114 protein-coding genes and 1 pseudogene (2 of these 115 running past the window's edge) are annotated in these 112,074 nt (G+C 64.9%); 51 read left to right on the top strand and 64 right to left on the bottom strand.

Annotated elements, in window-relative coordinates; all coding sequences use genetic code 11:
- Window positions 1–229: the final stretch of an alkaline phosphatase family protein gene (locus tag HKW67_RS18035; RefSeq protein ID WP_171226709.1), read on the top strand. It extends 1,349 nt beyond the left edge of the window; only the last 229 of its 1,578 coding nucleotides appear in the window; its start codon lies beyond the left edge, outside the window; the stop codon is at window positions 227–229.
- Complete coding sequence (locus HKW67_RS18030) at window positions 229–1,980, top strand: glycosyltransferase family 39 protein (protein ID WP_171226708.1); 1,752 nt, start codon at window positions 229–231, stop codon at window positions 1,978–1,980. Before HKW67_RS18035 ends, HKW67_RS18030 begins: the two co-directional genes overlap by 1 nt.
- On the opposite strand, the gene HKW67_RS18025 is transcribed toward HKW67_RS18030, so the two are convergent.
- The 4 genes from HKW67_RS18025 to HKW67_RS18010 form a co-directional block, all read right to left on the bottom strand.
- Window positions 1,960–2,664, bottom strand: coding sequence for a polyamine aminopropyltransferase (locus HKW67_RS18025; RefSeq protein ID WP_171226707.1), 705 nt, complete (start codon window positions 2,662–2,664; stop codon window positions 1,960–1,962). The genes HKW67_RS18030 and HKW67_RS18025 overlap by 21 nt on opposite strands.
- A gap of 7 nt (window positions 2,665–2,671) precedes the next feature.
- Entirely contained in the window at window positions 2,672–3,340 is a 669-nt protein-coding gene (locus HKW67_RS18020) for a peptidylprolyl isomerase (protein WP_206044484.1), read from the bottom strand.
- Window positions 3,341–3,527: 187 nt separating this feature from the next.
- Window positions 3,528–3,908: a hypothetical protein gene (locus HKW67_RS18015; RefSeq protein WP_171226706.1), complete on the bottom strand. Its 381-nt coding sequence runs from the start codon at window positions 3,906–3,908 to the stop codon at window positions 3,528–3,530.
- Between the two features lie 2 nt (window positions 3,909–3,910).
- On the bottom strand, window positions 3,911–4,357 hold the full coding sequence (locus HKW67_RS18010) for a hypothetical protein (protein WP_171226705.1): 447 nt from the start codon (window positions 4,355–4,357) through the stop codon (window positions 3,911–3,913).
- A 109-nt stretch (window positions 4,358–4,466) separates the two neighbouring features.
- On the opposite strand from HKW67_RS18010, the gene HKW67_RS18005 reads away from it, so the two are divergent.
- Window positions 4,467–5,846 carry a M20/M25/M40 family metallo-hydrolase gene (locus HKW67_RS18005; RefSeq protein WP_171226704.1) on the top strand — a complete coding sequence of 460 codons (1,380 nt, stop codon included), beginning with the start codon at window positions 4,467–4,469 and terminating at the stop codon, window positions 5,844–5,846.
- 110 nt (window positions 5,847–5,956) lie between these two features.
- On the top strand, window positions 5,957–6,943 hold the full coding sequence (locus HKW67_RS18000; protein ID WP_171226703.1) for a protein kinase family protein: 987 nt from the start codon (window positions 5,957–5,959) through the stop codon (window positions 6,941–6,943).
- A gap of 71 nt (window positions 6,944–7,014) precedes the next feature.
- On the opposite strand, the gene HKW67_RS17995 is transcribed toward HKW67_RS18000, so the two are convergent.
- The 3 genes from HKW67_RS17995 to HKW67_RS17985 form a co-directional block, all read right to left on the bottom strand.
- The gene (locus tag HKW67_RS17995; protein ID WP_171226702.1) at window positions 7,015–7,965 is read right to left on the bottom strand and encodes an NmrA/HSCARG family protein; all 951 of its coding nucleotides are present in this window, start codon (window positions 7,963–7,965) and stop codon (window positions 7,015–7,017) included.
- Window positions 7,966–8,049: 84 nt separating this feature from the next.
- Window positions 8,050–9,399, bottom strand: a complete 1,350-nt coding sequence (locus tag HKW67_RS17990) for an RluA family pseudouridine synthase (RefSeq protein ID WP_206044483.1) — start codon at window positions 9,397–9,399, stop codon at window positions 8,050–8,052.
- Window positions 9,400–9,786: 387 nt separating this feature from the next.
- Window positions 9,787–10,275, bottom strand: coding sequence for a DinB family protein (locus HKW67_RS17985; RefSeq protein ID WP_171226701.1), 489 nt, complete (start codon window positions 10,273–10,275; stop codon window positions 9,787–9,789).
- Between the two features lie 257 nt (window positions 10,276–10,532).
- On the opposite strand from HKW67_RS17985, the gene HKW67_RS17980 reads away from it, so the two are divergent.
- Window positions 10,533–11,261: an aldolase/citrate lyase family protein gene (locus tag HKW67_RS17980; RefSeq protein WP_171226700.1), complete on the top strand. Its 729-nt coding sequence runs from the start codon at window positions 10,533–10,535 to the stop codon at window positions 11,259–11,261.
- An 11-nt stretch (window positions 11,262–11,272) separates the two neighbouring features.
- Here HKW67_RS17980 and HKW67_RS17975 read toward each other — a convergent pair whose 3' ends face one another.
- Genes HKW67_RS17975 through HKW67_RS17960 form a run of 4 tightly spaced genes read right to left on the bottom strand, consistent with a single transcriptional unit; the run spans window position 11,273 to window position 15,514 of the window.
- Entirely contained in the window at window positions 11,273–14,011 is a 2,739-nt protein-coding gene (locus tag HKW67_RS17975) for an MGH1-like glycoside hydrolase domain-containing protein (protein WP_206044482.1), read from the bottom strand.
- Window positions 14,008–14,622: an acyl-CoA thioesterase gene (locus HKW67_RS17970; RefSeq protein ID WP_206044481.1), complete on the bottom strand. Its 615-nt coding sequence runs from the start codon at window positions 14,620–14,622 to the stop codon at window positions 14,008–14,010. Before HKW67_RS17970 ends, HKW67_RS17975 begins: the two co-directional genes overlap by 4 nt.
- On the bottom strand, window positions 14,553–14,984 hold the full coding sequence (locus HKW67_RS17965; protein ID WP_230981054.1) for a ribosomal maturation YjgA family protein: 432 nt from the start codon (window positions 14,982–14,984) through the stop codon (window positions 14,553–14,555). The genes HKW67_RS17970 and HKW67_RS17965 overlap by 70 nt, the downstream gene beginning before the upstream one ends.
- Before the next feature lie 41 nt (window positions 14,985–15,025).
- Window positions 15,026–15,514, bottom strand: coding sequence for a hypothetical protein (locus HKW67_RS17960; RefSeq protein WP_171226699.1), 489 nt, complete (start codon window positions 15,512–15,514; stop codon window positions 15,026–15,028).
- Between the two features lie 123 nt (window positions 15,515–15,637).
- On the opposite strand from HKW67_RS17960, the gene HKW67_RS17955 reads away from it, so the two are divergent.
- Window positions 15,638–16,177, top strand: a complete 540-nt coding sequence (locus HKW67_RS17955; RefSeq protein ID WP_171226698.1) for a DinB family protein — start codon at window positions 15,638–15,640, stop codon at window positions 16,175–16,177.
- 8 nt (window positions 16,178–16,185) lie between these two features.
- Here the strand turns inward: HKW67_RS17955 and HKW67_RS17950 are convergent, their stop codons facing one another.
- Both HKW67_RS17950 and HKW67_RS17945 read right to left on the bottom strand, forming a co-directional pair.
- On the bottom strand, window positions 16,186–16,818 hold the full coding sequence (locus tag HKW67_RS17950; protein ID WP_171226697.1) for a DNA-3-methyladenine glycosylase family protein: 633 nt from the start codon (window positions 16,816–16,818) through the stop codon (window positions 16,186–16,188).
- A 2-nt stretch (window positions 16,819–16,820) separates the two neighbouring features.
- Entirely contained in the window at window positions 16,821–17,624 is an 804-nt protein-coding gene (locus HKW67_RS17945; RefSeq protein WP_171226696.1) for a class I SAM-dependent methyltransferase, read from the bottom strand.
- 67 nt (window positions 17,625–17,691) lie between these two features.
- Here HKW67_RS17945 and HKW67_RS17940 point away from each other — a divergent pair, with 67 nt between their 5' ends.
- Window positions 17,692–18,135 (top strand): hypothetical protein, encoded by a 444-nt coding sequence (locus HKW67_RS17940; RefSeq protein ID WP_171226695.1) that lies wholly within the window; start codon window positions 17,692–17,694, stop codon window positions 18,133–18,135.
- Between the two features lie 58 nt (window positions 18,136–18,193).
- Complete coding sequence (locus tag HKW67_RS17935; protein ID WP_171226694.1) at window positions 18,194–19,174, top strand: NAD-dependent epimerase/dehydratase family protein; 981 nt, start codon at window positions 18,194–18,196, stop codon at window positions 19,172–19,174.
- Here HKW67_RS17935 and HKW67_RS17930 read toward each other — a convergent pair whose 3' ends face one another.
- Window positions 19,175–19,708, bottom strand: a complete 534-nt coding sequence (locus HKW67_RS17930; protein ID WP_171226693.1) for a GrpB family protein — start codon at window positions 19,706–19,708, stop codon at window positions 19,175–19,177. It lies immediately after the preceding gene.
- An 8-nt stretch (window positions 19,709–19,716) separates the two neighbouring features.
- Window positions 19,717–20,544: a response regulator transcription factor gene (locus tag HKW67_RS17925; RefSeq protein WP_171226692.1), complete on the bottom strand. Its 828-nt coding sequence runs from the start codon at window positions 20,542–20,544 to the stop codon at window positions 19,717–19,719.
- A gap of 150 nt (window positions 20,545–20,694) precedes the next feature.
- Here HKW67_RS17925 and HKW67_RS17920 point away from each other — a divergent pair, with 150 nt between their 5' ends.
- The 4 genes from HKW67_RS17920 (at window position 20,695) to HKW67_RS17905 (ending at window position 23,613) form a co-directional block, all read left to right on the top strand.
- Window positions 20,695–21,291, top strand: a complete 597-nt coding sequence (locus HKW67_RS17920) for an RNA polymerase sigma factor (RefSeq protein WP_330998916.1) — start codon at window positions 20,695–20,697, stop codon at window positions 21,289–21,291.
- A gap of 211 nt (window positions 21,292–21,502) precedes the next feature.
- Window positions 21,503–22,492, top strand: a complete 990-nt coding sequence (locus HKW67_RS17915) for a S1C family serine protease (RefSeq protein WP_171226690.1) — start codon at window positions 21,503–21,505, stop codon at window positions 22,490–22,492.
- 9 nt (window positions 22,493–22,501) lie between these two features.
- On the top strand, window positions 22,502–23,194 hold the full coding sequence (locus HKW67_RS17910; RefSeq protein WP_171226689.1) for a S1C family serine protease: 693 nt from the start codon (window positions 22,502–22,504) through the stop codon (window positions 23,192–23,194).
- Window positions 23,191–23,613 carry a response regulator transcription factor gene (locus tag HKW67_RS17905; protein WP_171226688.1) on the top strand — a complete coding sequence of 141 codons (423 nt, stop codon included), beginning with the start codon at window positions 23,191–23,193 and terminating at the stop codon, window positions 23,611–23,613. Before HKW67_RS17910 ends, HKW67_RS17905 begins: the two co-directional genes overlap by 4 nt.
- Before the next feature lie 60 nt (window positions 23,614–23,673).
- Here the strand turns inward: HKW67_RS17905 and HKW67_RS17900 are convergent, their stop codons facing one another.
- From HKW67_RS17900 to HKW67_RS17885, 4 genes are all read right to left on the bottom strand, one after another.
- The gene (locus tag HKW67_RS17900) at window positions 23,674–24,078 is read right to left on the bottom strand and encodes a type II toxin-antitoxin system VapC family toxin (protein ID WP_171226687.1); all 405 of its coding nucleotides are present in this window, start codon (window positions 24,076–24,078) and stop codon (window positions 23,674–23,676) included.
- On the bottom strand, window positions 24,075–24,302 hold the full coding sequence (locus tag HKW67_RS17895; protein ID WP_171226686.1) for a type II toxin-antitoxin system Phd/YefM family antitoxin: 228 nt from the start codon (window positions 24,300–24,302) through the stop codon (window positions 24,075–24,077). The genes HKW67_RS17900 and HKW67_RS17895 overlap by 4 nt, the downstream gene beginning before the upstream one ends.
- A gap of 106 nt (window positions 24,303–24,408) precedes the next feature.
- A complete protein-coding gene (locus tag HKW67_RS17890; protein ID WP_171226685.1) occupies window positions 24,409–24,564 on the bottom strand; it encodes a hypothetical protein in 156 nt (51 codons plus the stop codon).
- Window positions 24,561–24,713, bottom strand: a complete 153-nt coding sequence (locus HKW67_RS17885; protein WP_171226684.1) for a hypothetical protein — start codon at window positions 24,711–24,713, stop codon at window positions 24,561–24,563. Before HKW67_RS17885 ends, HKW67_RS17890 begins: the two co-directional genes overlap by 4 nt.
- Window positions 24,714–24,719: 6 nt before the next feature.
- On the opposite strand from HKW67_RS17885, the gene HKW67_RS17880 reads away from it, so the two are divergent.
- Complete coding sequence (locus HKW67_RS17880) at window positions 24,720–25,184, top strand: DUF1569 domain-containing protein (protein WP_171226683.1); 465 nt, start codon at window positions 24,720–24,722, stop codon at window positions 25,182–25,184.
- On the opposite strand, the gene HKW67_RS17875 is transcribed toward HKW67_RS17880, so the two are convergent.
- The 3 genes from HKW67_RS17875 to HKW67_RS17865 form a co-directional block, all read right to left on the bottom strand.
- On the bottom strand, window positions 25,165–26,295 hold the full coding sequence (locus HKW67_RS17875; RefSeq protein ID WP_171226682.1) for an aminotransferase-like domain-containing protein: 1,131 nt from the start codon (window positions 26,293–26,295) through the stop codon (window positions 25,165–25,167). The genes HKW67_RS17880 and HKW67_RS17875 overlap by 20 nt on opposite strands.
- 7 nt (window positions 26,296–26,302) lie before the next feature.
- Complete coding sequence (locus tag HKW67_RS17870) at window positions 26,303–28,606, bottom strand: carbohydrate binding family 9 domain-containing protein (RefSeq protein ID WP_171226681.1); 2,304 nt, start codon at window positions 28,604–28,606, stop codon at window positions 26,303–26,305.
- Window positions 28,607–28,703: 97 nt separating this feature from the next.
- Window positions 28,704–29,483: a nucleotide-binding protein gene (locus HKW67_RS17865; RefSeq protein WP_171226680.1), complete on the bottom strand. Its 780-nt coding sequence runs from the start codon at window positions 29,481–29,483 to the stop codon at window positions 28,704–28,706.
- Window positions 29,484–29,689: 206 nt separating this feature from the next.
- On the opposite strand from HKW67_RS17865, the gene HKW67_RS17860 reads away from it, so the two are divergent.
- The 7 genes from HKW67_RS17860 (at window position 29,690) to HKW67_RS17825 (ending at window position 37,043) form a co-directional block, all read left to right on the top strand.
- Window positions 29,690–30,184, top strand: coding sequence for a nuclear transport factor 2 family protein (locus tag HKW67_RS17860; protein WP_171226679.1), 495 nt, complete (start codon window positions 29,690–29,692; stop codon window positions 30,182–30,184).
- 120 nt (window positions 30,185–30,304) lie between these two features.
- A complete protein-coding gene (locus HKW67_RS17850) occupies window positions 30,305–32,356 on the top strand; it encodes an NAD(P)H-dependent oxidoreductase subunit E (RefSeq protein WP_230981053.1) in 2,052 nt (683 codons plus the stop codon).
- Between the two features lie 2 nt (window positions 32,357–32,358).
- Entirely contained in the window at window positions 32,359–35,091 is a 2,733-nt protein-coding gene (fdhF, locus tag HKW67_RS17845) for a formate dehydrogenase subunit alpha (protein WP_171226678.1), read from the top strand.
- A 1-nt stretch (window position 35,092) separates the two neighbouring features.
- Entirely contained in the window at window positions 35,093–35,941 is an 849-nt protein-coding gene (locus HKW67_RS17840; RefSeq protein ID WP_171226677.1) for a formate dehydrogenase accessory sulfurtransferase FdhD, read from the top strand.
- A complete protein-coding gene (locus HKW67_RS17835) occupies window positions 35,931–36,161 on the top strand; it encodes a formate dehydrogenase subunit delta (protein WP_171226676.1) in 231 nt (76 codons plus the stop codon). Before HKW67_RS17840 ends, HKW67_RS17835 begins: the two co-directional genes overlap by 11 nt.
- A 79-nt stretch (window positions 36,162–36,240) precedes the next feature.
- On the top strand, window positions 36,241–36,582 hold the full coding sequence (locus HKW67_RS17830) for a ribbon-helix-helix protein, CopG family (protein WP_171226675.1): 342 nt from the start codon (window positions 36,241–36,243) through the stop codon (window positions 36,580–36,582).
- Entirely contained in the window at window positions 36,582–37,043 is a 462-nt protein-coding gene (locus HKW67_RS17825) for a hypothetical protein (RefSeq protein WP_171226674.1), read from the top strand. Before HKW67_RS17830 ends, HKW67_RS17825 begins: the two co-directional genes overlap by 1 nt.
- Window positions 37,044–37,082: 39 nt before the next feature.
- Here the strand turns inward: HKW67_RS17825 and ggt are convergent, their stop codons facing one another.
- The 3 genes from ggt to HKW67_RS17810 all read right to left on the bottom strand — a co-directional run bounded on the left by ggt (window position 37,083) and on the right by HKW67_RS17810 (window position 39,904).
- Window positions 37,083–38,759 carry a gamma-glutamyltransferase gene (ggt, locus tag HKW67_RS17820; protein WP_171226673.1) on the bottom strand — a complete coding sequence of 559 codons (1,677 nt, stop codon included), beginning with the start codon at window positions 38,757–38,759 and terminating at the stop codon, window positions 37,083–37,085.
- Between the two features lie 77 nt (window positions 38,760–38,836).
- Window positions 38,837–39,226, bottom strand: a complete 390-nt coding sequence (locus HKW67_RS17815) for a VOC family protein (protein ID WP_171226672.1) — start codon at window positions 39,224–39,226, stop codon at window positions 38,837–38,839.
- Window positions 39,227–39,322: 96 nt separating this feature from the next.
- The gene (locus HKW67_RS17810; RefSeq protein WP_171226671.1) at window positions 39,323–39,904 is read right to left on the bottom strand and encodes a dihydrofolate reductase family protein; all 582 of its coding nucleotides are present in this window, start codon (window positions 39,902–39,904) and stop codon (window positions 39,323–39,325) included.
- 70 nt (window positions 39,905–39,974) lie between these two features.
- On the opposite strand from HKW67_RS17810, the gene HKW67_RS17805 reads away from it, so the two are divergent.
- Entirely contained in the window at window positions 39,975–40,304 is a 330-nt protein-coding gene (locus HKW67_RS17805; protein WP_171226670.1) for a DUF4342 domain-containing protein, read from the top strand.
- A gap of 310 nt (window positions 40,305–40,614) precedes the next feature.
- Here HKW67_RS17805 and HKW67_RS17800 read toward each other — a convergent pair whose 3' ends face one another.
- Window positions 40,615–41,502 (bottom strand): LysR family transcriptional regulator, encoded by an 888-nt coding sequence (locus HKW67_RS17800; protein ID WP_171226669.1) that lies wholly within the window; start codon window positions 41,500–41,502, stop codon window positions 40,615–40,617.
- A 162-nt stretch (window positions 41,503–41,664) separates the two neighbouring features.
- Here HKW67_RS17800 and katG point away from each other — a divergent pair, with 162 nt between their 5' ends.
- The 4 genes from katG (at window position 41,665) to HKW67_RS17780 (ending at window position 46,264) form a co-directional block, all read left to right on the top strand.
- A complete protein-coding gene (gene katG / locus HKW67_RS17795; RefSeq protein WP_330998914.1) occupies window positions 41,665–43,884 on the top strand; it encodes a catalase/peroxidase HPI in 2,220 nt (739 codons plus the stop codon).
- 102 nt (window positions 43,885–43,986) lie between these two features.
- Window positions 43,987–44,514, top strand: a complete 528-nt coding sequence (locus HKW67_RS17790) for a CHRD domain-containing protein (RefSeq protein WP_171226668.1) — start codon at window positions 43,987–43,989, stop codon at window positions 44,512–44,514.
- Between the two features lie 98 nt (window positions 44,515–44,612).
- Window positions 44,613–45,731, top strand: coding sequence for an NAD-dependent epimerase/dehydratase family protein (locus HKW67_RS17785; RefSeq protein ID WP_171226667.1), 1,119 nt, complete (start codon window positions 44,613–44,615; stop codon window positions 45,729–45,731).
- Complete coding sequence (locus tag HKW67_RS17780) at window positions 45,728–46,264, top strand: CIA30 family protein (RefSeq protein ID WP_171226666.1); 537 nt, start codon at window positions 45,728–45,730, stop codon at window positions 46,262–46,264. The genes HKW67_RS17785 and HKW67_RS17780 overlap by 4 nt, the downstream gene beginning before the upstream one ends.
- Window positions 46,265–46,282: 18 nt before the next feature.
- Here HKW67_RS17780 and HKW67_RS17775 read toward each other — a convergent pair whose 3' ends face one another.
- The 5 genes from HKW67_RS17775 to HKW67_RS17755 form a co-directional block, all read right to left on the bottom strand.
- Window positions 46,283–46,774: a hypothetical protein gene (locus HKW67_RS17775; RefSeq protein WP_171226665.1), complete on the bottom strand. Its 492-nt coding sequence runs from the start codon at window positions 46,772–46,774 to the stop codon at window positions 46,283–46,285.
- A 25-nt stretch (window positions 46,775–46,799) separates the two neighbouring features.
- Window positions 46,800–47,189 (bottom strand): energy transducer TonB, encoded by a 390-nt coding sequence (locus tag HKW67_RS17770; protein WP_171226664.1) that lies wholly within the window; start codon window positions 47,187–47,189, stop codon window positions 46,800–46,802.
- 30 nt (window positions 47,190–47,219) lie between these two features.
- Window positions 47,220–50,177: a serine/threonine-protein kinase gene (locus HKW67_RS17765; RefSeq protein WP_171226663.1), complete on the bottom strand. Its 2,958-nt coding sequence runs from the start codon at window positions 50,175–50,177 to the stop codon at window positions 47,220–47,222.
- Complete coding sequence (locus HKW67_RS17760; protein ID WP_171226662.1) at window positions 50,174–51,010, bottom strand: NAD(P)H-binding protein; 837 nt, start codon at window positions 51,008–51,010, stop codon at window positions 50,174–50,176. The genes HKW67_RS17765 and HKW67_RS17760 overlap by 4 nt, the downstream gene beginning before the upstream one ends.
- Window positions 51,011–51,407: 397 nt before the next feature.
- On the bottom strand, window positions 51,408–53,201 hold the full coding sequence (locus HKW67_RS17755) for an AfsR/SARP family transcriptional regulator (protein ID WP_171226661.1): 1,794 nt from the start codon (window positions 53,199–53,201) through the stop codon (window positions 51,408–51,410).
- Window positions 53,202–53,340: 139 nt separating this feature from the next.
- Between HKW67_RS17755 and HKW67_RS17750 the strand changes: the two genes are divergently transcribed.
- The gene (locus HKW67_RS17750; RefSeq protein ID WP_171226660.1) at window positions 53,341–53,895 is read left to right on the top strand and encodes a hypothetical protein; all 555 of its coding nucleotides are present in this window, start codon (window positions 53,341–53,343) and stop codon (window positions 53,893–53,895) included.
- A gap of 113 nt (window positions 53,896–54,008) precedes the next feature.
- Window positions 54,009–55,433 carry a DUF4153 domain-containing protein gene (locus tag HKW67_RS17745; protein ID WP_171226659.1) on the top strand — a complete coding sequence of 475 codons (1,425 nt, stop codon included), beginning with the start codon at window positions 54,009–54,011 and terminating at the stop codon, window positions 55,431–55,433.
- Here HKW67_RS17745 and HKW67_RS17740 read toward each other — a convergent pair.
- Window positions 55,430–58,897 (bottom strand): amidohydrolase family protein, encoded by a 3,468-nt coding sequence (locus HKW67_RS17740; RefSeq protein ID WP_171226658.1) that lies wholly within the window; start codon window positions 58,895–58,897, stop codon window positions 55,430–55,432. The genes HKW67_RS17745 and HKW67_RS17740 overlap by 4 nt on opposite strands.
- Window positions 58,898–58,990: 93 nt before the next feature.
- Here HKW67_RS17740 and HKW67_RS17735 point away from each other — a divergent pair, with 93 nt between their 5' ends.
- The gene (locus HKW67_RS17735) at window positions 58,991–59,935 is read left to right on the top strand and encodes a peptidoglycan recognition protein family protein (RefSeq protein WP_171226657.1); all 945 of its coding nucleotides are present in this window, start codon (window positions 58,991–58,993) and stop codon (window positions 59,933–59,935) included.
- Between the two features lie 187 nt (window positions 59,936–60,122).
- Entirely contained in the window at window positions 60,123–61,355 is a 1,233-nt protein-coding gene (locus HKW67_RS17730; protein WP_171226656.1) for a pyridoxal phosphate-dependent aminotransferase, read from the top strand.
- Between the two features lie 13 nt (window positions 61,356–61,368).
- On the opposite strand, the gene uppS is transcribed toward HKW67_RS17730, so the two are convergent.
- From uppS to HKW67_RS17715, 3 genes are read right to left on the bottom strand one after another with little or no spacing between them, the layout of a single operon-like run.
- The gene (gene uppS / locus HKW67_RS17725; RefSeq protein WP_230981052.1) at window positions 61,369–62,055 is read right to left on the bottom strand and encodes a polyprenyl diphosphate synthase; all 687 of its coding nucleotides are present in this window, start codon (window positions 62,053–62,055) and stop codon (window positions 61,369–61,371) included.
- Window positions 62,052–62,453, bottom strand: coding sequence for a winged helix-turn-helix domain-containing protein (locus HKW67_RS17720; protein WP_230981051.1), 402 nt, complete (start codon window positions 62,451–62,453; stop codon window positions 62,052–62,054). Before HKW67_RS17720 ends, uppS begins: the two co-directional genes overlap by 4 nt.
- Entirely contained in the window at window positions 62,446–63,078 is a 633-nt protein-coding gene (locus HKW67_RS17715) for a hypothetical protein (RefSeq protein ID WP_171226655.1), read from the bottom strand. Before HKW67_RS17715 ends, HKW67_RS17720 begins: the two co-directional genes overlap by 8 nt.
- Before the next feature lie 96 nt (window positions 63,079–63,174).
- Here HKW67_RS17715 and HKW67_RS17710 point away from each other — a divergent pair, with 96 nt between their 5' ends.
- The 3 genes from HKW67_RS17710 to rfaD all read left to right on the top strand — a co-directional run bounded on the left by HKW67_RS17710 (window position 63,175) and on the right by rfaD (window position 65,270).
- The gene (locus HKW67_RS17710) at window positions 63,175–63,714 is read left to right on the top strand and encodes a hypothetical protein (protein WP_171226654.1); all 540 of its coding nucleotides are present in this window, start codon (window positions 63,175–63,177) and stop codon (window positions 63,712–63,714) included.
- A 22-nt stretch (window positions 63,715–63,736) separates the two neighbouring features.
- The gene (locus HKW67_RS17705; protein ID WP_171226653.1) at window positions 63,737–64,186 is read left to right on the top strand and encodes a hypothetical protein; all 450 of its coding nucleotides are present in this window, start codon (window positions 63,737–63,739) and stop codon (window positions 64,184–64,186) included.
- Between the two features lie 85 nt (window positions 64,187–64,271).
- Window positions 64,272–65,270: an ADP-glyceromanno-heptose 6-epimerase gene (rfaD, locus tag HKW67_RS17700; RefSeq protein ID WP_171226652.1), complete on the top strand. Its 999-nt coding sequence runs from the start codon at window positions 64,272–64,274 to the stop codon at window positions 65,268–65,270.
- Window positions 65,271–65,614: 344 nt separating this feature from the next.
- Here rfaD and HKW67_RS17695 read toward each other — a convergent pair whose 3' ends face one another.
- Entirely contained in the window at window positions 65,615–66,028 is a 414-nt protein-coding gene (locus tag HKW67_RS17695; RefSeq protein ID WP_171226651.1) for a TonB family protein, read from the bottom strand.
- A gap of 293 nt (window positions 66,029–66,321) precedes the next feature.
- Here HKW67_RS17695 and HKW67_RS17690 point away from each other — a divergent pair, with 293 nt between their 5' ends.
- Window positions 66,322–66,699, top strand: coding sequence for an MbcA/ParS/Xre antitoxin family protein (locus tag HKW67_RS17690; RefSeq protein ID WP_171226650.1), 378 nt, complete (start codon window positions 66,322–66,324; stop codon window positions 66,697–66,699).
- Window positions 66,659–67,411 carry an RES family NAD+ phosphorylase gene (locus HKW67_RS17685; protein ID WP_171226649.1) on the top strand — a complete coding sequence of 251 codons (753 nt, stop codon included), beginning with the start codon at window positions 66,659–66,661 and terminating at the stop codon, window positions 67,409–67,411. The genes HKW67_RS17690 and HKW67_RS17685 overlap by 41 nt, the downstream gene beginning before the upstream one ends.
- 400 nt (window positions 67,412–67,811) lie before the next feature.
- Here the strand turns inward: HKW67_RS17685 and HKW67_RS17680 are convergent, their stop codons facing one another.
- The 4 genes and pseudogenes from HKW67_RS17680 to HKW67_RS17670 form a co-directional block, all read right to left on the bottom strand.
- Window positions 67,812–68,279: a hypothetical protein gene (locus HKW67_RS17680; protein WP_171226648.1), complete on the bottom strand. Its 468-nt coding sequence runs from the start codon at window positions 68,277–68,279 to the stop codon at window positions 67,812–67,814.
- Window positions 68,280–68,360: 81 nt separating this feature from the next.
- Window positions 68,361–68,744: a YybH family protein gene (locus HKW67_RS22850; protein WP_425486260.1), complete on the bottom strand. Its 384-nt coding sequence runs from the start codon at window positions 68,742–68,744 to the stop codon at window positions 68,361–68,363.
- Window positions 68,745–68,798: 54 nt separating this feature from the next.
- A pseudogene (locus HKW67_RS22845) lies at window positions 68,799–69,254 on the bottom strand (TPM domain-containing protein); the annotation flags it as partial.
- 65 nt (window positions 69,255–69,319) lie between these two features.
- Complete coding sequence (locus HKW67_RS17670) at window positions 69,320–69,490, bottom strand: hypothetical protein (protein ID WP_171226647.1); 171 nt, start codon at window positions 69,488–69,490, stop codon at window positions 69,320–69,322.
- Between the two features lie 257 nt (window positions 69,491–69,747).
- Between HKW67_RS17670 and HKW67_RS17665 the strand changes: the two genes are divergently transcribed.
- From HKW67_RS17665 to HKW67_RS17645, 5 genes are all read left to right on the top strand, one after another.
- Window positions 69,748–71,556, top strand: coding sequence for an FAD-dependent oxidoreductase (locus tag HKW67_RS17665; RefSeq protein WP_171226646.1), 1,809 nt, complete (start codon window positions 69,748–69,750; stop codon window positions 71,554–71,556).
- 22 nt (window positions 71,557–71,578) lie between these two features.
- On the top strand, window positions 71,579–73,378 hold the full coding sequence (locus HKW67_RS17660) for a 2-oxoacid:acceptor oxidoreductase subunit alpha (protein ID WP_171226645.1): 1,800 nt from the start codon (window positions 71,579–71,581) through the stop codon (window positions 73,376–73,378).
- On the top strand, window positions 73,375–74,430 hold the full coding sequence (locus HKW67_RS17655; RefSeq protein WP_171226644.1) for a 2-oxoacid:ferredoxin oxidoreductase subunit beta: 1,056 nt from the start codon (window positions 73,375–73,377) through the stop codon (window positions 74,428–74,430). The genes HKW67_RS17660 and HKW67_RS17655 overlap by 4 nt, the downstream gene beginning before the upstream one ends.
- A gap of 93 nt (window positions 74,431–74,523) precedes the next feature.
- Window positions 74,524–75,225 (top strand): DUF4159 domain-containing protein, encoded by a 702-nt coding sequence (locus HKW67_RS17650; protein ID WP_230981050.1) that lies wholly within the window; start codon window positions 74,524–74,526, stop codon window positions 75,223–75,225.
- A 33-nt stretch (window positions 75,226–75,258) separates the two neighbouring features.
- Window positions 75,259–76,761 (top strand): serine hydrolase domain-containing protein, encoded by a 1,503-nt coding sequence (locus tag HKW67_RS17645; RefSeq protein WP_206044479.1) that lies wholly within the window; start codon window positions 75,259–75,261, stop codon window positions 76,759–76,761.
- A gap of 13 nt (window positions 76,762–76,774) precedes the next feature.
- Here HKW67_RS17645 and HKW67_RS17640 read toward each other — a convergent pair whose 3' ends face one another.
- The gene (locus tag HKW67_RS17640; protein ID WP_171226642.1) at window positions 76,775–78,208 is read right to left on the bottom strand and encodes a DUF3300 domain-containing protein; all 1,434 of its coding nucleotides are present in this window, start codon (window positions 78,206–78,208) and stop codon (window positions 76,775–76,777) included.
- Between the two features lie 211 nt (window positions 78,209–78,419).
- Here HKW67_RS17640 and HKW67_RS17635 point away from each other — a divergent pair, with 211 nt between their 5' ends.
- Entirely contained in the window at window positions 78,420–78,965 is a 546-nt protein-coding gene (locus tag HKW67_RS17635) for a DUF4256 domain-containing protein (RefSeq protein ID WP_171226641.1), read from the top strand.
- 18 nt (window positions 78,966–78,983) lie between these two features.
- On the opposite strand, the gene HKW67_RS22560 is transcribed toward HKW67_RS17635, so the two are convergent.
- Together HKW67_RS22560 and HKW67_RS17630 are read right to left on the bottom strand one after the other, a co-directional pair.
- Entirely contained in the window at window positions 78,984–79,112 is a 129-nt protein-coding gene (locus HKW67_RS22560; RefSeq protein ID WP_269141202.1) for a hypothetical protein, read from the bottom strand.
- Window positions 79,109–79,627, bottom strand: a complete 519-nt coding sequence (locus tag HKW67_RS17630) for a ferritin-like domain-containing protein (protein WP_171226640.1) — start codon at window positions 79,625–79,627, stop codon at window positions 79,109–79,111. Before HKW67_RS17630 ends, HKW67_RS22560 begins: the two co-directional genes overlap by 4 nt.
- Window positions 79,628–79,916: 289 nt before the next feature.
- Between HKW67_RS17630 and HKW67_RS17625 the strand changes: the two genes are divergently transcribed.
- Both HKW67_RS17625 and HKW67_RS17620 read left to right on the top strand, forming a co-directional pair.
- Window positions 79,917–81,035, top strand: a complete 1,119-nt coding sequence (locus tag HKW67_RS17625) for a hypothetical protein (protein WP_171226639.1) — start codon at window positions 79,917–79,919, stop codon at window positions 81,033–81,035.
- A 10-nt stretch (window positions 81,036–81,045) separates the two neighbouring features.
- Window positions 81,046–81,477, top strand: a complete 432-nt coding sequence (locus HKW67_RS17620) for a type 2 periplasmic-binding domain-containing protein (RefSeq protein WP_171226638.1) — start codon at window positions 81,046–81,048, stop codon at window positions 81,475–81,477.
- A gap of 89 nt (window positions 81,478–81,566) precedes the next feature.
- Here HKW67_RS17620 and HKW67_RS17615 read toward each other — a convergent pair whose 3' ends face one another.
- The 3 genes from HKW67_RS17615 to HKW67_RS17605 are packed head-to-tail and all read right to left on the bottom strand — an operon-like array spanning window position 81,567 to window position 83,094.
- The gene (locus HKW67_RS17615; RefSeq protein ID WP_171226637.1) at window positions 81,567–81,995 is read right to left on the bottom strand and encodes a TA system VapC family ribonuclease toxin; all 429 of its coding nucleotides are present in this window, start codon (window positions 81,993–81,995) and stop codon (window positions 81,567–81,569) included.
- Window positions 81,995–82,252 carry a hypothetical protein gene (locus tag HKW67_RS17610; protein WP_171226636.1) on the bottom strand — a complete coding sequence of 86 codons (258 nt, stop codon included), beginning with the start codon at window positions 82,250–82,252 and terminating at the stop codon, window positions 81,995–81,997. Before HKW67_RS17610 ends, HKW67_RS17615 begins: the two co-directional genes overlap by 1 nt.
- Window positions 82,253–82,284: 32 nt before the next feature.
- Window positions 82,285–83,094: a glucose 1-dehydrogenase gene (locus HKW67_RS17605; RefSeq protein ID WP_171226635.1), complete on the bottom strand. Its 810-nt coding sequence runs from the start codon at window positions 83,092–83,094 to the stop codon at window positions 82,285–82,287.
- 74 nt (window positions 83,095–83,168) lie between these two features.
- On the opposite strand from HKW67_RS17605, the gene HKW67_RS17600 reads away from it, so the two are divergent.
- Window positions 83,169–83,777: a TetR/AcrR family transcriptional regulator gene (locus HKW67_RS17600; RefSeq protein WP_171226634.1), complete on the top strand. Its 609-nt coding sequence runs from the start codon at window positions 83,169–83,171 to the stop codon at window positions 83,775–83,777.
- A 3-nt stretch (window positions 83,778–83,780) separates the two neighbouring features.
- Here the strand turns inward: HKW67_RS17600 and HKW67_RS17595 are convergent, their stop codons facing one another.
- Both HKW67_RS17595 and HKW67_RS17590 read right to left on the bottom strand, forming a co-directional pair.
- Window positions 83,781–86,159, bottom strand: a complete 2,379-nt coding sequence (locus tag HKW67_RS17595) for an ABC transporter permease (protein WP_171226633.1) — start codon at window positions 86,157–86,159, stop codon at window positions 83,781–83,783.
- On the bottom strand, window positions 86,152–86,880 hold the full coding sequence (locus tag HKW67_RS17590) for an ABC transporter ATP-binding protein (protein ID WP_171226632.1): 729 nt from the start codon (window positions 86,878–86,880) through the stop codon (window positions 86,152–86,154). Before HKW67_RS17590 ends, HKW67_RS17595 begins: the two co-directional genes overlap by 8 nt.
- A gap of 146 nt (window positions 86,881–87,026) precedes the next feature.
- On the opposite strand from HKW67_RS17590, the gene HKW67_RS17585 reads away from it, so the two are divergent.
- From HKW67_RS17585 to HKW67_RS17575, 3 genes are read left to right on the top strand one after another with little or no spacing between them, the layout of a single operon-like run.
- Complete coding sequence (locus HKW67_RS17585) at window positions 87,027–87,638, top strand: hypothetical protein (protein WP_171226631.1); 612 nt, start codon at window positions 87,027–87,029, stop codon at window positions 87,636–87,638.
- Window positions 87,578–88,699: a sensor histidine kinase gene (locus tag HKW67_RS17580; protein ID WP_171226630.1), complete on the top strand. Its 1,122-nt coding sequence runs from the start codon at window positions 87,578–87,580 to the stop codon at window positions 88,697–88,699. Before HKW67_RS17585 ends, HKW67_RS17580 begins: the two co-directional genes overlap by 61 nt.
- Complete coding sequence (locus HKW67_RS17575) at window positions 88,696–89,445, top strand: LytR/AlgR family response regulator transcription factor (RefSeq protein ID WP_171226629.1); 750 nt, start codon at window positions 88,696–88,698, stop codon at window positions 89,443–89,445. The genes HKW67_RS17580 and HKW67_RS17575 overlap by 4 nt, the downstream gene beginning before the upstream one ends.
- Window positions 89,446–89,458: 13 nt before the next feature.
- Here the strand turns inward: HKW67_RS17575 and HKW67_RS17570 are convergent, their stop codons facing one another.
- The 3 genes from HKW67_RS17570 to HKW67_RS17560 all read right to left on the bottom strand — a co-directional run bounded on the left by HKW67_RS17570 (window position 89,459) and on the right by HKW67_RS17560 (window position 93,730).
- On the bottom strand, window positions 89,459–91,894 hold the full coding sequence (locus HKW67_RS17570; protein ID WP_171226628.1) for a TonB-dependent receptor: 2,436 nt from the start codon (window positions 91,892–91,894) through the stop codon (window positions 89,459–89,461).
- A gap of 134 nt (window positions 91,895–92,028) precedes the next feature.
- Entirely contained in the window at window positions 92,029–93,363 is a 1,335-nt protein-coding gene (locus HKW67_RS17565; RefSeq protein WP_171226627.1) for an MFS transporter, read from the bottom strand.
- Complete coding sequence (locus HKW67_RS17560; protein WP_171226626.1) at window positions 93,329–93,730, bottom strand: DUF3224 domain-containing protein; 402 nt, start codon at window positions 93,728–93,730, stop codon at window positions 93,329–93,331. Before HKW67_RS17560 ends, HKW67_RS17565 begins: the two co-directional genes overlap by 35 nt.
- 117 nt (window positions 93,731–93,847) lie before the next feature.
- Between HKW67_RS17560 and HKW67_RS17555 the strand changes: the two genes are divergently transcribed.
- Window positions 93,848–94,150, top strand: a complete 303-nt coding sequence (locus tag HKW67_RS17555) for a hypothetical protein (RefSeq protein ID WP_171226625.1) — start codon at window positions 93,848–93,850, stop codon at window positions 94,148–94,150.
- A gap of 21 nt (window positions 94,151–94,171) precedes the next feature.
- On the opposite strand, the gene HKW67_RS17550 is transcribed toward HKW67_RS17555, so the two are convergent.
- From HKW67_RS17550 to HKW67_RS17510, 9 genes are all read right to left on the bottom strand, one after another.
- A complete protein-coding gene (locus HKW67_RS17550) occupies window positions 94,172–95,011 on the bottom strand; it encodes a DUF4062 domain-containing protein (RefSeq protein ID WP_171226624.1) in 840 nt (279 codons plus the stop codon).
- Between the two features lie 43 nt (window positions 95,012–95,054).
- The gene (locus HKW67_RS17545) at window positions 95,055–96,233 is read right to left on the bottom strand and encodes an acetyltransferase domain-containing protein (protein WP_171227723.1); all 1,179 of its coding nucleotides are present in this window, start codon (window positions 96,231–96,233) and stop codon (window positions 95,055–95,057) included.
- Window positions 96,234–96,238: 5 nt separating this feature from the next.
- Window positions 96,239–98,221, bottom strand: a complete 1,983-nt coding sequence (locus HKW67_RS17540; protein ID WP_171226623.1) for a multicopper oxidase domain-containing protein — start codon at window positions 98,219–98,221, stop codon at window positions 96,239–96,241.
- 9 nt (window positions 98,222–98,230) lie between these two features.
- Window positions 98,231–98,836, bottom strand: coding sequence for a pyridoxamine 5'-phosphate oxidase family protein (locus tag HKW67_RS17535; RefSeq protein WP_206044476.1), 606 nt, complete (start codon window positions 98,834–98,836; stop codon window positions 98,231–98,233).
- Between the two features lie 113 nt (window positions 98,837–98,949).
- Window positions 98,950–100,128, bottom strand: a complete 1,179-nt coding sequence (locus HKW67_RS17530) for a serine hydrolase domain-containing protein (RefSeq protein WP_171226621.1) — start codon at window positions 100,126–100,128, stop codon at window positions 98,950–98,952.
- Between the two features lie 87 nt (window positions 100,129–100,215).
- Window positions 100,216–100,710: a hypothetical protein gene (locus HKW67_RS17525; protein ID WP_171226620.1), complete on the bottom strand. Its 495-nt coding sequence runs from the start codon at window positions 100,708–100,710 to the stop codon at window positions 100,216–100,218.
- Between the two features lie 141 nt (window positions 100,711–100,851).
- Window positions 100,852–101,337 (bottom strand): GyrI-like domain-containing protein, encoded by a 486-nt coding sequence (locus HKW67_RS17520; RefSeq protein WP_171226619.1) that lies wholly within the window; start codon window positions 101,335–101,337, stop codon window positions 100,852–100,854.
- Between the two features lie 8 nt (window positions 101,338–101,345).
- Complete coding sequence (locus tag HKW67_RS17515) at window positions 101,346–102,029, bottom strand: hypothetical protein (RefSeq protein ID WP_171226618.1); 684 nt, start codon at window positions 102,027–102,029, stop codon at window positions 101,346–101,348.
- A 347-nt stretch (window positions 102,030–102,376) separates the two neighbouring features.
- The gene (locus tag HKW67_RS17510) at window positions 102,377–103,030 is read right to left on the bottom strand and encodes a TetR/AcrR family transcriptional regulator (RefSeq protein ID WP_171226617.1); all 654 of its coding nucleotides are present in this window, start codon (window positions 103,028–103,030) and stop codon (window positions 102,377–102,379) included.
- A gap of 124 nt (window positions 103,031–103,154) precedes the next feature.
- On the opposite strand from HKW67_RS17510, the gene HKW67_RS17505 reads away from it, so the two are divergent.
- From HKW67_RS17505 to HKW67_RS17495, 3 genes are all read left to right on the top strand, one after another.
- Complete coding sequence (locus HKW67_RS17505; protein WP_171226616.1) at window positions 103,155–103,901, top strand: hypothetical protein; 747 nt, start codon at window positions 103,155–103,157, stop codon at window positions 103,899–103,901.
- Entirely contained in the window at window positions 103,898–104,878 is a 981-nt protein-coding gene (locus HKW67_RS17500; RefSeq protein WP_206044475.1) for an NAD(P)-dependent alcohol dehydrogenase, read from the top strand. The genes HKW67_RS17505 and HKW67_RS17500 overlap by 4 nt, the downstream gene beginning before the upstream one ends.
- Window positions 104,879–105,080: 202 nt before the next feature.
- Window positions 105,081–106,328 carry a hypothetical protein gene (locus HKW67_RS17495; protein WP_171226615.1) on the top strand — a complete coding sequence of 416 codons (1,248 nt, stop codon included), beginning with the start codon at window positions 105,081–105,083 and terminating at the stop codon, window positions 106,326–106,328.
- A gap of 83 nt (window positions 106,329–106,411) precedes the next feature.
- Here the strand turns inward: HKW67_RS17495 and HKW67_RS17490 are convergent, their stop codons facing one another.
- The gene (locus HKW67_RS17490; protein ID WP_171226614.1) at window positions 106,412–107,191 is read right to left on the bottom strand and encodes an MBL fold metallo-hydrolase; all 780 of its coding nucleotides are present in this window, start codon (window positions 107,189–107,191) and stop codon (window positions 106,412–106,414) included.
- 173 nt (window positions 107,192–107,364) lie between these two features.
- Window positions 107,365–108,306: an NADPH-dependent F420 reductase gene (locus HKW67_RS17485; RefSeq protein WP_171226613.1), complete on the bottom strand. Its 942-nt coding sequence runs from the start codon at window positions 108,304–108,306 to the stop codon at window positions 107,365–107,367.
- A gap of 206 nt (window positions 108,307–108,512) precedes the next feature.
- On the opposite strand from HKW67_RS17485, the gene HKW67_RS17480 reads away from it, so the two are divergent.
- Window positions 108,513–108,791, top strand: coding sequence for a hypothetical protein (locus HKW67_RS17480; RefSeq protein ID WP_171226612.1), 279 nt, complete (start codon window positions 108,513–108,515; stop codon window positions 108,789–108,791).
- A 144-nt stretch (window positions 108,792–108,935) separates the two neighbouring features.
- Here HKW67_RS17480 and nhaA read toward each other — a convergent pair whose 3' ends face one another.
- Entirely contained in the window at window positions 108,936–110,324 is a 1,389-nt protein-coding gene (gene nhaA / locus HKW67_RS17475; RefSeq protein WP_171226611.1) for a Na+/H+ antiporter NhaA, read from the bottom strand.
- A 37-nt stretch (window positions 110,325–110,361) separates the two neighbouring features.
- On the bottom strand, window positions 110,362–112,074 hold the 3' portion of the coding sequence (locus HKW67_RS17470) for a xanthine dehydrogenase family protein molybdopterin-binding subunit (protein WP_171226610.1). The gene runs 444 nt beyond the window's last position; only the last 1,713 of its 2,157 coding nucleotides appear in the window; its start codon lies off the right edge, out of view; its stop codon occupies window positions 110,362–110,364.

Raw genomic sequence — 112,074 nt, 5'->3', positions numbered from 1 at the left:
GCCGGAGCACTACCATCGCTCCAGCTTCCACCGCCCCACCGGATTCGTGGCCGCCGCCGGCCCCTGGATTCCGCACGACACGACCACGCACACGATCGATCTGCGCGATCTGGCGCCGACATTCCTGGCAATTCTCGATGTGCCGATCCCGGACACGATGACAGGACATCCTTTGCCGTATGTGCGGATGCCGCTGCGGCGACCAGCATGCGCCACCGCGCCCGCTTGATGACGTCACGCGTGAACCGGGGCCTCCGCCTCGGTGTGAGCCTCGCGCTGCCGCTGGCGCTGGTGCTCAGCGCGCTGTTCATGCCCACGGCATGGTACGACACACTTCCGCGCACGCCCGACCTGCCCGCACGACCGATGCGCGGGACCACGCTGCTTCGCGCCATCCTGGCGCTGCAGGCAGTCATGACTGGGATATTGGCGCTGCGTGGCTGGCGATGGACACCGCTGCCGGATACGCTGCGCGCGACCGGATTCGCGCCGCGAACGGACGCGTACGACGTGAGCGAGAGCACCGCCCGTCGCTGGCTGCTGCTCATTACCCTCGTCGGGTTGGTACTGCGCGTGGCCGGGATCGGCGCCGATCTCTGGACTGACGAGTTGATGACCATCGATCAGACGGTGCCGATGTCATTCGGCGAGATCATCGGCAGCTACCAGTCGTCAAACAATCATCTGCTGATGTCTCTGCTTATCAAGGCGTCGGTCATGGTGTTTGGCGTGCACGAATGGTCCATACGAATGAGCACGGCGGCGTTTGGTATCGCGTCCATCACCGCACTGTATCGGGTCGCGCGTCTGGCCATGAGCCGACGCGCGAGCCTCGGCGCGTCACTGTTGCTGGCGGTGTCGTACCACCACGTGTTCTTCTCCCAGAATGCGCGCGGCTACGTGGCCTACGTGTTCTTCGCACTGCTCGCCACACGCGCACTCATCGACGCGCTACGTGACGACCACCTTTCTGATTGGGTCCAGTACGGCGCGGCAACCGTGCTTGGCATGATGGCACTGCTGAATGCGGCGTTCGTGATCGCCGCGCAGCTGCTGGTGGTGATCGTGGTCGCCTGGCAACGGTGGCGTCAGACCGGTCATATTGCGCCGCTCGTGTGGCGACTGGTCGGTGTCTACACCATCACCGGGCTCTGTTGCATCGGCGTGTATGCGGTGGCGTTGCCCGATGCGTACCTGTACATCACCTCGGCCTATACCCTTGGTCAGACCGGAGCCTCGGCGACGTCGAACGATCTGTTGCAGATGTTCGTGCGAGGCGTGCTGGAAGGCTTCGGGCCGGGCGTCGCGGCGGCCGCCATCCCGTTCCTGGCGCTGGCGACGGCTGGCTTCGTGGTGCTGTGGCGTCGACAGTGGGCGATGACCGCACTGCTGCTGCTCCCGGGCGTGCTCACCGCACTATTGCTCGCCTGGCGAGGCATGACCTTCTCGCCGCGCTTCTTTCTGCTCTGGTTGCCGCTGGCCGTACTCACCGCCGTCGTCACCATCGATGCCATCGCCGCGCGACTCTGGCGCGCGCAGCCGGCGCGGCGTCAGCTCGCTTCGTCCGTGGTCGTCGCCGCGGTCGCTACGCTCTCCGCGCTTTCGCTCGTACGCTACTACCGCGTGCCCAAGCAGCCGTTCAGCGCCACGCTGCAATACGTGGAGCGTGTACGCGCCGCCGACGATCTGGTGCTTGCCATCCGGCCCACGTGGCTGGGCGTGCACTACTACGGCGAGAAGCAACAGCTGCCGCTGGATCGCAATTACGTGGAGATCGGCGAGGTCACCACGCTGGATTCTGTCATGGCCGCGCGCGGCATACGCCGTGTTCGCCTGATCACGACGCTCGAACATGTGATCGAGCAGTCGCGCCCCGAACTCATGGCGAAACTGTACGCCGGCTGGCAGCGCGATACGACGCTCGCCGCCACCATCGGCGGCGGGGCGATCACGGTGTGGTCAGAGCGCGCGCGGCGTTGACGTTTCGCGGCGAGGCGGCCGCGGCTTCGCGACATACAGCGTGTGCATCGGCCCTTTGGTATCGTGCGCCCGCACACGCAGCGTTTCCACCAGGAGTCCGCTGCCGCGCAACGCATGCGCGAAGGCCGGATCGTCGCCCACCGACCAGTATGCGATGATACCGGGCGGACGCAGCGCCGCCACCGTGGTCGCGATGCCGCGCTGCGCGTACAGCCGCGCGTTCTCCGACATGATCATGCCATCTGGACCGTTGTCGGTGTCGAGCATGATCGCATCGAACTGCCCGGCGTGATCGCGGAGCACATTCACGATGTCGTCGTGCACCACGCGCACCCGCGGATCCTTCAGCGTCTCCACCGAAATCCCGTAGTCCGGATTGGTGTTCCACTCGATCACCTCGGCCAGAAACTCGGCCACCACTACTTCGGCGTCATCGGCCAGCTCCTTGAGCGCCGCCCGCAGCGTGAACCCGAGCCCCAAGCCGCCGATGAGCACGCGCGCACCAGGCTTGTCCTTGAGCCCTAAACACGCCACTTCCGCGAGTCGGTCTTCGGACAAATGCCGACGCTGCGACATCAGCTCGATGCCGTTGGCGCGAATGAGATACGACCCGTCGTGCCGGAACAGCTCGAGCAGCGAGCCATCCGGAGTGCGGGCGTTACCAAGGCGTTCGAAAGGCTTCATACGATTCTTAAGGAGACGGAACAACCGTGGCCGACACGATCGAGTCGAGCGCGGGAAACCACCGGTCGAGATACTTGTTGCCGCGCGACATGATACGTGACTGCACGGGATCCTCACCATACTCGACGTTGAGCCGTTCGAGCACGTCCATGCCTTCTACCACCACACCGATCGGCGCAAAGACGCGCTGCCGATCGAGCTTGGTCGAATTGTCGGCCATGTTGACGAACAGCTGCACGGTCCGGCTGTTCGCGTCGACGGTGGTGAAGGCCACCGTGCCGCGCGTGTTGCTCTGGCGCATAGGTTCATCGGCCATCGCCGCTTGCGCCCACTTCGCGTTCACCGCCGGATCCCCGTGAATGCCGAACTGCACCACGAACCCCGGCACCATGCGAAAAAATCGGTTGCCTGCATAGTAGCCGATCGTGACCAGCTCATAGAACCGATCGGCACCGTGCGGCGCGAGGGCGCGCGTGACCTCGATGGCGAATGGCCCCTTGCTGGTCTCGAAGCGCACGCGATACGAGTCGGGGCTGCGCATCGGCGTGGCCGCCGGCCCCGGAACCACCCGCGGCGCGGACTTCTGCGCCGATGCGCGTGGCTCGGCCGAGCAGCCAGCCGATGTGGCCAGGCCGATCGCCAGCAGTACCCGGGTGGTTGACCAACAGCTCGCCATGAATGCCCAAGTCGACGATGCGCCCACGGTAAGCCCGTAGGTTCACGCGAAGTCCGCGAAGGGCCGCGGAGGTACGCGAAGAAAATCTATTTTGCTGTTCTTCGCGAACCTTCGCGTACTTCGCGAGCTTCGCGTGAACCAGCGATCCAAGCCCGGCACGACGCTGTCCGTCGAGCCACCATCTAGGTTACGGCGCCCGCTCGATCGCCGCCGCGAGGCGTTCCGACAGCGGGGCCTCCGGGGGCAGCTGCCGTACGAGTTCCTCCACGCGACGCTGGGCATTGTTGCGCACCAGCCCCGCCTTGGTCACGTGCCACAGCGCGAGACCCAAGAGACGGGCGACCACCGCATCGGGTTTCGGCAGTCCGAACGACTCGAACAGTCGGCGAGCGTACTTCGTGACATCCACCTCATTACCACCTGCTTCCACGAGTCCGCGCACGGTGAGGGCGTGCTCGAGAAGTCGCGCGTCGTCGTGCGGAAGCCCAAGCGGATGGGCGAGTACGCGAGCGAGTTCGGGTTCGATCGGATCGTTCCGCTCCACCCAGTTGCCGCGATGTGTGGTCATCGTCAGTCCTCGTCCTCTACCCAGAGCACGGCCGTCACGCCGTCGCCCACGCAGACGATGCCCGCATCGAGCGCCGACTCCGTAAGCGGATCGAAGCTGAAGCCATTCGTGTGCTGTGACTCCTCGCCGAACACATCGGCCCAGTCGCCGTTCGTGAAGCAGGTGAACGGCTCCGGTACCATCGCCAGCAAGTCGCTCACCAACGCATCGGCTTCCGCTGCGGGAACGATCACCGCGTTGGTGGCGAGATCCCGCCCCAGTACGCCGGCGGCGATGCGCAGTGCGTCGCTCTCGCTCACCTCGAGCCAGCCGTCGCCGAGCGCGCGCAGTCCGAGGCTCTCCACGGCCTGATCGGCGAGGATCCGTGATTTCGCCCACTGGGGCTGCGGCACCAGGGCACACGTGACACGGCCACTCGTGCGCTTCGCGATGATCGTATCAGTCAGCATGTTGGATGAGAGAGAGGTTCGCTCAATATGCCACGGGGATTGGACGGGACGGGGCGCAGGCCCAAGATTGAAGGGATTCCCCCCCTCCCCCCCGAACGTGGACATGCCGATGGTTCGCTCTCCCTTGTTCGCGGCCTTCGCGCTGGCCGCGATCGCCGCACCGGTTCCGGTCTCGCTTTCCGCCCAGGCCCCCGAGGCGATTCCCGCCAAGTACGCCGAGGTCGCCAACCGCATTATCGCCGCCGCTCAGGCCGACTCGGCTGGGGCGTGGAACCGCATAGCCGAGCTTACCGATCGGTTCGGCCACCGTTTGTCGGGCTCCAAGGCGCTCGAAGACGCGATTATATGGACCGCCGCCATGATGGAGAAAGACGGCCTCGCCAACGTCAAGCGAGAGAAGGTCATGGTGCCGCACTGGGTGCGCGGCGCCGAGTCGCTAGAGCTGGTTGCGCCCCGTCGGCAGCTGCTGCCGATGCTCGGCCTCGGCGGCAGCATCGCGACGCCGGCCGCCGGGATCACCGCCGAAGTGATGGTGGTGGCCAGCTTCGAGGAACTCACGCAGCGCGCCGCCGAAGCCAAGGGCAAGATCGTGCTGTACGACGCCGAGTGGCGCGACTACGGCTACAACGGGTCGTTCCGTCGGCTCGGTGCCATCGCCGCCGCCAAGGTCGGTGCCGTCGCCTCGCTGGCGCGCGCGGCCGGTCCGTACAGCATGCGCACGCCGCACACCGGCAGCATGAGCTACGACTCGACCGTCAAGAAGATTCCGCACGCGAGCGTGACCTCGGAAGATGCGATGATGATGCGCCGCATGATCAATCGCGGCGACAAGGTACGTGTGACGCTCAAGATGAGCGCCAAGATGTTACCCGACGCGCAGAGCCACAACGTGATGGGTGAGCTGCGCGGACGCGAGAAGCCCAATGAGATCGTAGTGATGGGTGGTCACATCGATTCGTGGGATGTGGGACAGGGCGCCATGGATGACGCCGGCGGTGTCGTGATCGCCTGGGAAGCGATCCGCCTGCTCAAGAAGCTCGGCCTCACGCCGCGTCGCACCATTCGCGCGGTTGGCTGGACGAACGAGGAGAACGGCATGCGCGGCGGTAACGCCTACCGTGACGCGCACCAGAACGAGACGCACCAACTGGCCATCGAATCTGATGGCGGCGTGTTCTCGCCGCTCGGCTTCGGCTTCTCCGGGTCGCCAGGCGGACGGGCGATCGTGACCGCCATCGGTTCGTTGCTGAGCCCCATCAACGCCGGCAAGATCGAAGCGTCTGGCGGCGGTGCTGACATCGGTCCGATCATGGCCACCGGCGTGCCGGGCATGGGACTGAATGTGGACGGCTCACGCTATTTCTGGTTCCATCACACCGACGCCGACACCCCTGACAAGCTTGATCGCGCCGAAGTGCAGCGCTGCGTGGCGGTCATGGCGGTGATGGCCTACATCGCAGCGGATATCGAGCAGTCGATACCGCGCTGAAACGTGAAGCGCCATCCATCCGAATAGCCGACGCCCGAATTCGGTCGTAAGTTGGGCGATACCCATCTCTCTCCTATCCGTCAGTCACTCTTTTCCCTGCGTTGTAGTCTATGCCTCTCCCACGCGACTTCTATCCCAGTGCAGTGACCGAGTGCAAGGTCCTGAAAGCCGGTAAGGTGTACTTACTGACGCTCAGTGATGACACGCAGGTGGTGATCAAAGCCGAGTCGCAGAACTTCACGATTACCGATCGGCAGGAAGAGCGGAAGAAGATGGACTTCGGCTTCAAGCTGTCGGCCAAGCTTGGCAGTTCCGGCGAGACGCGCGTGATGGACCAGATGGAGGTCAAGCGCCTCGACAAATTGAAGTCGATGTTCTCCGACCCGTCGTACGACTGGGACATCGCGCTCGACCCGCGCTACAACGCGCAGACGTCGTGGTTGCTCATGGAAGCGGTGCCGGGATTGTCCAACCTCGACGATCTGATCGGCAAAGGCAAAGAGTTCGAAGCGCTGAAGATGGTGTGGGCACTGCACGACAAGGAAAATCTCGTTGCCTTCGGCAAGATCCTGGCGATGGACTGCTTCCTTGGAAACTCCGACCGCTTCGTAGTGGATGACAGCTCGGCCGACGATCCGATCAAGAACTATGGCAACGTGTTCTTCCAGAAGAAGGCCGACAAATCGCTGCGCGTGGTAGGAATCGACCCGATGGATCCCAACTCCGGATGGGCCAAACTCGATCAGGACATTCTGACCTGCACCACGGCGGCACAGAATCGTGCCGGCACCTTCTCCGAAGAATCGAAGCAGTGGCCCGGGCTCATTCTGCTCAGCGATCGACGCATGCGCGATCTGGGCAAACGGTGCCTACGCGCGTGCATGAACGAAGTGATCACCAAGGCGAAGTTCGATGCCAAGGCCGCCAAGACGTGGCAGGCGCGCGGTAAGCACTTCGACCTCGTCGAGAAGGGCATGAAGAAGGGCCGTGACGAAATCAAAATGCTGAGCAAGTTGCGCGTGAACGTGTCAGCCGGGCGTGCAAAGGCGCCCAATGGACTGCAGAGCCGCATGCGCGCGCTCGGCTGGATCAAGTAGAAACGAAAACCGGCGCTCGCACGATGCGAGCGCCGGTTTTCGTTCAGCGGTGTCGGTTGAGCGGTGTCCGTTCAACCAATCGGAATGGTCGCCGCGTACTTCACCAGCCACGCATCGAAATCGAGCAGTCCGGCATACAGCTGCCGCGAACGCGCCGCGTCGCGGTAGCGCTGGAACTCTTCGCCCAGAATCTGCTGGAACTGGAACATGTTGCCGAGGTCTTCAGCGCCCGGGAAACCGAGTCCGCGATACGTGTCGAACGGCACGTCGAAGAAGCGCACCGGGCGACCGATGGCCTTGCCGAGCTTTGCCGCCATGTCTTCGCCGCTCAACGACTCGCCGGCAATGCCGATGCGCTGACCGATGGTGCTTGGTCCTTCCTTGAAGATGCCGTAGGCGCAGCGACCGATATCTTCGGCGCCGATGCCGGGCAGCTCCGCGCCGCCCAACGGCAGCGCCATCACCAGCTCGCCCGCTTCGTTGGCGCGCGGTCCCATGCCGAAGTGGATGAGATTGTCCCAGTAAAACGCGACCATCATGTACGTGGTGGGCGCGCCTTCACTCGCGAACACGGCATCGACCGCGCCCTTCGAGTCGAAGTGCGGGCACTTGAAGTGGCCGTGCAACGTCGGCATGCGCGTGTCGTCCAGCGGGATCCACTTGCGCGTGTCTTCGAGCGTCGACCAGATCACATGCTGCACCCCGGCGGCTTTGGTAGCGCGCGCCATGTTCGTGGCCTGCACGCCTTCGCGCTCGGCGGAGAAGTGCTCCCAGAAGTTCGTGACGCAAAACGCGCCGTACGCGCCCGCGAGCGCGGCGCCAAGCGTCGACGCGTCGTCGATGTCGCCAGCCACGACTTCGATGCCTTCGGCGGCGAGCGCCCTGGCCTTGTCCGAATGTGGATTGCGCGTGATGGCGCGGGCCACGAACTCGCCGCTCGCGTCGGCGGCAATCGCGCGGGCGAGTCCGCCGCCCTGCGCGCCGGTGGCGCCGAACACCGCGATGATCTTCTTGTCACTCATGCGATACATACTCCCTTAGTGGTGAGATGCGACTTCGGGAGATTTTACGTCTTGTCGAAACGTCGGGCAATATCTCAGTGCCGATCAGAACGGTACCGGGCTTGTCACACGGAGTTCAACACCCGATACCGGATGGGTGAAGGCGAGTGATTCGGCGTGCAACATGAGCCGCTCGCCATACTCCGGCGCCGCGCGTCCGTAGAGACGATCCCCGACGATCGGCGCGTCGAGCCCGATCGGATTCGACGCATGCACGCGCAGTTGATGCGTTCGACCGGTGTGCGGCGTGAACGCCACCTTGGTTCGCCCGTCGGCGCGGGCAAGCACCTGCCACGTGGTCACGGCCGCTTTGCCATGCACTGGGTCGTGGATTTGTCGCGGACGGTCGTCGACATCCATGCGCATCGGGAAATCGATCACGCCCTCGTCGTCCTGCACATGGCCGTCGAGCCATGCGACATACCGTTTCGCGATCTCGCGCAGCGAGAACAGTCGCTGCAACGCCGAGAAGGTGGTGGTGTCCTTGGCAGCCAGCAGGAGACCCGACGTATCGAGATCGAGTCGATGCACCACCAACTGTCCCGTGGCATCGGGATAGCGCGCGCGCAGTCGCGTGGACACCGAGTCCCGCAGCAATCCGCTGCGTCCCGGCACCGACAGCAGTCCGCACGGCTTGTTCACGATCACGAGATGCTCGTCCTCGTACACCACGGCGGGCTCGCTCTCGGCGATGGCGGCGGCACCGAACAGCGGCGGCGGATCGGCCGGCAGGCCGCGCAGCATATGCGCGAGGATCGGCGGACACTTCCCCTGACACGCCGGATAAAACGAGCCGCCGCGACGATCGCCGGTGCGCGGCGGTGCGCCCCACCAGAACTCGGCCAGCGCGAGCGGCCGTAGTCCCTGCGCATAGGCATGAGCCAGCAGCTTGGGTGCCGCACAATCCCCCGCCCCTCCCGGTGGCTCCTTGGGCGCGAACAGATCGCGCAGCGCACGCACCTCTCCCAAGGCATTCGTGAAGCGGTACGTCTTCTGAATGGCCGGTAGCAGTTCGCGTGAGCGCGCGGTGCGTGCGTCGTCGTCGGCACCGAGGTCGTACAGTTCGGCCTCGCCGGGAATCCAGACCGCATCACGCGCGGCGACATCGTACGCCGGCGGAGCCCACCCGTCGATAGTCCACGTGCCGGCGACCATACCGGAGAAGCCGCGCAAATAGCCCACCGTGCCATCAGGAGCCGCGACCACCAGGACCCCGAACATTTTGCCGTTGCCGGGCTGATCGAGCCGCCAAGGGGCCATTGCGGGCAACTGGAGCAGGTCCATGGTCTCCGTTGCCGCGCGGCGTGCGAGCGGATGGACCGCCGCCCGGTCGAAGGGACTCGGGAATCGCGCGGGAAGATCGCTGACGTCGGGTGGCGAGGTGAACCGGATCACGACTGCAGGATAACGGAATCGCGAACCAAGTCCCACACAACACGGGTGTAAGGCTTTGCCCGATAGTGCGCCGCGCAAAAGGGTTGCACTGTACTCTCGCAGAGTGAGGGCGATGCCTCCACGATGGTTCGGCGGGTCGGGGATCGATCCCGATTCCTCGAGGTGTAAGAGGCGAAGCGAGAAGGCACCGCGTGCATCGACCCGCTGCATGTATCCCACCTCAGAGTGGGACGGACCGTTGGCCGGATCATAATACGCGGTCAATCGGGTGCCGACACGGAATCAGATGGCTGCAGGTGCCATCACGACCACAGGTCGTTACGAACCTCCGTGGACGACACGGAAACGCGCCGGGCGTCATGCCCGGCGCGTTTTGCATGCGGATCGCTACAGCGCAGGCGAGGACGATCCGAACTCGCGATGCCACGCGATGTAGTCCACTCCGACCGCGCTCGCTCCAACGTCGCGCAACGCCACATTCGCTTTGCCGCGATGATACTGCCCGTGCATGAGCAGGTGCAGCAGGATTTCGCCAAGCTCGGTGCGGAATGGCAGCCCCTGCAGGTTGTTGTACGCAATCTCCCGCGCCAACGCGTCGGGCGTGAGCGTGTCGAACAGGTGGCGCATGCGCTCGTCGATCACCGCACCCACACGCTCGAGCTCCACCGCCGAATACGCGGGCCACACCGGTATCGTCGCCGCTCGCCCCTCGATGCGCGAGAGCCAGACTTCCTGCGCTCCGCGCACATGGGCGAGTTCACGCAGCACCGCCGTCGCGTCGCCGGCCACCTGCTGCACAGCGACAACGAGTTTGGTATCCGCCCACTCACCGTGCGCGCGAAGTGACGTGAGATGTCGAAGAGGATCGTGTGCCATGGGAGAGAAACTGTGGCTCGACGGCGAGCGCGTCCACCGTCCGCGCGATATGATATCTGCTTCGCACGGCTTTCGCGCCGCACCATCGGCGCTCACACTCAGGAGAACGGCACATGCGTCGTACGGGCTGGCTCGTTGCACTACCATTCGCGGCCACAATCCTCGGCGGCTGCGCGAGCGCATCGAAGGCCTCGCCCTCATCCGCGTCGGCGGGCGCAGCACTGCCTTTGTGGAGGTCCGGCGCAGCCGCGTTCGGCATGTTCGTTCCCAGTGAGCGGCCACCGGCGCCACCAGCGACCGGCGCTACACGTCTCCCGCCGCTGTATACCGAAGCCGGTGCCAAGGCGCTCGCCGAGAATCCGCTCCTCGACTACCTCTTCCTCAATCTCGAGGGGGCGTACGACGCGAATGCCGTACGGGCGATGGCGAGTGGCATCAAGCTGAGCAACGTAGCCACGCGTCCCACCTTGCTCGTGCGTATTCCGACCATTGAAGACGCCGGCGTCGACGTCACGCGCGCCCGCGTGAAGGAAGTGCTCAGTCTCGGCGCCGACGGCGTGGTCATTCCGCATGTGCGCAGCACGGCTGAGGCACGCACCGCGGCAGCGTTCTTCACCGAGGCCGGCGCCAACGTCTGGTCACCTGCCAATCCGAAGGGCACCGTGATCGCGATGCTGATGGTGGAAGACAAAGGCGCCATCGCCGAGGTCGCCGACATCGCGGCCGTGAAGGGCTACAGCTTGCTGTCGTGCGGCATCGGCAGTCTCACCCGCGATATGGGCGGTGACGCGCCGGGCGCCGAGGCGGCATGCCAGCGTACGCGTGACCTGGGAGCGAAGGCGGGAATGCCGAGCATGATGACGGCCACGGCTGGCACGAACAAAGACCGGATCGAGAATGGCTACCGCGGGCTGCTCCTGTCCGGCACGGCCGACCAGGCCACGGCCATCATCCGCACCGGACGGCCGATCGCGAAGCGCCCGTAACGACGGTACCCCTAGGGCTGGGGCATGCGGGCGCTCGTCTGCAGAATGCGGATGGCGGCCGTCATGCCCCCCGACGTATGCAACAGCTCCTTCGCGAGCATGCCATTGGTCTGAATGATTTGCGCGATGCAGCCGGTCCATCCGGTCTGGTGGCTCGCTCCCACGCCGGCGCCCGTGTCGCCGTGGAAGTACTCGGAGAATTGTACGAGGTCGCGCCAATACGGGTCGTCGCGAAACACCGCCTCGGCGCCATTGACAGGGCGAGTGCCTGCCGCGTCGGGCTGGAAGATGCTGCACAGGCGATCACCCAGTTCCATCGCGACCTCGAGCAGCGTCATCTGAGGGCCTGATCCGGTGGGGCACTCCACCGTGAAGTCGTCACCGTAGTACGCGTAGAGCCGCAGCAACGCGCCGTACAGCAGGTAATTGATCGGCATCCACACCGGCCCGCGCCAATTGGAGTTGCCGCCGAACATGCCGCTGTCGGAGTCACCCGGTACGTAGGCGACTCGATGCTCCTTGCCGTCGTGCGCGAACGTGTACGGATGCTCGTGGTGGTAGCGCGACAGGGCCCGGATGCCGTGCGGCGAGAAGAACTCGTTCTCGTCGAGCATGCGCGACAGAATGCGGCGCAGTTTCGTTTCGTCGACGATCGACAGCATCCGTCGATCGGCCACCCCGGGCCGGTCAGGCAGATGCAGATTCGCAATCAGCCGCGGGTGACGCCGCGCGAACTCTGCACTCTGCTCGCGGAAACGGGGCAGCCGTTCGAAGAGATCCGCCTCGAACACCGCCACCGCCGCCAGCGGCAGCAGCCCCACGATGGAGCGCACCTTCAGGCGCATGGCCGATCCGTTCGGCAAGCGCAGCACGTCGTAGAAGAAGCCGTCGTCCTCGTCCCACATTTCGTCCTGATGCTCGCCCACGCGATCCATCGCGCCGGCGATGCGCAGCGTGTGCTGATAGAACTTCTCCACGAAGTCCTGATACCGCGGTTCGTGTAGCGCCAACTCCACGGCGATGCGGAGCATCTGCTGACTGAAGAACACCATCCACGCCGTGCCGTCGGCCTGGTCGATGTACCCGCCGGTGGGCAGCGGCGACGAGCGGTCGAACACTCCGATGTTGTCGAGGCCGAGAAATCCGCCCTCGAAGATGTTCGCGCCGGCGCGGTCCTTCCGATTGATCCACCACGTAAAGTTCACCAGCAGCTTCTCGAACGACTGCTTCAGGAACTCCAGATCGCCCTGGCCAGCACGGCGTTCCTTTTCCAGCAGATACAGCTGCATGGTGGCCCACGCGTGCACCGGCGGATTCACGTCGCTGAAGTTCCACTCGCACGCCGGCAGCTGGCCGTTCGGATGCAGATAGTCGTTGCGCAGCAGCAGATCGAGCTGTTCCTTCGCGAAATCCATGTCGACGATCGCCAGCGGGATGGCATGAAAGGCCAGATCCCAGGCAGCGTACCACGGATACTCCCACTTGTCCGGCATCGAGATGATGTCGTCGCAGTACATGTGCGACCACGCGCCGTTCTTCTTCGCGTGATGGCCGACGCGATGATGTTCCAAGTCGCAGTGGTAGTACTGCTTCGACCACAGCATACCCGCCAAGGCCTGTCGCATCACGTGGCTACGCTCAACGTCCATACGCACGCCGATCGGCGTGATCGCGTTGTAGAACGTGTCCGCTTCGCGCATGCGCGCCGAGAACACCGCGTCGAAATCGGCGAATGGTGCGTGCGATTCCTGCGGTGCCTGCGCCGTGAGGCGCAATCGCACCGTGGTCTGGGTGCCGGCTGCGAGGTCGAGCTCGTAGAGCGCGCACATTTTCGTGCCGCGCTGCGCCGGATTCACGGCATCCCGGTTGCCGAGCACGACGTAGTCGTTGATACCGTCTTTCACCCACGCGCTCGCGTTCGGCACACCGGACAGTCGGGCCGTATTGGTCTCGTTCTCGGTGAACAGCAACGGCACGTCGGCGTCGCAGTACAGGTAATACGCTTCGGGCATGGCGCGCGCGGCGAAGCCCGGATGTGTCGCCTGTACGGTCGCGCCACCGTGGGAGGCCGTCGCCGGCATCGCGTGCATCAGCGGTTTCGGTGCGCTGGGGTTGCCCGCCCACGTATTGCGGAACCAGAGCGTAGGCAAGAGCCGTAAGCGTGCCGCGTCGGGTCCTCGATTACAGGCCGTGATCGCGATCAGGATATCGTCGGCATCACCCTTGGCGTACTCCACAAATACATCGAAGTAGCGCTGTGCATCGAAAACACCGGTGTCCAGCAATTCATACTCCGGCTCCTGTCGGTTGCGCCGCGCATTGGTGGCGATGAGATCGAGATACGGGTACGCCGCCTGCGGATACTTGTACAGATACTTCATGTACGAGTGCGTCGGCGTGGAATCGAGGTAGAAGTAGTACTCCTTCACATCCTCGCCGTGATTGCCTTCGCTGTTGTCCAGCCCGAAGGCGCGCTCCTTGAGAATGGGATCGGCGCCATTCCAGAGCGCCAGCGCGAAACACAGCTGCTGCTTGTCGTCGCTGATGCCGCCGAGTCCGTCCTCTCCCCAGCGATACGCCCGCGAACGCGACTGATCGTGCGTGAAGTGATTCCACGCGTCGCCGCCCGGGCTGACGTCTTCGCGCACCGTGCCCCATTGCCGTTCGCTGAGATACGGGCCCCAGCGCTTCCACGGGCGCGTGCCATCGCGCGCGGCCGCGAGGCGCTTCGACTCCTCGTCGTGCATCATGATGCGCTCGCCGCCGCACGTTGCCGGTCGATGATCTCCTTGTCCTGTGCGAAGAGCTCGAACACCCAGCCGGGGGGATTCATGACCGGTCGCGTCACGCCGGAATCGCGCAGGACATCGGCGAGTACGCTCGGCACGTCGCGCTTCCAGATCAGCGCCCGAGTGATGCCCACGGCCTTGATCTCCCCGTGCTGCACGAACCGATGGATATGGTAGATCCACTTGTCATCCCATCCGGCCAGCTCCAACTCGACCTCGAATTGCGTCCACCGCTTGAGCGGCTTCCGATAGATCAGCTTCTGCGAGCCGAGCGTAGGGGCCAGTCCGCGTGTCACGATGGCGTGATACATCGGTGAGCGGGCGATCATCTCCCACCGGATGAAGTCCATGTACGCCGCGTATCGTGACGCCGTCATCACGCGAAAGCCGTCGCAGTCGAACAGGCGCACGCGGAAGGTGCGCCGGATGGTCGCATCGGGCGCCACCGACGGTTGCACGTGGCGGAGCGCCAGAATCTTGACGATCGTGAACCAGTAGTGAATCACCGCCCCGTCTCTCTCGAGATCGCGACGCGCTTCTGCCGTCGCGTTCGGAGCGACCAATCGATCCACGCCGCCAGAATTACCCCGACGAGGTAGCAGGCGACATCGCTCCAGAGAAAGCCCTGCCCGAGTGCCAGCGCTCCAAGCGGCAACGCGCGCACGGCATCGATCCATGGCGCGTGATAGCGCTGGCTCACTTCCACCGCGACCGCGATGGCGAAGGCGATCGCCGCCAGATGCCGTCCCTCGCCATTCGGCCGCACCAGCGTGAGCAGCCAGAACACCATCGACGCCCACAGCACGTCGCCCGCGTACGTCGACACAAATTCCGGCAGCACGGCGGGATAGCGTCGGGAGGCCAATCCCAGCGCCACGGTACCGATCAGGAGCAACAGGCCGTGCATCGTCGAGCGCTTGGGCGTACGGAGCAAACGGAACGCTCGTGAAAAGAGGGAGACAGCTCAGTACGTCTTCAGCACCTCGGCCCCCGTGGGATGCGCGAGCCGGACGGTGGCGAGAACGCACCACTGGGCGACGACGAGACCACGACAGTACGAATCGACAGGCCACTGGTAAAGTTTACGACCTGCCGCACCAATGTGGAGTCAAGGCGCGCCGGTGCGTAACGCAATCGTGCGATCGTCGCCTCCACGGCCTCGGCGAAGGACGGATCCGTGCTCGACACCCGGCGTACCGTTGACAGGTCTGGCACGCCGGTCGTGTCGACCACAAACGCGAAGTCGGCGCGATAGCAGGCCGTCGATCCGGCTGGATTGGGTGAGAAGTCCGGGCGCGGCGGATTACCGCGCAAGGACGCTTTGCGCTTTACGTGGCATTCCTGATACACCGGCGATGCCGGATTCGTCGAGTCGATGGGGGTCTCGGCGCACTTCTTTTTACCCTGCGCCTGCGTTGATGCCGAGACGCAGATCAGCAGGACAGGGACCAGTAACAATCGCATAGGGAGACCGATTCAAGAGGATACTCACTGGGAACGCCTTGACATTGTCGCGCGGTACGGGCGTCGGCAAGATGAACGCGGGCGCCCCGTGCGGACCCCCGCGCCCCGCGATACGTTAGCGGTATGACTCAGCCCACCGACTCCGCCGCCGCCCTGCGTGCGCTCCTGCACCACGAGCGCGCCAATTTGCTCGCCCAGTTCGAATCGATCCCGGCGGAGCTCCGCGCCACGTCCGCCGGCGAAGGTGAAGGCGGCTGGTCGGCCGCACAGATCATCGAACACTGCGCCCGCGTGGAAGGGAGTGTAGCGCGCATGATCGCCAAGAGCGGCGAGATGCCGCGCACCGCGACGCCCGAGGAACTCCAGTCCGCGTTGCTGACCGAGCGCACGATCGGGTGGGTCCGCGAGCGCACTGCCAAGGTGGAAGCCCCCGAGCGCGTGCGCCCGACCGGCACGCTCGACGCCGACGCCGCCGTGGCGCAACTGCAGGCGTCCCGCGAGGCGTTGCTGGTCGCCTTTTCCACGACCGACGATGCGGTACTCGACGGCGTGGCCTTTCCGCATCCGTTCCTCGGCCCGCTCACGCTGCGTTCGTGGGTGGAACTCACGGCGCACCATGATGCTCGTCACGCCGCGCAGATGGCCGAGCTGCGCAGCGCGTAGTGCCCGTGTCAGGGCACCGAACGGCCGCGTTGCGTGAGATAGGCGTGCCACAAAATGCGCGCGGCCACCGCGCGCCATGGTGACCAGATCGCGGCCAACGCCGACGCCTCACGACTCGACGGCACCCGCTCAAGCTCGTACGCAGCTTTCAGCGCCTTGTGAAGCGCCAAGTCACCAGGTGGCCACGCATCAGGACGCCCGAGCGAGAACAACAAGTACACCTGGGCCGTCCACGGTCCGATTCCCGGCACGCGCTCGAGCGCGACGAGCACTTCGTCATCGGGCAGCGTCGGGAGCGCCTGGAGATCGAGTCGGCCGTCGGTCACGTGCTGCGCCAACGCCACGAGATACGCGGCCTTCTGTCGCGTCTGGCCGAGCGCACGGAGTCCGTCAACGCCCAGCGTCAGGATTGGCTCGGGCTGCATGCCGCCGGGCACCGACGCATCGAGCCGCGCGAAGAGCGTGGCCGCCGACTCGAGTGACACCTGCTGCTCGAGAATCACCCGCACCAGCGTGACGAATCCCTCGGCGCGCTCCCACAGTGGCGGCTCCCCGTACTGCAGCACGAGACGCGCCAGCGCGTCGTCACGGGCACAGAGGTCGCACACCGCATCTCGCAGTGTCGCCGGCGTCAGTCGCACGCTCAACCCGTCGATGAGTCGCGCGGCGACACCCGGCCTTTCACCGCGTTGGCCCTCGCCGCGTAGGTGATGCTCCCGTCGGCGTCGGCGGGGAGGCATTCGCGCAGACGATCCTGCAGTCGCGCCGTGGTCTCGGGCGCCATCGCGTCCAACATCCGACGGAAGGTCGCCCATCCCGCAACGATGTCCCAGTACTCGTCGAACGAAGCGAAGCGGCGCTCCACCGTGAGCTCTCGGGTCTCGACCTCGACCAACCCTGCCCCGCGCCACAGATCGTGCATGATCTCGGGTCGCGAGGCCTCGGGACTGGGCGGTGACGGTACGACGACGCCAAGCTCACGCAGTTCCCGCTGCAGCACATGGTAGGGAAGCCCACCGCCGTACATGTCCCACGCATACGCGGCCACCAGCCCACCCGGCGCCACCACGCGCGCCATCTCGGCCACACCCGCAGCCGGGTCCGGTACAAAGAAGATGACCAGCGGCATCAGCGCGACGTCGACGCTGTCGTTCGGGTATGGAAGCGCCATGGCATCTCCCTCACGCAGGTCGGCGTCACCTAACGCCGGCCGTGTGCGCGCGAAGTCGAGTTGCGCCTCCGACGGATCGATGCCGTGCACGGCGGCGGGAGCGCACCGCGTCGCAATCAGCTCGGTGAAGGCGCCGTTGCCACAGCCGACGTCGAGCCAGCGCCGACCGGGGACCGGCGCCAGCCAGCGGAGAAACTCTTCACCGACCAGTTGACTCCACACCCCCATGTAGCGCTCGTACGACGCACCATCGTCGAAGTGAATCTGATCGGTCATGAGAGCGACTCCCCGAAAGGGTGGTGAGCGTATTTGCGCATCGCTCGAATATGCTGCAGTGTCAGTGGTGACGTTCTATTACGTGAATCTGATGTGGGCGATCGTCCTCTTCGGTGTTCTGCTTTGGACGACGGCCTGCGTGGTCCTCAACGCGGCGCTGCGCCGCGGTATGGAGATCATGGGCATGGTCCTGAGCTACGGCGTCCTGGTGTGGATGCTGATCGACGTGCCATGGCGCGAAGCGCTCGCAACGTGGATGCTGTTCGCGGTGGCGGGTGGATTGCTTACGATTGTCTACGAGTCGTGGGCTCGACGTCGCTACGCCGGGACGGGCCGCTCGCCGCGCCCGTTCGTGCGTCCCATCGGTACCTTCCTCTGGCCGGCAATGATCCCCGATGCCGTTGGATTGATGCTCAACGATGCCGGGATCCTGCCAGCCGACGAACGGAGCGAGACCCATCAGGAAGACACGCGGCGCGTCACGGGCGAGCGTCCAGCGGTGCCGAAGTAGCGCCCCCGGGCGATGCAGCTGCAGATGAGCAATCACTTTTAGAGACATTGGAGCGACCATGGCACGCGCACTCGTTATCGGCGGAACCCAGCTCATCGGACGCGCACTCGTTGAACAACTGCTGGCGCGCGGTGACACGGTGGTGCTCATGCACCGCGGCACCACCACGCCGTTCGGCGATCGTGTGACGGCGATCCGGTGCGACCGCAACGACACCGCGGCCGTGCAGTCGGCGCTGGCCGGTGAGCGGTTCGATGTCGTGTACGACAACGTCTACGACTGGCAGCGCGGCACCACGCCGGAACAGGTCGTCGCCGCCGCGCGCGCCACGGCTTCGGGCCTCTCCCGCTACGTGTTCACCTCCAGCGTGGCGGTGTATTCCACTGGTGGTCCGTTCACCGAAGACTCGCCGCTGGTGCCGGAAGATCACCCCGACGTGTACGGCGCGCAGAAGGCGAACAGTGAGCGCGCGTTGTTCGCGCTGGGACCGAGCGACGGGCTGCCGGTGTCGACGCTGCGCCCGGCGTTCATCTACGGTCCGCATAATGCCTTCGACCGGGAAGCGTTCTTCTGGGATCGACTGCGCGATGGCCGTCCCATCATCATCCCCGACGACGGACAGGCCACGATGCAGTGGGTCTCCGCCCACGATGTCGCGCGCGCGGCCATTCTCGCCGCCACGCACGAGGCGGCCATCGGGCAGGCGTACAATCTGGGCAATGATCCGCCGATCACGCAGCTCGATTTCGTGCACCTCCTCGCGCGCGCGGCCGGAACTGAGGCGCAGGTGGTACACGTGCCTCGCGCGCGGATTCAACAGCTCGGCGGCAGCCTGATGCAGCCACCGAACTACTTCGGCGTGTATCTCGACATCCCGGCCATCACGGCCAACGCTGCACAAGTGACCGAACACCTTGGACTCACCCTCACCCCGCTCGAGCACGGCATGCGTGAGACGTACGCGTGGTACGCGCAGCAGCCGCGCGTCGCGCGCGACTACGCGTGGGAAGATGCGCTGCTGCGGGCGAACGCAACCTGATCACGCGGAGGACCGAGACTCCGGCGGAAATAGCGTCGCCAGCACGCGCTGCACGAACGGCCCCTTGGCGATCGAATACGCCTCCTTGTCCCATTGCACCGCTTCAGCCACCCGGTACTTCTCCGCCGCGTACGCCGCCGCCAGGGCCGGATCGGCCCGCAGCGCGTCGCGAAACGCCAGCTTCCGCTGCCACGCCGTCGCCGGTAGCACGTACAGATGCACGTGCACGAGGCGTACGCCGGCATCATCGTCGCGCACATAGTAGCGACGACGCGGATCGTCCCCGTACGGGCCGCGGTAGTCGTAGCCCAACGTCTGCATCGGTGTGATGCAGGCGTCGGCATCCGCATCGTTGGCTACCGCGATCGCGATATCGAGCACCGGCTTTCCGTCGAGTCCCGGCACGGCGGTGCTGCCCACATGCTCGATGGCCTGTGCCGCTGCCCCCAGTGCCGGTCGCAGGCGAGCCGCCTCAGCGGCGAAACGCACGGGCCACTCGGAGTCGTAGGGACCGAGGCGGAGAGTCGCGTTCATTGGTAGCGCTAAATCAAGCCGGCCATCTTCGCCAGCTGCACCAAGGCCGTCGTGTCTCGTGCGCCCAGTCGCTGCACCATGTTGCTGCGATGATTCCCGACGGTATTGACGCTGATCCTGAGCTTGTCGGCGATGTCCTTAGTTTCCATGCCCGCTGCGATCTCCACGAGAATCTGCTTCTCCCGCGACGACAGGAGATCGCGCGGCCCGGCATCCTTCGCCTCGGCAGAGTGCATGGATTGCACCATATCGCCGCCCGCGCCGTAGGCCAACCGAATCCAGTAGTCGCGAAAACCCGGCTTCAGCAGGTGGTGCACGTTCTGCGCGTAGTTGAACGAGAACGTGAACTGCCGGTCGACGGTGTAGTGGATCGGCACGCTCTTCGAAAAGAGCCGGATCGGTCGTCCGTCGGTGCGCGTGTAGGCGATGCCACAGTGGAAAATCTCGATGTTCTGCCGTTCGTCGAACGTGAGCGAACCCAGCGTCCGCGAGAACCATTTCACTGAATCGGCTGGGAACGCGCTGAAATCGGCATCCAACAGCGAAAACAGCAATCGCATCCGCTCGGACTGGGACACATCCGGGAGCGGCCCCCAAAAGTGACGGTCGCCGACCTCGAGCACTGGGTTGTAACGGCTGTGGTCGAAGATGCCGAGGACGACGTCGGCACTGTTCACCCCGCGCATCAAAAGCTCCGCCTCCCGGGCAAAGCCATCCATGTCCGGGATGGTATCGCTTTGGAAGCGACGTTCGGACAGGAGCCGGACTCCGGCATAGATCTCGTCGGCCTTCCGGAGACTCTCGAGCTCGGGCTGCAGTGCGGTGCGTGCCAACATGCCGGGGAAATGAGGTAGCGAGAGTCACTATGTACCGATGGGCAAACATAGTCCACACTCCGGTCAGGCGTGAGGAACGAGCACGTCCGGCGCACCGCTCACACGGTGATTCACCCGCCTCAGCCCTGACCTTTCCGGAAAGAGGATAGCGTGGAGTACGAATCGGCAGTGCGCGAGGAAGCCGCGCTAGTCCAGCAGATGGCACATGGAGACGATCGGGCCATTTCGCGACTCTACGACGTACACAGCCCGCGACTCTTCGGGCTGGCGCTGGCGCTGGTTGGGGAGCGCGCCGACGCCGAGGAGGTTGTCCTCGATGCCTTCGCACAGGCGTGGCGAAACGCGTGCACATTCGACGGTAGTCGTGGGTCTGTCCAGACCTGGCTGTCGACGATCACCCGGAGTCGCGCGCTGGATTGCATCCGGCGCCGTACCCGTCGCCGCATGGCGAACGAGCGCGCCGGCACAGAGTCCTCGTTCTCGGTGGCCGACGGCGAGGCCACACACAGCCGTGACGCCTCGGTGCTCGACACCATGCTGCACGAAGAGCTGCAAGCGCAACTCAACGGTGCGCTCCAACTGCTACCACCTGAACAGCGTGAGGTCATCGAACTGTCGTTTCTCAGCGGCGCCTCGCATGCGCGCGTGGCCGAACAACTCGGTTTGCCGCTCGGCACCGTGAAAACGCGGGCCCGATCGGCCCTTCGGAAGATGCGGACCGTCTTGATCGGCGCCACCACCCGGTAGCGGCGCGCCGTCGCCGCCGCCGAGGGCTTTGCGGGAGACAGTCGCCACGCCGCCACGATCGCGTCTGGCGGATGTCGCCCTCAGATCGCGCTGCCGCAACCTGCCGCCCGTCCACTTGGCCAGTTATGCGACCAATCGGCCGCGGCGACTCTTCGGCTGTTCGAGTTTCCCGCCAGGAAGCACGCCAGTCGCTTCAACCGCCGAGTCCTTCATGTCGCACGCCGATACGCACGAAGTTCCACACACCGAGCCGCTGTCGCTCATTGCGGTCTCCGATCAACTAGCCAGCGCCGTGGCACACGCCGCACAGGCCGTCGTGGCCGTGCATGCCCGCGAAAAACTCGCATCAACCGGCGTGCATTGGCGCGACGGGCTGATCGTCACCACCGACGCCACGGTACGTCGCGAACAAAACATTACCGTCACCATCCCCGATGGCCGACGCGTTGCCGCTACGCTCGTCGGGCGCGATGCGTCCAGTGACCTCGCCGTGCTTCGCGTCGAGGCTGGCGTGTCGTTCGGGTCGGCCGCGGTTGGTGATCCCGCGACGCTGCGACCGGGACATCTCGTGATGGCGGTCGCGCGACTCGACGACAGCGGACCTCGCGTGTCGTTCGGCGCGGTGAGTGCGATTGGTGGTGCGTGGCGCACCTGGAAGGGTGGTGAATACACGCGTCGCATTCAGTCGGGCTTCGCGCTCTACCCAGGCTTCGGTGGCAGTCCGCTCGTCGACGCCGCCGGTCGGGTGCATGGCATCAACAGCGGTGGCCTGAGTCAGCAACTCGCAACCACCATTCCGGCAGACACGGTCGAACGCGTCGTCTCGCAGCTGGTCGCCACGGGCTACGTCCCGCGCGGATGGCTTGGCGCGGCGCTGCAGGCCGTGCGCGTGGGCGAATCGGCCAAAGTTGCTGCGCAGGGACGCGAAGGCGGCTTGCTGATCATCGGTACGGCTGACGGCGGGCCCGCTGCGACGAGCGGCTTGTTGGTCGGCGACATCGTGCTGGCACTGGATGGTACGGCCGTACACGAACCCCATGATGTGTTGGATGTGCTGCAACACATGCCCCCGGGGCGCGCGGTCTCCTTCGACCTGCTCCGCGGTGGGGTGTTTGTGCGCGTGATCGTCACCATCGGGGAGCGCCCCGGCGGCAACGACGGCCAGCGCACGCGTCGCGAAGCGCGTCGCGGCGCGCGGTAACGGTTCCGTATGCCGACGGAGAGTTCGGCGACGTCCACCATCGACCTGCAGAGCGCGCAGGTCGATGGTGGGCACATGATTGCGCACGCCACCGCCGGCGTGGTCCATGTTGAGGCGGGCGAAGGCCGAAGCACGCACAGCGGCGCTGGCGTCGTGTGGGCGCGCGACGCGAACGGGCGATGTCTTATCGTCTCCAACGCGCATGTGGTGACACACGAGCCGATCACGCTCACGGGTGCTGACGGCGTCACGCGCCGGGCAACGTTGGTCGCCCGTGACACCGTCCGGGACCTGGCGTTAGTCTCCTGTGATGACGCGCCTGCCAGTTGGAGACCCGTGCCGCCTGCCGACAAAGCACCGTTGCGTGTCGGACAGGTGGTCATGGCGGTCGGACATCCCCTGGGCGTTCGACATGCCATCACGACCGGAGTCGTCCATGCCATTGGACCGCTGCGCAGCGATGCCGAGTTGCCCTTGCCGCAACGGGCATTGCCGTGGGCGCAGTTGGATGTGCGCTTGGCACCCGGCAACTCGGGTGGACCAGTCGTGGATGCGCATGGCGCGATGGTTGGCGTGAGCACGATGATCGCTCGTGGGTTGGGGCTCGCGGTACCCATCGCCGACGTGGACGCCTTTGTGGCGCGTGTTGGCGCCACCGCTCGCTTGGCCCATGGGTGGTCACGCGGGTGGCGAGCCCGATGACCGAACGGCCCCATCCGGTTCGCATCTTTGTCGATGTCGCCGACCCTTGGACGCGACGCGTGTTGCGCGACGCACTAGGCTCCCATGCCGATGTCCGCTTTGTCTCGACCGCTGCCGCCGCTGACGTGCGTGTTGTCAGCGCCCCTGAGGGAACGGGTGGGAATCTGCGCCTGCCGGAAACGAGCGAGATCGACGCCGGCACGAGCGGCAATGGCGCAGCCTCAGCTCTGTCTGATCGCGAGCGCGACGTGCTGCAGGCCTTGTCCGAAGGCTTGAGCAATGCCGCCATCGGCGTCCGGCTCGGCATCAGCCGCAGTACGGTCAAGTTTCACTTGGCCGCCGTCTTCGAAAAACTTGGCGTGCATCGCCGCGCCGAAGCCGTGGCGGCAGGCATTCGGCGTGGTGATGTGCTGCTGTAGCGTGTTGTAAACGACGCTGACGCGTTGAACGGGCGGCGTGCGCACGGCGTCTACGCGTCGCTACCAGAACACGTCGACGCCAAGGTCGGCGAAGGCGGCGTCGTTGGTCACGACGGCTCCCTTGAGGGCGAGTGCCTGCGCACTGATTAGTCGATCGAAGGGGTCGCGATGGTCGCTCTCGAGTTGACCCGCGCGAATCGCCGACGCCGCATCGACGTCGAGCAATCGAAAACCATCCGCTGCAACGACGTACGCAAAGTCGTTGAGCATGGCCGGAGGGACCGTGAGTTTCCCGAGTCGCACCTTGGTCGCGATCTCGAAGGCGCTGGCGGCGCTCACGTACACCGTGCGCTGTGGCGCCTCCAGCATGGCGCGACGCGCTGCTGGCGACAGGCGCGGACTATCGGCGTGCCAGAAGATGAACGCGACCGTGTCGAGCAGCAGCGGCTGAACAAGATCGGTCATAGCCCCGAGGCTTCGGCATCCTCGTTGGAAAGCGGCGCAAAGGCGTCATCGCTGAAGCGAATCGCGTCTTTGAAGCGCCCAGGTGTGGGAACGGGCACGAAGGGGCGCAGCTCGGCCATGGGGTGGCCGTTCACGCTGATCACGTAGCCCTCGCCGGATGCCGCGACTTCCCGCACGAGGGCGGCCAGCCTGGCTTTCGCTTCGGAGATCGGGATGGTCGGCATGAGTGGTCAATATATTCTGACCACTCAAATAGGTCAACTTCGGCAGCGGGCTACGGGCGGTCCAAGGCCGTCACGGCTTCGCATCGATGGTGCGTTCGCCCATCGCCTACTCGAGACTCGTGTACTGCGTCGTGCCGAGCGAGAGGCCGGCTTGCGTCATGCGTTGGCCGGCAGCGCTTTCCACGGCGATGGCGATGGCGGCGACGAGCGCCGAGTGATCGTGCAGGGGAATGCTCTCCGGCTCGATGTCGTGGTGGATCACGCCTTGGCGCTGCGCATCACAGCGGCGAAAGGCAGTAGCCGTTCGCCGCCGGCGCCGAGTTCGCGGTCGAGGCGGTTGCTAAGGCGAAGCGCAGCGAGCGCCGCCGTCATCGGTGATGCCTTGCCCTTCGCGGAGCGCCGCGTGATCATCTCATCATGACGCCCACGTATGCCAATCTGTTCGATCACGCAGAAGCGGACGCCGCCATCCGCCGCATCGAGGCGCTGACGCCTGACAGCACGCCGCTCTGGGGGAAGATGTCGGTCGCCCAAATGCTGGCGCACTGCAGCGTGGCCTACGACATGGTCTACAGCGGACAGTACCCACGACCCAATCCGCTGCTGCGCTGGGTATTGCGTACCATGGTGAAGGACAAGGTCGTGGGACCGGCGCCGTATCCACGCAGCTCCCCCACCGCGCCGGCTTTCCGTATCAAGGATGCGCGCGATTTCTCATCGGAGCGCGCCCGCCTGATCGCATATGTCCGACGCGTCGCAGGCGACGGGACCTCAGCGTTCGAAGGTCGGGAATCGCCGTCGTTCGGACCGCTCACGGCCGCCGAGTGGAACGTGCTCTTCTCGAAGCACCTCGATCATCATCTCACGCAGTTTGGCGTGTAGAGGGGAACGGCACCTGCGCTAGCCGCAGCACCCCCTCCACCAACTCCGGCGCGTCGTAGTACGCGAAGCTCAGTCGCACGTGCCGCCCGAACCCGCCGCTGCTGAATCGCGTGCCCGGATGAAAGGCCACGCCACCAGTCCTCGCAAAGGGCAGCAACTCCGCCGCTGATTGCGCCGCCGGTAACTGCGCCCACACGAAGTATCCCCCCGTGGGTTCGACGAACGTCACGGCCGGCAGTAGCTCGCGCATCGCGCGGCACAACACCGCCGACCGCTCGGCGTACACGCGCCGTAAGCCGTCGAGGACCGTATCGGCGAGCCCGAGATCGATCAAGCTGCGCATGGCGCCCGACACGAACGGATTGAGCCCGCCACCACTTTGCACGAGGCCCGATTGCGTGATGGTGTTCAGCAACGCAGGTGCGCCGTGTAGCCACCCCAGTCGCAGTCCCGGCGCACAAATCTTGGAGAACGAGCCAATCGAGAGCACGCGCGCCGTGTGCACGTAGGCCGCGAGCGGCGGAGGTGGCGCGCTACCGAAGTCGAGCAGCTGATAGACCTCGTCGGCGATGATCAGGAGATCGTGCGATCGACTGACCGCCATGAGCTGCTCGCGCCGAGCCGCCGACATCGTGGTCCCTGACGGATTCTGAAACGATGGGACCGTGTAGAGGAACGCGGCACGATGGTGCACCAGCGCGTCCTGCAGCGCATCGACGCGAATCCCGTCCTCGTCGATGGGAATGCCGACTACCTGAAGGCCGTGATCGCGGAAGATGTCGAGCGCGAGAAAGTACGTCGGCGCTTCTACGAAGATCGTGTCACCCGGGCGCGTAAATCGAGTGCAGACCAGATCGAGCGCCTGCGACGCGCCGGCCGATACCACCAACTCTGCCGCCGTCACCGGCATCGCATATCGCCGGCTCAGGAACTGCGCGAGCGATTCGCGAAATCCCGCATCGCCCTCGTCGGCCCCGTACTGCAGAAGCCCGGCATCGCCCTGCGCGAGACAGTGGTCCGTGGCCGCACGCCAGGCTGCCAACGGCAGGAGCGACAGCGACGGCTGTCCCTTGCCGAAGTCGATGATGTCGGTGTGCAATGCCGTCGCCACGACTGCCCTAGTACCGAAACAGTCGATTGAACTTCACCACGAGCGCGCGGTTCTTGAGTCCGCGCACCGTCGTCGGCGTGGCGTAGCGGTCGTCGCGCACATCGCGTTCGTCGGTGTACACGAGAAACAGCTCGCTGCCCGGCGCGTACTCCCAGCGAAAGCGCAGGTTCGTGCTGAACGCACGGTCGGCCGAGTTGTACTGCACGAGCCCGCTCGCAAACATGAGCGGTGTGAACCCGTAGTCTACGCGCGCCCGGGCGAGACGTGTGGTGAAAGACGACGTGGGTCGATCGATGCGCGTAATCGAAAACGTCGGTTCCAATGCGAGCCGCTGCAGGATGGCAATGCGGGCCGTCGATCCCGTGCTCCCCGGTCCGATCGTGATGCTGCTGATCGTGCCATCGTAGAACTGTCCGGCCTGCAGGCGAATCGTACCCGAGGCCCGGCGCTGCGCGCCAAAGGCGTACGACAGCGACACGTCGGAGAATCCGTATCCACCGGGCGCGATGGCCGATGGCGCCCCGGATGGCGTAAAGGGCTGACGCAGGAACTCATAATTGCGCGTGACGTCGAGCCCTACCACGTCGCTGTTCGCGAACTCAGTGTCGACGTGGCCGCGCCACACGCGCGTCTCCACGATGCCCAGCCCGTTCTCCACATACTCGCCCGACGCGGTGCCGGTGAACTTGCGCACCACCGTCTGGTTCGCGGGCCGGGGACTGAATCGCACTTCGCCGAACGACCGGTTGATGTCGGAGCGCCGACGAAAGCCGACCTGCGGATCAAAGTTGCGGCCCACGCCAAGAAACTCGGCTTTCGCTCCGAACCGATCGACACTGTAGTCCAACCGTCCCTGATAGCTCTGATCGTCGCCGGCGATGCCCGTGGTCTGACTCTGCGCCCAGTAGGCGCCGGCCGTGAGCGCTTGCGACAGCAGGAACGCGCCATCCAGGCCGAACACGGTATTCGATCCAGCGCCCGACGCGGCCACCGACCGATTGGTGATCATCGCGCCGATCGAACTACGCTGCAGCACATCGCGCTTCACGCGCACGACGGTGAAATTGGTCGGCTCGGCTTTGAACGCCGCGTCACCCGACGTGCCGATGTTCATCAGGCCGATCGCGTACTTACCCAGCTTCCCGGTGAGACGGCCGCCCACGTTGATCGGCACCACGCCACCGTTATCGAGTCCGATGCGTCGCGTGTAGAACAGCTGCGGCGTGTCGGCGCCACCGTTGCCACCGAATGCTCCGTTACCGCCGCGGGCAAAGTCGAAGATGCCGCGACCTTCGAGGAAGAACTCGCGCTTCTCAGGAAAGAACAGACTGAATCGCGTCAGGTTGAGCTGTTGCTCATCGGCCTCGACTTGCGCGAAATCGGTGTTGACGGTCAGATCCGCCGTAAGATTGGGCGTGACGGCGTACTTGATGTCGCCGCCGACTTCGCTAGCAAAGCTGTTGTTGATGGCTGGTGTGCGTACCCGGTCGGTGGAGGTGCGCGCGACCACGTACGGCTTGAGCTCGATGTTCTTGCCGGTCTCGGGGAGATCGAGACCCACCAACGTACCGCCGGCCGACACGCGATTCAGTGCCTGCGGCCCGGCCAGGATACGCGGGACCGGCGTGAGGTAATCCCATTCGTTCTTGTGCCGAATCGAACGCCGGATCTGCATGCCCCACACCTGATCCGCGCCGGCGCGATAGCGCAGCGACTTGAACGGAATCGCCATCTCCACAGTCCATCCGCCATCGAAGCGGCCCGTCTTCGACGTCCACACTGGATTCCAGTCGGTGTTCGAGGCGCCTTCGTCCACGATGGAGTAGTCGGCGCGCGCGCCGAGGGGATTGGTGTAGAACGCAAACCCGCTGCGGCGATCGTAGAACGTGTCGAACAGGACGCCGATGTGTTCGTTGTTGCGCAGGCCACCGGTGTCGCGCCGCAGCTCGTTCACGATCCACTCCGCGGGCGGTGACGCGTCGTAGCAGCGACAGGAGAGGTAGATGTTGCGATCGTCGTACGTGATCCAGATGTCGCTGCGCTCGGTGGCCGGTGCTCCGGCGTCAGGCGCGACTTGTATCAGCCCACCGAACGGCGCCTCGCGGGTGTAGACCGCCTCGTCGAGTACCCCATCGAGCGTGATTGGCGCGGTGAGCTTGATGGCGCGTACGGTGGCGTGCTGCGCGGAGTCGCGGGTGATCACCGCCGGGGCCACGGGTGCCGGCGGGCCGGCGATGACAACGGGCGACTGCGCGAATGCGGGCGCGAGCGGCAGCGCCATCACCACCAGGGCGAGGAGGACGTCGCTCACGAAGGGACGGCGGCCACGGTTGGATTCTTCATCGACAAAGCATACGGTTCGAAGGAGGATCGATCAACATGAGGCGCCCGGTCGGGCACTAGACCGCCTACTTCACAACCACCTTGGCGTCTTCGATCAGCACCGGGAACGTGTAACCCGCGCCCACATCGCGATTCAGGCGCACCGTGCCGGTCATCGTCACCGTGGCGCCCACCGTGACGTCATCCAGCGTGGTCAGGGTGATGTCGTGCGTGCCCTTGGCGGCGTCACCGCTGCCGTCTTGCAGGTGAATCCAATTCTTGCCCATCACGGCGGCATTGTACTTCACCACGGTGCCGCGCACCGAGACCACCGTGTTGGCCAGCCGATCCTTCTGCGTCCACAGCTCCGCGATCGTCCGCGCGTCCGCGCCGGTAGCCTTGGCCACCGGTGCGACCTGCGCGTCGAGAGCCGGCGGTGCGCCCATCGTGGTGGGCTCGCCATCAGTACCCGCCATCTCGGTGGGCTGAGTGCCCGGTGCCTCGAGCGACCCGAAGTAGATCCGGTCAAAGGTGCGCTTCAGCGTCTTCGACTCGAACTGCTCCATGAGCAGGGCGTTGTACACGGTTACCTGTGCACCGACGGTCAGCGGCGCCTCGAGAACCGCCACCCACAGCTCGCCTGTTGCCGTATTCAGCCGGAGGTAGACATAGGGCGAGACCGCGATTCGCTCGACCAGTGTGCCAGTGAGCGCGTGGCCAAGCGGTTTGGCCGTGGCCGGTGACGGTGCCCCTGCCGGTGCCGGTGCGCGCAACGCCGGATCGCGCTGGACGGCGTCAGCCTCGTTGCCGGCAGAACAGGCAGCGGTGAACACCACGACGGGCAGGAGCAGACCAGACCAGCGCATGAGGACTCGCAAGAGAAAGACGGGAAGGGCGTCGCGACGAGCGGACGGATCTCGCGATACCATTCACAACGCACGTGATGATGAATAGTACCCGAACCGACCATGCGGCGACCAGCTACCGCACGTGGACCGTGCGACGTGGCGGTGGTACTTTCTGCTCGCGTCGCCATCTGCTCGCCCATATCCACACCATCACATCGAGACCTATGACGCTACGCACGCTGGTCGTCATCGCCTGCATCGGCCTTCTTCCGCGTCACGCGCACGCGCAATCACCGGCACAATCGCCCGACGCGCGCACCGCCGTCATTGCCGTCGCCGATTCCGCGCTGGCTGCGATCACGCGGGGAGATGTTGTCGCCTTCACCGACCTCATGGTACCCGAAGCCGTAATGTTCCCCACCTCTACGCGCGATGGCGTTACCGTGTACCGGGTGCGAACACGCGAGGCCCAACGAGCTGCCCCCATGACGGGTATCACAGAGCGCGGCTTCGCGCCGCAGGCCATGGTCAGCGGCGGCGTGGCGATGGTGTGGTACCCGTACGATCTCTACGTCAACAATGCCTGGTCACACTGCGGCGCTGATGTGTTTACGCTCGTAAAGAGCGCGGGGCAGTGGCGTATCGCGTCGATGGCGTGGAGCGCGGAACAGCCGCCCCTGTGCGAGAAGCATCCCGCGGGGCCGCCAGCGAAGCGGTAAGCGGTGAAGTACGGCGCGGTGAAGATCGGGAGCCGTACGGGGTAGCGAGCGTGCCCCTCGCGTAGTCACTTCAGCAGCTCAGACAGCGAAAGAAGAAGATCCTCGCATGAGGGCCGACCCATGCCAGTCGATACAGACCACGAACTGGCCACGCTACAGGTACTGCTCGACGGCTCGCCAACCGACGCCGAGTTCCTGCTGCCCGTACTGCAGCGGGTTCAGCAGCGCTTCGGGTACGTCTCACCGGCCGCCATCCGCTTCGTCGCACAGGCGTTCAACCGGTCGCGCGCCGAGGTTTATGGCGTGGTGTCGTTCTATGGCGACCTTCGCGAAGCGCCAGTTGGCGACGTCGTGGTGCAGCTCTGCATGGCGGAAGCGTGTCAGGCCGTGGGTTGTCGGGAGCTGGCACGCCACGCCGAGTCGTTGTTGCAGGTGACGCTGGGCGAATCCACACCGGACGGACGTTTGCATCTAGAGGCGGTGTACTGCCTCGGCAATTGCGCGTTGGGTCCGTCGGTACGGGTAGGAGATGCGGTCTATGGGGGCGTCACCGGCGAACGGCTCGACGCGTTGGTGCACGAGGCAGTAGCTGCGGCACGCGACGATACCGCCGTGAAGGCGGACGTATCGGAAACGAAGCATACGAAACTCGAAGCGCCGCACGCGCGCGTCTTCGTGCCGAACGACACCGCCGCACGGTCGGTCGGTGCAGATGCCGTGGCAGCGGCGATCGAGGCGCTGGAGCTCGACGTCGAGATCGTCCGCAACGGCTCTCGCGGCGCCTACTGGTTGGAGCCCCTCGTCGAGATCGACACACCGCGCGGCCGTATCGGATTTGCCAACATCACCGCCACACAGGTCTCGGCGTTGTTCGCCGACGGGACGCTACCGAACGAAGACCACCCGCTCTCCGTCGGCCTCGTCGAAGACATACCGTGGCTGCGTGACCAACACCGCATCACTTTCCGTCGCGCCGGCCTCATCGATCCGCTCTCGCTGAGCGACTACCGCACGCATGGCGGCTGGGCGGGTCTCGAGCACGCACTCACGCTCACACCGCAGGCCATCATCGATGAAGTGAACGCGTCGGGACTGCGTGGGCGCGGTGGCGCCGCGTTTCCCGCCGGCATCAAGTGGCAGACCGTGCTCAACGCGCGCTCGGCAACCAAGTACATCGTGTGCAATGCCGACGAAGGCGATTCGGGCACCTTCGCTGATCGGTTGCTGATGGAGGCCGATCCCTTTCAGCTCGTCGAAGGCATGATCATCGCCGGGCTCGCGGTTGGGGCCACGCGCGGCTTCATCTACCTGCGATCCGAGTATCCGCACACGATTCACGTGATGACGCGCGCGCTGGAGCTGGCTCGCAGCGCCGGCATGCTCGGGTCGGCCGTCATGGGATCCCCCCACGCGTTCGACCTCGTGTTGCGAGTGGGCGGCGGGGCCTACATCTGCGGCGAAGAGACCGCACTGCTCGAGAGCCTGGAGGGCAAGCGTGGCGTCGTACGGGCCAAGCCACCGTTGCCTGCCCTCTCGGGGCTGTTTGGCCAGCCCACCGTCATCAACAACGTGCTGACGCTGGCGGCCGTGTCCGGCATCGCGTCTCATGGCGGTGCGCACTACGCCGGCTTCGGTATCGATCGCTCCACCGGCACGATGCCCTTCCAGCTGGGAGGCAACGTGTTGCGCGGCGGCGTGGTCGAAGTGCCCTTCGGCATCACCCTGGCCGACCTCGTCACCCGCTTCGGCGGCGGCAGCTACAGCACGCGTCCGATCAAGGCGATCCAGGTGGGCGGGCCGCTGGGCGCGTATCTGCCCGAGTCACAGTGGGGTACACCCCTGGGGTACGAGCACTTCGCGGCCATCGGGGCGATGCTGGGCCACGGTGGCGTCGTCGTCTTCGACGACACGGTCGACATGGGCGAGCAGGCCGAGTTTGCGATGGCCTTCTGCGCGCACGAGTCGTGTGGTAAGTGCACGCCGTGCCGCATCGGCTCTACGCGTGCGGTCGAGGTGATCAAACGCATTCGCCGCAGCGAGTCGACGCGCAAGAACTGGGAGTTGCTCGACGAGTTGTGCGAAACGATGGAGCTGGGCTCACTCTGTGCACTGGGCGGCCTCGCGCCAATGCCAGTGCGCAGCGTGATGAAGCATTTTTCCGGAGATCTCTGACCATGTCGACGACCACGACGACCATGGTGTACCTCACCATCGATGGCATCCCGGTCACAGCACCCGCCGGTACGTCCGTCATGCGCGCCGCGCGCGACGCCGGCATAGCGATTGCCAAGCTCTGTGCCACCGACTCGCTGCAAGCGTTCGGCTCATGCCGGCTGTGCGTGGTCGACATCTTCGGCCGCAGGGGACTTCCGGCCTCATGTACGACGCCGGTCGAGGAGGGAATGGTCGTCCGCACACAGACCGAGAAAGTCGCGCGCGTGCGCCGCAACGTGATGGAGCTCTACATCTCCGACCATCCGCTCGATTGCCTGACCTGCGCGGCGAACGGCGACTGCGAGCTGCAGGATATGGCCGGCGCCGTCGGGCTGCGTGAGGTGCGCTATGGCATGGACGGGGCGAATCACCTGCAGGCCGAGAAGGACGAGTCGAACCCGTACTTCACCTTCGATCCCGCCAAGTGCATCGTCTGTTCACGTTGCGTGCGAGCCTGCGACGAGATTCAGGGCACGTTCGCGCTGAGCATCACCGATCGCGGATTCGGCTCGAAGGTCAGCGCCGGTATGAACGAGTCGTTCCTGGCGTCGGAGTGCGTGTCGTGCGGCGCCTGCGTGCAGGCCTGCCCCACGGCCACGCTCACGGAGAAGAGCGTCATCGCCGCCGGCCAGCCCGATCGCACGGTAAAAACCACCTGCGCGTACTGCGGCGTGGGCTGCTCGTTCAATGCCGAGATGAAGGGCAACGATGTGGTGCGCATGGTACCCGACATGAGTGGCGGCGCCAACGAAGGGCACTCCTGCGTGAAGGGACGCTTTGCGTGGGGCTACGCCAGCCATCGCGACCGCGTACTCGCGCCGATGGTGCGTGAGCACATTACCGACGAATGGCGTGAGGTGAGCTGGGACGAGGCCATCGTGCATGCGGCCGAACGGTTCCGCGCGATTCAGGACCAGCACGGACGCGGCGCTATCGGCGGCATCTCGTCGTCACGATGCACCAACGAAGAAGTGTACGTGGTGCAGAAGATGGTGCGCGCCGCCTTCGGCAACAACAACATCGATACCTGCGCGCGTGTATGTCATTCGCCTACCGGATACGGTCTCAAGCAGACGTTCGGCACGTCGGCGGGCACGCAGGATTTCAAGTCGGTGGCACACGCCGATGTGATCGTGGTGATCGGCGCCAATCCCACCGACGCGCATCCGGTGTTTGCCTCGCGTATGAAACGCCGGCTGCGGCAGGGCGCGAAGCTCATCGTGATCGATCCGCGCCGCATCGATCTGGTGCGCAGCCCGCACATTCAGGCGGCGTTTCACCTGCCGCTCAGGCCGGGCACCAACGTCGCCGTGGTCAACGCGATGGCGCATGTGATCGTCACCGAAGGGTTGGTGAACGAGGCCTTTGTCGCGGAGCGATGCGACACGAAGTCGTTCGCGCAGTGGCGCGACTTCATTGCGCTCCCCGAGCATTCGCCCGAAGCCACCGAGGCATTCAGCGGCGTACCCGCCGACGACGTGCGACGCGCCGCGCGCCTGTACGCTACCGCTGACAATTCGGCGATCTACTACGGGCTGGGCGTCACCGAACACAGTCAAGGCAGTACGATGGTCATGGGCATTGCCAACCTGGCCATGGCGGCGGGGCACATCGGACGCGAGGGGACGGGTGTGAACCCGCTACGTGGCCAGAACAACGTGCAGGGCGCCTGCGACATGGGGTCGTTCCCGCACGAGTTACCGGGCTACCGGCACATTGGCGACGACGCCATTCGCGCGCAGTTCGAGCAGGCGTGGCATGTGGCCCTCGACGCCGAGCCAGGGCTGCGTATTCCGAACATGCTCGCCTCGGCCACAGCCGGTCAGTTTCACGGCCTCTTCATTCACGGCGAGGACATTGCGCAGTCCGATCCCGATACGAAGCACGTGACTGACGCCCTCCGCGCGATGGAGCTGGTGGTCGTGCAGGATCTGTTTCTGAACGAGACCGCGAAGTACGCGCACGTGTTCTTCCCGGGCACGGCCTTCCTCGAAAAGGACGGCACGTTCACGAACGCTGAGCGCCGCATCAATCGGGTGCGACCGGTCATGCCGCCGCGCACGGGGCTGTCGGAATGGGAGATCGTGTGCCGACTCGCCACGGCCATGGGATATCCCATGGAGTATCGCAATGCGGCCGAGATCATGGATGAGATCGCGTCGCTCACACCGACGTTCGCCGGCGTGTCGTTCGCGCATCTCGATCGTGTGGGCAGCGTGCAGTGGCCCTGCACGGAGCGCACCCCACTCGGCACGCGCATCATGCACCAAGACGGATTCGTGCGGGGCAAGGGGCGCTTCCTGATTACCGAGTACGTGCCGACCGACGAGAAGTCGACGCGTCGTTTTCCGCTGCTACTCACGACTGGACGTATTCTGTCGCAGTACAACGTCGGCACCGCGACCCGACGCACGGCGAATACCGTGTGGCATCCCGAAGACGTGCTCGAGATGCATCCGCACGATGCCGAAGTGCGCGGGATCGGCGAGGGGGACAGCGTGTACATCGCGAGCCGCAAGGGGGCCATCACGTTGCACGCCACGGTGACGGATCGCGTGCCGCCAGGGATCGTGTATACCACCTTCCATCATCCCGATTCCGCCGCCAACGTGATCACGACGGAGTATTCGGACTGGGCCACCAACTGCCCGGAGTACAAGGTGACCGCCGTCGAGGTTCGGCCCGGTGACTGACATGGCATCGACGAACGTCGCGCGCGCCGCGTATGAACAGCGCGCCGTCGCCGTGTCGCACGCGCACGGCGATACGCAGGGCACCGCGCAACGGGTCACGTGGGGGATTGCCGTGGAAGCGCCCGTCGAGATCGCGCTGAACGGCACGCCGTGGACGGTCATGCTGGCTACCCCGGCCGATCTCGCGGACCTGGCCGTTGGGCTCGCGCTCACCGAGCGTGTGCTACGCGATGCGCACGCCGTGACGGACGTAGTCGTGTCGGAGTTCCTGCACGATATCTCCGTCAACATCGTTGTCCCGGAGTCTGCGCTCGATATGTCGGCGGTGCGCGCGCGATCGCTGCTGGGCAGCACGGCGTGTGGCCTGTGCGGCCTCGAATCGCTGGCCCAGCTGCACCAGCGCGGAGTAGGCGTTGATGCCGAGCGGAGTCGTGCCGACGTGTCCGACGCCGCGATCCTGCGTGCGTTCGCCGAGCTACCGGCTCACCAGCCGATCAACGCCGCCACACGATCGGTACATGCGGCCGCGTGGTGCAGCGTGAACGGAGAGATTGAAGTGGTGCGCGAGGACGTCGGACGCCACAACGCACTCGACAAGCTGATGGGCGCACTCGCGCGTCGCGGAGCGCTTGTGCAATCGGGCTTCGTGGTCATGAGCAGTCGCTGCAGCTATGAACTGGTGTACAAGGCCTCGATCGCGCACACGCTTCTGCTCGCCACGGTGTCGGCGCCGACCACCATGGCGCTCGAGTGGTCGGCCGCACTGCAACCGCCACTGGCCTGCCGCGTGGGCGGACACTCGGACGGTCGGGTGGTGCGCTTTCCTGCGGAGGACCCCCATGGAGGCTGAGAACCTCGTACGCATGGCGAATGAGATCGCGCACTTCTTCGCGCCGTACCCCGAGGCCGACGCAGTCGAGGGCGTGCGCGATCACCTTGTGCACTTCTGGGATCCGGCTATGCGAAAGGAGCTGCTGGCCATCGCCAGCGGACTGACGCCAGCGTCGACGCCGCTCGATGCGCTGGTGCTGCGAGCGGTCGAGCAGCTGCGGCGCAGCGTCGACGAGTAGGACGACGCGTCCGGCGTCGGTACCGCGTTGCGCCGGAGCCAACGGTGGCACGTTTCAGTAATACTCAGTATGATTGAGTATGTCCGATCGTATCCCGTACGCCCGAATTGCCATCACGCTACCCGAGGCCGACCTCGCGGCAGCCGATCGGTTGGCCAAACAACAGGACCGGTCTCGCAGCTGGATCGTAGCCGAGGCGGTGCGGCGATATGTGGCTGCGGTCGAGCAAGGCGAGCCGGCGAACGACCTTGGCAGCTCACGGCGTGCGCAGCTGCGTCGAGATCTGGCGATGACCGCCGAGGAGCGGGTGCACGAAGCCCAGGAAACGTCGCGTGTTTCGGAACTGGTCATCGCGCCACGCACCTTCGCTTCCTTCGACGAGTTCCTGGTGTGGCAACGTGCTGGCGGCGGTTTGGCGTGATGAGGCCGAGCAGTCGCGTCGCGCAGGTCTGTCAGTTGTTGAACGCCGAGGAGGCGCGCTACCTGGTGGTCGGCGCCATCGCGATGCAACTCTGGGGCACGACACGCGCGACTCGCGACATCGACATCCTGATCGATCCGACACTCGAGAATGCTGACCGCGTGCTGCGCGCGTTGGGTCACCTGCCAGTCGGTGTCGCTGCAGAATTCACGGCGGCCGACATTGTCTCGCGCGGCGTCACGATGATCGGCGACACGCCGAACGTCGACATCCTCACTCGCGCCTGGAATCTCCAGTGGTGCGACGCGGAGCGCGATATCGCGGTGTTCACCATAGACGGCGTGGCCGTGCCGACCGTCTCTTTACGGAGTTTGATCGAGTCAAAGCGGACCGGGCGCCTGCAGGACCTCGCGGACATTCAGGTGCTCGAGGAACTGCAGCGCCTGGCTGGGAAGCCGTAGCTGCTGCGCGTCTGGTCCGCGCGAACGGCGCCGCGCCCCTCAGTACCCCACCGCCATCCCGTCCTTGCGCGGATCACTCCCCGCTGCAAACCCCTTCGGCAGTCGCACGATCGCCTGCGCGCCGCCGAACGCGATGGTGGGTTGCTCGATGAGCACGTGCCCCATGGCAACCAGCGCGTTGCGTACGCCATCGCCGATCGGCGGCTCCAGCGCCACGCGCTGTTTGTCGTAGTGCCGGAAGCGCGGCGCGTCGATTGCCGCCTGCACGTCCATGCCGAACACGAAGTAGTTGAGCAGGAACTGCACGTGTCCCTGCGCCTGCACACCGCCGCCCATCAACCCGAAGCTCATGTACGCCTGTTCGCGCCCGTTCACCGTCTGCGTCACGAAGCCGGGAATGAGCGTGTGAAACGGCCGCTTGCCCGGCGCGACGGTGTTGGGAAGTCCCTCGGTCAGCGTGAAGCCCGCCCCGCGATTGTGCAGCGCGAAGCCCAAGCCCGGCACCACAATCCCCGACCCGAAATAGTCGTAGATCGAATTGATGAACGACACCATGTTGCCCTCGGCATCGGCCACGGTGAGATACACCGTCTCGCTCTTCGTACGCAGCGGACCCGGGTCCACCCGCTCCTGCGCGCGCAACGGATTGAGATGACTGCGTCGCTCGGCGATGAACTCGTCGGTGAGCAACTGCGATGCCGGCATCGCGAGATGATCTTCGTCGCCCACGAAGCGATCGAGGTCGGCGTACGCCAGCTTCTTCGCTTCGATGAGATGATGCAAGTACGCGGGCGAATTGTGGCCCATCGCCTTCAGATCGTACGGCTCCAGAATGCGCAGCATTTCCAGCGCGGCGATTCCCTGATTGCTGGGGGGCAACTCCCACACGCGGTAGCCCTTGAACGGCACCGACATCGGCGTCACCCAATTCGGCGCGTTCTTGCGCAGATCGTCGAGTGTCACGAAGCCGTCCAGCGCCTTGATACGCGCGACCAGCCGCTTGCCGATGCTCCCGCCGTAGAAGGTGCCGATGCCACTGTCGGCGATCGTCTTCAGCGTGCGCGCGTAGTCGGGATTGCGAAACCACTCGCCAGCCTTCGGCGCGCGTCCGCCGGGTAGATACGTGGCGGCGGCCGCCGAGTCGCGCTGCAGGAACGCCACTTCATCGCCCCACTGCGCGGCGATGATCGGCGACACGGGAAAGCCATCGCGCGCGTAGCCGATGGCCGGTTGCAGCACCTGCGCCAGCGTACGCGTACCGTGCGTGCGCAGCAGCCTGTCCCACCCTGCGAGCGCGCCCGGTACCGTCACCGACATCACGCCCTGCTGCGAGCCCGCGCGGAAGCCGCGTGCCTGCAGTGTTTCGCGTGTCATGAGCGAGCCGGCGCGTCCGCTCGCGTTGAGCGCGACGAGCTTCTGCTCCTTCGCCAACCAGACGATGGCGAACATGTCGCCACCGATGCCCGTCATGTGTGGCTCCGTCACGCTCAGCACGGCCGCCGCGGCTACGGCAGCGTCGATCGCATTGCCGCCGCGACGCAGGATCTCCAGACCGGCCGACGACGCGAGCGGCTGGCTGGTGGCCACCATCCCGTTGGGCGCGTACACCGCCGAGCGACCGGCCAGCGTGGTTGGCCGCTGGGCCAACAGAGGCGACGCAACGACGGTGAGCGCCGCGAGTGCGCCGACGCGCGAGAGAGAACGACGTGGTGACATGCAGGTTCCCCAAGAGTGAAGCACAATCGAACGGACCAGACAAAGCTGTGGCGGACACCACTCGTGCGCCATCCTCGTCAGGTGATGCCGCGCTCTCCGAACCAGTAGCACAATCCATCCGGCGCAATGACATAGCAGACCGTCCAGGCCACACCGTCGCGTTGCTCGACACCGAAATCCGACGGTGCCTTGGCCAGCCCGCGCGTCGCGAATTCGTCGAACAACGCCGTCAACCCACGCACATGAAATGCACAACCGTCTTGCGTGGGATCGCCGCCGTTTTCCTCGAGCCCGATCTGCACCCTATCGCGAGCCAGGATCGCATGCGGAAGCGGCGCATCGCCACGAGACACCACGCGGAACCCCAGCACCGTTTCGTAGAACGGAAGGGCCGCGGTCAGATTCGGCACTGGCAGATGCATCGCGTCGCCGCGATACCCGAACACGTTGTCGAGCGTATGCGTCATGGTTCGTGCGTCATGAGGGGAGCGTCCGTGCCGGATAGCGTCGTCGCGTGGCCGACGCTGTCGCCGACCGGATGATATCGTGTTCGGCACGCGAAACTAGCGCGGTGCCGCGTCGGTGCTGGTCGTACGCGGCACGTCGTAGCGCAGCTCCGCCATGCCGTCCCCGAGGCGCTCCACCGACGTCAGTCGGAGCGCCTTCGCGCCGTCGACACGACGCGGCAACAGCGGCTTGCCGCGACCCAGCGTGACCGAGCCGACCTGCACGATGATCTCGTCGAGCAGTCCGGCGTCGTAGAACTGCCCCGCCAGATCGCCACCGCCAACGATCCAGAGGTTCTTTCCGGCGGCGGCCTGCGTCATCGCGGCGTGCACCGGGCGCACGTCGCCACGCACCACATGGATCTCGGCCCCGTCGATCGGTTCGATCGCTCGGCTCGTGAACACCCAGGTGGGCTGCGTGTAGGGCCACGGCGCACCGTCTCCGGTCGCCGGCTTCAGCACGTGACGCAGCATCCATTCGTAGGTCGCCGATCCCATTGCGAGCGCACCGACGTCGGCGATGAACATCGGGTAGCTCGTCAGGGTAATGTCGGCGAGCGCATCGAGCCATTCGATCGAATCGTCTTCTGTCGCCAGAAATCCGTCGAGACTCGACGCGGTGTAGTACTGGGTTTTCATCACGAGCTCATCGTGGTGGGTTGCCGTCGTATGAGAGGTATACCGGCCCGTTGCCGGGAGACCATAGATTATGCAACGATGGCATGGCCGACAGGCGTATCCGACGCCGCGTTCGACCACCCATCACTCCGGCAGCGAGGCGGCGATGGAGCAGATCAAGGTCGCGGGCGACAAACTCAAATCGACCCTCAAGCAGCTGATTCGCGAGGGCAACGTGCGTCGCATCATCGTGCGTAACGCGACCGGCCGCACGCTGATAGACATGCCGCTCACGGCAGGGCTGGCTGGCGCGTTTCTGGCGCCGTTCTGGGCGGCCGTGGCCGGTATTGTCGCGCTGACGAAGGAGTTCACGATTGTGGTCGAGCGGGACCCAGAGAATCGGGTCACGAAAGTCGAGTAGCGGCGGCGGAAACGCGCGGGTCAGAGGCAGAGGCCAGTGGACAGGCGTCAGGCGTCGGACTGGGTATAGTGTTCAGAATTCAGCATCCACAGTCCGCAGTGCCGAGCAGTTTCGTGGCACTGGCGATCCGAGTGGACATCGCGCGAACCGGCGATCCCACGGGCGCTTCGGCTCGCATGGTGCAGCTCCTCACCATCGTTCGGCACCACCAAATTCTCTGTACTGTGCACTGTATTTGCTGAATTCTGAGCACTATAAGCAGACAGACGCCAGACGCCTGTTTACTGAATAGTGAATAAAACCTGAACCGCTACCCTAGCCGCACAACCTCCCGCACGCATTCCACGAACGCGCGCGCTTGCGCCGACTGCGCCGCCCCGCGTCGCCACACTGCTACGATCTCACGCTGCAACGTGTGGTCGACCAGCGGCACGTACGCACACTGCGGCGTGTTGTGTCGCACCGCGGCCATCGCCGGCACGATCGAAATGCCGACGCCTGCGCCCACCAACTCCAGCACGGTCGCCAGCTGCGCACTACGACACACGACACTCGGCGACACCTGCCGGCTCGAGCAGAACCCGGCCACCTGCTCGCCGAGACAATGCGCGGGATCCAACGTCACGGCCGGCGCATCACGGAGCTGCGACAGGGTGATGCGCCCGGCTCGCGCGGCGGCATGCGCGGCGGGCACGGCGACCACCAGTGCGTCGCTACCAAGCAGCTCGGTATCGAGATGGTCGAACGAGTACGGCAGCGCCGCGATCACCACGTCAAGCGCGCCGTCGAGCAGTAGCCGGGCGAGCACCGCACTGTAGTCCTCGCGCAGCTCGACGCGCATGGCGGTATGACGCGCGCGCAGCCGCTGCACAGCCGCCGGCAGGACATAGGGCGCCACCGTGGGGATCGCGCCCACGCTCAGCGTGCCCGCCCCGTCCGCCCCCTCGCGCCGGATCGCGTCTTCCGTGTCACGCACCTCGTCGAGTATGCGGCGCGCCCGCGGGTAGAGCGCCTTGCCCGCGTCCGTGAGGGTGACGCCACGCCCGTGTCGGTCGAAGAGCGACACCCCCAGATGCGTCTCCAGACGCTGCAGCTGCCCCGTCAGTGACGGCTGCGATATGCCCAGCTGCCGCGCGGCACGACTGAGCGTGCCGGCATCAGCCGTTTCGAGGAACGAGCGGAGGAGTATGGCATCCATGCTGAAATATAGGCAACGCCTATACTTTGTATAGCATTCACAGCATTGCGGGCTATAGGATCAGCTCGTATTCTCAGATGAGGCAGCATGAGAGCACCTCATATCGAGCCGAGTCACGAACCGAGCGGCTCATTCAACGCAGTGTAGATCGGGGAGATCGCGATGGAAGGCATGGACGGAGAGGGCGCGGGCAAGTGCCCGGTGGCGCACGGCGCAGTGGCACCCAAGTCGACGACGACGGCACGCGGTCGATCGAACCGTGACTGGTGGCCGAATGCACTGAATGTCGGAATTCTTCGCCAGCATTCCTCGCTCTCCGATCCGCTGGGAGCCGGATTCACGTACGCCGACGCCTTCAAGACGCTGGACATCGAGGCGGTTCGCAAGGATCTCATCGCGCTCATGACCGATTCGCAGGACTGGTGGCCGGCCGACTACGGGCACTACGGACCGTTCTTCGTGCGCATGGCGTGGCACGCCGCCGGCACCTATCGCACGGCCGATGGTCGGGGCGGTGCCTCCGCCGGCACGCTGCGCTTCGCCCCGCTCAACAGCTGGCCCGACAACGGTAACCTCGACAAGGCGCGCCGCCTGTTGTGGCCCATTAAGCAGAAGTACGGCCAGAAGATTTCCTGGGCCGATCTGATGGTGCTCACGGGCAACGTCGCCATGGAATCGATGGGCTTCACGACCTTCGGCTTCGCCGGCGGCCGCGCCGACGTGTGGGAGGCCGAGGAGGACATTTATTGGGGTTCCGAAACCGAGTGGCTGGGCGACAAGCGCTACTCCGGCGACCGCGAGCTCGAACAGCCATTAGCGGCCGTGCAGATGGGGCTCATTTACGTGAATCCGCAGGGCCCGAACGGGAATCCCGACCCGATGGCATCGGCGCGCGATATCCGTGAGACGTTCGCGCGCATGGCCATGAACGACGAAGAAACCGTCGCCCTCATTGCCGGTGGCCACACGTTCGGCAAGGCGCACGGTGCCGGTCCGGAAGCGCTGGTTGGCCGAGAGCCCGAAGGCGCCAGCATCGAGGAGCAGGGCTTCGGCTGGACGAACGCGTTCGGCAGCGGCAAGGGTGAGCACACGATCACCAGCGGCGTGGAAGGCGCCTGGACGCCGAACCCGATCAAGTGGGACACCGGCTACTTCGACACACTCTTTGGCTACGAGTGGCAGCTTACCAAGAGCCCGGCCGGAGCGCATCAGTGGACGCCCACCGACCCCGCCGCGGCCACGACGGTGCCCGACGCGCACAATCCCGAGAAGCGGCATGCGCCGATGATGGCTACGACCGACATCGCGCTCCGCGTCGATCCGGCGTACCTCGAGATTTCGAAGCGTTTCCACGAGAACCCCGATCAACTGGCTGACGCCTACGCCCGCGCATGGTTCAAGCTCACGCATCGCGATATGGGTCCGCGCACGCGCTACCTCGGCGCGCTCGTCCCTGACGAAGTGCTGATCTGGCAGGATCCCATCCCGGCCGTCGATCACACGCTCGTCGACGCGCAGGACATCGCGGCGCTCAAGGCGACGATCCTCGCCGCTGGACTCTCCATCGGCCAGCTCGTCGCCACCGCATGGGCGTCCGCCTCGACGTTCCGGAACTCCGACAAGCGCGGTGGTGCCAATGGCGCGCGCATCCGACTCGCACCCGCCAAGAACTGGGACGTCAACCAGCCGGCGAAGCTCACGCGCGCCCTCGAGATCTACGAGACGATCCAGAAGGCGTTCAACGACGCACAGACGGGCGGGAAGCGGGTGTCGATCGCCGACCTGATCGTGCTCGGCGGCAACGCCGCGATCGAACAGGCCGCGAAGAATGCCGGACACCACGTCGACGTGCCGTTCATTCCCGGCCGCATGGATGCGCTGCAGGAGCAGACTGATGTCCATGCGTACGACGTGCTTGAGCCGAAGATCGACGGGTTCCGCAACTACCAGCAGCGTACCTTCACCGTGTCGGCCGAAGAACTCCTGGTCGACAAGGCGCAGTTGCTCACGCTGACCGCGCCCGAAATGACGGTGCTCGTGGGTGGCCTGCGCGTGTTGAACGCCAACCACGGCCAGTCCAAGAACGGCGTGTTCACCGATCGCGCCGAGACGCTCACCAACGACTTCTTTGTGAACCTGCTCGACATGAGCACGGCGTGGAAGCCTATGTCCGAGGCCGGCGACATCTTCGAAGGTCGTGACCGCATCACTGGTGATGTGAAGTGGACGGCCACCCGCGTGGACCTGGTCTTCGGGTCGAATTCGGAGCTGCGCGCCGTGGCCGAGGTGTATGCGCAGAACGATGCCGGCGACAAGTTCGTGCACGACTTCGTCGCTGCGTGGACGAAGGTGATGAACCTCGATCGCTTCGACTTGGACTGAGAGTACAGACCGGTGATGTGACGTCGCGCAGGAACAAAGCGACGATGTCAGTGCTTGGGGGTTCACCGCGTACGTCAGCAGTGAACCCTCAAGCGCACAAAAATGTCGACTCGTCCCACGTCTCGCCGTATCGTCCGGTCCCTCGTTTCTCTCGCCGGCGCGTTGCTCGTCGGCGCCGCGCTCGCCAATTGCAGCGACGACGACACGCCTGCAGCTCCCGCCCTTGTGAAGTTCCGGGCTACGCTGGTCGGCGGCGAGGAAAACCCGCCCGTGACCACCACGGCCACCGGAACCAGTGAGTTTACGCTCAGTCGCACGAACGACACGTTGTTCGTGAACGTGTCGGTCACTGGTCTCAACAACATGCGTTTTGGTCATTTTCACACTGGCGCCCGCGGTACCAACGGCGCCGTGGTCGCCTTCTTGGTGGATGGACCCACCGTCGTCGGGGCGTCGAACGGTCGCGTTGGGAAGCAGTTCATCACCGCGGCCAACCTGAGCGGTACGCTTCTCGGCCAGCCGCTGACGGCCCTCATCGATCAGATGCGCGCCGGAAACATCTATGTGAACTTGCACACCGATGCGAACGCGGGCGGCGAAGTTCGTGGCCAAGTGGTGCTGGTTCCGTAACGTCTAGTGCAGGCGTGACGGGAAGGGTAACGTTGGCGGAGCGCATTGATCCAATGCGCTCCGCCTTTCCCTTTCCCCGCCCTCGATCCCAACGCACCATGTACAGCCGTCGTGAATTCATCGGCACCGGACTTGCTGCGTTGGGCGCCGTGTCTGCCTTCGATCCGCGTGTGCTCGTGCCCGCGCGCGCCGCGAAGAAGATTCTCATTCTGGGTGGCACGGGATTCGTCGGTCCGCATGATGTGCGCGAAGCACTCAAACGCGGACATCACGTCACGATCTTCAATCGTGGCAAGAGCGCTCCGGGCATGTTCGGGAAGGATGTCGAAGAGCTCGCCGGTGATCGCGCCAACGACCTCAGTGCGCTGAAGGGTCGGAAGTGGGATGCCGTCATCGACGAATCGGCCTCGCTCGCGAGCGCGCCCGAGTGGGTGAAACTCTCGGCCGAGTTGCTGCGCGACAATGTCGATCAGTATCTGTTCATCTCGACGCGCTCCGTCTATCAAGACCTGAGCCGCGTGCCGATGTCGATCGAGGCACCGGTGCTCACGCTCGAGAACTCGCCGATCGAAGCGGGCAAGCCGCTCCCCTACGGCCATGCCAAGGCGTACGCCGAGAAGGCGGCGCATGCCGCTATGCCTGGTCGCGTCACGGTCGTACGTCCGGGGTTGATCGTCGGTCCTGAAGACGACACCGACCGCTTCACGAACTGGCCGGTGCGCATCGCGCGCGGCGGTGAGGTGCTCGTGCCGGGTGATGGCACCGATCACGTCCAGATCATCGATGCGCGTGACCTCGTGAAGTTCTGCATCACGCTGGTCGAGAACCGCACCTATGGCGTGTTCAACGGCGTGGGCCCGCAGATGGGGATGCCGTTCAAGGAGTTCGTGTCGCGCATTCAGAAGGGCGTCGGCAGCAATCCCACGTACACGTGGGTGGATGCCGACTTCCTGCGTGCGAGCGGTGCGAATCCTTATGGCAAAGAGCTGCCGGTGTTTCAGGTGATGCGCGGTCGTACCGCGGGTTTCGCGCGCATCGACATCACGCCGGAGATCAAAGCGGGTCTGACGGTACGCCCGATGGAAGACACGGCGCGCGACACGCTCGCGTGGTGGAAGACATTGCCGGCCGAGCGTCAGGCCGCGATCAAGACCGGCTTTACGCCGGAACGCGAAGCGGCATTGCTGGCACTCTGGAAGGCTCGCACGCCGAAGTGAGCGAAGACCTCACGCCGACCGTGCTGCGTCTCGACGAATTCGACGCGGGGCCGGAGTCGATGACACGACGGTGGTCGGTATTTTCCGATCGGGTCATGGGAGGCGTGAGTCACGTGCGCGGCGTGATGACCACCGCGTATGGCCGGTATGCGTTGCACCTCACCGGCGACGTGTCGCTCGAGCAGAACGGCGGGTTTCTGCAGGCCGCCTGCTCGCTGGGCAACCCGCCGGGAAGCGGTGTGGATGCGCGCGGCTTCCGCGGCGTTGTGCTCAGTGTGTGTGGAGCGCCGGGTTCGTACTTCGTGCATCTGCGCACCGCCGATACGCGCGCTCCGTGGCAGTACTACGGCGCGCCGCTGCTGGTGTCACACGACTGGATGCAGGTCATGCTGAGCTGGGATGCGTTCACGCCGGTGTCGCTCGCCACACCGCTGGATGTCAGCTGCATCGTGCGCATCGGCATCGTGGCGGCGAAGACAGCGTTTCATGCGGATGTGGCGCTGTCGGCGCTAGGGCTATCGGCTGGTGACTGAGCTCAGCGCGTGATGCGCTCAGCATTCCTTCCCGTCGCGCACACCGGCGATGCTCACGAAGAGCGAGTCACCCCGCTGCACGCCACCGGCCCGTGTCATCGGCACCGCCACCTGCACACCACACCGTGACGGCGCGCTCGATGGATTGCGCCCGCCGGCACTGACGCCGAGGGTGTACGACGTCGCCGACTCGATCGGACCGAAGGTGAGCTGTGCCTTCGCGGCGGTGTCGGCATTGGCGCCGAGCATGACCACGGTGATCGGCAACGTCGCACCGGTGTCGAGCGGCATCACACCCGACACGAGAAACGGGTGATAGGGCGCCAGCTCGATACCACGCAGGCTCCGTAACTGCTCGCCGGAGCCCACATCGACACGGAGCGGCTCCGCGCTGGCAAACGCCGAGTCCTGCGCGTAGTACGACACCTTGAGCGTCGATTCCGGCGTTGTCGGCTTGGCGCAAGCGATGCACGCGAGGGTAGAGAGAACGATCAGACCGCGAGCTGTCACACGCCGTTCGAAGAGCATCGCTACGCTACCGTTGGAGATAAAACTGGAAAGGTGCCGACGAGATACGCACGCTCATCTTTCGCCCATTCACAAGCGCCGGTTGGAACGTAGCCCGCGTCAGGAATTCGCACACGGACTTACCGAACTCCACATGGGACTCCGACAGGATCTCGGCGCTGGCTGGCATCACGCGGCCCGTGGTATCCACGACGAATGTCGCCGTCACCTTGCCGGGGCTGAACTTGTGAAGCTCCTGCGGAAAGGCGGGTCCGGACTTGCTCGTATGCGTCAGAATGCTGCTCTTCGCGTCGACCGTCGTGTCCGCGTAGATCATGGTCCAACCGCGACACGGCCGCTCCGCACCGTTTACCGGGATGCCCGCGACGGCCAGCATAAATGCAACGGTCTGAATCATTGGTATTCCCCCAAGAGTGATTCGTCCAAGCTAGCGCACGCGCGTCAAACCAGCACGCGCGGCACTGACCGCGCCCTGCACGGCCCCATCGCCGCCGCCCCACTGCGCCACCACGCGCGCGTACCACTTCTGTGCGCTGGCGCGATCCCCCAGCCGTTCGGCGATCTCCGCGCGTAGCAGCATCAGCGGCGCGGCGTTGAGCGCTGACATCGCCGTGGGGATCGCGCGATCCAGCAGCCGCGCCGCATCGGCATCACGTTTGGCCTGCACGAGCAGCCGGCTCGTGGTCGTGGCGGCACATGGCGCACTGCTACACATCGCCATCGGCAAGGCGAGGAAGCCGCGCAGCGCGGCCGCCGTGTCACCACGGGCGAGTGCCAGATACGATCGCGCAACATCGCCGTAGTGCGCGATGCGGTCCTGTCCACGTGCCCGTGCTGCCGCATCCACGCTATCGAAGGCACTCACCAGCAACTGTATCGACGCGGTGTCACGCGCGCCGGCATATAGCGCAAACATCGATCCCAGCGTCGCGGGCTGACGTGCGAGGAGTGGCCGCGCCTCACTCAGGAGATCCGCCGACGGCAGCTGTCCCATCTGCGCCAGCAGCGCCCGGTCGCTGAAGGTGAGCAGCTGTGGAGTCGCGATCGACTTGCCGCGCTGCGCCTGCGCGAACAGCAGGCGCTGGGCGAACGCCGCCGAGTCAGGAAGGGTCGGGTTCGCCGCCAGTCGTGCCGATTGGTGCGCGGTGATGGCCAGCGACAAGGCGCTCGCCTCCGGCGACGTCCCCAGATCCTGCAGACTCTTCGCGACATACGCCAACGGCAGCGAATCGATCTTCGCCTTGGCCAAGGCGCTTAACGACGGCGCCGAGTCGAGCAGACTAGCCTGCAGCGAATAGTAGGGCGCCGTGGTGGGTGGCGACAAACGTTGCAGCCCGCGGGCATACGTGGCTGCCTCGCGAAAGCGGGCCATCCGCAGCGCCATGCCGTAGGCGTGCACGTACGGGACCAGCAGCATCGAGTCGAGTTCGATCGCCCGCGCAAAGTCACGGAGTATCGCGGTATCCGAAACGCCGGCCAGCTCCCCGAAGTGATAACCGGCATCGCCTAGCTCGAGCCACAGCTCGGCGTCACCAGGATACCGACCGGTGGACTCGCGAAGGGCCGTGAGCAACGCCGTGACGGCGGGAATGTCAGCGATCGCTTCATTCACCGCTGGTGTGCGCCGGACAACGGCCAGTCGAAGCGCGTCACCGTGCAGCAGCAGGCTGTCGCGCGGACTGCCGCCGCGGAACAGGCGAATGGCGCGGTCGAGCGCCGCCTGCGCTTCCGGCGCGGCTTCGCGCCCTGTCCGAATGTAGACCGACGCCACACCGCGCCAGCCCAGCGCGAACGTCGAGTCGGTCGCCACGGCCGCTTCGTATGACAGCTGCGACGAGTCCACGACGCCGCGTCGATAGAACTGCTGTCCCTGCAGATACAGTTTGAGTGCCGCCAGCGACGACGTGCCCATCGACGAAATGCGCGCGCCCTTGGCCAGCGACCCGCTGCCCCCCATGGCGCGCAACAGCCGCAGAGCGAGCGAGTCGGCCAGCGCATCGATGCGCAGCGTTGACCCACTCACGTCGACCTCCTGCCGTACCGCGCTGTCCGCCACATTCACCAGCGCCGCACGCAAACGCACCGAGTCCTTGCCCAAGGGGCTGATGTCGCCGAAGAGCACCAGGCCGGCGCCAAGGGATGTGCCGAGCGCGGTGGCCGTCGTGACGTCAGCGCGCTCGGGGGATTGCGCAATGCTCATTGAGGGCGACACCGAGCGCAGTGCGCCGGCGCCATCGAGACTGCGCGCCAGAATGTCCACGAGTCCTTCACGCCACACATTCAGCGACGCGTCGCGCACGGCAAATGGCATCACCGCCACCAACGAGGCATCGGGGCCTGCAGCCTTCGCTGGCCCGCGCGTGGCAAACCACGCGACTGCGGCCACTGCAGCAAGCGCGACACCGCCGATCACGAATCCGCGCGTGCCCCGACGCGGTGCGGCGTTGGTCGCACTCGTCACGGGGCTCGCGGCCGTCGCGCCTGCCGCGAACTGCCCCGTCGTGCCGGTGCGCGACGCCGACGCCGCATCGGCCAACTGCTCGATCACATCCGCTGCCTGGCGCGGGCGATCGGCCGGATCCTTCTCCAGACATTGCATCAAGAGTCGGGCAAGCGGCTCGGGCACATCAGCGCGCCGCGTCGCCACCGGCACCGGTGCTTCCGACAGGTGGGCAATCAGCTGCGCGTGTGCCGGTCGATCGCCGAACGGCGTTGATCCGGTCAGAAGCTCATACGCCATCGCACCGAACGCGTAGAGGTCGGCGCGATGATCGGTATCGGGGTCGCCGGCGCCCTGCTCCGGCGCCATGTACGCCGGACTGCCCAGGGACGTGCCCATGCGGGTCAGCTGGCTGGTGCTCTGGCTGTCGCTCGATGTCGTGCGGGCCGAGCTCATCGCCTTGGCGATGCCGAAGTCGGTCACCAGAGCCGCCCCACCGGAGAGCATCACATTGTCCGACTTGATGTCGCGGTGCACCACACCGCGGCCGTGCGCGTAGGCCAGCGCGCGCGCGACATCGTTGAGCACCAGCAGGACCTCCGCGATCGGCATCATGCGGCCGCCGCCAACCCGATCGCGCAGCGAGGCGCCCTCCACGAAGGGCATCAGGTAGAAAGGCAGCCCCTCGCTGGTCACCCCGGCCGACAGCACGGGAACGATGTTCGCGTGCTGCAGTGCGGCAGCCAGCGCGATCTCGCGCCCGAACCGTTCCACCGACAGCTCCTGCGCGAGCTCCGGTGACAGCATCTTGACCACCACCTCGCGCTCGAGCGTGGTATCGCGGGCGATGAAGACGCGGCTCATGCCTCCGCCGCCGAGTTCACGCCCGAGAAGGAAGGCGGTGCCGAGCGCAGCCTGCAAACTTTCGCGAAGCGTGTCGATCATGATCGCACGAAGGCGTCTCGGTAGTCCTTCGCGTAGGCAGTCATCGTCCGCGCTGAACGACCAGTGATGAGTGGGACGGCATCAGTCACGCGCTCCGCTTCGCCGCGCTTGAAGTAGTCGAGCGTGAGCAGAATAAAGTCAGCGTACGGTTCGGGAAGTCCGGCACCTATCAATCCGGCGCGCATGTCATCCCGGCTGATCTCTTGGTAGCGAATGGCACGACATGACTCGACGCTAAGTAGCTGCGCGACAGTATCGTAGTCGAGCGCTTCGCCACCCGTGAGATCGAAGGCGCGATTGTCGAACGTGTTGTGCTGCAGCAGTGCGGCAGCCACCGATGCTATGTCGCGCGCATCGATAAAACTTCCTTTCGCGGTGCCAGCGGGCAGCATGATCGCGTCGGCGTGAGCGATACCGTGCAGCCAATAGCTACTCAGGTTCTGCATGAATGAATTCGGGCGGATCACATTCCACGCGATGCCGGACGCTTCCACCTCGCGCTCCACCGTGCGCATCGGCACAGAAAGCCCGCTGTCGACACCGATAGCCGTCATGAGTACCAGCTTCTGCACACCATGTTCGCGGGCCTGCTCGACGACCGGGCTAAGTAGTTCATCGACATTCACGTGTCCCGTCGGCGACAGCAGGAAAGCGGCATCGACGCCGTGCATGGCATTCGCGATACCGTCACCGGACAGCAAATTGACGTGCACCGCACCGGCGTCAGAGCTGCGACTCGTGGCCCGTCGAACAGTGTGACCAACCTGTTCGAGCAACCGCGAGAGTTCGCTGCCGACGGAGCCGTTCGCACCGAGGACGAGGATGGTTTTCATTGGCGGAGAGGAGGCATGAGGAAGGAAGCAGGTCAATAGTAAGCTCCTACACAGACACATGGGTCATGTTCGATGCCCACCCCGGCCTTGATTGGCCACGCCGGACCGGTGACGCGACCGGATTCACCACCGCCTGAGGGTATGCGCAGGCCTACATGCTCGTGGTTGCCGCTGGATTGATGCTGCTCGCACTCGAAGTGGCGACGGGGTTCGACATGGGTCGCCTGTTCCGACGGTCGGCGACGGTCGCGCGAATCCTGCTGTGCGGGGCCACGCTACAGGAATCACGAAGTGTGGATCGCGCGGCGCAACCGGGAGCGATTCGCCAGTACCGGGAAGATCGACGTGCAATACCTCGCATCACGCTCGCCTTCCGTCCAAGCACGACTGCTGGCGATCAGCAGGAAGGCGACTGCGCGGCGCTGGGTACGCCTACGCGCGTCAGGAGATCACGAAACCGCTTCGCACCGCGCAGCGGATCCAGGGCGTACTTGACGCCGGCGAAAATGAGATACGGATTGCGCTGGCGGTACGCGCCGTAGAGGCAGTCGAGCGCCGGCTCAATCTCACCCATCGCGGCGAGTATTTCGGCGCTGTTATACAGCGCAGCCGCACAGTCGCTTCCGCGTCCGTCGAGTTCGGCGAGTATCCGGCGCGCGCCCGCATGGTCGCCCGCGCGCGCCAGAGCACGCCCAAGCTGCGACAGGAACATCGAGCTGCGTCCAGTCGTCGACACCGCGTGTTCAAAGGCTGTGATCGCACCTGGCAAGTCACCCATCCCTTCGCGCGCCATGCCGCGTATCCATTGCGCCTGCACCAGGGTGGGATGCGCCTCGATGACCGACTCCGCCTCCTGCTGCGCACGCTCGAATCGCCGGCCGAATATGCAGCACAGGGCATAGTACACACTATGCCCAGGATTCTCCGGCGTTTGGTCACGCGCGCGGTCAAGCAGTGCCAGCGCCTCGTCGGTGCGATTCGCGGCGGCCAGGAAATACAGCGCATACGAATGCCGGGTCACCGTCGACGCGGGATCGACGGCGATGGCCTTCTGATAGAGCGACTCGGCCGCCTGCCAATCGTAGTCGTAACAGACGGTGACGTGGGCGAGCACCGCGTGCGCTTCGCCCAATTGCGGATCGAGTCGGCTGGCGCGCGCGGCATGCGCCTTCGCGCGCGCCCACACATCGCTTCCCGGATAGTCCACGTAGACGGCCGCCTGGCACAGCGCAAATCCGAGTCCCGCGTGCGCTTCGGCATAGTCCGGGCTCAGTCGAATGGCGTGCTCGAAGCCATCAATCGCCTTCATGATCGTGAGGGGCGAACGTTGACCGGCGAACGCACGCGCCTTGAGGTGCCACCGCCGGGCCTCGGGGGAGACGCTGCGCGCACGCGCCATCGTACTCGCGACTGGCGCGACGTACGCTGGTGGGGCGGTTGCGTCGTTCAGAGCGCGTCCGGCGTCTTCCGTCTCGGGCGATAAGGCGATCTCGAGTGTCTCGCGAAACCGCACTTCGGCCTCGTCATACAGCGCCGCCGCACCACGGCGATCACCGGTTTCGTTCAGCAGCGTGATGCCGGCGCGAAGCAACTCTTCGTCGTACGGCGACCGCTCCACCGCGAAACGCACCAACGCAGCGGCACCGTCCGCGTCGCCATGAAGGCTGCTCGCTCGCGCCAGCGCCATCGCGCCGCGCATCGCTTGGCGATGCAGGCGGTCACGCTCGATCGAGAGCCACGCCGTGACGTCGGATCCTTCGTACAGAGTGAAGCCCGGCAGAAGCGGTCCGCGATACAGCGCGAGGGCTTCGCGTACGCGCCCCTGCCCGAGCAGCAAAGCAAACGTGATCGCGTCGACGTGTACGCGCTCGGCAGACAGTCCGATGCGCTCCTGTCCAATCACCACCAACGCATCGGCCGGTAGATAGCGCTTCAGCAGGAAGAGACTCTGCCGCAGCGCATTGCGTGCGCGTGTGGTGTCCGACTCTGGCCAGAAGAGGGCGAGAGCTTCATCGCGACTTCGGAGATCACCGCCGGCGAGTGCCAGAAACGCGAGCAGCGAGAACGCTTTAGGCTTGCCGAGCAGTTCCGTGGCCAGCGGCGCGCCCAGACCGTCGAATCGCGGCATGCCAAACAGGCCAAGCGAGAGCGGTTGCGCTGTGTCGTCGTCCTGGCCCCTGAACAAGCTCACGGCGGGTTGGTTCGAATGGTTCAGGGGCATGCATGGGACGAAGCGCCGGTCGAAGCGAGCTAACGATCAACTAACGCGAGCAATCTAAGATGGCGCAAGGAACTCGCCCACACTTCTCATCCCTGTTACGGAGGAGCACATGCCGCACCACACGACTCGTTTCCTCACGCGATGCATCGTTGCCGTCGTCGGTCTGCTTTCGTCCGGTTGCCGCGACGCGACACCAACCATGTTGGAGCCGGAAGCCTCGCGCACCGCGAGCACGCCGGCGAACTGTGACCAGGTGCGGGTGGAAACCACTGCCACACTCGGCACGATCGAATACGCGCCGGGCCAATTCACCGTCGGCGCGCTTCCCTTCCCGGCGACCGTCGGCGGAGTCAGCGGCGTACTCGGGTCGATCGTGACCGGACTTGATCCGTCTGGCAAGACAGCTCAAGGCGCCCAGCATCTCACCCTCATCCACTTCTTCGCCTCAGAGCAAGGCGGATTTACCACGATGGACCGTGCGGTGTGCGCTCCCGCCGGGAAGGACGCCGGGACCTGCCGCGTGAACGATGTGCTGACGGTCGTAAGCGGTACCGGTGTATTTGCTGGCGCCAAGGGATCGTTCCGCAATCACGGTATCATCGACTTCAACACCAACTCACTTTCCGTCTCGCTTCAGGGCCGCATCTGCCACCCGTCTCTGTAATGGCAATAAATGCACTTTGTTGCACGAAGTACTTGACATAATGAACTACTTGTCCGATGCTCTAGTCCATGGGAACGAGCATCGGTGATCAAAAACCACGGCCCAGTGGAGCGGTGCACCGCTCCACTCGCCTCTGGGCGCCTGCTGCGGCAGTTGCTGCGCTCGGGGCGTGGGTGCTTTTTGACGCGCGGCCCGGCCTCAACTGGGCAATCTGGACCGGCGCGGCCGCCGCGGGACTGGTCGCGCTGCACAGCCACATCCGCGCCAAATGGAGCGCGAATTCCGTACTGCTGCTCGGCATCGCCGCCACACTGATTGCCGGCGCGGCGGCCGTCACGGCCAGCAACGTACTGCACGCCGTGATCGTGGCGAGTGTGCTCGTGCTGCTGGCCATGCAGATGCTGCTGTCCGTCGATCCGTCGCGGTCGCGAGTCACCGCGCGCTTCGCGATCACGGCGCCCCCGGTGGCGCTGTTCAACGCGGTACCATGCGCCCTTCGATGCGCAGCCGAGGCCACGGAACAGATCCGCTCCACGCGAGCGCGCGCGTGGATACGCGGTCTCGCGTTGACCATTCCGGTCTCGATCGTGTTCGCGCTGCTCCTGGCCGAGGCCGATCCGACCTTGGCGCAGTGGCGCGATGTGATCGACGCGGTCGTCTCGAACTGGGCATTCCTCCCGCGCATCGTCTTCTTCGCGGCCTTATTGGGGCTCGTGGTCGGCGCGTATGGCTACGCGTTGACCACCCCGGCCAACGCCTCGTCGACAGAGCCGCGCGAGCCCGTGCGTTGGCTCGGCGCGACCGAGCGTGTCATGCTGCTCGCTGCTGTGACCGCGTTGCTCTGGCTCTTCCTCGCACTACAACTCGGCTATCTGTTCGGATCGCTGCCGCGCCTGCAGGCATCTACTATGACATTCGCCGAATATGCGCGGCGCGGATTCGGTGAGCTCACGATCGTCGCGTCAGCCAGCGCCGTGCTCATTCTGCTCTCCGAGCAGTACGGACAGCGCGACCGCAACGCACGATTGGCCCGTGGGCTTGCGCTCTCACTCATCGTCGCCGACGTGTTGGTGCTCGGTTCGGCGTTTCACCGCGTGCTGCTCTACGAAGTCGCGTATGGATTCACCACCGCAAGGCTGTACGCGCAGGTTTATATGCTGGTGGTCGCTACCGCGCTCGCCCTGCTGGCGCTCGAGGTGGTGCGCGGTCTCGATACCGGTCGGCTGTTCCGGCGCGCCGCGATTGTCGCGGTGGCGTTGTTCGTCGGATTGCTCTACTGGAACCACGAGTCGTGGATCGCACACCGCAACATCGAGCGATTCGCCAGCACGGGGAAGCTCGATGTGGCCTACCTCACGGGCGAACTCTCAGCCGATGCTATTCCAGCCATCGTCGATGCGCTCACGTTGCTGCCGGAGCCGACGCGCACCGAGCTTCGGAACGCCATGCAGCAGCGCTACGCCACGCACCCGTTGCCGGCTACGGAGCGATGGTTCGAATGGAATCTGTCTCGGATCCGAGCGAAGGCCGCGTTCTAGCGTTTCACTGCCGGATCCTCCGTCCACCACCACTGCGGCGGCAGCGCCTTCGCGCGCGGCCACACTTCATCGAGCGTGTTCCCGTCGTACAACCGGCCGTTCTTCATCACGAAACGCACCGAGTTCGTGTTCTTGATGTCGGTGAGCGGATTACGATCGAGCACCTGCAGGTCGGCTAGCTTCCCGACTTCGAGCGAGCCGAGATCCTTGCCGAGCCCGATGGCTTCAGCTCCATGTAGCGTGCCGGCGCGCAGCGTCTCGAACTCACTCAGGCCGCCGGACTGCATCATCCACAGCTCCCAGTGCACACCGAGTCCCTGCAGTTCGCCATGTGAGCCCAGACCCACGCGGCCACCCGCCTTCACCATCTTGTTCAGCTGCTCGGCGAGCCCCTTGAAGATGTACTGGTCGTCGCGGTTGTACGGCAGCGACTTCCACGCGTCGAGTTCATCGTGCGGGGTGAAGCGACGCAGCTTCGTGTCGTCGTCCACGTTGTAGTGCGTGAGCCAGTAGTTGAGACCAATGGGCCCACCGTATCCCACCACCAGCGTCGGCGTATAGGTGATCCCACTTTCGGCCTGCAACTGCACGACATCTTTGAATAGCGGGAAGATCGGCATCGCATGCTCGAGCCCAGGATAGCCGTCCTGCATGAGCGTGAGGTTCATCGTGAGGTTGGAGCCACCCTCGGTGGTGGCCGTGAGCCCCAGCTCCTTCGCTGCCATGATCACCCACTGCCGTACCTTGCGGTCGCCGGCGAGATACTGCTTGATCGTCTTCGTGTTGTAGTGATCGGCGTAGCGGCGCAACACATCCCGCGCTTCGTCCAGGCTCTTGATATTATCGGCGGCGAAGATGCCGGGGCCCGTGGAGTACAAGCGCGGCCCGATCAGGGCGCCCGTTTCCATCAAATCGGAGTACGTGAGAATGTCGGTCGCCGACGTCTGCGGATCGCGTTGCGTGGTCACTCCGTACGCAAGGTTCGCCAGCAGTTGCGTGACCTGATCGCGATGCACGCCCCAGCCAAACCAGTTGTGCGCGTGGATATCGACGTATCCCGGGAGAATCGTTTTCCCGGCCATGTCGATCTCACGAGCACCACTGGGAATCATCACTGACCCGCTGGCACCAACGGCAGTGATGCGATTGTCGGTCACCACGACATCGCCGCGCTCGACCACGTCGGCGCCCTTCATCGTGATCAATCGCGCATTCCGCAGCACCACCACACCGCGCGGCTTGTCCTTGGCCGCGGTGATCGTCACGTCGAACCGTCGCGCCTCGTAGGCTCGCGGTGGCGTACGCGTGCTATCGCGCGGCGCGACTGGCGCTGGCGCACCGGCTGTTCCTGGCGGCGCCGTCGCGATCGAATCGGCGCGCGACACGGAATCACGAATCGCCACCTCGGCGGTGCGCACATCGTACCGGAACCAGCTGCGTCCGATCGAATAGAACGCCGACGCACCGTCGGATCCCCATCCGATGAACTCACCGCCCACGCGCGTGAGTCGCGCCGTGGGGACTGAGCTCGCCGACACGGCCACGGCCGGAGCCTGACCAACCACCGGTGGCACGGTGATTATGAAGACGTTGTTGTTGGCCAGCACCAGCGCGCGGCTACCATCGGGTGAGAGCACAACTTCGTCGGGAGTCGGCGGCGGCGGTGGCGGCGTGGCGCCGGGCGGCAGCACCTGCGCCGGCGGCGGCGGGCCCGCGACGCGCACCACCACCTTGCGATCGGTGCCGTCAAAACGCATGGAGATCAAGCCTTCACTGCCCGCCCACACATACAAGCGCGTGCTGTCGGGTCCGACGTGCGGCACGTTGCGCCCCTGCTGTGACTGACCGCTGCCGGTCCACGCGATGCGCGTGACCTCGCCACCTGCGGCCGGCAGCGTGATGTACTCCAACTCGCCGTTGGCGATGTTGCCGAAATCTTCGAATTGCCGCAGACGGCTGAAGCGCGACCCGCGCACCGCCATGATGCGAGATCCGTCCTTCGTGTACGCGATCTTGTCGTAGAACGCTGCCGCGCGCGTGAGTCGCTCGGCCGGTGCGCTGCCATCAGCGCGCACCCGATAGATGTGCCCACCCACCGTGTCGCTCCACGTGACGTAGGCGAGGTAGCGACCATCCGGCGACCACACCGGTGCATGCTCCACCGTAGCGCCGGTTGTCAGGCGTCGCGGATTGCGGATCTGCGCTGTCGAATCGATGTCACCGGCATACAGGCGGTCGAGCGCGGTGAAGGCGAGCGTGCGACCGTTAGGCGACGGACGCGCACCGCGGATCTGCGTGACGACGAGCGACGAATCGTTCACGGGATATTCGAACTTCGCCAGCGCGCCCATCTGCTGATCCACCTGCGCCGTGAACGGCACCGGCGTCACCGCGCCCGTCGGTACCTCCACGCGCCAGATCTTTCCGTTGTAGCTGGTGATCAGCGCCTTCGAGTCGGGCGTGAAGGCCGACGCCGGATACAAGTCGCGATCGTTACCGCCACCGCCCTGCGAGTTGTCGCGCTGCACGTCCATCACCAGCCATCGTTCGGCGCCGGTGCTCAGATCGCGCAGCTTGAGCGCTCCACGCGCGTCGTAGCGCGTCGCGTACACCAGCCACTTACCATCGGGACTCGCCACCGGACGAAAGGCGCCTTCCACCTCGTTGGTGCGTACCAACGTGCGCCCGGTGCTGCGCTCGAACTGTGCCACCTGATACTGCCCCACCCGCCGCGCATTGCTGCGCGCTTCGAGTTCCTCGGCCTCTTCGCGCGCCGAGGTCGCGTGATCGTCGTGTAAGCCCGATGCCAGCACCGCTGGTACGCTGCCGCTCACATTCACCCACAGATAGCGCGCGTCGCCCGACGGCGCGGCCGCCAAGTGCGACGGCACGGCGCCAGTGGGTGCGGCGGCGCCCTCGGCGCGAAGGCCGGTCAGCTGGACACCCGAGCCACCGCTCGTGTTGTACATCCACAACTGGCCCACGCGCGTGGCAATGATGTACTGCCCATCGGCCGACCAGATCGGCGACGCGAAATTGATCCGCTCGCTGCGCGTGATCAGGCGCGGCTTCGTACCATCCGCGTTGGCGATCCAGACATTCTTCGACCCGTTCCGGTCGCTCACGAACACCAGTTGCTTGCCGTCGGGCGAGAAGCGCGGTTGTTGATCCCAGCCGGTGCCGCTGGTAATGCGGGTCGCTGTTCCACCGGCAATCGGCAGGGTGTACAGATCGCCCAGAATGTCGAAGGCGAGGGTCTTGCCGTCGGGCGAGACGTCGAGCGAGATCCACGACGCTTCGTCGGTCGTGAACCGGAGTGTGCGCGGCGTGGCCAGCGGAAGCCCACTGCTTCGCGCGACGGCGCGGACCGCACTGTCATTCTGCGCGGGCGTCTGTGCGCCAGCCGGCGCGGCGACGACCATAGCGATCGCCAGGGAGGAACCGATCAGGCGCTGCAGCGTCATGCACTGGTCTCCGATACCACGGTGAAGTCGCGGGCCCTCCCGAGGCGACGGACCCATGCGCGAAGCTATCGGCAATCCCCCATATTCGACAGCATGCGCTTTTTCCCGTTGCTTCTGGTCGGCCTGTGCGCACTCGTACGGGCCACAGCCCTCGCCGCCCAACCGTCGGGACCACCGTCGGTCATTCCGCATAGCGTGTGGCAGGCCAAGCCCCCGCTCGGTATTTCCGCCGATGCCGCGCGCCGAAACAAGAAGGCCGGTGACTCGCTCTCGTTTCGTGAGCTCACGGTCACCGTCCTGCAAACCCTGGTCGACTCGAGTGGCGCGAAGCCCGTCGACGTAGCGCGCGTGAAGCTTGCCACCACCGCAGCCGGTAAGGGCGTGAGCGAGGAACGCCTCGTGCGCGAGGGGGCCGCGTTCAACTGGCGCACGTTTCACATTGCCGTCGTGGCCGTATACGGTCCCGGTGAACTCGGCGCGGGCTTGGTGGCGCTCGAGGTGGCGACGCTCGCGTCGCTGCCCGCCAGCATCGCCAACGCCGTCGTGGCCGGTGGCGCCGATATGCGACTACGCATTCCGCACATCATCACGCACGTCACGCTGCATCACACCGGCGACAGCAAGCCGCTCACGCGCGCCGATGATCCGGCCCAGCGACTGCGCAACCTGCAGTCATGGGGTGCCAGCGATCGCAACTGGTGGGATGTGCCCTATCACTTTTTGCTCGACCTCGACGGACGCGCGTTCGAGGGACGAGACTGGCACTTCCAGGGCGAGACCAACACCACCTACGATCCCGGCGGACACTTTCTCATCAGCATGATCGGCAACTACGACGTGCAAGAGCCGAGTGTCGGGCAGTTGGACGCGATCGCCGATCTGATGGCGTGGGCGCTGAAGGCCAACAACCTGCCTATCGATCGTATCGGTGGACACTACAACTACGCCGAAACGGGCTGCCCGGGAAAGTATCTGCGACGGTATCTCGAGGACGGCACGCTGCGCCGCATGGTGCAGCAGCGACTCAACGCGCGATGAGCTGACCGATCGGCCTCCGCCAGCCGCCCGAGGGCCACAGCCCAACAAGGTGCCGACATCTTAACGTGCGGTTCCGCCCCGGTGGCCGTACCATTTTGTGTGGTTGGTTCGGAGCGTATGCGCCTCCGTCCGGCCCCCTCGAGTCTCCGTTGTGCTCGCTGTGCCACCACAACCAGAGGATCTGCTCATGACGCCGTTCACGCCATCGCCGCTCTCCCGCCGCCAGTGGCTCAAGTCGTCGGGGCTCGTGGCCGGCGGGGCCATGGCCACCGGATCCCTGACGCCCTCGCTGCTTCCGGCACTCGAAAGCGATGCCGTGCACGTGATCGATGGGCAGACGACGGCGGCCGGATTCGCGGCGCACGAGCAGATGGTGGCCGCCGCGCGTCGCGCTGACGGGCCCATCCGTCTCGCCTCTAACGAGAACCCGTACGGCATGGCGCCGAGCGCCCGCAAGGCGATCGAGGACGGCTGGAAGCAGCACGCCTGGTACGGCGCACCGTCACTGCCGAATCTGAAGAAGGTCTACGCCGATTCCGTGGGCGTACCGGTCGATCACATCATGATCGTCGCCGGCTCGAGCGAGCTGCTGAGCATCGTCTGCCTGGCCTACGGCATGAAAGGCGACGTACTCACCGCGTGGCCCACCTACGAAGGACTGCCGCGCTACGCCGAGTCGCTCGGCATCAGGGTGCACAAGGTACCGTTGGCGGCGGATCTCACGCACGACCTCGACACCATGGACCGCCGTCTCACGCAGGCGGTCGATCTCACGTTCGTGTGCAACCCGAACAATCCCACGGCCAACGTCACCGACAACGCAAAGTTGCGCAGCTTCGTGAGCAATGCGTCGCGCCGTTCGATGGTGCTGGTCGACGAAGCGTATCATGATTTCGTGACCGACCCCTCGTACTCGTCGCTCGTGGACATGGTGAAGAAGGGCGAGAACGTGATCATCTCGCGCACCGGGTCCAAGATCCACGGCCTTGCCGGACTGCGCACCGCGTTCGTGATCGCGCGCCCCGATATCATTGCGCGCCTGCAGCCACTCAGCACGAGCGCGCCCGGCGTGTTCGGTGCCCTCGGCGCGGCGGCGTCGCTGCAGGACACCGCATTTCAGGCGATGTGCAAGCAGCGCAACGTGGAAGGTCGCGAAATCATGAAGACGGCCATCGCCAAGATGGGACGCAAGATGACCGACTCGCAGACCAACTTCGTCTTCTTCCACGCCGGCATGCCGGTGGAACAGGTACAAAAGGCGATGCTCGCGAAGGGCTTCATGATCGGCCGCGCCTTTCCGCCGTACACCGACTGGGCGCGTATCTCGATCGGCACGCCCGACGAAATGCGGGCGGTGGCCGCCGCACTCCCTGAGATCATCGGCGGTGCACCGAAGTCACTGGGATCGTCGGAGCGCTAAGCGTCGAGCTAACTCAGGCACTCACCTTCGCGTTCGCCGGAGCGGGGACGTCGCCATACCGCCGTTCCCGCTTGGCGTAGTCGGCAAAGACGCCATCGAGATCGGCGGTCGAGAGATCGGGAAAGTTCACGTCGAGAAACGCCAGTTCGGCGTACGCGCTCTCCCACAGCAGGAAGTCCGACAAGCGGCGTTCGCCGCCGGTGCGCAGCACGAGATCGACCGGCGGCAGGATGTTCGGGCTCGACAGCGCATCGCCTCGCCCTTCGGCCATGGCGAACGCTTCGTGAATCGCCGCGCGACTCGAGTAGTCCACCGCCACACGCAAGTGCATGCGACGTCCATCGGCCGTGCGCGCTTCGGCGGCCGCAATGGCGTCGCACAGCGCGCGCGGCAAGCGGTCACGTCGGCCGATCACCGACAGGCGGATGCCATGCTTGAGCAGCTTGGCCAACTGACGTTCGAGATGCGATGCGAACAGATCGAACAGAAATCCCACTTCGTCCGCCGGACGCTTCCAGTTGTCGCTGGAGAACGCGTACAGCGTGAGTTGCTCCACGCCACGCTGCGCGCAGTACGACACGACTTCGCGCGCGGTGTGTGCGCCACGCACATGTCCCATCCAGCGCGGGCGTCCTTTGCCGGTGGCCCACCGGCCGTTGCCGTCCATGATCAACGCCAGATGTTGCGGTACACGCGTCACGCGCCCCCCACGCGCTTGATCAGCGCTTCCATATGCGAGAGATACCGCTCGAGGGCGGCGCGACCGGCGGCCGCGAGTTGGTACTCGGTGCGCGGGACGCGCCCGTCAAAGCCTTTCGTGCACGTGATGTAGCCAGCGTCTTCGAGCTTCCGGGCATGCACCGACACGTTGCCATCCGATGTCTCGAGCAGTGCCTTGAGTTCGTTGAACGTCAGTGATGCATGCACGGCCAGCGCACTCACGATCGCCAGTCGAACACGCTCGTGGATGAGACGATCGAGCGCCATCGGCGTCAACGCGTCTCCGTCGATGGCCTTCAAGGGCGTTCCCTCATCGCGCGGGCGGTCATCGGGTGCTTCGCGACGGGCGCGCGCAGCACTGCCGGCACGCTTATCCACCGTGCCTCCGCGCGATGCGGACGCCGAACACCAGATGCAGTACGCCAAAGCCGAGCGCCATCATGAGATCTCCGTCGGCGGCGGGCACGAACAGCGCGAGCACGCCGAGTGTGATGAAACCAAAACCCATCAGCGGCACGGCGCGGATGGAGAAGCTTCCGGCCGTGGTGACACCCATGCCGTACAGCAACAACCAGAGGCCGGGGAGCACGCGCGCCGTGAGATGCGACGGAATGCCCGGGGTGTACGGATCGACTAGCGCGCACGTGAGCACGGCGCCGACGAGAATCGCGGGCCAGAAACTGAACAGAAATTTGCGTGCCGGTACGCTGAGCCGGAGCGCGTCACCGTCGCCCACGCGCTTTCGCATCTTGGCGTACATCGCCGCGCCACCGATCGACGCGGCCATCGTCGCCGCCGCCATCCACACCGTCAGCCATCGCGCCGGATCCGACTGCGCGTCGGCGAGCGGTGCAGCCACCAACGCCGTGGCACCGACCCACACCAATCCCCACCCCGGCACGTCGGTGAACGACGCCGCCCCTTCCATGGTGCGTCGGATGAACGACAGGTCCTGCAGGGCCCGGTCATGGAGCGCGGGCGGATCCGATAACGGGGCAGCCATATGATTGAGTATCGGCAGACTTGCGGAATGTGTCAAGTACTTTATGCTGTAAAGCAAACCGTATCTGCCGATTTGACCCCAATTCCCGGAGTCTCGATGCACCGCTGGCTGAAACGACTACGCGGCACCCTCGTCATGGCGCTCCTGTGGGCCGTTGGGTGGAGCATCGCCGGCCTCCTCCTCGGCATCAGCAGCATCCTGCTGCCTTGGTTGCCGTGGGACCCGCTCTTCGCGGTCTTCGACGCCCCGCTACCCGCGTTGGCGGTGCCAGGGTTCGTCGGGGGCGCGCTCTTTTCGGTGCTCCTCGGAATCGGCGAGCATCGACGACGCTTTGACGAGCTCTCGGTGCGTCGCTTTGCCGGCTGGGGCGCCGTGGGCGGCCTGTTGCTGACCATGATCCCGGCGTCGGCGGTGCTGTCCGGATCCGCCACCGGCGCCGATCTCGCACACGAGTTCTGGGCGCTCACCAGCATCCTCGTCGTGCCGCTCACGACGCTGAGCGCCGCGTCGGCCGCGGGATCGCTGTGGCTGGCGCGTCGCGCCAAAGGAAGTCGAGAGCTCGAGGCCGGCCGGGTCGTCGATGATCTGTGGCTCACCGACGGGCAGGCGAAGGATCTGATCGCGCTCGCCGAATGACTCCTCTCCTGAGGTCCGTCTAATGCCGATCTGGCTGAAACGTGTGCGCGCCACGCTCGGCATGGGCGTGCTTTGGGCCGTCGGCGGGATAGGAGTCGGCGGTCTGATCGAATTGCTCGACAACGTGCTCCCCGGCGGGCTCGCAATGGCATCCAAAGTGGACATGTGGCCGCAGACGCTGGCCATCCCCGGCTTCATCGGCGGTGTGATCTTCGCCGTCGTGCTCATGATCGCGGCGCGGCGTCAGCGCTTCGACGAACTCTCGTTGCCGACCTTCGCCGCCATGGGGGCAGTGGCCGGCCTGGCGCTCGGCGCGATCGCGATGGCGATCGGGGCGCCCGTGATGTTTCTGGGCATCATGACCGTGGCCGGTACCGCCGCCGCGACCGGCTCCCTGCTTCTGGCGCGAGGACCGGGTGCCTATTTACGGAAGCGGTTCGGCCGTCGCGATCACACGCGTTTGGAACCGTGAGTCGCGTGGCCACGCGACGTTGCCCATACTTCAACCCCAGCAAACCAGCCGTTCCGGGTCCACTTCGTGAAGGATTTCCGTCAAGATGAAAGTTGTCGTCACAGGCGCCGCCGGCATGGTCGGCAGCAACATCGTGCATGGACTGAACGCCATCGGCATCGATGATGTGATCGCCGTCGACGATCTCACCGACGGCCAGAAGTACCGGAACCTGAACGGCGCACAGATCAGCGATTACTTCGACAAGTCCGACTTCTACCACCGTTTCGCGCGCGGCGAATTCGGCAAGGTCGATGCGGTGTTCCATGACGGCGCCTGCTCCGACACCATGGAGCACAATGGCCGCTTCATGCTCGACAACAACTATCGCAACTCGAAGGACCTGCTCGACGCCTGCCAGCTTCAAGGCACGCGACTGCTGTATGCCTCGTCAGCGGCAACGTATGGCGGCAGCGCCTCGTTCCGCGAGGAGCCCGAGTTCGAGCAGCCGCTCAACGTGTACGGGTACTCCAAGCTGCTGTTCGACAACGTCGTGCGCCGTATGCTGCCATCAGCCACCTCTCAGGTGGTGGGCTTTCGCTACTTCAACGTGTACGGACCGCGCGAGCAGCACAAAGCCCGCATGGCGTCGGTAGCATTCCACCACTTCAATCAGTTCCGTGACACCGGCAAGGTCCGCCTGTTCGGCGAATACGGCGGCTATGCGCCCGGCGAACAGTCACGCGACTTCGTCTTCGTGAACGACGTGGTCGCGGTCAACCTCTGGTTCCTCGAACATCCCGACCAGCGTGGCATCTTCAACCTCGGCACCGGCCGCGCACAGCCTTTCAACGACGTCGCCGTGTCCACCGTGAACGCCGTGCGCGCGCTGCGCGGTGAAGCCGCGCTCCCCATCAACGACCTGATCGCGCAGGGCCTGCTCGAATACATCGCGTTCCCCGAGGCGCTGAAAGGCAAGTATCAGTGCTTCACGCAGGCGGATCTCACGCAACTGCGCAGCACCGGCTGCGATCACCGCTTCGCGGACGTAGCCACCGGTATCGCGAGCTACGTAACGTGGCTGGCAGCGCAACCGGCGGCGTAAGAGTTCACGCGATGCGTTGTCGGGCTGCGGATCAGAGCGGAAACACACAGCTCCTGCCTGACACGGATACGAACTGACATGAACAGATAACAACCGATCATCGTCGTTGCGCGACAAGCTCGGCGGCTCCACCGCTGGGCATTTCGAAGATTGAAACGTGCGCAACCGCCGAGACTCCGTCGTCGACACAGAACGAATCCGTTCGTAGCCGTTACTATCGGTTCGTATCCGTGTCAGGCAGGAACGGTTTGGATCCGTTGCTGTCCCGAGAGTCTGTATCGGCCGCGTCGATCTCAGGCACGGATGCAGCCGCTCGAGTTGCGAACATCGTCCGCAGCGCCTCCCTAGTCACGGCTGCCGTATTGAAACGTGAATGGCGCTGCTGACACTTCGACGGTCAGCTTTCGACCATTGACCACCGGCGACTTCAATTGGGCTTGCGCCAGAAACTGGCAGACAGATCGACCGAAGCCGCGGTGCGACTCCGAGACGATCATGGCACTCCCCTTCACCACTCGGCCATTTGTATCGACGACGAATCTCGCGACCACACGGCCGTTACGTGCCGACCGGAGGTCGGCGGGATACTCCGGTCCCGGGCGTCCGATCTGAAATTGCACGAGCGAGTCGGCGCTGGGCCACGTCACCGTGGTATCGAACACCGCGACCACCACATCGCGACAGGGCCGCAGCGGAGACGTCGCGGTCTGCTCGTTCAGCGCGAGCGCAGCGCCAACCAATGACGCGAGGGGAATCATCAATACATGGTACATAGTCGATCACTGTGAAATTGAGTGCCACCTGTCGTCGGGCATCGGCGTACACCAAAAAACATACAGCCTCGCACGGTGCGTGGGCTCCCACGGCAGGCTGGCACTCCATCCTCGTAGAACGGCTTGCTCCTCCGTCGGTGCAGGATTGAAGGGCGTGGGGTACTCGCCGACCGTGGTGCCGATCGGCGCCGCCGAGCTCGCGACCTGCTTGCCTTCGTGCGGGGAAAATGGGCGGTGCACGCTTGCATGTGCAAGAATCGGCCTATATTCTTTCATTCATGCAAGCGCGTACCACGCTCCGCACCAAGCCTGATCCAGCGGCAGTGATCGCCCAAGCGGCGCTCGCCGCCGCCGAACGATTGGGGCTGACCAGTCGCCACCTGGCCACCGTCATCGGTGTCAGTGAGGCCTCCGTCTCCCGCATGCAGAGCGGCCGAGGCGTCGATCCGGCCAGTAAGGAAGGCGAACTGGCGCTGATGTTCGTCCGGCTCTTCCGATCGCTCGATGCATTGGTCGGCGGGGATGACGCCAAGGCCCGGGCCTGGCTGCACGCCATGAACGATCATCTGAGCGGCGTCCCCGCCGAGCGAATCCGAACCGTCGAGGGCCTGGTGGATGTCGTCCAATATCTGGATGCAATGCGCGGGCGACTCTGAGCTTCGAGCGCTGCGGCTGGTCGCGTGGCGCGTGGTGGAATCGCAGCACGAAGTCTCGACCCGCAAGCTCGTGAGTTCCGCCGCCGAGCAGGAGTTGCTGGAGGAGCTGATCGATCGCGTGAAGCCGCCGGTCACCGTCGGGGCGCGTTTGCACTATCTGCTCTTCACGCCGTTCCGCTATCCGCCGCTACGTCATGGCTCCCGCTTCGGTACGCGACACGAACGCGGTATCTGGTACGGCTCCGAGCAGCAACGCACCGCCTTCGCCGAGGTGGCCTACTACCGGCTGCTTTTTCTCGAGGGCACACACGCCGAGCTCGAGCCGGTCACTACCGCGCTCACGAGCTTCACCGTACGGATGCGCAGCATACGTGCGGTCGATCTGGCGGCACCGCCATTCTCGGATCATGCGGCCGAGATCTCGTCGCCAGTGTCGTACCAGTCGTCCCAAACACTCGGCCGCGCCATGCGTGAAGCGAAGGTCGAGCTGTTCCGGTTTCCCTCGGCACGAGACGCCGAGCACGGGACCAACGTAGGAGCATTCTCACCGGCCGTGTTTCATCAGGCCACACCGCAGCACGTCGAGCGCTGGCATTGTACGGCCACACGAAGCTCGGTGGATTTCACCCGCGGCGACCTCTCGCGGGTGCGTGACACGCACCTGTTCGAACGAGCGCAGTTTCTGGTGGCTGATCGACTGCCGTGGCCGTGAGCGAAGGCGCGGCCGGTCGCGCGACAATAGTGCTGTTCATCGGCGACCATTCGCGTTGATCCGCGGTAAAGCTGTTGCTCGAGGGTCGAGCAACGAAACCGCCTCACCGCGGATTGACACGAATTCGCACGAATCACCCGGCGTGCCCCGATACTCCGTCGCATGCGACGTCTTCCAATTAAAAAGAAGCTGTTCATCGGCGAGCACTCGCGTTGATCCGCGGTAAAGCTGTTGCTCAAAGGCCCAGCAAGGGAACCACTTTGCCGCGGATTGACACGAATTCGCACGAATCACCCGGCGTGCCCCGACACTCCGTCGCATGCGACGTCTTCCAATTAAGAAGAAGCTGTTCATCGGCGCGCATTCGCGTTGATCCGCGGTACGGCTACGCGTATCCACATCAACGACGCACCGTGACTGTGATCGGTGCGCTCACGCGTTCCTGCTCAGCGCCGAACACCCGGGCGCGCACACGATACTGCCCCGCATCCACCGGTAGCGAGCCGCGGTCCCGGTCGCTGGCGTCGAGCGCCCAGCGATCACGGATCACGACGCGCGCTCCGGGTGCGAGCTGGATCGGTGCAAACGCGATCGCCGCGCAGATGCGGCCGGGCAGCTCGACCGTACGGCCAAACGCATCACTGACATGGTACGGTGGGAAACAGGCATAGCTGCGCGGATCGGCGGTCTGCACCACGCGGGAATCGCGGTTCACGACCGTGACTTCAACGTCGATCGTCGCCGGTTGCGCCGCCGACGTCGCGCTGAGCCACAGCGAGATGTCGAGAGGCGACGACACCTCGGTGGCACTGCGACAGGCCGCAAACCCCAAGGCGATCAACGGGAACAGCTTGGCAATCGTGGTCATGACGTTTCTCGGCTCGACACTGGGTACGCCATGTAAACCGCGGCAAGCGGTCGGCGCGTCACCACCGCGACGATCGACCCCTCAACCCGGTGGTTTGCTGCCGTTGTCCATGTCCGACGCGATCAACCAGCGGCCGTCGCGCACCCGCCGCAATGTCAGCGTGAACTTGCCCTCGTCGCCGGGTGCGTCGCCGTAGCCGTACGCACCGATGAGATATCCAACGGTGTCGGCGTGGGCGTACGCCAACGCCCGGAGACGCAACGCGCCGCCGCCCTGTCCCGCATACACGCGGGCCAGCGCGGCGCGCCCACGTGCCGGGGCGCGACCGGGCTGCAGCACGAAACCATCTTCGGTGAAGAGCGCCACCAACGCCGATACATCGCGGGCGCGCCACGCGCGCTCGTAGTCGCGGAGCACCCGGTCGAGCGCCGGCGGCAACGGCACGGATGGCAGTGTGTCGATCATGGTCGCACGAACGGGAGCGGCGAGTTGCGCGTCGTATCGCTTCGAAAGTGCCAACACGATTCCCTGCAGCGCCTCGCCATACTTGCGCGCGCGAAACGCCGGCGTGGCGGCCACACAGATCGACATGGCGACGGAGTCGGGAATGAACACGTTCGCGCCGTCGCCTAGCTCAATGCGACAGTATCCACGTCCGTCGGTCGACGTTTCCTTGGGGATCAGCAGCACGATCGTGCCGGCGTTCTTGGCACGCCCGCTCTTGGCCCCAACGCCCCACGTCGTGCCGATGCGACGAGCCATGTCACTCGCGTCGAGCCCCTCGAGCGTGGCGCGCGTGACCACGACGACTTCCCCCTCGGTGCGGTTCTTCAGCTGCAGCAGCGAATCCGACAGGCTACGACGCGTCGAGTCGGGGATGACATTGGCGTAGTCGTTCACGGAGCCGACCGCCTTCGGTACGGTGAAGCCGTTCGAGCGTGACTGACCGCACACGACGTCAGCATACGCGAACATCAGAACCAGCATCGCCGCATAGCGCACGAGCACAGGGATGATCATGATGAGCTCGCGTTGACCCGCTACTGTGCCGTCGTGGGATCGATCGTCGTGACGATCTCCGACGCGCGGTCCGCCGGGAATCCACCCAGCTCGCTGAGCACACCGCAGGACTTCTGCGAGATCGCCTTCAGGTCATCCGGGGAGAGTTTGCCAGCGCCCGGGATGTTGCGTTCGATCAGATACAGTGGCATGAAACGCTCGCGTGATGTGGGGGCGGAACGGGAGTGACCTCAAATAGGCAGTCGCCGAACTGCATTCGCCAGCACCGGCGTCCCCCGTCCCGCGAACGGTGCCCGAACCAGTCCGTCTCACGCATCCCAGTCTTGCCCTACCGCATGGCGGACGCGACCAACGGCACGCATACTCTGTCAGGGACGATTTGATTTTCGCACGCCGAGTCGAAAGCCTTCTCGATTTCGGCACAGACTTGGCCTCGAGGCACCGCCGCATGGCTTTGCACACGGATGTCAGCACGCCCGACCACTATCACAAGGTGGTCGACTGCCAGTGGGCTTGTCCCGCGCACACCAATGTGCCGGAGTACCTCCGGCTGATTGCGCAGGGTCGGTACACCGAATCGTATCTGCTCAACCGCGAGTCCAACGTCTTTCCTGGCATCTTGGGAAGAACCTGCGACCGCCCTTGCGAGCCCGCCTGCCGGCGCGGCCGCGTCGATGGCAAGCCCGTCGCTATCTGCCGCCTCAAGCGTGTTGCGGCTGATCTCCGCGACGATATCAGCGCCTATCTCCCCAAGCCCGTTACCGACCGCAACGGCAAGCGTATCGCGCTCATCGGGGCCGGCCCGTCGTCGCTCACTGTGGCCAACGACTTGCTCCCGCTCGGCTACGAGGTCGTGATCTACGAGAAGAATGCGCAGGCGGGTGGCCTCATGCGCGTGAACATTCCGTCGTTCCGGCTCCCCGAGCAGGTGCTCGACGAAGAGACACAGTGCATCATCGACATGGGTGCCGAAGTACGGTACAACACGCCGGTGGAGAGCCTGCGCACGCTGCTCGATGAGCAGTACGATGCGGTCTTCGTGGGCAGCGGTGCCCCCAAGGGCAAGGAGCTCGACATTCCGGGACGATGGGATCCGGCCGTACGCGACCAGATCCACATTGGCATCGAGTGGCTCAGCTCCGTCCACTTCGGCCACATCGAATCGATCGGCGAGAACGTCCTCATCATCGGCGTCGGCAACACCGCCATGGACTGCTGCCGCACCTCGCGCCGGCTCGGCGGCACCAACACCAACGTGATTGCGCGCCGCGGCCGCAAGTTCTTCAAAGCCTCGCCGTGGGAACTCGAGGATGCCGAGGAAGAAGGCATCCACATCATCGAGAATCACGCGCCGAAGCGATTCGTGATCGAAGTCGGCAAGCTGGTCGGCATGGAATTCGAGCGACTGGAGTGGAGCGAGGCGAACGGGCGTCAGACGAGCACCGTGATCGATACGATCATCATGCCGTGCGATACCGTCATCCTCGCCATCGGACAGGACAACGCCTTCCCGTGGATCGAGCGCGACATCGGCCTCGAATTCGACCAGTGGGACATGCCGGTCGTGAACAAGGCGTCATTCCAGTCGTCGCGCCCCGACGTGTTCTTCGGCGGAGACGCCGCGTGGGGACCGCAGAATATCATCTGGGCCGTCGAGCACGGACATCAGGCCGCGATCTCGATTCACAAGCACTGCCTCGGCGAAGATGTCACGAATCGCCCCGCGCAGGGTATGCACCTGACCAGCACGAAGATGGGCATGCACTCGTGGATGTACAGCAACGAGTTCAACCCGTCACCGCGTGCGCAGATGTCGCACGCCGAGCTCGTGAAGCGATTCGCCAGCGTCAGTGAAGAGGTGGAGCTCGGCTACACCCCGGAGCAGACCGCGACCGAAGTGCAGCGCTGCCTGAATTGCGATATCGAAACACACTTCACGGCGAAGCTGTGCATCGAGTGCGATGCGTGTATCGATGTGTGTCCGGTGAACTGCCTCACGATCGCGCCGGTGGCCGAGACAGAAGCAGAACTCCGCACGCGTCTCAAGGCGCCAGCGGAGAACCTCTCCCAGGATTTGTATGTGTCGGACGCGTTGCCGCAGACACAACGCATCATGGTGAAAGACGAAGACATCTGCCTGCATTGCGGGCTCTGCGCTGAACGTTGCCCCACCGCCGCGTGGGACATGCAGAAATTCTCCCTCGTATTGCCCTATGCCTTCAGCGCGTCGGGCACCGTCGTTCCGGTGAGTGTATGAGTGCAGACATGAGCGTGCGCGTATGAGTGGCATCAACGATTTCGCCTTCAAGATGGCGACGGTGAACGGGACCGGCTCGGCCAGCGCGAACAGCTTGCTGATGCAGGCGATCTTCCGGATGGGCATCCCGGTCACGGGCAAGAATATCTTCCCGTCGAACATTCAAGGACTGCCCACGTTCTACGAAGTGCGCGTGAGCAAGGACGGATACACCGCGCGTCCACAGCATGTGGATCTCGTGGTCGCTCTCAACCCCAGCACTTATGCCAAGGATGTCGCCACGGTGCGCCCTGGTGGATACCTGGTATACGACTCGTCGTGGCCGCTGGAATCGGAGCTCGAGCGCGAAGGCATCACGATCATCGGCATTCCGTTCGGTCAAATGTGCGTCGACACGTTCATCGGTGACCGGGATCGCACGCTGCTGCGCAACATCGTGTACGCCGGTGCGCTCGCCGCACTGCTCGAGATCGACATGGATATCATCGGGCAGATGCTGATCGAGAAGTTCTCCAAGAAGAAGAAGTTGCTCGAGTCGAACAACACGGCCATCCGGCTGGGCTACGACTACGCCAAGCAGCACTTCGCGTGTCCTCTGCCCTTCCATCTCGAAAAGATGGACGCGACCGGTGATTCCATCCTCATCGATGGCAACACCGCCGCTGGACTCGGCGCCGTGTACGCTGGCGCGACCGTCGGCGCGTGGTATCCGATCACGCCGTCCACATCGCTCATGGAAGCGTTCCGTGGCTTCTGCGAGCGCTTCCGTGTGGAACCCGACACGGGACTGCACAAGTACTGCATCATCCAGGCCGAGGACGAGTTGGCGGCGGCCGGCATCGTGATCGGCGCTGGCTGGGCGGGCGCGCGCGCGTTCACGAACACGTCAGGCCCCGGCATCTCGCTCATGCAGGAGTTCATCGGCCTCGCGTACTACACTGAAATTCCGGCCGTCTTCTACGACGTGCAGCGTACGGGCCCTGCTACCGGCATGCCCACGCGCACGCAGCAGTGCGACCTGATGTCGCTGGCCTATGCATCGCATGGCGATACGAAGCACATCGTACTGTTCCCGTGCAGTCCGGAAGAGTGCTTCTACATCGGCACGACGGCGTTCGACCTGGCCGAGCGGTTCCAGACGCCCGTGTTCGTGGCGAGTGATCTCGATATCGGCATGAACGACTGGATGTGCAAACGTCTCGTGTGGGATGACAGCTACCAGCCCGATCGCGGCAAGGTGCTCGACGCGACCGAGCTCGAGCAGGTGAAGAAGTTCTCGCGGTATCTCGATGTGGACGGCGACGGCATCGCCGCACGTACGCTCCCGGGCGTACACCCCAACGGCGCCTACTTCGTGCGCGGTTCGGGCCACGACAAGCACGGCGCGTATACCGAAGACTCCGACGCGTATCAGGAAGTCGTCGATCGGCTCACGCGAAAGTTTGCGACCGCCGCGACCGTGGTGCCGGCACCGGAATTTCACATGCAGCCCGACGCGCATGTCGCCATCGTCTCGCTTGGCAGCTGTCACACGGCGGTCCTCGAAGCCATCGATCGCCTGCGCGACCAGGGCATCGTGGCCAACTACATGCGCATCAAAGCGTTCCCATTCAACAGCAGCGTGCGCGAGTTCATCGACGCCCACGACGCGGTGTTCGTCGTCGAGCAGAACCGCGACGCGCAGCTGCGGTCGTTGCTCGCCATTGAAACCGGTGTCCCTCGCGACAACATGACGCCAGTGCTCGACTACGGCGGAATGCCGCTCACGGCGAACGTCGTCGTCACCGCCGTCGCGAACCATTTCGCCGAGGTATCCGCATGACGTCCATCGCCAAACCACCAGTCCGACACCCCGGACTGCAGCGGAACGCGCTTGGCTTCACGGTCCGCGATTACGAAGGCGCGATGTCCACGCTGTGCGCCGGCTGCGGACACGACTCGGTCACCGCGGCGCTCGTGCAGTCGTTCTGGGAGCTGTCGCTGCCACCGCATCGTGCGGCCAAGATGAGCGGCATCGGTTGCTCGTCGAAGACCACCGCGTACTTCATGAAGCAGTCGCACGGCTTCAACAGCGTACACGGGCGCATGCCGTCGGTCACCTCGGGGGCGAGCGCCGCCAATCGTGACCTCACATACATCGGCATTTCTGGCGACGGCGACTCGCTCAGCATTGGTCTCGGACAGCTCTCGCACGCCATCCGTCGCAACGTGCGGATGCTGTACGTGATCGACAACAACGGCGTCTACGGCCTCACCAAAGGACAGTTCTCGGCCTCCGCCGACATCGGCTCCACGTCCAAGAAGGGTGAAGCCAACATGCAGCAGCCTATCGACCCGGTGCTGCTGGCGCTGTCGCTGGGCGCCACCTTCGTGGCCCGCAGTTTCTCGGGCGACAAGGCGCAGCTCGTGCCGATTCTCAAGGCCGGACTGTCACACAACGGCCTCGCCCTGATCGATGTCATCTCGCCGTGCGTCACCTTCAACGACCACGAAGGCTCCACCAAGAGCTACAAGTTCACGCGCGAGCATGAGGTCGAGATTTCGGCGGCGGACTTCGTGCCGCTGCGCCGCGAGATCACGGCGCCCGACACCGACAGCGAAGTGTCGGTCGTGGCAATGCATGACGGCAGCACGGTGCGGTTCAGGAAGACGGCCGACAGCTACGACCCCACTGACCGTGAGCAAGCATACGCCCATGTGCGCGCCTGCCAGCTGCGTCACGAAGTAGCCACGGGGTTGCTGTTCATCGACGAAAGCGGGCAGGATATGCACGCGATGGCCAAGACCACGACGCAGCCGCTGGTGGATCTGCCCTTCGCCGATCTGTGCCCGGGAAATGCGGCGCTGCAGTCGCTGATGGAGCAGTACCGGTAGTAAACCCTTCACCCGAATTGCACACTTCCTGTTCCCAGGTACCGCATGCACACACATCGAGGACGCCGATGGAGTCTCGCTGTGTGTGCAGCGATGGTCATCTGTGTTTTGGCGCCGGTTGCCTGGTCACAACGTTCGGCGCGTTTGGAGCCCAATGCGCCCTATGACGGTCGGTACACGTTCGCGCGTATCCGGTACACACAGGGGTACCGCTTGGCGTGGGGCGTGGACTATCCGCGAATGGAGCGCAACTTTCTCGTCATCCTCGACAATCTCACCACGATGTCGTTGCGGAAGTCGGAGACGAATGTGTATACGCTCGATGATCCGGGCCTGGCGAGGCACACAGTCGCCTGGCTGACCGAGCCGGGGTACTGGGTGCCAACGGAGGCCGAAGCACTGGGGCTCCGAACCTGGCTGCAACGTGGCGGCTTCCTGATCGTGGACGACTTCTACTACCAGCGTCAGTGGGATGTGTTCGAGCGATCGATGCGTATGGTTCTCCCCGACGTGAAGTTCTTTCGTCTCGATGCACAGCATCCGATCTTCAATGGTTTCTTTGCGCTCAAGAAGCTGGACGGCATGCACCACCCCGCGACCACGGCCGCGGTGGCCGAGTACTATGCGGTGTACGAAGGCAACGACCCGACGCGCCGCATGCTCGCCGTCATCAGTTTCAACAACGACATCGGAGATTACATGGAGTGGTCTGGCGAGGGGTGGTTTCCCGTCAATCTCTCCAACGATGCCTACAAGTTCGCGACCAACTTTGTTGTGTACGGATTGACGCACTAGCGCTTACGATCGCCTCACCATCCGGACTCACCCATGATAATGCTCGCCCGCCTCCGCTCCCACAGCAGCCGTCTTGGCGTGCTCGCACGACGCAGAGCCTTGCTGATGACGCTGCTGGCAGCGGCGCCGTGCGCATCGGCGACTGCCCACGCGCAGAATACCAGCACCTCCGTAGTGAATCTCGCCGCGCACCCCGACGTGCTTGCGGCCGAACGTCTGTTCTCCGCCTGGCTCGACGGACAACTCGCGTATCGCGGCATTCCCGGTGTCGCGGTAGGCGTCGTGCACGATCAGCAGCTGGTGTGGTCGCAGGGCTTCGGCTTCGCTGATGTGAAGAACCACGTGGCCATGACGCCGCAGGTGAAGTTCCGTATCGCGTCGCATAGCAAGATGTTCGCCGCCATCGCCATCATGCAGCTGCGCGAGGAAGGGAGGATTCGACTCGATGATCCCGTCGAGAAATACCTGCCCTGGTTCAAGGCAAAGCCGGCGGGTGATGACGATGGCGTGATCACTATCGAACAGCTTCTGTCGCATACATCGGGATTGCAGCGTGAGGCCGGCGACCACTGGACGACCTTCAACTTCCCCACGGAAGCGGAGCTCAAGCGCCTCTTCAGCGACCGTCAGGCGGCATTTGCTCCGAACGTGCGATGGAAGTACTCCAATCTGGCGTTCGCCGTAGCGGGACTGGTGGTCGAGCAGATCACCGGACAGAAGTGGGCGACGTATGTGCAGCAGCAGATGCTATCACCGCTCGGGATGAGCGCCACGAGCGTCGACCAGAATGTGTCGGGACTGACCGTGCCGTACATGCGTCGCTTGCCCGACGGATCGCGCGACGTGCTGCCCTTCGTGGATGCCCGTGGCATGGCGTCCGCCACTGGCATGACGTCGAACGTGGACGATCTCGCCAAATTCGTCTCGGCGCAGTTCCGTCGCGGCCCACGTGGAGGCGCACAGATTCTCAGCGCGGGTTCATGGCGCGAGATGCATCGCGTGCGCGCCGTCGATGAAACGTGGCAGAGTGGCAGTGGCCTCGGCTTCGACTTCATTCGCGTCGACAACCGCACGTGGGTGGGCCACGGCGGCGGCTATCCTGGCAATACCACGCACACGCTCTTTCAGCTGAACGACAAAGTCGGCGTCATTGTCCTCACCAATACCAACGACTCCGATCCGCGGCAGATTGCCGAGCAGCTCATCGCGACGGTCGGAGCGGCGGTGGCCAAGGCCGCGCCAGCGCGGGCGCAAAACGTGGCGTGGGATCCGTCATGGGCGCGCTTTGCCGGCTGGTATCGCAGCGCGATGGGAGACTCGCGGGTGGTGCTGCTGAACGACAAGCTGGCCATGATCTCGCCTACGTCGACCACCATCGGCACGCCATCGACCCTCGAGCCGCTTGGCGGCGGTCGCTTTCGCCTGATGGCACCGGGCGGCGGCGGTGCCATCGGGGAGGTCGTGCGCTTTGTCGAGGAGAACGGCACCGTGACCCGCATGTACGTCGGCGACGGGTATCAAACGCGGCTGCGCTAAAGGCAGTCGTCCACTACTCTCCGCGGCGCTCGCGACTCCCGCGATTCCCGTCGGACGGATTTCGCGGTTGAGCCGAACGCGTCGGCGCGCTCTGCGGCTCCGACGGCCGCGCCTGCGGCGCAGACTGCGGCGGCGCCTGCCGGGCCTCGCGCTCCGGCGCACGTGGCTGCGGCGCACGCTCGGCCCGTCCGTCGCCGCGACGTGCGTCGTAGCCACGCGACTCGATCCCGCGCCCATCGCTTCCGCGCGCCTCGCTACCGCGAGACTCGTTCGACCCCGTACCGGCCGTCACCGTAGGCGCCATCGGTTCCCGCCGACGCTCGCTCGCCATCGGCTGCCCCAGCATGACGCCATTGCCGAGCGACCCACCCCGTGTCGCGTCACCCCGCCCTTCGTCGCGCCGGTCCGCGTCACGTTGCGGTCCGTTGCGATATCCCTCCGGCGACGCCGAACCGCTTTCCGAACGCGGCTGCGCGGTGCGGTAGATGCTCACGCCGTTGCTGACTTCACGGGTGCGTCCATCGCTGCGCCCGTCACGGTACCCATCCCGGTATCCATCCCGATTACCATCCCGACGCGAATCGAAGTACACGTCGCGGTGATAGCCGGCGTAGCGATCCACGTTGCGGTAGTCGACCACGCGATAGCGGATGTCGCGATTCACGTACACGTCCCGATAGCGCGGGCTGATGTAGATGTTCGTGACTTGGATGAACGGACGCGCGCGTGCCCGCCATCCGCCGCCGTACCCCACGTACCGGTCATCCCAGCCGTTGTAATACACCGAGCGGCGACCCCAATCGAGATCGTAGTTCAGCCAGCCTCCGATGGGGAAACCCACACCGAACGACCAATACCGGCTGGAAAATCCGGTGGCAAAAATCGGTCGCGTGTACACCAGCACCGGGTCGTACACCGGCACGTAGATCACACGCGGTTGCGCTGGCACAATCACGTAGTTGTTCGACTCGCGCATCACCTGCTGCTGCGCGGTCGACAACAGATTGCCCTGCGTGTCGGCAAGGCGGCGCATGCGCTGCACGGCCGCCATGACCTCGCTCGACTGATACGCGTACGCTCGACCGAGTGTAGCCGTCCAGTCGCCCTTGTCGGCCATCATATTCAGCGCCGACTGATAGTGCGCGACCGATTTCACGCTCACATCCCACGGCTGATCGTCGATGGCGGCCGTGCCGTGCTCACGGACCCACTGGGCCGCGTCCGCGACCTGATCGGGGAAGGTGGCGGCCACCAGCACCTGGGCCAGCAGCGCGTCCGGGTACAGGGCAATCGGACCGACGAGATTGTCGAGCTGGCTTTCGGTGTACCGCGTCGCGTCGAATGTGGTGTTCAGCTGCGGAACGACGACCTGTGCGGTGAGCGGCACGAGGGGCGTGGCGGCTGCCAGCGACAGCGCCAGCAAGGGAACGTACGAAGGACGGGACATGGTGCCGCTCCGGCAGGGGAACCAGCAGGTACACGAACAGAGCTCACATTCGACGTGAGGTGCAGGATTCGTACCTCAACTGTTGCGCTGCGAAGTGCGTTGTATCACAACGACTTGACCCTCGCGTTTCATTTCCGAGGGGCGTAAGGTATCCTCGATTCAGGACACCGCCCTCATCGAAAGTGGACAGCCCTTCGCCCCTCGGGACACTATGAACGCGAAAGATCGGGACGCTTTACTGACTACCCTCGAAGCACGATTTGCCGCCAACATGCGCCGTCATGCCGGCGTGGCATGGACACCGGTGCGCGCGGCGCTGACCAAGAATGCGGCCGCCCTGAGCACGTTGCATGCGATGGAGGCAACGGGCGGCGAACCTGATGTCGTGCGGCTCGACGCGACGTCAGCCGGATATACCTTTTGCGATTGTGCCCCGGAAAGCCCGATTGGCCGGCGCAGCTATTGCTACGACCAGGCCGCGCTCGATTCCCGGAAAGAGAACAAGCCGGCAGCCAGCGCAATGGCGGTGGCCGCCGACATGGGCGTCGAGCTCCTCACTGAAGCGCAGTACCGCGCGCTCCAGGAGTTTGGCGAGTTCGATCTCAAAACCTCGAGCTGGATCAGCACCCCGAGCAGCATTCGAACGCTCGGCGGTGCGCTGTTCTGCGATCGTCGGTATGACACGGTGTTCGTGTATCACAACGGCGCCTCGTCGTACTACGCCGCGAGAGGATTCCGCGGCGTGCGGCGGATCTGACGTCGACGTAGCGCGTGTCTAGCGGAAAATATCAAAACTGCCAAGCAGCCACCACAACAGCGCGAAGATCAGGAGCGTGGTGAAGCAACCACCGCCGAGCTTTTTCGCGCCCCATCCGGCGGCGACGCCGCGTAACAGCTTGCTCATCGCGACGTGTCCGACATCTCGTTGTCAGGAACAATCGCGTCCACGTTGACCGAGAGCGCGAGCTCGGTCAGCAACAAATCAGTGGCCTGCTCTTCGTCTAGCGTTTGCTGCAACAGTTCGGCCTGTTTCTGAAAGCCGAGCAGTTGCGCGTACGTGCGCGCGGTGCCGTACCCCGCCATCTCGTAGTGCTCGACATGCTGGGCACTCGAGATCAGACCAGCGTCGAGCACCTCCGGATTCGCATCTTCCTTGAGCAGATCCGCGCCCTCGGCCACGAGTCCTTCCATGCCCTTGCAGTGCTTCCCCTTCGGGCTGATGCCGAGTTCGGTGAAGATCTCCTCCAGACGCAGAACATGCTCTTCCGTCTGCGCGAGATGCGTCGCGAACGCCTCCTTCACCTTCGGACTCGTCGCGCCTTTGTGCAACTTCGGCAGCGCCTTGAGAATCTGGTGTTCTGCGCTGTAGAGATCGCGCAAGCCTTCAACGTACAGCTCGTGCAGCGATGCGAGTTCCATGATGCGGTCCCTCAGGGGTTGGAATGCAGCCTCACTCGTCGGTGAGCAGCCAGGATGAACGGCAGAAGCATCATCCGTGCCCACGAGGTGCACCGTGTGACGTGGGCCGCACCGGACCGCCACACAGGACCGTCACTACGGGACGAGTGGTTACATACCACGTGTGCTACTCGTCACATGAATGCCGCGCGCGTTCGCAGCGCGGATGTAGACAATGAATTGCTGTCGGGTGGTGCACCGGACGCACGGTGCAGCCCACACTTCTCTCCGGATCCTAGGACGAACTCTCGTGATCGTGAAACACCTCGGCCTCGTCGCGTCTGTCGCGGCGGGAATGTCATTGGTCATCGCCACAAATTCCGCTGCGCAGGGACTCGACGAGCGACTCGCCATCCACGCATCGTTGAACGCAGGCTACGGTAAGTCCAGTGATCTTCCCGTTCTCGGAATTCCAAAAGAGGGAACGGCGGACTATCGCATCATGACGCTGCAGTTCCGCTATGCGCTGTCGGACAACGACGCGTTCGTGACGCAGTTTCTCAATCGTCGCCTCGGGTCATCGCCGCTGGCCGGCGTGTTGAACGACCTTACCACACAGCTGGCCTTCTGGCAGCACCGCGAAGGCGCCGTCACCTTCAAGGTCGGTCGCAACCCGTTGGCGCGCGGCCTGCTCAACGAGGTGCGCTATATCGGCACCGTCCTCCCGTTCTTCCGCGTGCCCTTCGAGATCAGCGGCGATGCCTTTGACGCCGTGGACGGCATCGTGGTGTCGTCACGCCGCAATCTGGGCAGTGGGTTCAGCGTGGAAGGGATCGGGCACTTCGGGGCGAGCGAGAACCGATCGGTGCGAGCCACGGCCACCGAGCTGACGGTACGTACCTCGCGCGCCCACAACATGGTTGGTGCGCAAGGCTACCTCGATGCACCCGGCGGCGTACGTCTGGGTCTCTTCGCCAACAAGTATGAGCGGCGCACGCCAACCCAAAACGGCTTCCGCAACTTCGTCGCCTATTCCGGACAGATTGATCGGCCCTTCGGCACCCTGCGCGCCGAGCACTTCCGGGAGTCCGGCGAGTCACCGGGATCGGATCTCAAGAGCGCGTACGTGCAAGGTATCGCCAAGGTGCACAGCCGGGCTCACCTCGCGGTCGAGCACATCCGGCAGGAGCAGCGCGTGTTCTTCACCGACACACGGCTGAATACGGACATCCCGTCCGTTCGCGAAACCGGCGCGGCGATCAATCTCTTTGGCCCCGTCGGCACGGTGATGAAGTTCGAACACCGCTGGCGCAAGGGATACACCTACGACGCCTTCGTGTCGCCCACCACACAGGTCGGCAACACGGTCACCGTGAATCCGGCGCGTTCCACGAATTACTGGCTGGCGTCTGTCGCCATGTCCTTCTGAGGAGATGAGCATGCATCGCATTCTCCGTACGCTCGTCGTCGCCCTCGTCGCGACGGTGGCCAGCACGTCATCGCTCGCGGCTCAGGACTTCAAGGTCATCGTCAACAGCGCCAACCCCACGAGCGAGCTCTCGATCGACGCCACGTCCAAGCTGTTCCTCAAGCAGTCGGCGAAGTTCGCGAGCGGCACGGCGGCACAGCCGGTTGATCTGGCCAAAGCCAGCGCCGTTCGGGCTGCATTCAGCAAGGCGGTGCTGGGCCGTCCGAGTTCAGCGGTCGAGACGTATTGGCAGCAGCAAATCTTTTCAGGCAAGGATGTCCCGCCGCCCGCAAAGGCCTCTGATGATGATGTTATCGCGTTCGTGAAGGCCAATCCGGGCGCGATCGGCTATGTGAGTGCCGGCGCGTCCACCGCTGGCGTGAAAGTGATTGACGTGAAGTAGCGGTTCGCTTCACGAAGGCACTGGTCGTTCACAGCCGTACGAGATGCGCATCGCATCCGTGCGGCTGTGGTGCATTCGCCAGCGCAACGTCAGAGCACGACCAGCGAGGCGGCGGTGGCCCCGCGTACGGCATCGACGGCAATCGACCGGTCAAACGTGACCAGCACACCGCCGTGCCTCACGGCGAGCGCCAACAAATAGACATCGGTCAGTTGCCGCGGTCCGTGAATGCGTGTCGTGTCGAATAGCTGATCGTCGAGTACGCTGACGTCGTCGGCCCAAAACTCATGAACGGACTCGAGGCTTGCACGACGCAGCTTTCCGACGATGTCCACGACCGCATGTGCGCCGGGATAACCAGGATGACTCATGATCCGCACGCATCCGTTTTGCGTGATGGGACAAGAGGCCCAGCCATTGACCGCATTCGCCGCGAACCAGGCGACTGCCGCGTGATGCGAGATGTGATCCGCATCGAACAACGCGATGAGCACGTTCACATCGAGCAAGGCGCGCATCAGTACGCGTCGTCCTGTCGGAGTCGGTAGATCAGGTCATTTGTAACGACAGCGCCGCGCGACGCGAAGGGCTGCACACCGTAGATGGCAGGCGGCTCGTGAACCGCCGACGGCGCGAGCCCCGACGACTCGCGAGGCGCCGTGAGCGCCTGCCGCATCAACTCCGAGACGACCTGCCCCATGGACTTGTGCTCGCGCTTAGCACGCTCCTTCGCCGCCGCGAGCACATCATCGGCAATATCAAGGGTGGTTCGCATAGGGTGATGTTAACGCATCACGCACCAGATGTCTAATTATTGATCCGCGCGGGTGCGGCCACAGTGCCCGCCAACAGCCCGCCGTCGATGTTGAACTCGCCGCCGGTGCAATACGCCGACTCTTCGCTGGCGAGATAGGCCACCAACGCCGCCACCTCCTCGGGGGCGCCAAAGCGTTGGAGCGGCGTGCCGGCGACCGCGGCGGCGATGTTGGCATCGCGATCGGGACCGGCGCCCAACATCGGCTCCCACATTGGCGTCAGCACCGCCGCGGGCTGCACCACGTTGCAGCGAATCCCGAGGCCCTGCTCGGCGCACCAGAGTGCGACCGACTTGGTGTGATTCCGCACCCCCGCTTTGCTCGCCGCATACGCCGCCGCGCCGGGGATGCCCACCACGCCGGACCGTGAGCCAATGTTGATGATGCTGCCGCCACCCGCGGCACGCATGACCCCAATGGCCGCTTGGCAGCCGAGCATGACCCCTTCGAGATTCGTGGCCATCACCGCGCGCCAGGCCGCGAGCGACACATGCTCCGGATCGTGCGCGCCGGGATGCGACTCGAATCCGGTGATGCCAGCGTTGTTCACCAGCACATCGAGCCGGCCATGCCGTTGCACGCACTCGCCGACCACGCGCGCCCAGTCTGACGCCTCTCGCACGTCGAGACGCCGATACACGGCGCATGCGCCGAGTTCCTGGGCCGCCAGCGCGCCGTCGTCATCGCGGAGGTCCGTCAACACGACCTGGGCGCCTTCGTCCACCAAGCGACGCGCCACCGCCAGCCCGATCCCTCTCGCCGCGCCGGTCACCAGCGCCACCCGTCCTGTGAGTCGCTGCATCACGATCTCCGTTTGTAAATAGCCATACACTAACACGTGCTTGATAGTGAATAGCTATTTACTTATTGTCAAGCATGTCCCGCCCCCGCCTGGTCTCCGACCACGACGTGTTCACCGCCTTCGATGCAGCGATTGCCGAACACGGCCCCAACGGCGTGACCCTCGGACTCGTCGCGCAGCGGCTGGGCGTCACGGCACCCGCTCTCATCCGTCGTTTCGGATCGAAGCAGGGGCTGTTCGCGGCATTCATGCAGCAGCAGTTGGCGGCGCAGCCGGACATGCTGCGCGCGCTCGTGGATGCTCAGGCCGATCCGATGCAAGCGCTGCTCGCGCTCAGCGGACACTCGCGCCCGTACAGCGTGAAACGGACGGCATACCTGCGTCATCTGGCCAGCTTCTTTCTGCAGCTGGCCGACGACCCCACGTTGGTGCCCGTCATCGCGAAATGGTTTGAGGGCGAACGACGCTGGATTACCGAGCGACTGACCGAGGCGCTCGCCGCGAGCGCATTGCGGCCCGAGACGCCCGTCGCCGATCTCGCGCGCACCCTGCAGGCCGCATTGCATGGCGCGCGGCTGCAATGGGCCACCGGCGGCAAGGGCACGGAGAGCACGTGGAGCCGGCGAGAGATGGACGCGGTGCTGGCGCCGTGGCGGAAGCATGCCAGCCAACGCACGCCGTAGCGCCTACTCGTACGCCAGCGCCGCCGCAGTTGGTACACGCATCGCCCGCATCGCCGGCCAGGCGCACGCCGCCACCGACACGACCGTCACCAGACCCAGCCAAATGACCACGCCGATCGCGTCGGGCGCATAGCGGGCGGGAACCGGCAGCATGATCCGAGTGAACGCTTCCCCGAGCGCGAGGCTCATGGGCACCGAGAGGGGGATCGCGACCAGCCAACTCAGCAGCCCGATCGTCAGTCCTTCAACTTGCACCAGCGCGAAGATTGACCCGTGCCGCGCGCCGATCGCGCGGAGCACACCGATCTCACGCGTCCGCTCCAGCACGGCGAGTCCCATCGTCGAGGCGAGCGCGAGTCCGCCCACGAGTATCATCACCCACCCCATCACGCCGAGAAACGACACGACCATGAGCAGATGGTCGTCGACGCCTCGCTTCGCCTCCGACAGCATCGTACTCGCGCTCACCACCTGTCCATGCTCCGCCAGCGCCGTCCGCAAGCGGGCAATCAAATCGAGCCGCGATGCCTCGCCCTCGTACGCACTCTTCACCACGAGCGACGCTCCGCTGGCTGCTCCGCTGGCTGCTCCGCGGACACCCAGTATCTCGCTCACCGCTTCGCGCGACGCGTACGCCGACACGCTGGGCCCGCCACTCGCGACGCCGACGATCGTCCAGGGTGCGACCGTGCCGTTGACCATTAACGGCACCTGCATTCCCACGCGCAGCTGCGGTTCGGCACGTTGCAATGCGAGCCCGATGACGAGAGCACGCTCGTCGTCCGCACGAAGCCAGCGCCCCTCCTCCATCTCGGGTTGCAACAAGCGCGTCGCGGCCGGTGGCGCGGTGATCACGAACGTGTTGCCAACGGTACCGTCGCCGTGATCGAGCGACGCACGCACCGCGGTCCACGCTTCCACACCCGCCACACCGTCCACCGCGCGCGCGATCGCTTCGAGTGAATCGGCATTTCCCGCGACCGCCAGGCGCAGCGTGAAGTCGTAGTGGTTCGCGGCAAAGATTGTGTCGGTGACACCGAGCACCGCCGCTCGCAAATTGTTGGCACCGAGGTAGACGGCGCCACCAAGCGAGAGGGTGCCGAGCGTCAGCAGCGTGCGCTGCGTGCGGCGGAAGGTATTGCGCAGCGCGAGCAGGAGGGGACGTGGCAGTCCACGCACGCGCAGTGCGCGCTCACCGAGGCCAGCACCCACGATACCGACGTCACGCAGGGCGTCGTTCACGGGCACACGACAGCCGCGCCACACTGGAAATGCCGCAGCGATCACCGGCAGCAGCACCGCGACACCGACTTCGAGCGTGATCACCCACCACGGCACCGCGTAGCCGCTGAGATCGAAGTTGAGCATCTCGGCCTTGAGCGCCGCGTACTCTCGTCCGGCGATCAACGCGATGGGCACCGCAAGAGCGGCCGCCGCGATGCCAAGGGCGGCGGCCACCGCGAGGTACATCAGGGCCAGCTGATGCGGACGCGCGCCGAGCGCCTTCATCACGCCGATCTCGCGCGTCTGCCCGACCAGCATGGCGGTCACAAGATTGACGACCAGGAACGCACTCAACACCATCGCGAGCACCGCGAACGCAAACTGCGTGTAGAGCAACGAGTCCATCTGCGCCGCATGCATATGCTCCCCTGGCACCGGGACATCGACATCGCGCACCGTGTGTCCCGCGGCTTCGATCGCCGCGCGCAATTTGAACGCGAGCGCACGAACGGCCGCCTGGTCGAGCGACCCATCGACAAGAACCACGCGCAGCTCATTCATCGTATTGGGCACACCGAGCTGCGCGAGTGTTGCGGGTGAGACGAACCCATACAGCACGTGCTCCATCCAGCCGGGCGCGAGGCCAACGTCGCGCGCCACCGCGCGCACGGCAACGGCGGCCGGCGGCGCATCGCCGACGCTCAGCATCACCTCCTCGCCAACGACGGCGCCGGAGAAGTCGAGCGAAGAACGCTCGACCGTCAGCGTGCTATCCGCTGGGGGCGCACCATTCTCCCATGTCACCGCGCCAATGCGTACGGCCTCGCGTGGGTCCACGGTGAACAGCATCGCTGTCACCGTCGCACCACCTACCTGCGCGCGGGCCATGGTCGTGCGTCGGGCCTGCACGTCGCGAACACCCGGGAAGGCGCGCGCGAGCGACAGCATGGAGTCGTCTACCGCGTCGACACGGATCGTCGCCGCCGCAGGGTCGCTGGCCAGATATCCTTCTTTGGTCGCCACTTGCACGAGCGCCCACGCGTTCAGGATCGTTCCGGCGGCGGCAAGACCGGTGGCGATCGCGACGACCACCAGCGCGGTGCGTCCGCCATGTTGCCGAAGATCGCCCAGCGCTTTGCGCCAACGTGGACTAAGCACGGGGCGCGCCTGCGGTGTCGTGCACCACACGGCCGTCAGCGATTGTGATCGCACGATGCGCATGCGCCATCGCAGTCTGCGCGTGCGTCACCAACACCAACGTACGGCCATCGGCGACGATGCGGCCGAACAGCGCGAGCACCGCGTCCGACGTGCGCGAGTCGAGATTGCCGGTCGGCTCGTCGGCTAACAACAGTGGCGGGTCGTTGGCCAGGGCTCGCGCGATGGCCACGCGCTGCTGCTGTCCACCCGAGAGACGCGAGGGCAACTTGTCGGCCTGATCGGCCACGCCCACCGAATCGAGCAGCGCCAAGGCGCGGGCGCGTCGTTCCCGAACGGGCCATCGATCACAGAAATCCATCGGGAGCATGACGTTCTCAGCCACCGAGAGACTGGGCAACAGTTGAAAGAACTGAAACACGATGCCCACTGCGCCCCCGCGCCACGCCGACATGGCCGACTCGCTCAACGCGTGCACCGGCGTGCCGTCTACCACGACGTCGCCGGAACTCGGGCGGTCGATGCCCGCGACCAGCGAGAGCAGTGTGGACTTGCCGCTCCCTGAGTCGCCAACGACGGCGACGAACTCGCCGCGGCCGATCTCGAGGTCGACGTCGACCAGCGCCGTGAAGGCGCCCGCCGCGCTGGGGTACTGCTTGCTCACACCGCGTAGCGCGATGAGCGGGGATTCGGCAACGGAAGTGTTGGGAGGCTGTGGCATGACGGAACAATGCGTTCACCCCGACCCGTCGGGGCGCCGTTCGTCGGGCCCGTTCGACCACTCGGCGATGCCATGACCTTCCACCGACCGCGCGACAGTACTCTCCGTTCGTGACCCATATGCCGTCCATTCGCCCGGAGCCATGTATGATGCGCCCTTTCGCCGCCGCCCTCGTTTCGCTCGTCGTGCTCGCCTCGCCGTCGTTCGCACAACACGGTGGCGGAGCCCCAGGCGGAGCCGCACCCCGCACGCTCTCGGCGGCACCACGCGAGGCGACCCAGTTTGACTTTCTGATCGGACAGTGGGAGGTCACGGTGACGCCCAAGGCCACCACCCTCGCCACCCGCATCCATGGGGTGCCCAAGTTGAGCGCCGTCTGGAAGGCGTGGCGTGCGATGGATGGCTTCGGCATCGAGGACGAACTCCGCATTGTGGACGGCTCCGGCAATCCCAATGCCTTCCTGCGCACCACGCGCCTCTTCGATGCCGCGCAACGCGTGTGGTCGCAGATGTCGCTCGATGTGTATCGGGCGCGCTTCACTCCCGCGACCGCCACGTGGGCGAACGGCGAGATGCAGATCCGCAGCGCGGGTCGCGACGCCGATGGTTCTGCGTATGTTCAGCGGGTGCGCTTCTACGACATCACACCCACGAGCTTCAAGTATCAGGCCGACCGCTCCACGAACGGGGAGAAGTCGTGGGAGACGGCCGTTCTCCGGATGACCGCCCGTCGCGTCGCGGCGACCGCGCCGCGATGACGGCCGCTGCGCCCGCGCGCGCCGACACCTACCGCGCGCGCGGCTGGTTCTCGCTCCAGCTGGCGATCGGCTGGCTGCCCGTGCTCGCGCTCTATGCGGCTACGATGTCCGTGGTGCACGGTGTCCCGCTGGCGCGCGCGCTCGTCGTCTCGACCAGGGCCATCGTTGGCGCGGCGCTGCTTGGTGTGGTCGTACTGCGCTTCGTGGGGCGCACGCCGTGGCCTCGACCGGTCCGACCCGGATTCATCCTGTTGCAGGTGTGCGCGGCCATCGGGTTCTCCGTCGCCTGGGTGGTGCTTTCGAACATTGTGGAGAGCATCGCGCGCGGCGCCATCGTGCTGACCGCACCGCCCTTGGTGGCCCCGTTTCTCCTGCTCGGTGTCTGGCTGTATGTGGCGGTGGCCGGCGTGTCGTACGCCGTGCAGGCGACGGACCGCGCGGCGCACGCCGAGGCGGCTGCCGTGCGCGCGCAACTCGCGGCGCTGCGCGGCCAACTCAATCCGCATTTCCTCTTCAACGCGCTGCACAGTGTCGTTCACCTGATCCCGGTGGCGCCCGATCTTGCGGCTGACAGTGCCGAGCGGTTAGCTGCGCTGCTGCGCACCGTGCTCGAGGAGAACCGTGATCGCGTCACACTCCAGGAAGAGCGCGCGTTCGTATCGCGGTACGTGGAACTCGAACAGGTACGATTTGGCGAGCGACTCGTGGTGCAGTGGGACGTACCGCAGGAGGCGTCTGCGCTGTTCGTACCGGCGTTCGCACTGCAAACGCTGGTCGAGAACGCCGTCCGGCACGGAGCCGCGTCGCGCGTGGACCCCACGAAGATCACGGTGTCAGCGCAGCGGAACGGCACGACGCTTACGCTGACCGTGGCAGACGATGGTGCCGGCGCAGATTTGTCGGCACCCCCGGACAGCGGCCGCACCGGACTGCGCAGGCTGCGCGAACGGCTCGATGCGCTGTACGGCTCACGCGCCGCACTGACGTGTGAGAGTCGTCCTGGAGCAGGCTTCACCGCGCGCGTGTCCTTGCCTGCTGACGATGCGGACGATGTCGCATGAGCATCGACCGTCGCATCCGGGTAGTGATCGCCGACGACGAGGCCATCGCCCGCGCTGGACTCCGACGCATGCTCGGCGCCTTCGACTGGATCGACGTAGTCGGTGAGGCGGCGCACGGACTCGCGGCGATCGAGACGATCGAACGGCTGCAACCCGAGCTCGTCTTCCTCGATATCCAGATGCCTGGACTGCTCGGGACCGAGGTGCTCGGGCGCCTCACCAAGAATCCCTTCGCCGTCTTCACGACGGCGTATGCGGAGCACGCCGTCACGGCGTTCGAACTTGGCGCGGTAGACTACCTGCTGAAGCCATTCGGCGCCGCGCGACTCACCGCGACGCTCGATCGAGTTCGTGTCGCGTTGGGCGAACCCTCGGCCGATAGCCCCGGAGATCGGCTTGGCGAAATCCTCGGCAAGGGGCCGCTTCGGCGGCTCTTCATCCGCACTGGAAGCGCCATCGTACCGCTGCCGGTGTCGGATGTGCGCTGGTTCGAGGCCGATGGAGATTACGTGATCGCGCACGTCGAGCGTGGTCGCCACGTGCTGTCACTCTCGCTCGCACGGCTCGAAGCGCAACTCGACCCCAAGCGCTTCGTGCGCATTCATCGCGCCCATCTCGTGAATCTCGACCACGTGCTCGCCTTTCGCAGCCATGGCAAGGGCGGCATGGTCGCCGAATTGCGCGGCGGCGAGCTACTCGCGGTCAGCCGCGTGCGGGCGCAGGAACTGCGGCGACTGGGTGTGTAGTGTCTCGAGGCTACTAGAACTTCCAGCTGTAGCCCACCCGGACCACCTGCGTCTCCAGGTAGTCCGTGCTCACCAGGCGAAAGTTCGTCCCGCGGATAGTGCGCTCGGCCTGCATGGTGTTCAACAGGTCGGTCGCATTCACCACGATCTCGCCGCGGCCCTGCTGGACGCTCTTCTTCATGCCGAGATCGAGCGAATAGCGGCTCCCGATGCGTCCCTGCGGCAAGAGATCGGGAGCGAGATAGACTTGGGAGATCTGCGTCTGCCAATCATGCGGCAGCTTGATCGTCGCGTTCAGCTTGCCGTTTCCCGACGTGAGCGTTTGACGTTCCGCCGCATACAATACCGGGACCGGATACTGATTGACAACCGCGAAGGCGTCGATGTTTCGGCGAAACGCGTTGGCATTGGCGCTCAGTGACAGACGCCGCGAGATCGTCTGCTGCCACACCACCTCCGTACCCGTGCTCCGGCTGCGTCCACCATTCTGGAAGACGTTGTACAGCAGCACGCTGCCGGGCGCCTGCGTGGCGATGCGGGTGATGGTGCCGTCAACGATACGATGATACGCCGAGGCGTACACGCTGCCCTTCGACCAGCTGGTTTTGTAGCCCAGCTCGGACGACGTGGAGTACTGCGGCTGCAACGCGGGGTTGCCGACCTTGATCAGCTCCGGCTCGTCGTACTTGGGGAAGATGCGGATGTCGACTTCGTTGGGGCGATCGACGCGCCGGTTGAAGAACAGCGACAGCTTGTTCGCGTCGTCGAACTTGTAGGCCGCGCGCACATTCGGAAATGGCTGGAAGTACCGATATCCATCACTCTTGTAGGTGTTGTGATCGGGGTTCACATCGTAGTCCACCTGCACCTGCTCGAACCGGACTCCACCCTCGAGCTCAACGCGCTGACTCTCGAACACATAGGTGCCGTAGAGTGCGGGAATCGTCTCGCGATAGGTGGCCCACCCACCGGCACCGGTGTCGAGCGGTGAGTTCCGGCCGGCGAAGAACTGCATGTTCACCGGGATCGAACGGTACCGCCCCTTGAAGCCGGCCTCCACGCGCCCCTGCTTCAGCGGCTTCGTGTAGTCGGCGTTGAAGTCCACCACGTGCTCGTCCGACAGCAACTTGAACGCATCCGTGCCGACGAAACTCGGTACGGTGTTCGTGAAGAAGTACTTCTCGTCTTCCCGATGAAACGAGTAGTTGCTGGTGAACACGAGTGAGTGTCCCGGCTCCTGAAACTTGTGCGTGAGCACCGCCGAGCCGAACGCCGTGTACTTCACTTCGTCTTCAAGGAACTGCCACAGCCGGTACCGATTCTGCAGCGTGCCGCTGAAGTACGGATTGTCGCCGTTGTCGAGAATCTTCTCACGGTTGAACAGCCCGGACACGCTGAACGTGTTGCGCTCATCGAACGTGTGGTCGACTCCGCCGTTGAGCGTCGCATAGTCGGTGCGCCGGTTACGCTTGATCTGCTGAATGATCACCGTGCCGTCGTCGTACGTGCGCGTCGAGAACTCGTTCTTGTTCAGCGTGGGCGAGTACAGCCAATCGGCCTGCAGAAAGCTGTTGGTGGCGCCCTTGCGATAGTTCACGGCAACCGACGGATTGAACTTCGGGGTGCCCTGATACTGCGGCCGAATGGTGGGCAGGTTCTCCTTCTTTACCCACAACGCACCCGCGCCGCCCATCACGCCGATCTTGCCGTTGAATCCTTCCTGCTCCTGCTTCTTGAAAATCAGGTTGATGATACCGGCGCTGGCATTCGCGTCGAACTTGGCCGAGGGGTTGTTGATGATCTCGATACGCTCGAGGGCCGACGCCGGGAGATTGTCCAGTCCGTTCTGTGATCCGAAGCCGGTGAGCGCGGTCTGCTTGCCGTCGATCAGCACCACCACCTTGTCACTGCCGCGGACCTGCACCTTGCCGTCCTGCGCCACCGTCACACCCGGCAAGGTGGACATCGCCTGCAACACCGAACCACCCGACTGACTGATGTTGTCGGAGACCGTGAACGTCTTCTTGTCCATGGTGCCGGCCACCGCGTCGGCATTCGCGGTCACTTTGACATCGCCGAGCACGCGGACCTCTTTGACCATCAGGATGGCCCCGAGGTCGAGGAACGCGCTCAGTTCACCGATCAGCACCCGTTGACGGATGGGCTGGTAGCCAATCGAGCGAACGACCAGCACGTAGGTGCCCTTCTTGAGCCCCGTGAACGTGAACGCGCCCTGCTCGTTCGTAAGCCGTCCGCTCACGAATGCGCTGTCCTTCTCCGTTTGCATCTGGAGCGTCAGAAACGGCAACGCCGCCTTGGTCTGGGCGTCCTGAACTTTGCCGAAGAGCGTGACGCCGTTGGCAGGCGACTGCGCGAACGCGGCCGGCGTGAATGTGGCCTGCGCCAGACAGAGCGAGAGGATGAGCGACAGCACCGAGCGAAGCGTCATGATTCCGATGACGATAGTGTTGCATGGCACATGCGAATTTCTCGTCCAAAAATAAGGAGAGCGCACATCCGACGCCGAAGTTGGGGGATTACTCGATCCCCGACCACGGGTTCAGGCACGATTGCGAACCTGCGCTAGGGAGCGTCGGCGTCTATCAGGAACCAGAGCCCTGCGCCGAGCAGTGCAAACACCGAGGCGGCGGCGAGCGCTGCGGGCCAGCCAAGCGACTCCACCATGAGCGGGACCATCAACGCACCGATGCCGCCGACCACGTTGCCACCGGTATTGAGCACGCCGCACGCCGTGGCGGCGTCCGCTTCCGCGACAGAAATGGTCGCCGCCCAGTAGGCACCTTCGGTCAGCTGCTGGCAGGCGAGGCAGAGCGAAAGAAAGAGCACGCAGACGTACGCGCTCTGCGCGTTCGCCGCCAGTAGCATCAGGCCGGCGGCCAGTGTGAGTCCGGTCGCGCCGATGGTCCGCATGCCGCGTCGTTTACCAATGCGCTTCGACAATCCATCGCACAGATACGCGCCGATACCGGCGCCGATCGCGCCCGTAATCCACGGCGCCGAGGCGTACCATCCGCCCTCGAGCATCGTGAACTTGCGCGACTCGATCAGGTAGATGTACAGCCAGTTGAAGAAGAAGTAGAAGAGATAGTTGCTGCAGAAGTAGCCGAGGGAAAGCAACACGACCTGTCGGTTGCGCAGCACCCGCTTCCACGCGCCGGGCTCTGATCGCGGACGCTCAGCTGGTCGATCGCCGGTGATGAGTTCGAGTTCGGCCTGACGCACGCCCGCATGCTCCGCCGGTGTGTCGCGAACATACCACCACCATATCCCCGCGAGCATGAGGCCGAGCGGCGCGGTCGCCATGAACGACCCGCGCCATCCCACCGTGGAAACCAGCCACGTGATCAGGGGTCCGGTCGCGGCCGCGCCGAACGTCAGCCCGACATTCACCCATCCGTTCGGGACCGCCCAGCCGGTCACGGGAAACCAACTGGCGATCGTGCCGCCGAAGACGACGAGCGGAGCCTGCAATACACCCATCAGGAAACGCAGCGTCATGAGCGACGCGATGACGACCATCGGCGACGCAACCGACGTGCTCGGCGTGAAGCCCACCGCCAGGTTCACCACACCCCAGCCCACCGCCAGGATCGCGATCGCCTTCCGGCTCCCGACGCGATCGCCCCAGATGCCGCCGGGGAACTGGAAAATCGCGTATCCCCACGCGAACGCCGCGAGGACGGCGCCCAGCTGCACCTTCGAGAGTCCGAGATCGACGATCATGCGCTCGCCGGCAACCGACAGATTGCTGCGCAGCAGATAGGCGACAAAGCTGGCGAGCACGAGCAGGGCGACGATACGCCACCGAATGCCGGAAGAGCCGGCTTCGCGCGATGTCAGCATGACCTCAGGGCGTGGCGCATCAATGCGAAGCGGGTAGCGAATACTCGAACTCATACGCGTGCTGCTTACCATCCATGATGATCGCCAGCGTTCCTGTCAGACCGCGCAGCTGTTCGGTGCCGGAGTCGGGCACGACCGTCACCGAGAGCGTGCCAACACCACGCGTCATCGTCCCGGCGTGCTGCAGATTGAACGTGCCCTGCAGCCCGTGCAGCGTGCCTTTCACTTCTTCGACCGCGACGTAGGCCGCCGAGTTCGGCTCGCTGCTTCCGGCGGCCAGCATTTCGCCGATCGCGGTCGCCTCGAGGTCTCCGTGGTACTGTTTGTCGAGCGAGAACCGGGCGAGGCGTGATCCCTCCGCCGCGATCGCCATGGGGTGTGGTGCTCTCGTGATGTCGAACGTGCCGCGGGCGAACGCCATTGCTGAGCCTCTGAGTTTGAAAGCGGATACGGGAACGGTAGAACTTGCCTGCTCGGAACGTTTCAAGGGAGTGGGGTCTCACTGCTCGCAATTCCCTCTCACCAACGAGCACAGATCATGGCGAACGAACCCAGCGGGTACACGCACGACGCGAGCGACAAGAAGCTCGACCACGCCGCCGATGAGGCGAAAGCCGACGGTGCGTCAGCGGACTCGAAGAAGCATGCGGGGCACGACCCCGCGAAGATTCGGGAGCACGACGATGTCGGAAAGGATCGGCTGTTCGAGGGGCGCATTCAGCACGACGACGCCGACAAAGCCAGCGATCGCAATCGCCTGGAGAAGGACGTCGCGCGACATCATCACCCGGAAGATGAAGTCGGCACGATCTCCGACAAAGACACGCACGCGAAGCCATAGCACCCTGAACCCCGTTGATCGCTACAACGTGATCATGTCCGCGATCTGATACCCGAGATTGGACACCTCATACACCTCGCGCGCCTCTCCGCGCGCGAGGATCAGCTCCAGGCGCACCAGCTCCTCCAACGACTCTTCCCACTTCGCCACGTCGCGCCGGTCGTTCGACGTCAGCAGGTTGTTGCCGTTCGCCTGCAGCTCCGCCCCGCCACCGAAACGCAGATGCATGATCATCCCTTGGGGATCCATGCTCGCTTCCTTCAACAGCGTGCGCGCTTCCGGGGAGAGCCGCGGGAGTTCCGTCGTCGATTCGACGACGTCGCCGTGCTCCAGCGACGCTTCGAGCCGGAACAGCGGATGCTCATTCACCTTCAGCTGCAGGTGGTGATAGAGCGTGGCCTTGAAGTCTGAATGGCTGTCGTACCCCTCGTACAAGCCCCGTGTCCGGCACGATGCCTTGAACTCTTTCAGCTTCTCCACCTGCGCCATGTCGACCGTGTCGAGCGCCACCGGCTGACTCGAGAAGTACAGCATGGCTGGACGACCGGCATCGATGTGGCGTTCGATCTCTTCCACGGTGCCGCTCGAGTAGTCGTCCGTCGCGGTGCCGATGCGCGTCCAGAACACGCCGATCAGCAAGTCGCATTTCTGCAGCACCTGATGGTTGATGATGTCCTGTGCCGTCGCCCCCATCTCCGGTGAGGCATGTGATTCCCAGCCGATCGGCAGCAGCACGATCTTGCGGATGCTCGAATGCACCGCGTTCCATTCGTACACGACATCGCGCACGATCGCCCGCTCCGAGGCGACATCCCCCGGCGACGCGATCATCACGTTGAAAGTCTTGGCGATATAGCTCACCGGACGAACTCCTCTCTGGGAAATGCCTGGGCGCGGGTCGGTGCTACAGGTAGCTCAGCCACACGTCGTGGCGTCGCTGCTTCACGGCCGCGAACCATCGGCACAACGGATACATCACCAGCACGACGGCCGCCCACACGACGTACACGACGGGCAATGCGTATCCCCAGCCCGGTGGCGCGGTAAATGGATAATTGCCAAGATCGGGGGACGCGAACATCCAATGGGCCGAACCGTATCGCGCAATACACAGAATGACGGCGAGCGCATGAATCAGCATGAAGTGCAGCAGATAGTAGAACAGTGGCACGCGCCCGATCACCAGGGCTGGCCGCAGCCAGGTCGGCGTGGCGTGATCCGCCGCCCGCAGCAGCAACAACGCAGGGCCAAGCGTCATCAGCAGGAACAGCAGCGACGGTGGATACTTGGATGTGTTCAGAAACGACAGCGCGGTGAAGATCACTGTCGGTTGCACACTCCATCGCACCGCGTCACCGTACCCATTGAGCCATCGGAGCGCGACGAACGCCGCTGTCAGCGCGACACCTAGGCGCACCAGAAACATGCGGCGACGGTCCGGCTCCCAGTCGTAGACCCATCCCAAGCAATATCCGACCGCCGTCACACCAATCCACGGAATCAGGGGATAGGCGACAAAAACCGTGAAGTCTGGTCTGTTCACCAGAAATCCCGGCACGTGCAGGATCGTCCACATCGCGCTCGCGAGCTGCACTCCATCCAGCAGGTTGTGCCCCACGATCATGAGCAGCCCCACCGCGAGAATCGCGCGAACCGGAAGCCGAATCAGCGCGGCCAACGCGATCATCGCCCAGCCGAGCGCCCATAGCACCAACAGCATGGTGACGCGATAGTCCACGTTGAACTGGTACGCCAGACACCGCGCGACCACCAGCTCGACGACAATCAGCCAGATCCCGCGCGTGAGCAGGAATCGCGTCAGTTCACCCTTGGTCTTCTTGCCGAGCGAGAGTCTGGCACCAACGCCGGTCAGCAGGAAGAAGACGGGCGCACAGAAGTACGTGATCCAGCGCGTGGCGAACAGCGCGACCGTCGTCGTCGCCAGGTTGGTCGGCTGTGCCCCGGGCATGCCGAAAAAGTCCCGGGTGTGGTCGAGCGCCATCACGATCATGATGATGCCGCGAACCACGTCTACGGCGTCGACGCGCACCGCCGGCGGCGGAGATCGTCGCGGTGCCGACATCACCGTCACGGCTCTCGCACGACAATCGGCACGCGCAGTACCGGCGCGGGTTGCGCTCCACGCACATCAGTCGGATACCAGACGGTCGTGAAGCGCAGAGCGTAGTTGGCCGGCGCATCGGCGGGGATCATGACCTCGACGTCGAACGTCTGCCCCGCACTTACCGTGCGCCGCGCTGCGCTCTGTACTTGCTGCGCCGCCGGCAATTCGGCGCCATCGGTGGCAAGGGAACGCCACCGCTGCACCGTCGAATCCCGCAGGAACGCGACGCGAATCTGCTCGTCGACCGGTATGCTGACAAACCGGAGCCGATGCGTTCCCGGTGAGAGCGTAAGCGGCGCTCCGTCAGTGCGTCCATTGATCGCCAACGACCCGGTCGCGGCATGGCCCAGTATCCCCATCACGATCACGTGATCACGCGTCGTATCGCGCGGCGCGTTGGGCTCCTCCACGATCAGCGCGCCGTACAATCCCGTCGAGAGTTCGCTGCCGGCTTCGTCGTGCGTATGGTAGATGAAGGTGCCGGCGCGGGCGGCGGTCAGTCGCACCACGAATGAGTCCCCCGGTGCGATGGGAGGCCGCACACTGCGACCGGCACCACTCCATCCGCCCACGCCATCGAACCAGCTCTCGATTTCCATGCCATGCCAGTGCACCGCGAGCGGCGAGGAGAGACCATTCACCACCGTGATCGCCGTCGGCTCTCCACGATGCAGCACGAGCGTGGAGCCGGGGAACTGCATCGAATCGCGCGCGGGCGCCACGCTGCCGCGCTGCCACACGAACGAATGCCCCGGCGACGAGCCAAACACATTCGCCCGCTGCGTCGCGACCACGCGAAGCGACCGCACCGCCGGCGCACCAGGATTGCGGCCCGAGGCCAACGCCAGCGCTCGCGCGGCCGTCGCGCCAGCGCGCGGGGTGACCTGCACGCCCATCACCAAACCCGCCATGTTTTCTTCGGCGTGATGCACCGACGACGCCGTGTGCGCGGACTCGTCCGAACCGCCGCGCGGCGCGATGCGCGGCGCGATACTCTGCACCAACGCCATGTGCCGCACGAGATGACAATGGAACAACCAGTTGCCGGGACGTTCCGGCACCCACGTCATCGCCATCGTGCCGTTGAGCGGGAGCAATTCCGTCACGACGCGGCGTTGCTGCCCGTCGGCATACAGCGTGTCGAGCTGGCCGTCACCGCGCGCCGTGACCGTGAAGTAGAACCCATGCAGATGCAGCGGATGCGCCGCAGCGTTGGCGTTGATGATGCGCCACCGCACGGTGTCACCCACGGTGTAGCCCAGCCGCTCCGTGTGAGGCCAGCTCGCGCCGTTGATCATCATCCTGAACGCGGGATCGTGATGGACCCGCGCATCGTCGTCGTCGAGCCAACGGCTGATCAGCAGAATCCGCTCGCCACGCGGCGGCACGGTGCCGGCAGCGTCCACGACCAGTGCACCCACCAACGGTCCCTCTCCCTTCTCTCCACTCGGCCAGTCATCCGGCACCGGTGCGGTCGGGTGCTGCACCGTTGGGCGGACTCGCGCCCAGTAGTAGTAGGTGCCGGCGGTCGACGCCAGAAACGCGACGGTCACGTGTGCGCCGGGCGCGAGGGTAACGGAATCCATGCCGCGGCCAGCCGCGCGATCGTGCAACCCAAAGACGATGAGCTGCACGCCGAGCGTGTTGTGCAGCGTCACCCGCATCGTGGTGCCGGCAGGGGCGCGCAGCAATGGCCCGGGTACCTTGCCCAGCTTCCCGTCTTCGACGAACGCAAAGGCGCTGAGCTCGGCGCCACTCGCCCCCTCGGGTCGCCAGCGCACCTCGCGAATACTGAAGGATGCGTTGAGCGTGTCCGCGACGCGCGTCCCGGCGGGCCGGCGATAGTCCTCCAGCTGCGCGAGGGGAAGCGCGGCGCGCAGCGGCGGCGTAATGGGTCGGCCCGATAACGCCAAAGCGGCGAGGGCGATCAGGAAAGGACGAATCATTTCAGGAGGCTACCGGTCTTCCGCTCGTGGCGGTGTTGTGGGTGCCGGAAGTACGTCGCGCGCCCAGTCCGTGCGCTTCCAGCCGGGCACCGGCGCGGCACCGTGCTCGTCGGGAACGAAGGCCGACGGTTCCACGCGCGCCATCTGGTGAATGTATCGTCCGCAATTCGGATACACCCGCTCGACGTGCAGGTAGAGCATGAATTGAGCACCGGGATACCGACGCAGCAGCGCATCATCGTGGCGCAACTCGGCCGCGCCCTCGACGCGGATGCGACGCTGCGCCACAAAGTCGATGAAAAGCAGCCCCACACGCTCCGTGGCTTCGACGTTCCCCATCGAGAGGTACATCCCGTTGCCGTCATAGTTCGGCATCGCAAGCGTGTGTTCGTCTAGCACGACGACAAATCCCGGGGCGCCACCCTTGTACGAACAGGTGGGCTGGCCCTGCGGATCGACCGTCGCCATGAAGCACATGTCCTGCTGTTCGATGAACGCGCGATCGTCGACGGTGATCGAGTCGTGCACCTTCACTTTCTCGAGGCGATCCGCAAGTCGGCGAGAGTCGAAACGATCCTGAAGCGCACGCGCGGATGGCGAGTAAAGCGTTGGCATGATCATGTCCTCCAACAGTTAGGTCACGAGTGAAACGGCGTCGTTGCCCGCGACGGACCGCACGGACTCACCACCAGCCACCTTTGACGTCATCGTTCTCTGCTCCGCATCGACTACTTCGCCGCTTTGATCAGGCGCTCCTGCACAGCGCGCAGCGGCAGTGTTGGCCCGCCGCTGATGTTCCACGCGTTGATGACCACCACCATGTCCTGGTCTGGAAACGCCATCGGGAACTGTCCGCCGAAGCCCGAGCCGGCCCAGATCAGGGCGTCCGGCTTTACTGGATTGGTGTACAGCCACCACTTGTATCCGTAGCGTGGCGCACCGGCGCGGGCGCTGGTGGCGACCTGCGGCGTGACCGATTCGCGCACCCAGCGTTCCGACACGATTGGCGTGCCCTTCCAGCGACCGCCCTGCAGCCAGAGCTGCCAGATCCGCGCCAGGTCGCGCGCTTCGAGATACAGGCCACCCTCGGTGTCGATGGTGCCCGACGGTGTGCGCTTCCAGTGCCAGTCGGTAATGCCGAGCGGCGCGAAGAGATAGCGCGCGGCGTACTCCTCGATGTCCACGCCGGTTGCGCGGAAGAAGATGTGCGCGAGCAGAGCGCTCTCGCCGCTGCTGTAGTTGAACTGGGTGCCGGGCTCGCGCATCATCGGCCGGTCGATGGTGAACTTGACCCAGTCCGGGCTGGCTTCGAGCGGGCCGGCCGTGTTACGCGGATCGCTGTACGGCACGCTCTCGTTCCAGTCGAATCCGCCCGTCATCGTGAGCAGGTGGCGAATGGTGATGCGCCGCTTGCGCTCATCAAGATTCGCCACAGCCGTGGTATCCCAATACTTGAGGATCGGCGTATCGAGGTCGGGAAAGTCGCCACGAGTGACCGCCACGCCGATGACCGCCGAAGCCACCGTCTTGGATACCGACTGCAGCGTGTGGAGCGTGCCCCGACGATAGGTCGGATGCCACCATGGGTTGAAGTAGTTGAACGGACCGGTGGGGTCGTGCGAGTTATTGAGCGCGGAGCTGGAGCGCGACGAATCGCCGTAGATGCGGTCGTAGTCGCGCGGATACGTCTTGTCCATCGCGATCTGGCCGCGACGGATCACGAGCAGGCGGTCGATGTTACCGTACTTCCCGGCCGTGATCTCGGCGTCGAGACTGTCGAGGACAGCGGGGTTGAGGCCGACCTTCGACGGGGTCGAGGTGGGCCATGGGGATGGTGCCACCTGGGCCGCGAGCGACGAAGCCACAAGCAGCGCGAGGGCAGCCGCTGTGAAGTAGGGTCGTGTCATCGGGTGAATGTACCGCTCGAAAGGAGTCGCGCGAGTCCATTCCTGGGGACGTTGCCGCATACCCATCGACGGGAGCGGAAAGGCGCCCTAGTGAAGTCCGATGCCGAGTCCGAACGCGAACGTGCCACTGGCGTTATTGGGCAATGCCGGCACGAGGGCACCACGGATCGACGCCACGACGTTGGCAGGCCCTCCGACAATGAAATCGAGGCGGCCGGTCACACCACCCATCGATGACCACGAGTACGGTGACGTAGTCCGTCGATAGACACTCACGAGGCTCGGTCCTCCCGAGGCACGCAGCGACAACGCGCGATGCAGATGCCAGTCGCGACTGACTAGCGCGGTCCAGGACGTCACGAGCGGCAACGCGACCAGACATCGGCTGGGGAGTGAACCCGGATCGATCACGGTGCACTCGTCGGTGTTCTGAAGCCCGGACTGCGCCGACCACGACGCGCCCAATCGCAGGTGCCTGCCGACCGGCGCACTGAACATGGCATCCAGTGCCCCGCCGAGACTCGAGCGATACGTTCTGCTCGCTCCCCCCACCACGCCGGCCGCGCCAATCGACAGATCCAAAGATCTCTCTCGCGCGGGCTGTGCTGCGGCGGTCCCTGACGCCAAGCCAAGCAGCATTGCGGTACGCACAAAGAAGGAACGCATTATCACGTCTGTTGGCCCGGTACTGCGGCGTATGGCCGCACGAACGCCCGTAGAGAACTACGGTCCGGCCTCGGTGCCGGGTACCGTCAACAGATAGTACACGTCCGTGCGCAGCTGCGCCGGGTCAGCATGCCAATGGCCGTACACTTCCCATGATGGCCCCGCGAGCGCACGATCGTGTGCTCGGCACCACGCGAGAATCGCGGCATGCGCGCGCCCGAGCCCACTGTAGTCGCCGTGATGCGTCGTCATCGCGGCGACGCCACGCGGTGTCTCCAACGGCAGGACCACACCCACCGCCGCGAATCGCGCCGTCGCGCCTACACAGAAATCGACCGTGAACTCCTCGTCGGTCGCGTCGCGATAGATGAAGATGTTCTGCCCGTCGAGGAGCACCGCGCCCTCTCGCGCCGCCGCATACACCTGATCCAAGTGCCGCCCGAACTCCTGCCCGACACGACCACGCGGTACCTGCACCCGTACGCCGGCTACCGGTCGTGTTTCCACGATCGTTTCACGTACTTCGTAGTGTTCGAGTGACATGCAATCCATCAGCGACCGGACGCGCGCAGGACCCATCGCCCTTGCGTGAACTGAAGCTGTTGGGGCGGCACGCGCGTTTGCCCATCTCGAGCGCGCAAGGTCATGCGGACGAAGGACAGCCGATCTCGCGAAAGCCACCTGACCTCCTCGGGCCCCCACTGATCCCCGCCATCCAGGACGTATGCGCGTGTGAGACCGCGCCCATCGACGCGCCAAAGCTCCAGGACATTCGGAGAGTATCCCGCTTCAAGGTCACTCGATGCGATCGCAAAGTGTGCGCTGTCAGGTGACCAGAGCGGTTCAGCCGGCACGGTCACGTCCTGTCCGCTTCGATCGTGAATCACGTGGTAGGTGCCTCCTTCGTAGAAGGACGTGGCGACGACGTGGACGGCTCGCGCGGGCAGAAATTTCAGATACACGAAGCGATGAAAGTGATCAGCGTTCGCCAGCGTATCTGCTAAGGTGACGATTCGGCCCGAGGCGAGCCGAATGACCAGCTTGCCGGCGCGACGCGTGACGCGCCCGCTCGTGGCTCTGAGTTCGCGCGCTTCTGCCGTGTACTCATCGCGCCGCGTGGCGTAGATCTCGCGCGGGGCGTCGACGCCCGCACTCTGTGCGCCGGCCACAGGAGCGATGAACCCGATGAGCACCAAGAGCGCGGACCGCACGCTCGCGACCGATGGAATTCGCATGATCATCGTCGGCAATGAGAGAGACCAGAACATCCGATCGGATGCAGCCGTGCTCGGCGAAGCGTTGCAGACGATCGTGCCCGCGCGCAAGTCCATCCACGCGCGCTCAAGCCGGCGGAGCGTCTTGTCCCGTCCAGAGATTGGCCGACGTCAGCGGGAGTCCGCACGCCTTGAGGTGAAGGAACAGCTGCATCCGATACATCGCGCCGCCGGAGAGCACGAGGTTGGCGAGAAACGCACCGCGCGAGACGCGATTTCCGTCACCAGTTCGCGCGCGCTGCGCTGGCCCGGCGTCGGACGATACTCGTGCGACGTCGCGGCGAGCTCGCCAGCCGGCGAGGACGCGCCTACTCGCGTGTATTCCGGAGCCGCTCCAATCCATCGAGAATCAGTTCCAGCCCAAACCCAAAATCGAGTGTCCCGTCGTGCGAACCATCGGCCACACGCGCCGAGAGTTCGTGCATGTAGGGGTACACATCGGCGGGCAACATGGGCAGGTAGGCCGCCGCCGCTGACGCGTATTCGTCAGGGTTCACGGGAAAGTTCTGCTGCTGCAACGCGAACCCATAGATGTAGTTGTCTATGGCGTTCCACGCGCGATCCGTCTCGAACCACGGCAACCCCGCCTCGCGCAGCGTGGCGAGCGTGGCGTCGATGTAGCCGAGCATGTTGGGGCCAACGCTGATGCGTGACACGACGAGCATTGGTGCCCACGGATGTGCCGTCATCACCGCCAGCGCCGATGTGGCGCGCGCACGCATGGCGGCTTTCCAGTCGCCGCCGCGCGTCGGCCGCGTGATTTCTCCAATCACGACATCGACCATGCCATCGAGCAGTTCGTCTTTGTTCGCGACGTGATTGTAGAGCGACATCGCTTCGACCTTGAGCGTCGTGGCGAGTTTGCGCATGGAGAGCGCCTCGAGACCGTGCCGGTCTGCGAGCTTGATGGCGGCGTGCAGAATGCGGTCGCGACTCAGTGGCGCGCGTCGAGCGGGGGGCATGCGAGACACACTACCGGGACTGACAGTGTAAGGCAAGCAGACGGACGCACTTGACCGAGGCAAACTTACGGCGTACGTTTCAACATACACTGTAAGTTTGCGTTCCCCCTCTTTCCCATTCCTTATGCGTTATGTCCTGGCCGCCCTCGCCGGGCTGATTGCGGTGGCGCCCCTCGCCTCCGGGCAGCAGACATCGCCCTCGTCCGACACCAACGCCGTGCGCATTCCCCGTTGGCACGTTGGGCTCGCCGCCGATGTCGGCCAACCGGTCGGCGCTTTCAAACGAAACGTGAACAACGCGGCGGGTGGGCAGGCCCACGTGTTGCTGCGGCTCGACCGATACGGCTTGGCCTCGCTGCGCTTGCAAGGTGGGTGGCTCAACTACGGACACGAGAGCCAGCGCAGCTGTCTGGGCACGGCGCCGCACTGTCGCGTGGCCGTGAACGTGACCACGGCCAACGGGATCTTCTCGTTGGCACTTGGGCCCCAGCTCTCCGTGCCGCTCGGCCGAGTCCGGACATACGGCTACGCACTCCTGGGCATGAGCCGCTTCGCCACCGTCAGTGGACTCGGCGGCGGCCTCGTTCCGGATTTCGTGGCCGCCGACGAGAACTTTGGTGATAACGGTCTGGTGTGGCGTGGCGGTATTGGTCTGCAGTTGCCCGTGAACCGCAGCACCAGCATTGACATCGGCGTCGGCTATGAGAGCCACGGCGAGCGGGCCTATCTCATCAAGGGGGGATTGACGGACCAACCTGATGGGTCGCTCGGTTTTGACGTGAAGCGCTCGAAGGCGGACCTGTACGCCATTCGGATCGGCGTGACGAAAGCGCTCAGTCGGAGGCCTCGCGAGGCTGCTCCGGCGCCATGATCGCACAGATGAAAGCCGCGGTGTGCCGGCGATACGGACCTCCCGACGTGGTCACGATCGAGAGTTGGCCGAAGCCGGTTCCCGGCCCGGATGACGTGCTGATTCGCGTGCGCGCCAGCACGGTGTCGTCGGCCGACTGGAGAATTCGCAGCCATAGCATGCCATACGGTTTCGGTGTGGTCGGGCGGCTTGCGTTCGGTGTGACCGCACCGCGTCAACCGATTCTTGGCAGTGAACTGGCTGGCGATGTCGTCGAGATTGGTGCCGCCGTACACCACTTTGCCGTGGGCGATGCGGTCGTGGCTTTCTCTGGTGCAACGATGGGCGCTCACGCGGAGTACCGCTGTATGCGTGCCGATGCCGTGGTAGTGCGCAAGCCGCCGACACTCTCGTACGAGACCGCGGCAGCACTCGCCTTTGGCGGCACCACGGCGCTCGATTTCTTCCGACGCGGCGCGTTGCGAGCTGGAGACCGCGTCCTGATCAATGGCGCGTCGGGCGCCGTTGGCTCCGCGATGGTGCAACTCGCCGTCGCGGCGGGCGCAGAAGTCACGGCGGTGTGCAGTGGCGCCAATGCTGAGGCGATGCAGCAGCTCGGCGCCGTACACGTGGTCGACTACACGCGCGTCGACTTCGCCGGGGAAGGCCAGCGATACGACGTGATCGCCGACGCGGTGGGCAACGCGCCGTACTCGCGCGTACGCCGCGCCCTCACGTCACACGGGCGTCTGCTGCTGGTACTGGCCACGCTGCCCGAAATGCTCCGTGCGCCGTGGGTGAACGCCACGTCGCGGCATCGTATTGTGTTTGGCCCCGCAGCAGAGTGTGTGGACGACCTGCGCACCCTGGTCGACATGGCGGCGGACGGCCGCTTCACACCGCTGATTGATTCCCGCTTCACACTAACCGATATCGCCGCGGCGCACGCACGTGTTGAGACCATGCGAAAACGCGGGAGTGTTGTGGTCACCGAATAGGCCCCGTCGGCGGCGGTGGTGGAGCCAGGTGATCGCCGGTGATGTGAGGTGAGAAGTGGATGATTGCGCGAACGAGCTTCCCTTCCGTTCACAACGGCGCTCACCGCTCGGCGCCGGTACCCCGCAACTCCACGCCTGCGAACCAACCATGTTCTTCTCGCTCTCTGATACGCGCGCGCGGCCCTCCCGGCGCCTCGCCACCGTGGCTGCCACATCGCTTGGCCTCCTGACCTTGGCCGCTTGCGGCGGCGGTTCCGATGGGATTACCGATCCCGGGACGAATGGCGGTACGCCCCCGGCCGGTCCGACCACGACGCTGACCTTTACCCCGTGCGCAACGGCAGGGACGTCGCCGGTCGTGTGGGTGGGCTATCAGGACGGTACGACCGGTACCTGGAAACAGGCCACGAAGGTGGGCAGCAGCTACGAGATGAAGTTCGCCAGCGCCAAGGGCGCGGCGGCGATCACCGAGGAGTACGCCCCGTCGCACGAAACGTACGCCTACTACGGGACGGTGGACGAGTTGCAGGCCTCTCTGACCTACTCGTGCAGTTCGCAGACGCCGACAACGGTACAGGTCAAGGGGCTGCAGGCCGGCCAGATTGCCGGGGTCAGCCTGGGGTTCAACTCCGCGTATATGTACGGGCCTGGCGATCAGTCGTCGAACCTGAATGCTCGGAGCGGGACCACGACGCTGTTGGCGGTGCTGGGCAAGACCGATACGGCCGTGACGAAGATGGTGCTCCGCCGCGGCATCTCGCCAATCGCGCCAGCGCCCGTGGACTTCTCCGCCACGGAGGCGTTCAGTCCCGTGACCGGCAGCTTGCGGTTCCTGGGTGAGGCGCCGAGAGATATGAGCATGTGGTACCGGACGGCCGATGCACGCCATCAGATGGCGTATGGCCTCAAGCCGAAGAGCGGCACGGTGACGCTGTTTGGCCTCCCCGACGACCGCCGCCAGCCGGGCGAGCTCTATGAGTTCTACACCTACTACGATCCGCAGTTGGTGAGTGGCACCACCTTCTTGACCCGTGGGTCGCAGGGCTACGTATCGTCCATTGCGAACGTGGAGGTTCCCGCGTTCGAGACGCTGACCATGCCGACGAACACGGTGGCGTCCACGACGGGATACCTGCGGCTTCGTACCACCTTCACGGCACCGGCGACGCTGAAGTCGTTCTACGTCGGCATCTCGGGTGACACCGACGACAACAGCTTCTATACGTACTTCTCGCGCGCGTACCTCACCGGCACGGCCCTGGATCTGACGACCCCGAACTTTACGGGCGTGGCCGGCTGGAATAACGGCTGGGCGCCGCGCACCGGCCAGAATGGCCGCATCTCGACGGGGGCGGCTTCGTGGAGCGCCAATGACGGGGGATATTTTCTCAAGGCCCTCGCCGGCAATATCGGCTTCAACTACAGCTGGAGTGGGAAGCAGCCGCTCTAGTGCATGACGCGATGGGTTTCACCGTCTAAGACACAACGGCCCCGTGATCACGCGCAGCACCATCGGACGTTCGCGCCATGTCATCAGCCTGAAACGCCGTTGGGAAACTCGGTGAGGTCGTGGTACCCGAACATCTCGATCTCATTGGCGTGATCGCGGGCCAACCGTCGAAGTTCGTGGAGGCTTGCTCGACGTTGGCTGTCGTTCTCGGCGCGCATGGTCGCCAGTTGGGACACGGGGTGTTCGTCGGTCGACAGTTCAACCCGTAGGTAGTACGCGTCGCCCACGTGCAACAGCCAGCGGCTCCCATCGTGCACGGCCACACCGCAGTGCCCCGCGGTGTGGCCAACCAACGGGACCAGCACCGCCTCCACATCGAGCGCCAACGGCAACGCGCGGGCCTCGAGCCCAAACCAACGAGTTGGCGACGCCTGGTCGGGTACCGCAGCATGTGTAACCCAGCGTGGTTCGTGCGCGAACTGTGCCGGTGCATAGCGCCAGTTTCCGCGTCCCAGCTGCGCGAACTCCTCGGCCGAGAGGTGCACGGCAGCGTCCGGAAAATCAGCCAGTCCGCCGGCGTGATCGGGGTCGGCGTGCGTCAGCACGATGTCGGTCACGGCGGCGGTGCTGAAGCCGAGTCGTTCGATCTGCCGAGCGGCGGTGCGATGCTCGTGGAACTGGAACCCGGCGCCGTCAATCGCCGACTGACCGATGCGCTCGACCGGATGTGCGATGTCCGCCAGGCCGATGCCGGTGTCGACGAGGGCGAGGCGGCCGCCGTGCTCCAGAAGCAGACAGTGACAGGCCGCCGGCGGACTTGGCGGTGCATGCAGCACGCCGCAGTTCAGGTGATGGATGTTCATGCGAAGCTCATACGCTCATGGTCTCTCCAGCGGTCCACCAACGCGCCATCGAGAATCGTTGCCGACCCGCAGAGAAGCGACGTGACATCGAACTGCCGAAAGCGTCGATGATGACGCCTCGGTTGCTGTCGCATCGCCTGCACCTACGGCAGACGGTATACGACGATCGATCGTCACTGCGGTGGTGGCCCCATCGGCGGAAGGCGTCGCATCCATTCCTCGCAGGTCGGCGCCGGCTCGCGCCGCGGAAACTTCGGCAGCTGCTTCAGCTCGGCGGGCTCTCCGAACTTGAAGTAATCCACCATGTCGAAGAAACAGGAGAAGGGCACGGTGGGCATCATCACCACCTGATAGCCCTCCGCACGCCGCTGCTGTCCGGGGATATTGGCCAGCGTATTGAACGCGTCGAACAGACGCGCGAAACGCAGGGGGCCGGCGTCCCAGGGATCGACGCCGAGATCGAACATCATGTTGGCTACCGTCTCTCGCGCCGTTGGATCGTTGCCCGCGACGAACACCGTGGCGCGCGTCTTCGTGACCAGCGGGTCCATGAAGTAGACGATGTTCGGCAAGTTGATTCTGACCACGCGCATGGTCGGATGCCGGGCCTGAATGCGCTCCGCTTTGGCGCTGTCGGATGTGAGTTCCTGGTAGCCATCCGGCGCCAATTTCTTGTCACCGCCACTCACGTCGATAACGACTTTGCCGCTCAGGTCACCCAACGTGCCCGCGACGTCAACGACCACTTCACCGGGGACCGCGAGGACGACAACAGGCGCCTGCGCGGCCGCCTCGGGCTGCGTGACCGCCGTTGCCTTCGGTCCGGATCGCTGCACCAACGCTCGTACCACATCACGCCCGGGGTCACGGCTGCCGTAGATCACGCGATAGCCTTGGGCACCCAACGCCGGCCCAAGGGCTCCGGCCAGCGTGCCCGTCCCGATGACCGCGACGACCCCTTTTTCCGCGCCGGGCGCTGGAGGGTTTTGGGCGGGAGCCTTTTCCGCCGGTGCCTTTTCAGCAGGAGGGGATCCGCAGGCTGACGCGATCGCCAGCGCGGCGAGACCGATGCAGCGGACGTGGCACAGCAGACGCATGCTGAGTCGTGTGGGCATGTGATTCGAGTCTCCTGGTGTTTGGGACCCCGGCTTGCCGGAAAACGATTTCATCGGCCTTTCTCCGTACCAAACTGCATCGAAATTCCTCGGCCAGCGAGCATGGTCGATGCTGCATACGATTTCCGCCGCGGCGTAACGCCCCCCGCGGGGTCGAATCGCGTACGAATCACATTGGGACTAGGCCGGATGAAGAACGTGTCGGCGTGCGTCCTCGCTATCGATACTGGATCGATCGCAGCGTCAGTCTCGACGTCTCACCGGGCATTGCGTATTCGACGGGACTCAGCGGGCAGGTCGCGCTCAATTTCTCAGATCGGGCCGCTCTCTCCGTGCACGTGGCCCAGCTACGCCAGCGGTACGGGGCGGGCGGTAATCGCCCCCGGGTATTGGTCGGGGCGAGGCTCGGTGGAAAGTGGGGGCTTGGTGGCATGATCGCCACGCCGCTGCTGGGGCTGCTCGCACTCGTAATGACGCCGGACTGAACCCAGCGAAATTCCGTTCGACAACGACGCGGACGCGCCGGGCGCGAACGACGACGGCAGCAGTACGTCGCTCACGAGTAGTTGAGCCCGCGCTGTGCGCGGCGCGTCATCGCTCGTCGATGAGCGGCCGACTGCGCGTCGCGATCATCGCTCGGCCGCCGTCGGACGCACGCCAACCCCCAATCTCAGCAGCGAGTAGCCAACGACGCCCGCCAGCGTCGACGCGCCAAGCACCGCCAGCTTGGCAATATCGAGCTGCGCGGCCGATTTGAACGCGAGTCCGGCGATGAACAGCGACATCGTGAAGCCGATACCACCAAGCCATGCCGCACCGTGGACGTGCCCCCAGGATGCGCCGCTCGGCAAGTCGGCTGCCCCGCTGCGAACGGCCAGCACACTGGCCAGCGTGATCCCGATCGGCTTACCCAGCAGCAGACCGAGCACGACACCAATCGCGATTGGGTCGGAAGCCGCCGCGCCGAGGTCTGCACCAAGCGAGACGCCGGCGTTCGCGAGCGCAAAGATCGGCATGATGAAAAAGGCCACGACGCCGTGCAGCGCGTGCTCCATCTGCTGCAAGGGAGACTGCGCGGCGTCGGCGGCGGACTCGAGTGACTGCAGGGCATCCTGGTGTCCCTGGTTGGTCAGCACGGTCGTGCCTTCTTCGTCGGACGCACGAAAATCGGCGAGACTCGCCTCGGCCGAAGCGAGAAACTCGTCTTCGCTAATGCGCGTCCGTGCCGGCACGGCGAGGGCGAGCAAGACGCCAGCGATCGTCGCGTGGATCCCCGACTTGAGCATGAAGAACCACAGCACCGCACCGAGAAGCGCGTACGTGGCAGGTCGCCGTGCACCGGCGCGGTTGAGGCCGATCAGTACCAGCAACACGACGCCTGCCGCACCGAGTGCCGACCAGTCGATGGCGCTCGTGTAGAAGACGGCGATGACGAGTACCGCCCCCAAGTCGTCGGCGATCGCGAGCGCGGCGAGAAACACACGCACACTGGACGGAACGCGGTTGCCGAGCAGCGCCAGGATACCAAGCGCGAAGGCAATGTCGGTGGCCATCGGGACGCCCCACCCAGAGGCCCCTGGTCGGCCCACGTTCACGCTCGCGTACAAGAGCGCAGGGACCAGCATTCCACCCAGCGCCGCGGCGACTGGTAGCGCTGCGGATCGACGTGTCGAGAGCTCACCAACGAGCACCTCACGCTTGATCTCAAGCCCAACCAGAAAGAAAAAGATGGCCATCAGCCCATCGTTCACCCACGCGTGCAGCGGCAGCGCGAGACTGAACGCCGGTGTACCGATGCTGAACGGCGTTTCCCAGAGGTGGTGATAGACTTCCGCCCACGGCGAGTTGGCCCAACCGAGCGCGACGGTAGTGGTCGCGAGCAGGAGCAAGCCGCCTGACGCGTTCGTGGAGAAGAATCGTTGAAACGGGCCCAGAACACGCTCGATGAGCGGTTCAACGGTACCTGAGTTCGATACGGGTGCCGCGCTCACCGCATCGTGAGGCGAGGTGTTATTCATTGGCGTGCGTGAAAGCCCGCCAAGCACGTGAGGCCAGCTACGTCCATTTGAGCGTGTCGTCGGCGATCGGCAGCGTACGAATGCGCTTTCCCGTCGCCGCGAAGATCGCATTGCACACGGCGGGCGCGGCAGCCGGCAGTGCCGGTTCACCCAGACCCGTTGGCGGCGCCGACGACGTGATGAAATGCACCTCGACAACCGGCGGCGCGTGGTTCATGCGCAGCATCGGATACTTGTTGAAGTTCGTCTGCGCCGCCGCGCCACGCTCGACCGTAACCTTCTGGAACCATGCGGCGCTGATGCCATCGAGCATTGAGCCCTGCACCTGCGCCTCGGCGCCGCTCAAGTTCACGATGGTGCCGGCATCGACCGCGGCGGTGAGCTTCTTGATCTTGAGTTCGCCCGCCTGACTCACCGCGACATCGGCGACGATGGCGACGTACGCGTTGTTGGCGAAACAGATGGCGAATCCCTGCCCCTCTCCGCGTGGACGCTGCTGTCCCCAGTTCGCCTTGTCGGTGGCGAGCTTCAGCACGGCCATCATCTTGCTCGCGTCAAAGCGCGGCGAGGATGGTACCGTGGCCAGCATGTCGAGCGTAAACGCGAGTGGTTCCTTTCCGGCAGCGTGCGCGAGTTCGTCCATGAAGCTCTGCGTCGCCCACACGTTGCCGTTGTCGCCAGGCGCACGCCAATACCCGGTGGGAATGCCTCCGCGCAGTTTGCCCGATCGTACCTGCGATCCTTGAATCGCATTGAAGGGGAAACCAGTGGCGGTCATGTCGCCCGGTCCGCCCTGCATTTTGACGAACGCGTCGTGCAGCGCGACCACGGTGCCCTTATCATCGAGTCCGGCAGAGAAGTAGTGCCATCCGTTCGAGCGATAGTTGTCGTGCGCAAAATCCTGTTCGCGCGTCCACGTCAGTTTGATGGGTGTCCCCGCAAGCTTCTTGGCAATCGCCGCCGCTTCGATGGAAAACTCGTTGCTGCCGCGTCGGCCGAACCCACCGCCCAGTCGCGTGATGTGCACTTTCACATCCTTCGCCGCGAGCCCCAGCCCCTGGGTCACAAGACCCTGGCCCGACGACGGAATCTGCGTGGGCGTCCACATCTCCATCACACCGTCTTTGAACCACGCGGTGCAATTCTGCGGCTCGAGCGTGGCGTGGGCGAGAAACGGATAGTGATACACCGCGTCGACGGCACGAGCGCCCGACGGCAGCGATGCCGGTGCGTGGGCCTTCGCCAGTGCAACGGCTTGCTCGGCCATCTCGGCGCTGTTCTGCGATATTTGCGGCCCTTCGTTCCACTGCACCTTCAACGCCTTCGTTGCGCTGAATGCGTTCCACGTGGAATCGGCAACCACCGCTACACCCGATGGAAGGCCCGCGATTCCACTCAGCACGAACGCATCGCGCACGCCGGGCTTGGCCTTCACGGCATCGAGGTTCGCACTCACCACGTCACCACCGAACACCGGACATTTGGTGTATGTCGCGTAGAGCATGCCCGGCAGCGTGACATCCATGCCAAAGAGCGGCGCACCCTTCACGATTTTACGATTGTCGACGCCCGCGATCCGGGTGCCGAGCAGTTTGAACGTGCTTGGATCCTTGAGCGGCACGTTGACCGGCGCCTGTAGCTGCGCGGCCTTGGTCGCGAGTGCGCCATACGTCGCCTGCCGTTTCGATGCCGCGTGCGTCACCACACCGTCCGCCGTGGTGCATTCGCTCGCGTTCACGTTCCATTCGAG

Origin of the sequence: Gemmatimonas groenlandica (assembly GCF_013004105.1) — a bacterium.
In the GTDB taxonomy this organism is placed as follows: domain Bacteria; phylum Gemmatimonadota; class Gemmatimonadetes; order Gemmatimonadales; family Gemmatimonadaceae; genus Gemmatimonas; species Gemmatimonas groenlandica.
This window is presented reverse-complemented; position numbering and strand designations above follow the sequence as displayed.

Excerpts from the sequence above, each read along its gene's own strand:
- HKW67_RS17600 (WP_171226634.1), top strand. The coding sequence starts at position 83,169 with ATGTCCCGCCCCCGCCTGGTCTCCGACCACGACGTGTTCACCGCCTTC.
- HKW67_RS17925 (WP_171226692.1), bottom strand. The coding sequence starts at position 20,544 with ATGTTGGCACGCACCGCACTGCAGCCCGAGCTCGAGAGTCTCCGGAAG.
- fdhF (WP_171226678.1), top strand. The coding sequence starts at position 32,359 with ATGTCGACGACCACGACGACCATGGTGTACCTCACCATCGATGGCATC.
- HKW67_RS17590 (WP_171226632.1), bottom strand. The coding sequence starts at position 86,880 with ATGCCACAGCCTCCCAACACTTCCGTTGCCGAATCCCCGCTCATCGCG.
- HKW67_RS17505 (WP_171226616.1), top strand. The coding sequence starts at position 103,155 with ATGCGTTATGTCCTGGCCGCCCTCGCCGGGCTGATTGCGGTGGCGCCC.
- HKW67_RS17770 (WP_171226664.1), bottom strand. The coding sequence starts at position 47,189 with ATGATTCAGACCGTTGCATTTATGCTGGCCGTCGCGGGCATCCCGGTA.
- HKW67_RS17680 (WP_171226648.1), bottom strand. The coding sequence starts at position 68,279 with ATGACCACGATTGCCAAGCTGTTCCCGTTGATCGCCTTGGGGTTTGCG.
- HKW67_RS18000 (WP_171226703.1), top strand. The coding sequence starts at position 5,957 with ATGCCTCTCCCACGCGACTTCTATCCCAGTGCAGTGACCGAGTGCAAG.
- HKW67_RS17710 (WP_171226654.1), top strand. The coding sequence starts at position 63,175 with ATGCACCGCTGGCTGAAACGACTACGCGGCACCCTCGTCATGGCGCTC.
- HKW67_RS17515 (WP_171226618.1), bottom strand. The coding sequence starts at position 102,029 with ATGCGAATTCCATCGGTCGCGAGCGTGCGGTCCGCGCTCTTGGTGCTC.
- HKW67_RS17535 (WP_206044476.1), bottom strand. The coding sequence starts at position 98,836 with ATGCCAACGCTTTACTCGCCATCCGCGCGTGCGCTTCAGGATCGTTTC.
- HKW67_RS17905 (WP_171226688.1), top strand. The coding sequence starts at position 23,191 with ATGACCGAACGGCCCCATCCGGTTCGCATCTTTGTCGATGTCGCCGAC.
- HKW67_RS18020 (WP_206044484.1), bottom strand. The coding sequence starts at position 3,340 with ATGGCGAGCTGTTGGTCAACCACCCGGGTACTGCTGGCGATCGGCCTG.
- HKW67_RS17900 (WP_171226687.1), bottom strand. The coding sequence starts at position 24,078 with ATGACCGATCTTGTTCAGCCGCTGCTGCTCGACACGGTCGCGTTCATC.
- HKW67_RS17650 (WP_230981050.1), top strand. The coding sequence starts at position 74,524 with ATGGTCATCTGTGTTTTGGCGCCGGTTGCCTGGTCACAACGTTCGGCG.
- HKW67_RS17705 (WP_171226653.1), top strand. The coding sequence starts at position 63,737 with ATGCCGATCTGGCTGAAACGTGTGCGCGCCACGCTCGGCATGGGCGTG.
- HKW67_RS17695 (WP_171226651.1), bottom strand. The coding sequence starts at position 66,028 with ATGATTCCCCTCGCGTCATTGGTTGGCGCTGCGCTCGCGCTGAACGAG.
- HKW67_RS17835 (WP_171226676.1), top strand. The coding sequence starts at position 35,931 with ATGGAGGCTGAGAACCTCGTACGCATGGCGAATGAGATCGCGCACTTC.
- HKW67_RS17975 (WP_206044482.1), bottom strand. The coding sequence starts at position 14,011 with ATGATGCACGACGAGGAGTCGAAGCGCCTCGCGGCCGCGCGCGATGGC.
- HKW67_RS17935 (WP_171226694.1), top strand. The coding sequence starts at position 18,194 with ATGGCACGCGCACTCGTTATCGGCGGAACCCAGCTCATCGGACGCGCA.
- HKW67_RS17685 (WP_171226649.1), top strand. The coding sequence starts at position 66,659 with ATGTCGTCCAATATCTGGATGCAATGCGCGGGCGACTCTGAGCTTCGA.
- HKW67_RS17670 (WP_171226647.1), bottom strand. The coding sequence starts at position 69,490 with ATGCCACTGTATCTGATCGAACGCAACATCCCGGGCGCTGGCAAACTC.
- HKW67_RS17575 (WP_171226629.1), top strand. The coding sequence starts at position 88,696 with ATGAGCATCGACCGTCGCATCCGGGTAGTGATCGCCGACGACGAGGCC.
- nhaA (WP_171226611.1), bottom strand. The coding sequence starts at position 110,324 with ATGAATAACACCTCGCCTCACGATGCGGTGAGCGCGGCACCCGTATCG.
- HKW67_RS17985 (WP_171226701.1), bottom strand. The coding sequence starts at position 10,275 with ATGGCACACGATCCTCTTCGACATCTCACGTCACTTCGCGCGCACGGT.
- HKW67_RS17815 (WP_171226672.1), bottom strand. The coding sequence starts at position 39,226 with ATGACGCATACGCTCGACAACGTGTTCGGGTATCGCGGCGACGCGATG.
- HKW67_RS17715 (WP_171226655.1), bottom strand. The coding sequence starts at position 63,078 with ATGGCTGCCCCGTTATCGGATCCGCCCGCGCTCCATGACCGGGCCCTG.
- katG (WP_330998914.1), top strand. The coding sequence starts at position 41,665 with ATGGAAGGCATGGACGGAGAGGGCGCGGGCAAGTGCCCGGTGGCGCAC.
- HKW67_RS17500 (WP_206044475.1), top strand. The coding sequence starts at position 103,898 with ATGATCGCACAGATGAAAGCCGCGGTGTGCCGGCGATACGGACCTCCC.
- HKW67_RS17655 (WP_171226644.1), top strand. The coding sequence starts at position 73,375 with ATGACGTCCATCGCCAAACCACCAGTCCGACACCCCGGACTGCAGCGG.
- HKW67_RS17860 (WP_171226679.1), top strand. The coding sequence starts at position 29,690 with ATGACGCTACGCACGCTGGTCGTCATCGCCTGCATCGGCCTTCTTCCG.
- HKW67_RS17490 (WP_171226614.1), bottom strand. The coding sequence starts at position 107,191 with ATGAACATCCATCACCTGAACTGCGGCGTGCTGCATGCACCGCCAAGT.
- HKW67_RS17765 (WP_171226663.1), bottom strand. The coding sequence starts at position 50,177 with ATGATCGACACGCTTCGCGAAAGTTTGCAGGCTGCGCTCGGCACCGCC.
- HKW67_RS18025 (WP_171226707.1), bottom strand. The coding sequence starts at position 2,664 with ATGAAGCCTTTCGAACGCCTTGGTAACGCCCGCACTCCGGATGGCTCG.
- HKW67_RS17760 (WP_171226662.1), bottom strand. The coding sequence starts at position 51,010 with ATGAAAACCATCCTCGTCCTCGGTGCGAACGGCTCCGTCGGCAGCGAA.
- HKW67_RS17930 (WP_171226693.1), bottom strand. The coding sequence starts at position 19,708 with ATGAACGCGACTCTCCGCCTCGGTCCCTACGACTCCGAGTGGCCCGTG.
- HKW67_RS17545 (WP_171227723.1), bottom strand. The coding sequence starts at position 96,233 with ATGTCGGCACCGCGACGATCTCCGCCGCCGGCGGTGCGCGTCGACGCC.
- HKW67_RS17885 (WP_171226684.1), bottom strand. The coding sequence starts at position 24,713 with ATGATCACGCGGCGCTCCGCGAAGGGCAAGGCATCACCGATGACGGCG.
- HKW67_RS17645 (WP_206044479.1), top strand. The coding sequence starts at position 75,259 with ATGATAATGCTCGCCCGCCTCCGCTCCCACAGCAGCCGTCTTGGCGTG.
- HKW67_RS17840 (WP_171226677.1), top strand. The coding sequence starts at position 35,093 with ATGGCATCGACGAACGTCGCGCGCGCCGCGTATGAACAGCGCGCCGTC.
- HKW67_RS17800 (WP_171226669.1), bottom strand. The coding sequence starts at position 41,502 with ATGGATGCCATACTCCTCCGCTCGTTCCTCGAAACGGCTGATGCCGGC.
- HKW67_RS17610 (WP_171226636.1), bottom strand. The coding sequence starts at position 82,252 with ATGCGAACCACCCTTGATATTGCCGATGATGTGCTCGCGGCGGCGAAG.
- HKW67_RS22560 (WP_269141202.1), bottom strand. The coding sequence starts at position 79,112 with ATGAGCAAGCTGTTACGCGGCGTCGCCGCCGGATGGGGCGCGAAAAAG.
- HKW67_RS17560 (WP_171226626.1), bottom strand. The coding sequence starts at position 93,730 with ATGGCGTTCGCCCGCGGCACGTTCGACATCACGAGAGCACCACACCCC.
- HKW67_RS17615 (WP_171226637.1), bottom strand. The coding sequence starts at position 81,995 with ATGCGCGCCTTGCTCGATGTGAACGTGCTCATCGCGTTGTTCGATGCG.
- HKW67_RS17830 (WP_171226675.1), top strand. The coding sequence starts at position 36,241 with ATGTCCGATCGTATCCCGTACGCCCGAATTGCCATCACGCTACCCGAG.
- HKW67_RS17790 (WP_171226668.1), top strand. The coding sequence starts at position 43,987 with ATGTCGACTCGTCCCACGTCTCGCCGTATCGTCCGGTCCCTCGTTTCT.
- HKW67_RS17660 (WP_171226645.1), top strand. The coding sequence starts at position 71,579 with ATGAGTGGCATCAACGATTTCGCCTTCAAGATGGCGACGGTGAACGGG.
- HKW67_RS17895 (WP_171226686.1), bottom strand. The coding sequence starts at position 24,302 with ATGCCGACCATCCCGATCTCCGAAGCGAAAGCCAGGCTGGCCGCCCTC.
- HKW67_RS17955 (WP_171226698.1), top strand. The coding sequence starts at position 15,638 with ATGACTCAGCCCACCGACTCCGCCGCCGCCCTGCGTGCGCTCCTGCAC.
- HKW67_RS17865 (WP_171226680.1), bottom strand. The coding sequence starts at position 29,483 with ATGCGCTGGTCTGGTCTGCTCCTGCCCGTCGTGGTGTTCACCGCTGCC.
- HKW67_RS17620 (WP_171226638.1), top strand. The coding sequence starts at position 81,046 with ATGCATCGCATTCTCCGTACGCTCGTCGTCGCCCTCGTCGCGACGGTG.
- HKW67_RS17880 (WP_171226683.1), top strand. The coding sequence starts at position 24,720 with ATGACGCCCACGTATGCCAATCTGTTCGATCACGCAGAAGCGGACGCC.
- HKW67_RS17960 (WP_171226699.1), bottom strand. The coding sequence starts at position 15,514 with ATGCGATTGTTACTGGTCCCTGTCCTGCTGATCTGCGTCTCGGCATCA.
- HKW67_RS17540 (WP_171226623.1), bottom strand. The coding sequence starts at position 98,221 with ATGATTCGTCCTTTCCTGATCGCCCTCGCCGCTTTGGCGTTATCGGGC.
- HKW67_RS17850 (WP_230981053.1), top strand. The coding sequence starts at position 30,305 with ATGCCAGTCGATACAGACCACGAACTGGCCACGCTACAGGTACTGCTC.
- HKW67_RS18030 (WP_171226708.1), top strand. The coding sequence starts at position 229 with ATGACGTCACGCGTGAACCGGGGCCTCCGCCTCGGTGTGAGCCTCGCG.
- HKW67_RS17555 (WP_171226625.1), top strand. The coding sequence starts at position 93,848 with ATGGCGAACGAACCCAGCGGGTACACGCACGACGCGAGCGACAAGAAG.
- HKW67_RS17915 (WP_171226690.1), top strand. The coding sequence starts at position 21,503 with ATGTCGCACGCCGATACGCACGAAGTTCCACACACCGAGCCGCTGTCG.
- HKW67_RS17640 (WP_171226642.1), bottom strand. The coding sequence starts at position 78,208 with ATGTCCCGTCCTTCGTACGTTCCCTTGCTGGCGCTGTCGCTGGCAGCC.
- HKW67_RS17570 (WP_171226628.1), bottom strand. The coding sequence starts at position 91,894 with ATGACGCTTCGCTCGGTGCTGTCGCTCATCCTCTCGCTCTGTCTGGCG.
- HKW67_RS17805 (WP_171226670.1), top strand. The coding sequence starts at position 39,975 with ATGCAACGATGGCATGGCCGACAGGCGTATCCGACGCCGCGTTCGACC.
- ggt (WP_171226673.1), bottom strand. The coding sequence starts at position 38,759 with ATGTCACCACGTCGTTCTCTCTCGCGCGTCGGCGCACTCGCGGCGCTC.
- HKW67_RS17530 (WP_171226621.1), bottom strand. The coding sequence starts at position 100,128 with ATGACACGACCCTACTTCACAGCGGCTGCCCTCGCGCTGCTTGTGGCT.
- HKW67_RS18010 (WP_171226705.1), bottom strand. The coding sequence starts at position 4,357 with ATGCTGACTGATACGATCATCGCGAAGCGCACGAGTGGCCGTGTCACG.
- HKW67_RS17750 (WP_171226660.1), top strand. The coding sequence starts at position 53,341 with ATGCCGCACCACACGACTCGTTTCCTCACGCGATGCATCGTTGCCGTC.
- HKW67_RS17825 (WP_171226674.1), top strand. The coding sequence starts at position 36,582 with ATGAGGCCGAGCAGTCGCGTCGCGCAGGTCTGTCAGTTGTTGAACGCC.
- HKW67_RS18015 (WP_171226706.1), bottom strand. The coding sequence starts at position 3,908 with ATGACCACACATCGCGGCAACTGGGTGGAGCGGAACGATCCGATCGAA.
- HKW67_RS17735 (WP_171226657.1), top strand. The coding sequence starts at position 58,991 with ATGCGCTTTTTCCCGTTGCTTCTGGTCGGCCTGTGCGCACTCGTACGG.
- HKW67_RS17635 (WP_171226641.1), top strand. The coding sequence starts at position 78,420 with ATGAACGCGAAAGATCGGGACGCTTTACTGACTACCCTCGAAGCACGA.
- HKW67_RS17945 (WP_171226696.1), bottom strand. The coding sequence starts at position 17,624 with ATGACCGATCAGATTCACTTCGACGATGGTGCGTCGTACGAGCGCTAC.
- HKW67_RS17520 (WP_171226619.1), bottom strand. The coding sequence starts at position 101,337 with ATGTCACTCGAACACTACGAAGTACGTGAAACGATCGTGGAAACACGA.
- HKW67_RS17565 (WP_171226627.1), bottom strand. The coding sequence starts at position 93,363 with ATGAGTTCGAGTATTCGCTACCCGCTTCGCATTGATGCGCCACGCCCT.
- rfaD (WP_171226652.1), top strand. The coding sequence starts at position 64,272 with ATGAAAGTTGTCGTCACAGGCGCCGCCGGCATGGTCGGCAGCAACATC.
- HKW67_RS17510 (WP_171226617.1), bottom strand. The coding sequence starts at position 103,030 with ATGCCCCCCGCTCGACGCGCGCCACTGAGTCGCGACCGCATTCTGCAC.
- HKW67_RS17740 (WP_171226658.1), bottom strand. The coding sequence starts at position 58,897 with ATGACGCTGCAGCGCCTGATCGGTTCCTCCCTGGCGATCGCTATGGTC.
- HKW67_RS17665 (WP_171226646.1), top strand. The coding sequence starts at position 69,748 with ATGGCTTTGCACACGGATGTCAGCACGCCCGACCACTATCACAAGGTG.
- HKW67_RS17910 (WP_171226689.1), top strand. The coding sequence starts at position 22,502 with ATGCCGACGGAGAGTTCGGCGACGTCCACCATCGACCTGCAGAGCGCG.
- HKW67_RS17995 (WP_171226702.1), bottom strand. The coding sequence starts at position 7,965 with ATGAGTGACAAGAAGATCATCGCGGTGTTCGGCGCCACCGGCGCGCAG.
- HKW67_RS17585 (WP_171226631.1), top strand. The coding sequence starts at position 87,027 with ATGATGCGCCCTTTCGCCGCCGCCCTCGTTTCGCTCGTCGTGCTCGCC.
- HKW67_RS22850 (WP_425486260.1), bottom strand. The coding sequence starts at position 68,744 with ATGATCGACACACTGCCATCCGTGCCGTTGCCGCCGGCGCTCGACCGG.
- HKW67_RS17785 (WP_171226667.1), top strand. The coding sequence starts at position 44,613 with ATGTACAGCCGTCGTGAATTCATCGGCACCGGACTTGCTGCGTTGGGC.
- HKW67_RS18005 (WP_171226704.1), top strand. The coding sequence starts at position 4,467 with ATGGTTCGCTCTCCCTTGTTCGCGGCCTTCGCGCTGGCCGCGATCGCC.
- HKW67_RS17630 (WP_171226640.1), bottom strand. The coding sequence starts at position 79,627 with ATGGAACTCGCATCGCTGCACGAGCTGTACGTTGAAGGCTTGCGCGAT.
- HKW67_RS17810 (WP_171226671.1), bottom strand. The coding sequence starts at position 39,904 with ATGAAAACCCAGTACTACACCGCGTCGAGTCTCGACGGATTTCTGGCG.
- HKW67_RS17980 (WP_171226700.1), top strand. The coding sequence starts at position 10,533 with ATGTTCGTTCCCAGTGAGCGGCCACCGGCGCCACCAGCGACCGGCGCT.
- HKW67_RS17605 (WP_171226635.1), bottom strand. The coding sequence starts at position 83,094 with ATGCAGCGACTCACAGGACGGGTGGCGCTGGTGACCGGCGCGGCGAGA.
- HKW67_RS17690 (WP_171226650.1), top strand. The coding sequence starts at position 66,322 with ATGCAAGCGCGTACCACGCTCCGCACCAAGCCTGATCCAGCGGCAGTG.
- HKW67_RS17730 (WP_171226656.1), top strand. The coding sequence starts at position 60,123 with ATGACGCCGTTCACGCCATCGCCGCTCTCCCGCCGCCAGTGGCTCAAG.
- HKW67_RS17485 (WP_171226613.1), bottom strand. The coding sequence starts at position 108,306 with ATGCCCACACGACTCAGCATGCGTCTGCTGTGCCACGTCCGCTGCATC.